Below are 111581 nucleotides of genomic sequence, written 5' to 3' on the forward strand. Positions count from 1 at the left end.
CTCGACGGTGGCGCCGGAGCTGCTCGCCACCCTCGACGCCTATTTCCGCGCCGGCGGGCCCGACAACCTGCGCCGGCTCCTGACGCGGATCGCCGCCGAGCTCGGCCGGCCGGTGGCGCCGGAGCCGCCGCGCGCCCTGCCGCGGGGCTTCGCCTGGTGTCCCGGCTGCGGGCCCGTCGCGGACCTGCACCCCGCCTCGCCCCTGCCCCGCGCCCTGGTGCTGGTCTACCGCTCGGCGATTCTCGGCGGCGACACCGCGCCGGCCGCCGCCCTGGCGGCGGCCCTGTGGGAGCGGGGCCTCGCCCCCACCATCGTGGCGGTGGCCAGCCTCAAGGACCCCGAGGCGGTCGCCGTGGTGCGGCAGGCTGTCGCCGCGCATCGCCCCGCCATCATCGTCGCCGCCACCGCCTTCTCGGCCCGGGACGATGCCGGCTTCGTCCTCGACGCCGCCGACTGCCCGGTGATCCAGGCCTTCACGGTCGGATCGGGCCGCGAGGCCTGGGCCGCCTCGGCCCGCGGGCTCAACGCCGCCGACCTCGCCATGCAGGTGGCGTTGCCGGAATTCGACGGGCGGCTCGCCGGCTTCCCCATCTCCCACAAGGAAGAGGCGCCGGAGGTCGAGGGGTATCGCGAGCGCAGGGCCGTGCCGGATTTCGCCGGCATCGGCGCCACCGCCGACCGCGCCGCCGCCTGGGCCCGCCTCGCGGCGATCCCGCGGGCGCGGCGCCGCCTGGCTCTCGTCCTGTCCGACTATCCGGCGCGCGGCGGCCGGGCCGGCTTCGCGGTCGGGCTCGACACGCCGGCGAGCACGACGGCGATCCTCGCTCTCCTGCGGCGCGAGGGCTACGCCGTCTCCGACATCCCGGAACCCGACGCGCTGATGCGCCGGCTCACCGAGGGGGACGAGACCCTGTCGGTGCCGCTCGCCGCCTACGAGGCCTGGCGCGCCCGGCTGCCCGAGGCGGCCCGCGCGGCGCTCCTCGCCGAGTGGGGCGCGCCCGGGGACGACCCGGCCTGCCGCGACGGCGCCTTCCGGTTCCGGGTCGTGCGGGCCGGACAGGTCCTGGTGGCGCTCCAGCCCGACCGCGGCCACAAGGGCGACCGCAAGGCCGGCTATCACGATCCCGACGCGGTGCCGGCCCACGCCTACCTCGCCTTCCACCTCGCCTTGCGTCGAGGCAGCGATGCGCTGATCCATCTCGGCACCCACGGGACCACCGAGTGGCTGCCCGGCAAGGCGGTGGCGCTCTCCCCCGCCTGCTGGCCGGCGCTGGCCGTCGGGGCGCTGCCGGTGGTCTATCCGTTCATCGTCGACGATCCCGGCGAGGCGGCGCCGGCCAAGCGCCGCCTCGGCGCGGTCACGATCGGCCACCTCCCGCCAGAGACCGCCGCGGCCGGCCTCGACCCCGCGGCCGCGACCCTGCGCGAGCTGGTCGAGGAATATTCCGCCGCCACGGTGCTCGATCCGCGCCGGGCGACCCTGATCGCCCGCGGGATCCTGGAGCGGGCCGAGGAGGCGGGCCTGCTCGCGGCGGCCGGGATCGACCGGGCCACGGCGATGCCGGACGCGCTCGCCGCCCTCGACGCGCATCTGTGCGACCTCGCCGAGGTGACGATGCGCGACGGGCTGCACGTCTTCGGCGAGGGGCCCGCCGCCCATCCCGCATGCGGCCCGGCGGAGCGGGCGGGATTGCTCGCCGCCCTCGACGGCCGCTTCGTGCCGCCGGGTCCCGCCGGTTCGCCGGCCCGCGGCCGGGCCGACGTGCTGCCGACGGGGCGCAACCTCGCCACCCTCGATCCCCGCGCCCTGCCGACCCGGGCCGCCGCGATGCTGGGCGAGAGGGCCGCCGCGGAGGTGGTGCGCCGCTACCTGCAGGACGAGGGCGAGTATCCGGCCCGGCTGGTGATGGATCTCTGGGCCTCGCCCACCCTACGCACCGGCGGCGAGGACGTGGCGCAGGCGCTGGCGCTCATGGGCGTGCGCCCGACCTGGGACCATGCCTCGACGCGGGTGACCGGCTTCGAGGTGTTGCCGCTCGCACTCCTCGACCGGCCGCGGATCGACGTGACGGTGCGGGTCTCCGGCGCCTTCCGCGACACCTTCCCGGACACGCTGGCGCTCCTCGACCGCGCCGCCCGGGCGGTCGCCGCCCGCGAGGAGGATGATGCGGAGAACCCGCTGGCGGCGGCCCGCCGCCGCGGCGAGGCGCCGGCGCGGGTCTTCGGCGCGGCACCGGGGCGCTACGGCGCCGGCACCGCGGCGCTCGCCCTCGACGGGCGCTGGACGGAGCGCCGCGACCTCGCCCTCGCCTATCTCGACGCCACCGCGGAGGCCGCGGGCGCCGGCGACGCCGACTTCGCCGCCCGGGTCGCCGCCGCCGACGCCTTTCTCCACGCCTTCGACGTCGCCGAGCGCGACCTCCTCGACGGCGATGCCGGCGCCGACGCGATGGGGGGATTCTCCGCCGCCGCCGCCTCGCTCGGCGCCGCGCCCGTCCTCTACAGCCTCGATACCAGTCGCCCCGAGGCGCCCCGGGCCCGCACCGCCCGCGAGGACGTCGCCCGGCTGGTGCGCGGCCGCCTCGCCCATCCGCGCTGGATCGCCGCGCAGCTCCGCCACGGCTGGCGCGGCGCGCAGGAGCTGGCGCAGGGGCTCGATGCGGTCTTCGTGATGGCCGCCGCCACCGACGCGGTGCCGGATGCCGAGATCGACCGGCTCTACGACGCCTATCTCGGCGATCCCGACGTGCTGGCGGCGATCGAGGCAGCCAATCCGGGCGTCGCGCAGGCCTTGCGCGACCGCTTCGCCGACTTGCGCGACCGCGGCCTGTGGCGCAGCCGGCGCAACTCGCTGGCCGCCCTCGAATCCCGCGAGGCCGCCGAATGAGCCCCGCTCCCGTCATGCCGGCGCCTCGCCGCGGCTGGTGCCCGGGCCTCGCCCGGCCGATGCCGACCGGCGACGGCCTGCTGGTGCGCCTCCACCCGGTCGCCGGCCGCCTGACGGCCGTTCAGGCGCGGGCCGCGGCGCGGGCGGCGCGGGAGGGCGGCAACGGCCTCCTCGACGTGACCGCCCGGGGCAACCTGCAGATCCGCGGCGTGACGGCGCAGAGCCATGCCCGGGTGGCGGCGGTTCTGGCCGGGTCCGGCCTGGGCGACGTGCGCCATGACGGTGGGCCGCAGCGCCTGACGCTCAACGGACCGCTCGCCGGGACCGAGTGCCGCGCCGTCGTCGCGGCCGTCGAGGCGATCGGCCGTGAGGTGATGGGCCTTCCGGCCAAGACCCTGGTGGCGGTGGAGGACGAGGCCGGCGCGCTTGGCCCGGTCGAGGCGGACCTGTGGGTGCGGATCACCGGCGCGTTCCCCTCCCCCCTGTGGGCAGGGGTCAGGGGTGGGGGCGGCGCAGGAGGCACCGCCCAGCTCGACGCGGCACCACCCCCACCCATAGCCCCTCCCCCCTGTGGGGAGGGGAAGCGCGCTCCCTTGGACCGGGGTCCATGCGGAGCGGTAGCCGTAGACGCGGCGGCGCAGGACGGAGAGAGCGCCCTGCCCGCGCTCCAACTCGCCGTCGCGACGCCGGACGGCCCGCTCTGGCTCGCGCCGCTCCCCGCCGGAGCCACCTTCGCCATCCTGCGCGTTCTACTGACCCGCCTCGCCATCTCAGGCGCCCGCCGCATGCGCGCGCTCGCCAACGACCAACGTGCCACCCTCCTGGCGGATCTCACCACCGGCGAAGGGCCTCCGGGGAGCGTCGCCGTACCCGCCGGCCTGCACGGCCGCACGCTCCTCGCCGACTTCCCCTTCGGCCGCTGCGACGCCGCCCTCCTCGACCGCCTCGCCGGCTGGAGCGAGAGCCACGGCGACGGTCATCTCGGCCTGACGCCGAATCGCGGCGTCGCGCTGGTCGGCCGCGACGACGCCACCGCCGAAGCCCTGCGCGACGAAGCCGAGGCCGCCGGCCTGATCGTCGATCCCGCCGATCCGCGCCGGGCGGTCGCCGCCTGCCCGGGGGCGCCCGCCTGCGCCTCCGGCGGCACGCCGGCGCAAGCGGATGCGCCGCGCCTCGCCGCCGCCTTCGCGCACCTCGCGAGGCTCGGCGCCACCGCCCATGTCTCGGGCTGCCCGAAGGGCTGCGCCCATCCGGGTCCCGCCACCCTCACGCTGGTCGGCCGCGCGGATGGCCGCTACGGGGTGGTGCCGCAGTGCCACGCCGGCACCGAGACCGGTCTCGTCCTGACTTTCGGTGCCGTGCTGGAGCGGTTAGAGAGCACACGAGTCCCCCACGACGTGAGAGACGCATTCCGGGAGCCCGCATGAACCCGCGCCTCGATTACATCCGCGACGGCGCCGCCATCTACGCGCGCTCCTTCGCCATGATCCGCGCCGAATCCGACCTCGCGCGCTTCCACGGTGCCGCCGAGCGGGTGGCGGTACGGATGATCCATGCCTGCGGCATGACCGACCTGCCCGCCGACATCGACCTGTCGCCGGACTTCGCCGAGGCCGCTGAGGCGGCCCTGCGCCGCGGCGCCCCGATCCTGTGCGACGCCCGCATGGTCGCCGACGGGGTGACCCGGGCGCGGCTGCCGGCCGGCAACGAGGTGGTCTGCACCCTCTCCGACCCGCGGGTGCCGGACCTGGCGAAGACCCTCGACACCACCCGTACCGCCGCCGCGATGGAATTGTGGCGCGACCGGCTCGCCGGCTCGGTCGTCGCCGTCGGCAACGCCCCGACCGCCCTGTTCCGCCTGCTCGAGATGCTGGACGAGGGCGTGGCGCCTCCGGCGGCGGTGATCGGCGTGCCGGTCGGCTTCGTCGGCGCGGCGGAATCGAAGGATGCGCTCGCGGCGGACGGACGGGTGCCGTTCCTGGTGGTGCGCGGCCGGCGCGGCGGCAGTGCCATGGCGGCGGCGGCGGTCAACGCGCTGGCCAACGAGGTCGAGTGATGGACGGCCCGTCCGACTTCCCGGCATCCGATCCGGCCGAGAGCCCCTCCGCGCTCCGCGCCGCCGTCACCGGCACGCTCTACGGCGTCGGCATGGGGCCCGGCGACCCGGATTACCTCACCGTGCGGGCGGTGCGGGTGCTGGAGCGCGCCCACCACCTGGTGCATTTCTGCAAGGCCGGCAAGCGCGGCAATGCCCGTACCATCGCCGACGCGGTGGTGCAGGATGCAGCCCGAGAATGGCCGCTGCCCTACCCCTACACCACCGAACTGCACCCCGAGGATCCGGCCTACGTCGCGGCGCTCGCCGGCTTCTACGACGAGGCGGCCAAGGATCTCGCCGCGGTGCTGGAGGCCGGGCGCGACGTCGCGATCCTGTCGGAGGGCGATCCGTTCTTCTACGGCTCGTTCATGCATCTGTGGCGGCGCCTGAAGGACCGCTTCCCGGTCGAGGTGGTGCCGGGCGTCACCGGCATGTCGGGCTGCTGGACGAGGGCCAACACCCCGATCACCTGGGGCGACGACGTGCTGACGGTGCTCCCCGCCACCCTGCCGCACGCCACGCTGGTCGAGCGTCTCGCGCGCACCGACGCCGCCGTGGTGATGAAGCTCGGCCGCCACCTGCCGAAGGTGCGCGCGGCCCTGACCGAGGCCGGGTTGATCGGCCGGGCGGTCTATGTCGAGCGCGGCACCATGGCGGGCGAGACCGTGACGCCGCTCGCCGCGAAGCCGGACGACCGGGCGCCCTACTTCTCGATGGTGCTGGTGCCGGGCGAGGGCCGCCGGCCGTGAGCGGATCCGTCACGGTGATCGGCCTCGGCCCCGGCGATTTCCGCTATCTCACGCCGGCCGCCTCCGACGCCCTCGACGCGGCGCAGGACCTGATCGGCTACTTTCCCTACGTCGCCCGGGTGCCGGAGCGGACGGGCCTCGTGCGCCATGCCAGCGACAACCGGGTCGAGGTCGATCGCGCCCGCCACGCCCTGGAGCTCGCCGCGTCCGGCCGGCGGGTCGCGGTGGTGTCGGGCGGCGATCCCGGGGTCTTCGCCATGGCGGCGGCCGTGTTCGAGGCGCTGGAGGCCGGCGATCCGGCCTGGCGGGCCCTCACCGTCACGGTCGAGCCCGGCATCACCGCGATGCTGGCGGCGGCGGCCCGGGTCGGCGCGCCGCTCGGCGGCGATTTCTGCGCCATCTCGCTGTCGGACAACCTGAAGCCCTGGAAGGTCATCACCGCCCGGCTCGGCGCCGTGCTGGCCGCCGACCTCGTCGTCGCGCTCTACAACCCGATCTCGCGGGCCCGGCCCTGGCAGCTCGACGCGGCGCTCACGCTCGCCTCCGAGCACCGCGCGCCCGACACGCCGGTGATCCTCGCCCGGGCCGTCGGCCGGCCGGACGAGGCGATCCGGGTCCTGGGGCTCGCCGAGGCGCGCGAGGCCGAAGCCGACATGGCGACCCTGGTGATGATCGGGGCGAGCGCGACCCGGCTGATCCCGCGCGAGGGCGGGGCGCCCTTCGTCTACACGCCGCGATCGGTCGGCCGATGAGCGTCGAGCCAGGCCAGGGCCTCCCGGGCGTCCGACACCCGCGCCACCTCCGGCAGGAGGGGCTGGCGCACGATCACCACCGGCAGGTGCAGGGCGCGCGCCGCCGCGATCTTGCCGTAGGTCGCGAGCCCGCCGGAATTCTTGGTCACCAGCACCTCGACGCCGTGGCGGCGCATCGTGTCGGCTTCCTGCGCCTCGTCGAACGGTCCGCGGGCCTCGATCGCCGTCACGTCGATCCCCGGCAGCGCATCGCCGACCGGTTCGATGGTGCGCACGAGGTAGCGGTGCCGGGGGGCCGCCGCGAAGGCGGCGAGTTCCAGGCGCCCGACGGTCAGGAACACCCGGCGCGGCGCCGCGCCGAGGGCCGGCACGCACGCGGCCACGCTGTCGACCTCGCACCACGCGTCGCCGGGCTGGCGGGTCCAGGCCGGGCGCCGGATGGCGAGGAGCGGCACGCCGGTCGCCCGGCTCGCCGAAGCGGCGTTGCCGGAGATGACTTTCGCAAAGGGGTGGGTGGCATCGATCAGAGCGGCGACGCGGTGCTCGCGCAGGTAGGCGGCGAGCCCGTCGGCACCGCCGAAGCCGCCGATGCGGGTGCGCACCGGCAGGGCGAGGGGCGACGCGGTGCGTCCGGCGAGCGACAGGGTGACGTCGTGATCCGGCCGGTCGGCGACGAGCCGGACCAGGCCGGCGGCCTCGGTGGTGCCGCCCAGGATGAGGATGCGCATGACCGCCTTCTCGCCTGAGGCTCCGCCGGTGTCGAGCGTGGCCCCCTGGCTGTTCGTCGTCGGCATCGGCGAGGACGGCCGGTCCGGCCTCTCGCCCGCCGCGACGGCGGCCCTCGACGGGGCCGGACTGGTGGTCGGCGGGCGCCGGCACCTGGAACTCGCCGCGCCGCTCGCCGCCGAGACCCTGGCCTGGCCGAGCCCCCTCACCGATGCCTATCCGGCGATCCTCGCCCGGCGCGGGCAGCCGACCTGCGTGCTCGCCACCGGCGACCCGTTCCATTACGGCGTCGGCGCGGAACTGGCCCGGCTGGTGCCGGCGAGCGAGATCGCGGCCTTCCCGCAGGCCTCGGCCTTCAGCCTGGCCGCCGCCCGCCTCGGCTGGCCGCTGGCGGAGGTCGGCTGCCTGACCCTGCACGGGCGGGCGCTGGAACGGGTGATCCCGCACCTCCAGCCCGGCGCCCGGCTCCTCGTCCTGTCCTGGGACGGGACGACGCCGGGGAAACTCGCGGCCCTCCTCGCCGGGCGCGGCTTCCCGCGCTCGCGCCTCGTCGTGCTCGAGGCGATGGGCGGCCCGCGCGAGCGCCGCCGGACCGGCCTCGCGGCGGAGTTCGCGGAAGATGCGATCGACCCGCTCAACACGATCGCGGTCGAGGTGGCGGCCGGGCCCGATGCGAAGGTGATTCCGCTGAGCGCCGGCCTCGACGACGGCTGGTTCGAGCATGACGGCCAGCTCACCAAGGCCGAGATCCGCGCCGTCACCCTCGCGGCCCTCCGGCCCCGCGCCGGTCAATTGCTGTGGGATGTCGGCGCCGGCTCGGGCTCGATCGGCATCGAATGGTGCCTGCGCCATCCGGCGAACCGCGCGATCGCGATCGAGGCCCGCGAGGAGCGCGCCGGCCGCATCCGGCGCAACGCGTCGTACCTCGGCGTGCCCGACCTCCGGGTCGTGGTCGGCCGCGCGCCCGACAGCCTCGCCGGGCTGCCGGCGCCGGACGCGGCCTTCCTCGGCGGCGGCGTCTCGGATCCGGCCCTGGTCGCGGCTCTGCTCGACGCCCTGCCCTCCGGCGGCCGCCTCGTCGCCAACGCGGTGACGCTGGAGAGCGAGGGTCTGCTGCTGCGCCTCCATGCCGAGCATGGCGGGACCTTGCGGCGCCTGTCCGTCGCCCGGGCCGAGCCGGTCGGGCACCTCACCGGCTGGCGGCCGGCAATGCCGGTGACGCAATGGGCGTTGACGAAGCCGTGACCTCCCTCATCATCCAGACCGGGATTCGGGCCGGAATCCTGGCGGAGATCCAGGCACGGGCACCGGGCGCGCCGCCGCCGCCCGGAATCCTGCCCGGCGCCGCCCGGGATCCCGCGACCGGGGCGCCCCGCGCGGTCGTCGCCGGCATCGGCTTTCGCCACGCGACGACCTCCGAGGAGATCGTCGCGCTCGTGGCGGAGGGCCTGCGGCAGGCCGACCTCGCGGGCGCGCAGCTCGCGGCTTTGGCCACCGCCGACGACCGTGCCTCGGACCCGGCGATCCGCGACGCCGCCGAAGCCCTGAACGTGCCACTCGTCGCCGTCGCGGTCGAAGCCCTGCGCGAGGCCGGACGCCGGGTCGTCACCCGCTCGGTCCGGATCGAGGCCCTGCGCGGCGTCGGCTCCCTCGCCGAGGCCGCGGCGCTCGCGGCGGCGGGGCCCGATGCCCGCCTCGTCCTGCCCCGCATCGCCAGCGCGGGGGCCACCTGCGCGCTCGCCGCCAGCGGAGACGCCCTCCCCTCATGATCCACTTCATCGGCGCCGGCCCGGGCGCGGCCGACCTCATCACCGTGCGGGGCCGCGACCTCATCGCCCGCTGCCCGGTCTGCCTCCATGCCGGCTCGCTGGTGGCGCCCGAGATCCTGTCCTGGTGCCCGCCCGGCGCCCGGATCGTCGACACCGCCCCCCTCTCCCTCGACGCGATCGTCGCCGAGATGGCGCAGGCGCATGCCGAGGGCCACGAGGTGGCGCGGCTGCATTCCGGCGATCTCTCGATCTGGAGCGCGGTGGCCGAGCAGACCCGCCGCCTCGACCGCCTCGGCATCCCCTACGACCTCACCCCCGGCGTGCCCTCCTTCGCCGCCGCCGCCGCGGTGCTCGGCCGCGAATTGACGGTGCCGGAGGTCGCGCAGACCGTGGTGCTGACCCGCACCAGCGGCCGCGCCTCGGCGATGCCCGAGACCGAGCGCCTCGCCGCCTTCGCGGCGACGCGCGCGACGCTCGCCATCCACCTGTCGATCCACGTCGTCGAGACGGTGGTGGCCGAGCTGATCCCGCATTACGGGCCCGACTGCCCGGCGGCGGTGGTGTTCCGCGCCACCTGGCCGGACGAGCGCGTCCTGCGCGGGACCCTGTCCAGCCTGTCGGCGCAGGTGGCGGAGGCCGGGCTGGAACGCACGGCGTTGATCCTGGTCGGCCCGGCCCTCGGGGCGACGGAGTTCCGCGAGAGCGCGTTGTATGCGGTGGATTACGACCGGCGGTTCCGGCCGGGCGGGGCCAATGTCGCGGCGACGACGCTCGGGGAGCCTCCCTCGTCCCAAGGATGAGGGCACGGATGACGCATGCCCGAGTTCGGCATGCGAACCGAGCCGCACGAGTCGCAGGATGGTTGTATCGATGCGTTGACCGGAAGGGATCTTCCGGAATTCGTGTCACGCGGCGATGCGGCCCTTCACCCGACCAGTTGGACTCGCCCGACCGGCCCGACCCCGCCGGCGACGGCCCTCGACCGTTGCGGAACGCGCACGCCCTCCGTACACACCGGCCATGCGGATGCGAATCGCCACCGACGCCGATGCAGCATTGCTCGCACGTCTCCACACGGCGAGCTGGAGAAGCGCCTACGGCGCGATCCTCGAACCGGGCTTCCTCTCCGGTCCCATCGAGCAGGAACGCCTGGAGGTGTGGACGTCCCGCATCGGGCGGCCCCACCCAGACCAGACCGCGATCATCGCCGAGAGCGCCGACGAGGCTCTGGGCTTCGTCTGTGCGATCGGGGCGGAGGACGAGCGGTGGGGAACGCTGGTCGACAATCTCCACGTCCTTCCCATGGCAAAGCGGCGGGGATTGGGGACCGCCCTGCTCGCGGCCGCCGCAGATTGGTCCCTGGCCGCCTATCCCGGATCAGGGCTCTACTTGTGGTGCTTCGAGCAGAACGAGCCGGCCCGCCGTTTCTACGAGCGGCGCGGCGGCATGGCCGTCGAGCGAAGCCGTCACGCCATTCCCGGCGGGGGCGACCGGCCGGTCATCCGCTATCACTGGGACGATCCCGCCTCCGCTTTCGGCCTGCGACGTCCCGCCGATCGCCTGTGACACTCGCCGGATCGGTCGATGAGATCGGGACGCGGCCTTGAACGTCGCTTCGTCGGCCGTGTCTCGGACGATCGATCGCCTCGGGCGACCATGGCGCGTCGTGCGGGAGCCAACTCAGAACAGACCGACGACCCATTCCGCGGCATAGCCGTTGAAAAAATATACCATCCCGAGACCGATCGGCGTATACCAAGGGGTCCGCGTCAGGAACGGTGCGGAGATCATGATTAAAACTGACAGTATCGAAAGAATGCTGGTTTTAAGATAAAGCTCCTTGCTCATGTAATTCCACGCGCCGTCGAGCGGGCCTTCGGTGCCTCCCCATGGATAGCAGCCGGATTGTGTGGTCAGGCGTGGATCGCGACAGCCCAGCGAGTTGTAAGCATCGAAAAAATCGTAAACCAAGCCTGCGATCAGGAAAGCGAACACGATCTGTAAGGGAATCTCGACGGCGGTCGGCCTCCGGCGCCCGAACGGGTTGGAATGGATCGCCGAGAGGAGTGCGCGGATCATCGTCGATTTCCGGAACCTGCACATCGAAACAAGCGGTGATCTCATCATTCGGCCTGGAACGCCTTCACCCCACCGGATGGAACGGCGCCCGCCCGACCAGCCCGCCCTCGCGGTCGAACACCACCACTTCCAGCGAACTTCCGGAGCCCGACAGCGCCTTGGCGGCCGTCGCCCAGGCGTAGCGGGCGACGAGGTCGGCGAGGGCCAGGTCGCGCGCTTGCGCCAGGCGCAGGACCTCGAGGGCGGTGTTGGCGCCCGCGGCCTGGCGGGCGAGGTCGGCCCCGCCGCCGGCCTCCGCGACGCGCTCCGACAGCCAGGCGAGGTCGACCGGGCCGGAGCGCGAATGCAGATCCAGGAGGCCGTGGCCGAGCTTCGCCATCTTGGCGATGCCGCCGGCCACCGTCACCCGCGGCACCGGATGGCGGCGCAGGTATTTCAGCATCCCGCCGGCGAAGTCGCCCATGTCGATCAGGGCCTGGGGCGGCAGGCCGTAGAGGCGCGCCACCGCCTCCTCCGAGGTCGAGCCGGTGGCGCCGGCGACGTGGTCGAGGGCGCCGGCGCGGGCCACGTCGATGCCGCGATGGATGCTGTCGATCCAGGCGGCGCAGGAATACGGCACCACCACCCCGGTCGTGCCGAGCACCGACAGGCCGCCGACGATGCCGAGCCGCGGGTTGAGGGTCTTCTGCGCCAGGGCCTCGCCGCCGGGGATCGCGATCTCCACCACCACGTCCGCCGGCCCGCCGAGGGCGGAGGCCGCCTCCCCGACCGCCGCGGCGATCATCCGCCGGGGCATCGGGTTGATCGCCGGCTCGCCGACGGGCAGCGGCAGCCCGGCCCGGGTCACCGTGCCGACGCCGGGCCCGGCCCGGAACGCGACGCCGGTGCCCGGCGCCCCGCGCCGCACCGTCGCGAGGACCAGCACCCCGTGGGTCACGTCCGGGTCGTCGCCGGCATCCTTCACCACCCCGGCGACCGCGCCGCCCTCCACCGTCCCGGTCCGCGCCAGGGCGAAGGCCGGGCGGGCGCCGCTCGGCAGCGGGATCTCGACCGGGTCCGGGAAGGCACCGGTGACGAGGCCGGCATAGGCCGCCTTCGCGGCCGCGGCGGCGCAGGCGCCGGTGGTCCAGCCGCGGCGGAGGGTCTCCCGAGGTCGTGTCGCGTCCATGCGGCGTGGTATCACCCCGGGCCGGCGCGGTGAATGCGCCGATCGTGAGAGATGGAAACCTCGTGACCGCCCATCCCGCCCGCGGCCTCCTCGTCGCCGCCGCCCGCTCCGGCTCCGGCAAGACCACCGTGACCCTCGCCCTGCTGCGGGCCCTGCGCCGCCGCGGGCTGGCGGTCGCCGGGGCGAAATGCGGGCCGGACTACATCGACCCCGCCTTCCACGCCGCGGCGACGGGCCGCCCGAGCTACAACCTCGACAGCTTCGCCATGGACGGCGCCCTCCTCGACGCGGTGGCGGGCCGGGCCGGCGAGGCGGCCGAGCTGCTCGTGGCCGAGGGCTCGATGGGCCTGTTCGACGGCGTCGTCGCGGAAGAAGGCCGCAGCGGCGCCAATGCCGACATCGCCGCCCGCTACGGCTGGCCGGTGGTGCTGGTGCTCGACGTCTCGGGGGCGGCGCAATCCGCGGCGGCGACGGCGCTCGGCGTGCGGGCCTACGATCCGCGCCTGACGCTCGCCGGGGTGATCCTCAACAAGGTCGCGAGCCCGCGCCACCGCCGGCTCGTGGAGGTCGGGCTCGCCCGGATCGGCGTACCGGTGCTCGGGGCCGTGCCGCGGGAAGCCGCGCTCGTCCTGCCCGAACGCCATCTCGGCCTGGTCCAGGCCGGCGAGACCGCCGACCTCGAAGCCCGCCTCGACCGGCTGGCGGATCTGGCGGAGGCCTCGATCGACCTCGACGCGGTCGCGGCGGCCGCCGGCGGCCGGGTTCCTGAGCCTGCGGCCGGCACGCTGCCGCCGCCTCCCGGCCAGCGCCTGGCGGTGGCACGCGATGCCGCCTTCTCGTTCGTCTATCCCCACCTGGAAACCGGATGGCGCGCGGCCGGGGCCGAGATCGTGCCGTTCTCGCCGCTGGCCGACGAGGCGCCGCCGGCGGCGTGCGATGCCTGCTGGCTGCCCGGGGGCTACCCGGAGCTGCATGCCGGGCGGATCGCCGCCGCGTCGCGCTTCCTCGAGGGCCTTCGGGCTTTCGCCGAGACGAAGCCGGTCCACGGCGAGTGCGGCGGCTACATGGTGCTGGGCGAGAGCCTGGAGGATGCCGACGGCGCGACCCACCGCATGGCCGGCCTCCTGCCGGTCGCGACGTCCTACGCCCGGCGCCGGCTGCATCTCGGCTACCGGATCGCGACGCTCGCCGGGCCCACGGCCCTCGGCCCGACCGGGCAGGGCCTCGTCGGGCACGAATTCCATTATGCGAGCGAACTCACCCCGCCGCCGCGCCCGGACGAGGCCCTGGCCGAGGTGACGGACGCGGAAGGGCGTTCCCTCGGGCCGGCGGGGCACCGGCGCGGGCGGGTCAGCGGCAGCTTCTTCCACCTCGTCGGGCTGCGCTGAGGCCATACCGACGCGATGCGAAAAGATCGGCCCCGGGCGGGCCGACGCGATGCGAACCGGACGGGATCCCGATCGGAGCGTCACTCCGCGGCGGCGGCGTCCTCTCCGGTCAGGGACGTGGCGTGGCGCCCGAGGCGGGCGGCGGAGCGCACGATCGCCAGGACCTCGCGGCGCAGCTGCTCGTCCTCGATCTGCACGTAGGCGCGCAACAGCTCGATCGCGCCCTGCGCGCTCAGGAAGCCGAAGACGTTGTCGTCGCCGCTCTCAGACCCGCCCTGGTCCTCGAAGAAGGCCGAGACCGGGACCTCGAGCAGCCGGGCGATCTCGCGCAGACGGCCGGCGCCGACACGGTTCTGGCCCTTCTCGTATTTCTGAACCTGCTGGAAGGTCACGCCGACGGCATTGCCGAGGGCGGTCTGGCTCAGGCCCTTGGCCTTGCGCAGGGCCGTGATGCGGACGCCGACGAGCCGGTCGACCTCGGTGGTTTGCTTGGGCATCGGTCCTCAACGTCTTCGTTCTGGCTTGCCAAAGGTCTGGCCTGCCGGAAGCCCTCTCCCCAATCCCAGAGGGCCGCCATGCCGCGTCGTTCATGCCCGCGCGGCGGTCGGTGCGCGTGCGCACAGTCCGTCCCGCGGATGTTCACCACCTGAACCGATGGCGAAGACGCCTCGCCTCCGGTTCGCGCACCCTATCCGGCCGACCTGTTGCAGGCGGGCCGTCACAGTCCAGGTCACCGAAACGGACGCAGCGCCGTGTCGGAGCGCGTCGCCAGCCTCGTCGGAGATGTCCGTCCGGTCGCCCTGCGACGACGGACGCCCAGCTCCGACCCCTCCGTACCGTCCTGCTGCCAGGCTGACGGCGTGGATGCGGGTCTGCCATGCAACCCAACTCACGTCTACACGCTCCGAGCGAATTCCCCAAGGGAACAAAGGTGGAAAAAATACTGAGTTGCATCGCGCACGCATGTTGCGAGCCGCCTGGGCTTAGGCCGACTGGTCGGGTCACCTTGCCTCTGGCGGTGCGGTTCCCATTTCCCCGGCGACCGCTCAGCCGCACCCGGGAGGAGGTTCACCATGTTCATCGCCATGAACCGGTTCAAGGTCTACAAGGATGCCACCCAGGACTTCGAGCAGGTCTGGCTCGGTCGCGACAGCCACCTGGGGGAGATGCCGGGCTTCGTGGAGTTCCACCTGCTGCGCGGCCCGGAGGCCGAGGACCACGTCCTCTACGCCTCGCACACGATCTGGTCCTCGAAGGCCGATTTCGAGGCCTGGACCCGCTCCGAGCAGTTCCGCAAGGCGCATAGCCGGGCGCCCGGTACCAAGCCGCTCTATCTCGGCCACCCGCAATTCGAGGGTTTCGAGACGATCCAGACCGTCGCCCGCAACGACTGAGACAGGGATGGCGGGGGCCGGACGGAGCCGCCCCCCACCGACGCGCCGTCATACAAGATCCGGCCGATTGCCTCGCGATGCGGGTTTCGGCTTCGCTCAAGCGCCGTGCAGGCTGGTGATCCCGTTTCCGGAAGGAACCCTCCGGAAACCGCGTCAGGCGGCCCGGGGCGATTCGAGCCGCGGCAGGAACGCCGCCAGCAGGCCTACCGCCGGCAGGAAGGCGCACAGGCCGTAGACGAACTCGATGCTGGTGCGGTCGGCGAGCTCGCCGAGCACCGCGGCGCCCAGGCCCCCCATGCCGAAAGCGAATCCGAAGAACAGGCCGCCGACCAGACCGACCCGCCCGGGCAGCAACTCCTGGGCGTAGACCAGGATCGCCGGCATCGCCGAGGCGAGGATCAGGCCGATCGGCACGGTGAGCACCACGGTCCAGAACAGGTTCACGTGCGGCAGCGCCAAGGTGAAGGGCAGGACGCCGAGGATCGAGCCCCAGATCACCACCTTGCGGCCGAACCGGTCGCCGATCGGTCCGCCCACCACCGTGCCGGCCGCGACCGCGCCCAGGAACACGAACAGGTAGAGCTGCGATTCCTGCACCGACACGCCGAAGCGGTGGATCAGGTAGAAGGTGAAGTACGAGCTCAGGCTCGCCATGTAGAAATACTTGGAGAAGATCAGCACCAGCAGGACCGCGATGGTGGCGACGATCCTGGACCGCGGCAGGGCGCGGCCGGTGCCGGCGCCCTTCTTGCCCCGGGCCGCGCCGGCCGCGAGACGGTCGCGGTACCACCGCCCCACGAGGCTCAGCACCACGAACCCGGCCAGCGCCGCCAGCGCGAACAGCGCGACGCTGCGCTGACCGAGCGGCACCACGATGAAGGCGGCGAGCAGCGGCCCGAGCGCCGTGCCGGCATTGCCGCCGACCTGGAACACCGACTGCGCCAGGCCGTAGCGCCCGCCCGAGGCCAGGCGGGCGACCCGCGAGGCCTCCGGGTGGAAGATCGCCGAGCCGAGGCCGACGAGGCAGGCGGCGAGGATCAGGAGGCCGTAGGAGCCGGCATTCGACAGCAGCAGCAGGCCGCAGAGCGAGAGCAGCATGCCGGTGGCGAGCGAGAACGGCATCGGCCGCTTGTCGGTGAACAGGCCGACCACCGGTTGCAGCAGCGAGGCGGTGAGCTGGAACGCCAGGGTCAGGAAGCCGATCTGGCCGAAATCGAGGGCATAGGCCTGCTTGAGCAGCGGGTAGATCGCCGGCAGCAGCGACTGCATCATGTCGTTGAGGAGGTGCGACAGGCTCAGGCCTCCGAGCACCAGGGCCGTCGGCCCCGCCGCCGGGACGCTGCGGGCCACCGGTTCCGCCGGTGCCGGCCCGGCGACCGACGCCTCTACGGCCACGCCGCCCTCGCTCGCACGCGCATCCATCGCTCTGGCGCTCCCCTGGCGACAGGCCAGGCCAGTCGCGTCCCGCCGCATCGCCCGGTTCCTGGGCGAGGTTCGGCGAGCCTCCATACACCCGGGCCCACAGCCTCGTCCCGTCACTGACCGCAGGGCTGGAATGCGGCCGGTCCCGGGCTTGCTGCCGACCCCTCAACCAGCCGGCGGCGGCCCGGGGCGCGTGCGGAAACGGCACGTTCCCCGCCCGGCCCGTCCCAGCCCGGCACAGAGGCGTTCACGGGTCATCTCGCCATGCGACACGAACGATTCCGGGAGGACGGCAACGCGAACCTCGCCTCGTCCGAGGCGCGCGCGGTCTGGAACGCGCTGCTGCCCCGGCGCGGCCGCGCGGCCCTGCGCCTCGCCATCGCGGGCGGGGCGGCCTTCGCCGAGCTCGCCGCCGTGGCGCTGACCGGGCTGGCCTGCGAGGTGATCTACCACCTCGTCTCCTACGAGCGGCAGCCCGATCTCGGCCCCTCGCTCGCGGTCGGGCTGCTCCTCGGCCTGTTCGTGGTCCTGCCGAACGCCGCGCGGGGGGAGTACAGCATCGAGAACTACCTCGCCCGCGCGCCGCACCTGCGCCGGACGACGAATCTGTGGCTCGCCGCCTGGGCGGTGGTGCTGGTCGTGGGCTTCCTCAGCAAGACCACCGGCGAGCATTCCCGCGCCGCGGCGCTGGCGACCTTCCTCGCCGGCTTGCCGGTCCTCGTCGTCACCCGCCTCGCCACCGTGAGCCTGGTGCGCCGGCTCATCTCCCCGCGCTCCGATTCGGCCCGCCGCATCCACCTGATCGGCTACGAAGACGACGTCGCGAGCTTCTACGCCACCCACGACACCGCGGCGCTCGGCCTGCGGGTGATCGGCGTCAGCATCCTGCGCGACGCTCCCCAAGGCGTTCCCCAAGGCGCCCTCAAAGGCTCCGACCCGGAGGCGCGCCGAGCCCAGCTCGCCGAGGATCTCGATCTCAGCGTGTCGGTGGTGCGCTTCCTGCGCCCGGACGACGTGTTCGTGCTCGTACCCTGGGCCGAGGTCGGGGACCTGGAGGCCTGCGTCGACGCCTTCCTGCGGGTGCCGGTCGCGCTCCACCTGCGCCCGGGCCGGGTGATGGACCGGTTCAGCGACGTGCGCCTCGGCCGCGTCGGCCTGCTCACCGGGATCAATGTCGGCCGCGCGCCGCTGAGCCCGCTCGAGATCGCCGCCAAGCGCACCTTCGACGTCGTGGTGGCGTCCCTCGCCCTCGTCGCGCTCTCGCCGCTGCTCGCGCTGATCGCGCTCCTGATCCGCCTCGACAGCCGCGGGCCGAGCCTGTTTCGCCAGAAGCGCTACGGCTTCAACCAGGAGGCGTTCTGGGTGTTCAAGTTCCGCAGCATGCGGGCGGAATCCGGCGCCGCCTTCCGTCAGGCGACCCGGGACGACGACCGCATCACCCGGATCGGCCGCATCCTGCGCCGCACCAACCTCGACGAGCTGCCCCAGCTCCTCAACGTGATCCGGGGCGACATGTCGCTCGTCGGCCCCCGCCCCCACGCGGTGGCCCACGACCGCAGCTTCGAGCGCCGCATCGCCCTGTATGCGCGGCGCCACAACGTGCGGCCGGGCATCACCGGCTGGGCCCAGGTCAACGGCCTGCGCGGCGAGACCCTGACGGATGCCGACATGCAGCGGCGCGTCGAGCACGATCTGTTCTACATCGACAACTGGTCGCTGTGGTTCGACCTCAGGATCCTGGTGATGACCGTGGTGGCGCGCAGCGCGTTCCGGAACGCGTATTGAGGAGGGCGCGTGGCGCCCTCCCCGGTCTCGCGGTGGACGGCGCCGTCGCCGGATCAGCCCGCGAGCCTCTGCCCCTGCCGGCGGCTCGCCTCGAAGGCCTGGAGATCCAGGGCCAGGTCGACGACCCGATCGGCTTTGAGCTGAACGGGGTCGAGCGGGCCGCCGAAGCCGTGCTGCAGGTAGACTTCCTGCACTTCCGGGGTGCGCATCGCGCCGCCCATCGTCCAGTTCGGGAAAAGCCGTCCGGGCACGTCGCGCACGTCGACGATCGTCGCGGCGGCGTGGCGCGGGTCACGGGCGATCCGGTCATAGGTTGCCGTCACCCGGGCGCGCTCGCCTTCGAGAATCTGCACGAACCAGGTCTTGTCGAAGATGAGGAAGCCGGTGATTCCGTCCCGACTGTTGTTACGCTGCGACACTGAGAGGATTTCGCGCATATTGGTCAGCATGGCACGGTCGCCGCCCGGCACGGTGTTGCGGCTGTAATAGACGAGCTGGTGGATCATCGGACGCCTCACTCCAACCGGTGGAACCGGACCGCTCGAAGAGCGCCCGCCGCCGTCATTCGCACGAACCGGGGTGCGTGATCAGAAACCCCGAAACAAGCGCGAGGTCCCGGCTGAGGGCGGGCTATTGGGAAAGACCATTAATGAACCGTCCACGACCAGACGATGGATCGGAGTACCGGGTTCGTCATTCGGCAGGCACGCCGTTTCCCGGCCGGTATCGCTCCCCCGGGTGTTCGAACCGGCTCCCTGAACGCCGCCGCTTGCCCGCAGGTCTCTGTAAAAAACTGACGGTGAAGCCGAGTGCCGTGACGGCGATCGAGAGGAACGTGTCCGCGTCGAATTCCGATTCCTGGTCGCCCGATCCCTTGGGTGTGACCCGGACCGGCACGCCCACGGGCTTGACGAGGCTCGAGATGACGACCGGCAGCATGCGGAAGGTCGCGAAGGCCCCCACCGCGGAGGAAATGAGCATTAGGGAGCTCAGCCAACCCAGCGCTGGTCGCCGCTCGTCGGCGGGAGCGCCTCCCCTCCTGCATCGACCGGCGCGCCGCTCTCCGTCATTCCACCCCCTGCCGCCCCTGGCAGGCCCCGCATTCCCCCTCGATCTCGACGATGCGGCTCGCCGGCTTGAACCCGGCCTGGGCGAGCGTCCGGTCGAGGCTGCGCTCGATCTCGGCGGAAATCGTCTCGTCGACGCTGCCGCAGCTGCGACAGATCAGGAACACCGCGCTCTCGCCGGCGCCGTGGCCGTGCTCGCAGGGGACGAAGGCGTTGCGGCTGGCGATGCGGTGGACGAGGCCGTGCTCGGTCAGGAAGTCGAGGGCGCGGTAGACCGACACCGCGGCGACGCGCTTGCCCGGGACGCTCAGGCGTTCCGCGATGTCGTAGGCACCGAGCGGTCGCCCCTCCTCCGCCACCACCTCCAGGGTGCGCCGGCGGAGCGTCGTGAACTGCAGGCCGAGATCCTGCGCCAGCCGCTCGGCCCGCGCGACCAGCTCGGCCGTCCGTACCGGACCGTGCGGGTGGGCATGCGCGTGGTCGTGCTGTCCGCAGGTGCCGTGCTCGTCCATGCGCCAAACCCCTCCCGGCATCCACCGGGCGCTTCCTAGCCCAACCCGGCGGCGGTTGACAGGCCCTGCCTGTTACAGTGTAACGACCGACCAGGACAACGAACGGGCCTCGGGCGGCCGCCGGCCGCCCCTTCATATGGGATCCGCGACGGCGTCCGCCGAGGGCGCACCCGGACCCGAGCGACGATTCGCCGATGCCGCATGATCATGGCCCGACCTCTGGCCCAACCTTGGGCCCCGCCCCGCGCCCCCGGACGGCGCCGTTCTCGCTGCTGCGGCTGGGCCTGGCGCCGCGCCTCGCCGCGGCCGCCTGCATCGCCGCCCTGGTCTGGGCCCTGATCGGGTGGGCCATCGGGTGGAGTGCCCCGTGAGCCTGACGTCCTCGTCCGTTCCTCCCGCGCCCGGCGGCGCCCTGGTCTTCCGCGGCCTCACCCTCGGCTATGCCCGCCACCCGGCGGTCCACCACCTCGACGGCACGATCCCGACCGGATCGCTCACCGCGGTGGTCGGGCCGAACGGCGCCGGCAAGTCGACCCTGCTGAAGGGCATCATGGGCGAGATCACGCCGCTGGAGGGCGAGGTCGCCCGGCCGGGCCTGTCGCGCCAGGGCATCGCCTACCTGCCGCAGGCCGCCGAGATCGACCGGGCCTTTCCGATCGGCGTGTTCGATCTCGTGGCGATGGGGCTGTGGCGCCGGGTCGGGCCCTGGCGCTCGCTCAAGGCCCACCGGCCCGGCGTCGAGGCGGCGCTCGCCGCCGTCGGGCTCACCGGGTTCGAGCGCCGGCCGATCGGCACCCTGTCGGGGGGGCAGCTGCGCCGCGCGCTGTTCGCCCGCGTCCTGCTCCAGGACGCCCGGGTGATCCTGCTCGACGAGCCCTTCGCGGCGATCGACGCGCGGACCACCGACGAGTTGCTCGCCCTGGTCCATGGCTGGCACGGGGAGGGCCGCACCGTGGTGGCGGTGCTGCACGACCTCGACCAGGTCGCCCGGCATTTCCCCTCGACCCTGCTGCTCGCCCGCGAGGCCGTGGCCTGGGGCGCGACGCGGGAGGTGCTGACCGCCGACAACCTGCGGCGCGCCCGCCGGCTGTGCGAGGCCTGGGACGACGAGGCGCCGGTCTGCCGTGCGCCCGGCACGAAACCTCACGAGCATGCGCCGCACGAGCACGACGACCACACGAACGACCACCACACTCACGGGCACGCCGCGTGATCGATCTCCTGACGGCGCCCTTCGTCGAATTCGCCTTCATGCGCCGCGCGCTCGCCGGTTGCGTCGCCCTGTCGGTCGGCGCCGCCCCGGTCGGCGTATTCCTGACCCTGCGCCGGATGAGCCTGATGAGCGAGGCGATGAGCCACGCCATCCTGCCCGGCGCCGCGGTCGGCTTCCTGTGGGCCGGTCTGTCGCTGCCGGCGATGACGCTCGGCGGCCTCGTCGCCGGCCTCGCGGTGGCACTCCTGTCGGGCCTCATCGCCCGCTCGACGGTTCTGCGCGAGGATGCGAGCCTGGCGGCGTTCTACCTGATCTCGCTCGCCGCAGGCGTGCTGCTGATCTCGGCCCGCGGCTCCTCGATCGACCTCCTGCACATCCTGTTCGGCACCGTGCTCGCCCTCGACGACGACGCCCTCCTGCTGCTCGGCGGCATCGCCACCGTGACGCTGACAGGTCTCGCCGTCGCCTACCGGCCGCTGGTGATGGAATGCGTCGATCCCCTGTTCCTGCGTTCGGTCGGCCGGGCGAGCGGGCCGGTCCATTACGCCTTCCTGGCGCTCGTCGTGCTCAACCTCGTCGGCGGCTTCGCGGCACTCGGCACGCTGCTCGCCGTCGGGCTGATGCTGCTGCCGGCGATCTCGGCGCGGTTCTGGGCCCTCGACCTCACCGGCCTGATGCCCGCGGCGGTGGTGCTGGCGCTGGTCGCGAGCGTCGCGGGGCTGCTCGTCTCCTATTATGCCAGCCTGCCGACCGGGCCGGCGATCGTGCTCTCGGCCGGCCTGCTCTACGTCGCCTCGATGCTGCTCGGGCCGCGCGGCGGCCTGGTCTGGCGGCTGATGCCGGCGCGCCACCTCGAGGCGTGAGGCGGCGGTCGCCGCGACCGGTCGCGCCCTGCACATGGTCTGCGGCTCTGCCGAACCGCACGGGGTGACGGAGGCGCGTCGGTCGTCTCCTGTCCCGGACGAGCGCGACGACGTGGAAGCAGGTCCGGGATCCGGCGCGAAAGGTCGTGACGCGTCCCTAAATCCGGAACGGTGCAATCACAGAGCCGCCTCCCGGCACATGTCGCCTGGATCCCGGGTCCCTCTCCACTCTCGCTGCAAGCAGCCAGGAAAGGGGACCGGCCGACGATCCATGATGCTCTACCGCGAACCTTGGGTTTCCCGTGGCGGCTCGCCCCGATGCGCCGCCCGCCGGCACGCGTCGGAGCAGTAGCGCACCTCGTCCCAGACCCGCTCCCACTTCTTGCGCCAGGCGAAGGGCCGGCCGCACTGGACGCAGGTCTTCTGCGGCAGGTCGCCCTTGCGGCGCATCTTCGGCATCGTCAGCGCCCGGTCTTGTCCGCATCGGCAAGGGAGATGCTGCTCCAGCGGATGATCTGCACGTAGCCGTCCCGGGCCGCCACCACCAGCTGGCGGCGATAGGCGTGCACCACGCTGCCGGGGGGGTGGCGGTGGGGTTCAGTCCAGCCTTGGGCCTCCTGGACGAAGATCCGGTTGTCGTTGATCCGCGCCAGGGTCTCGATCGTCCCGAAGGCCCGGACCCGGCGCAGCACCGCCTCGACCGGCTGGCGGAAATCGAGGGTGCGGTCGAGGTCGCTCACCCGCGGCCAGTAGGCGCCGTCGCCCTGCGGCTCGGCCTTGCGCCACAGGGACGGCAGGTCGTGGGCGATCGGCCCCCGGGCGAGGCGGATCGCCGCCATCTGGCAGCGCGCGAGCAGGCTCTCGTGCGTCTCGGCGCGCGAGAGCGGGAAGAGGTCCTGGGCCAGGATGTCGCCGGTGTCGAACCCGTCCTCGGCGAGCACGTGGGCGGTTACGCCCCAGCTCTCGTAGGCGTCGACGACGGCGCGGAACAGCGGATAGGGCCCTCGCCCGTCCGGCAGCGGCGAGGGATGGAAGTTGAGGGCATAGCGCACCCGGCCCGGCCAGCCGGTGATCAGCCAGGGATAGCCCGCCACCACCAGCGCCCAGTCCCGGCCGTGCTCGGCCGAGAGCGCCTCGATGTCGGCGACGCGGATGCGCGAGAGCTGGATCGGGATCTTGTGGCGCCGGGCGAGCGCCACGACCGCATCGTTCTGATCGTAGATCCCGTCGCAGGGGCGGGTGAACAGCTTGATGGGCTTCCAGCTCGCAGCGATCAGCGCCTCGAACACACCGCCGAGGAAGTCGATTCCCGCGAAGGCGAATTTCACGTCACGGCTCCATACCCGCCGGTCTCCGGCCCCTGCGTCGGTTCGGCCCGGCGCCGCCCCCAGCGCCGACCTCGCTGAACGCCCTAGGTAGAACTACCGGTAGCGGAAGGGGAGTCGCAATGGCGCGGACGTTAACCCACGGTCGGGCCGGCCTCCGCCCGTGCATGGCTCCGAGGGCTTGACGGCTCGTGCGGACCCTTCGCCCGGTCCTCGGCGACCAGCTCCATCCGCGGCTCGCCAGCCTCATCGACCTCGATCCCGGCGCCGACACGGTGCTGATGGTCGAGGTGATCGAGGAAGCGACCTATGTCCGCCACCACAAGCAGAAGCTGGTGCTGGTCTTCTCCGCCATGCGTCACTTCGCGGCCGAGTTGCGGAAACGCGGGATCGCGGTCGATTACGTCGCCCTCGACGATCCCGGCAATGCGGGGTCGTTCACCGGAGAACTTGACCGGGCGATCGCGCGCCACCGGCCCGACCGGATCGTCGTGACGGAAGCCGGCGAATGGCGCGTCGAGGCGATGATGCGGGAGTGGCAGGACCGGCTCGGCCCAGCCGTCGAGATCCGTGACGACACCCGTTTCCTGTGCCCGCGCCCGGTCTTCGCCCGCTGGGCGGAGGGGCGCGAGGCCTTGCGGATGGAGACCTTCTACCGCGCCATGCGCCGGCGCACCGGCTTCCTGATGGAGGGGCGCGAGCCGGTCGGCGGGCGCTGGAACTTCGACCACGACAACCGCCGCCGCCTGCCGGCCGGCCACACCGTGCCCGAGCGCCGCCGCTTCCCGCCCGATGCGGTCACGCGGGCGGTGATGGACCTCGTCGCGGGCCGCTTCCCCGACCATTTCGGCGATCTCGACGGCTTCGCCTGGCCGGTGACCCGGGCCGAGGCGCTCGAGGCGCTGCGGCACTTCCTCGACGAGTGCCTGCCGGAATTCGGCGACTATCAGGACGCGATGCGCGCCGGCACCCCGTTTCTCTATCACGGGCTGATCGCGCCCGCCCTCAATCTCGGCCTGCTCGATGCCGAGGAGGTGTGCCGGGCGGCCGAGGAACGCTGGCGCGACGGGTCGGCGCCGCTGAACGCCGTCGAAGGGTTCATCCGCCAGATCCTCGGCTGGCGCGAATACGTGCGCGGGCTCTACTGGGCGCGGATGCCGGATTACCCCGCGACCAACGCGTTGAACGCCACCCGCGACCTGCCGTGGTTCTACTGGTCGGGCGAGACCCGGATGGCCTGCCTCGCCGAGTGCATCCGCGACACGAGGACGTACGCCCACGCCCACCACATCCAGCGCCTGATGGTGCTGGGCAATTTCGCCCTGCTCGCCGGCCTGGCGCCGTCCCAGGTCGAGGAGTGGTTCCTGGTCGTCTACGCCGACGCCTACGAGTGGGTGGAGCTGCCAAACGTCCACGGCATGGCGTTGTGGGCCGATGGCGGGCTTCTGGGCTCGAAACCCTACGCGGCGTCCGGCGCCTATATCGACCGGATGTCGGATTATTGCGGCGGGTGCGCCTACGCCGTGAAGAAGAAGGCCGGGCCGGAGGCCTGCCCGTTCAACTACCTGTACTGGAACTTCCTGATCACCCACGAGGAGCGCCTAAGCCGCAACCCGCGCCTCGCGATGCCCTACCGCACGCTCGCCAGGATGACGCCGGCGCGGCGCGACGAGATCGCGGCCGATTCCGCCCGCTTCCTCGACTCGCTGAGCGCGTCAGAGGGGGAGCCAGGCGGTGAGCGTGCCGTAGAGGCCCGGTCGCCGGATCTGTTCCTCGTAGGCCCAGCCGGCTGAGACGCGCAGACCGACCTTCGCCAGGCTCTCGACGGGCAGCACGACCTCGGTGGCGTGCAGGCCGAGGCTCCATTTCCGGTAGCCGGTCCGGTCGGCGTAGAGCGCCGCTTCCGGCCCGACATACCCTTGCCCGAGAAAGCCCGCCGGCAAGCGGACGCCCCAGGCCACCCGCCCCCAGGCGCTCCAGCGGGCGGTCCCGGCGATCAGCGTCGCGGTCAGGAGCGTCGCCTCGCTCGGGCGGGCCCACAGCTCGCCCTGCACCCTGGCCCCGAACCGCGGTGTCGGCAGGCTGCGGGTCGCCGGGCTGTCCAGCACCTCGAAGGCGAGTTCCGGCCCGGCGAACAGGGCTGCCACGCCCCAGTCTCGCACCCATTGCCACCCGGCCACCGCACCGGCCTGCACCGTGTGACGGAGGATCCGGGGCGGCGGCCTTCCCCCCTCCCCGGGGGACATACCCCACCAGTCGCGCTCCGTCCGCAGACCGTAGCCGAGCGTGGCGAGGGCCGCGAGGCCGTCGCGGGCAACGCCGTCCGGCGCGACCTTCGCGCCGGCGCTGAGGAAGGTGGAGCGGCCGGCATCCAAGCTGCCGAACAGCACGGTCCGCACCTCCTCCCGCTCGTCGGCGCGCAAGCCTTCCGGGCAGGCGAGGCCGGCCGCGGCGCAGAGCAGGGCATGACGAACCGACGGAAGAGGCACGACGCTCGGACCCGGCATTGCGACAATGGAAATATCTTTTCCATGAAACGCTGCGTCAAGAACTAGCCGGCTCCGCCGCACAGGCACCCGAGACAGGGAAAGATCCGGTTCAGGATCGCTTTCGGACCGCGCGGGCGATGTCGTCCGCCGCTCCGCACGGTCTCGACGGGTCTCGACCGACCGCGATTGTCAGCACTCGCACCGCAAGGCTGCTATTACGAGAAAAATCAACGACTTCGCCGCGGTTGCCGCTTGAGATTAAGGATCGATTAACCGCATCATCGGACGCTTGGCTTATCGGACGCTTGGCCGGCAAAGCGCGCGACACCGAGAAGGATCGTCACCAACCGAGCGGAGGTTCCATGGTCTCGAAGGAGTTCCGGCAGCAGATCGAGGGTTACGGCCTGACGACGGCCCATATCCTCTACCGCATCCCCGACCATCCCGGCGTGCTGCAGACCTACGTCTGGCAGGATTACGACCTCGCCCCGCGTTTTCCGGTGCTCACCGGCTTCCTGGATTTCTGGAAGCGCGAGCTCGACGGGCCGCTCCACTCGGTCCGGGTGGCGCATTGCCAGCTGATCAAGCCGGCCGAGTTCCGCGCCGTGAACGGGGTGCTGACGCTGCATTGAGCGGGGGGCGCGGCGATTTTTTTCGTCGCTGCCCTACGATTGCCCGCTTGGCCGTGTGTGAGGCGCTCACGGCTGCGCTCCTGGAGCGCGGCGCTCACGTCGGTGAACCATGCCCAGGCGCATCCTCTCCGCGACCGGTCCGCTGCGACGGCGCTTCGGCCCCGTCCTCGCCGGCTTCCCCGCCGACCGGGGTGCGGCCACCCATGCCCGTGGGTTGGCCCGGGCGGCAGGTTGGGCTAGAGGGGGCCGGGCGACCCCGCCGGCGGCCGGCGCCGTGCCCCGCGAGGGCGCCGCGCCCTCGCCCCAGGGTACCTCCCCGGCACCGGACGGCCAGAGCCCCGTGACCCAATTCGCCCGCACCTCCGAGGTCCTGACCATCCTCGCCGCCCAGGAGACCGAGCGGCTGACCGTCGGCGACATCGTGGCGGTGCTGCGCGACCGCGCCTTCGCCCTCCTCGTCGTGCTGCTCGGCCTGCCCAACTGCCTGCCGATGCCGCCGCCGATTCCGCTGATCTGCGGCCTGCTCCTCGCCCTGGTCGCCGCCCAGATCGCCTTCGGCATGTCGGCGCCCTGGCTGCCGCGGGCTCTGCTCGGCCGCTCGATCGCCCGGTCCGACCTGCAGCGGGCGGTGTCCCGCGCGGTACCGCTGCTGCGCCGCCTGGAGCGCTGGTCGCGGCCGCGGCTGCGGGTGTTCGAGAACGACATCGGGATGCGCACGATGGGGCTTCTGCTCCTGGCGCTCTCCCTGGTGCTGATCGTCGCCGCTCCGCTCGTCGGCCAGATCCCGCTGGGCCTCGCGGTCACCCTGGTCGGCCTCGGCCTCGTCGAGCGCGACGGCATCGTGGTGGCGGCGGGGCTGGGCGTCGGGGTTCTCGGGGTGCTGCTGAATCTTGGCTTCGTCTATGCGGTGTTCACCGCCGTGATGGGGCTGCTGAACCTGGGTGCGGCGGCGGCGGCGGGGGCGTAAGCATCGCGCTTCGGCGACTTTCCGGATCCGTTCGGCAAGAGTCGAATTCGTTCGGCAAGAGTCGAACCCTCCGGATCATTCCGGTCGCCGTTGCGCGGGCCCGGAACATCGTCTCACCAGCCCGCTCGGCGTCTGACCGACGCCGCAATCCGCATTGCGAAGCAATCGGTCGGATGTCGTATGACGGGGCGGGTATCGGCCCGGTCATGATCGGCACGACAGGCTGTTTCGCTCGGGAGACGATTCCCCGGCGTCGCCGTCGGTCGGATGACCGGTGCCTCAGGGCCGTCTCAGGACAGTTCCGCCAATGCCGCCGGCGTATCCACGTCGACCAGGATCCCCGGATCCTCCACCGGCAATTCCAGGACGTCGCCACGCCGGGCCAGCAGCGGGCCGGCGCCCCGGTCGCCGGTGAGGCCGGCGAGACCGTCGGCGAGCAGGCGGCGGTTGAGCAGGACCGGGTTGCCGCGCCGGCCGTCCCGCACCGGCACGACCGCGGAGGGAGCGACCGCGGCCCCGCGGAACGCCTCGGCGAGCCGCACCAGCAGCCCGGACCCGACCCGCGGCATGTCACCGAGCAGCACCAGCGACGCTGCGACATCGTCCGGCAGAGCGCCGAGCCCGGCGCGGAGCGAGGTCGACAGGCCCGCAGCGTAATCGGGATTCTCGACGAGGATCAGGTCCAGGCCGCCGAGCGCCGCCCGCACCTCCCCGCCCGCATGGCCGAGCACCGCGACCACCGGCCCGAGACCTGCCGCAAGGGCAGCCTCGGCCGCATGGCGTACCAGGGGCTTGCCGTCGAGAGGGCTCAGGAGCTTCGGGCTCGCGCCGAAGCGGGTGCCGCGACCGGCCGCCAGCAGGACCGTGCCGACCGCCTCAGGCATCGTCGGCGCTCTCACCGCCGCCCCGCGGCTGGGGCCGCGATACGATCTCCATCAGGAGCCCGCCAACCCCGAACCCGACGATGTCGTCGCGGGTGACGGGAAGACCGGCGAGCAGCCGCTGCAACACCCAGTCGAAGCCGTTCTCCTTCGGCGATCGGGCGCAGCCGGGCGCGCCGATCACCGGCGTGGGATTGGACGATTCCTGGCCCAGACGGCCGAGCAGCAGCAGGTTGCCGGGATCGACCGGCATGCCGAGATGGTCGACGCGGCCGCCCGCCGCCTCGATTCCGGCCGGGATCACGTCGCGCCGGTCGGCGATGGCCGAGGCGCCGAACACCACGGCGAGTTCCGCACCGTCGCGCTCGACCGCGTCGCGCAGGGCGCGCGCCACGGCGCCGGCCTCGTGCGGCACCCGCACCTCGCCGACGAGGCCAGCGCCGGCGGGGGCCAGCCGCGCCTCGAGGGTGCGAAGCGTCTTGTCGACGACGCTCGCCTTCAGGCCGGGCAGCAGGGTCGAGATCGCCACGACCCGGGTCAGCCGATAGGGCGCGATCCGGATTGCCGGCGCGGCGGCCGCGAGCGCCCGATCGAGCACCGCGCCCGGCACCGCGTAGGGGATGATCTTGACGGTACCGACCATCTCGCCGGGCACCACCGGCTTGAACGGCACCAGGGTCGCGAGGGTCACGGCCTCGTCGATGCGGTTGACCGCGCCGATCACCTCTTCGTCGAGGACGAGCAGGCCGGCTCGCGACGCGTGGAGGTTGGCCCGGCCGGTGAAGGGCGGCTCGACCGCGACGCCCGGACCGGCGACCGCCGCCGCGAGCCGCTCGGCCGCCGCGTCCTCCCCGACATCGCCCGGTTCGAGCGCCACCGCCACCACCGCGGCGATTCCGGCCTCGGCCAGACGCGCGGCCTCGTCGGCGCCGATCACCCGGCCCTTCTTCACCACGGCCTCGCCGGCGCGCACCGAATGGGCAGCGATCAGGCCGGCGGCCTCCGCGATGGGAACCGGGCCGAACTTCATGCGGGAGCCCGGCGGCGATCCTGCCGTAGGGCCGCGATCACCTGGGCCAGCACCGAGACGGCGATCTCGGCCGGGCTGACCGCGCCGATATCGAGGCCGATCGGGGCGGCGATCCGGGCGATCTGCTCATGCGTCAGACCGGCGGCCGTGAGGCGCTCGACGCGCTTGCCATGGGTCTTCCGCGAGCCGAGCGCCCCGACATAGAAGCACTCGGCCCTGAGCGCCGCGATCAGCGCCGGATCGTCGATCTTCGGGTCGTGGGTCAGGGCTGCGAGCGCGGTGTAGCGGTCGAGCGGCGGCAGCTGCGCCAGGGCGTCGTCGGGCCACAGCGCCAGCAGCGGCACGCCGGGAAACCGCTCCGGCGTCGCGAAGGCGGTGCGCGGGTCGATGATCGCGACGTCGAGCTCGGTCGCCTGCGCCATCGGGGCCAGCGCCTGGCTGATATGGACGGCGCCGATCACCACGAGCCGCGGCGGCGGCACCTGGACCGTCAGGAACAGCGACCGGCCCTCGGCCTCGACGATCCCACTCTTCCCGGAGCGGAACCGGGCCGCCAGCTCCGTCGCCAGCGGATCGTGCCCGGCCTCCGCCTCGCGCACCAGGCGCTGGCTGCCGTCGGCGGTGTCGGTGACCAGGATGACGGCGCGGCGGGCGGCGCGCTCCCGGTTCATGTCCCGCAGGATGTCGAGCTTCACGCGACCGGCTCGACCAGCACGCGGATGCGCCCGCCGCAGGACAGGCCGACCCGCCAGGCGGTCTCGTCGGCGACGCCGAATTCGAGCACCCGGGGCTTGCCGTCCTCGATCACGTCTGCGGCCTCGGCGATGACTGCGCCCTCGACGCAGCCGCCCGAGACCGAGCCGAGGAAGTTGCCCTCCTGGTCGATGATCAGATGCGAGCCGACCGGGCGCGGAGCCGAGCCCCAGGTCTCGATCACGGTGGCGAGGGCCACGCCGCGGCCGGCTTCGCGCCAGGCCTCGGCGGTGGCGAGGATGTCGGTGTCTGTCGACAGCATCGGACGAGTTCTCCGGGGCCTTCAGCCCCGCCGCAGAAGTTAGGACTTAGCCCGCCGCGCGCAACCACGCCTTCGGCTCGCGGCCGCGCGGCTGGTGCGCGCCGAGCGCGCGGCAGAGATCGGCCATCGCCGACAGGCTGTGGATCGGCCGGAAATCGTCGACATGGGGCAGCATCGCCCGGATGCCGCTGGCGCGGGCGGAAAACCCCTCGAAGCGCAAGAGCGGGTTGAGCCAGACCAGCCGCCGGCACGAGCGCCGCAGGCGATCCATCTCGTGCGTCAGTTCCGGCGTCACCTCGCGTTCCAGGCCGTCGGTGAACAGCAGCACCACGGCGCCGCCGCCAAGCACCCGGCGCGACCAGTGCCGGTTGAACAGGTGCAGGGCCTCGGCGATGCGGGTGCCGCCTTCCCAGTCCTGCGCCCGGGCACTGGCGCGGGCCAGCGCCTCGTCGGGGTCGCGGCGGGTCAGCTCCCGGGTGATGTTGGTGAGCCGCGTCGCGAAGACAAAGCTGTGCACCTTCCGCTGCTCGCTCATGGCGTGCAGGAAATGCAGGAACAGCCGGGAATACTCCGCCATCGAGCCGGAGATGTCGCAGAGCGCCACGATCGGCGGCGGCCGCTCCCGTGGCGCCCGGAAGGCGAGGTCGATGGCGCCGCCGGCCCGCACCGTGCGCTGGAAGCTGCGACGGGGATCGATGCGCCCGCGCGGCCGCGCCTCGAACCGGCGGGTCCGGGTGGCGTCGTCCGGGAGCCGCAGGCCCGCGATGAGCCGGCGGGCCTGCGCCACCTCCTCGGTGCTCATCTGGGCGAAGTCCTTGGCCTTCAGTACCTCGGCCTGCGACACCGACAGGGTGACGGTGGTCAGGTCCTCCTCGGTCACCTTGGGCTTGGGCCGCTCGGACTTCGGCGACAGGGCCTCCTGCACGCGCAGGGCCCCGGCATTCGGGGGTTTCGGCGGCGCCTTGTCGGGCGCGACCGGCGACATCTGGGCGATCATCTTCTCGATGAGGTCGCGCCGGCGCCAGAATAGCCGGAAGGCTTCGGCGAACAGGGTCGAGTGCTCGCGCCGACGCACCAGCACCGCGTGCAGGGTCCAGTAGAAATCCTCGCGGCTGCCGATGCCTGCGGCCTCGACCGCCTCGACGGCGTCGATCACGTCGCCGGGCCCCACCGGCACGCCGGCGGCGCGCAGGGCCCGGGCGAAATACGCGATGTTGTCCGGGAGCCGGCCGGAGCCCGCGGGCGCGTCGCTCATCCGGCGGAGGACCGCACCTCGTCGAGGAGCGCCTTGGCGCGTCCGCCCTGCATCGCCTGGATGTCGTCCTGGTATTTCAGCAGCACGCCGAGCGTGTCGATGACGAGCGTCGGATCGAGCGCGACGGCGTCGAGCTCGACGAGGGCGGTGGCCCAGTCCAGCGTCTCGGCGACGCCCGGCGCCTTGAACAGGTCTTCCTTGCGGATCGCCTGCACGAAGGCGACGACCTGGCGTGACAGGGCCTCCGGCGCGTGCGGCAGGCGCGTGCGCAGGATCTGCAACTCGCGCTCCGCATCCGGGTAATCGACCCAGTGGTAGAGGCAGCGGCGCTTGAGCGCGTCGTGAATCTCGCGGGTGCGGTTCGAGGTCAGGATGACGAGAGGGGGCTCCGGCGCGCGGATGGTGCCGAGTTCGGGGATCGTGACCTGGAAGTCCGACAGCACTTCGAGCAGGAAGGCCTCGAAGGCCTCGTCGGTGCGGTCGAGTTCGTCGATCAGCAGCACCGGCGCCCCGCCCGCTCCCGGCTCCAGCGCCTGGAGCAGCGGCCGGCGGATCAGGTAGCGCTCGGAAAACAGCTCCGATTCCAGTCGCTCGCGGTCGACGGCACCCCCGGCCTCGGCGAGCCGGATCGCCATCATCTGGCCGGCATAGTTCCACTCGTAGACAGCGGCCGCGACGTCGAGCCCCTCGTAGCATTGCAGCCGGATCAGCGGCCGGCCGAGGGATTTCGCCAGCACCTTGGCGATCTCGGTCTTGCCGACCCCGGCCTCGCCTTCGAGGAAGAGCGGCCGTTGCAGCTTGAGCGACAGGAACACCACGGTGGAAAGCGCCCGGTCGGCGACGTAGCCGGCGGAGGCGAGCAGCGCCTGGGTGGCGTCGATGGAGGTGGGGAGAGTCATTCGGCGGAGGGGGCTTCTCGCGGGAGGCGGGCGTCCGCCGGGGTCTTTGCGGTGACGATGGATATTGGAGCGGAACCGCGCCGATCCAGTCCCTCCCCCTTTGCGGGGGGCCTGCGTCAGCAGGGGTCGGGAGAGGGGAACCCGGTGTCCGGAGAGGGTGCGACCATTCTGAAGGGCGCCCCCCTGGATCGGCGTCGCGCTGCCCCTCTCCCGTTCCACTCCGTGGGGCACCCTCCCCCGCAGAGGGGGGAGGGTTCCGAGTGGCGTCGCGTCTGACCGATTACCGATCCGCCGCCTTCTGCACCGCGCGCCGCGCCATCACGCCGATCAGGTGGGCCCGGTAATCGGCATCGGCATGGATGTCGCTGTTGAGGCCGGACGCCGAGGGCGACATGCCTTCGAGGGACTTGGCGGCGAAGCGCTTGCCCAGGGCTTCCTCGGCCTCGGTCCAGCGGAATACCCCGTTCGAGCCGGCGCCGGTCACGGTCACGCGGATGTCGCTCGGGCGCTTGGCGACGAACACGCCGACGAGCGCGTAGCGCGAGGCCGGGTTGCGGAACTTCTCGTAGGCCGCCTTGTGGGGAATCGGGAACGAGACGCCGGTGACGATCTCGCCCTCTTCCAGCGCCGTCTCGAACAGGCCGGTGAAGTACTCCTCCGCCGCGAGCTTGCGCTTGTTGGTGCTGATCGTGGCACCGAGCGCGAGGCACGCCGCCGGGTAATCCGCGGCCGGATCGTTGTTGGCGACCGAGCCGCCGATCGTGCCGCGATGGCGCACCGCCGGGTCGCCGATGAGCGCGGCGAGTTCGGCGAGAGCGGGAATCGCCTCCTTCACGTCGTTCGAGTCGGCCACCGCGCCGTGGGTGGTCATGGCGCCGATGGTGATCGAGCGTGGGCTGCGCTCGATGCCGACGAGGTCCGGCACCTTGCCGAGGTCGATCAGCGTGCCGGGGGCGGCGAGGCGCTGCTTCATCGTCGGGATCAGGGTGTGGCCGCCGGCGACGAGCTTGGCGTCCTCGCCGGCGAGCAGGCTCACGGCCTCCTTGAGGCTGGTCGGCTGATGATAGGCGAAAGCGTACATGATGCTCTCCAGACTGGTCTTATTCCGCGGCTTCCGGGCGCAGGTGGGGGCTCGCCTGCGCGGCCCGCCACACTGCCAGGGGTGTCGCCGGCATCGCGATGTTCTCGTGGCCCAGCGCGTCGGTCAGCGCGTTCATCACCGCGGCCGGGGCCGCGATGGCGCCGGCCTCGCCGCAGCCCTTGATGCCGAGCGGATTCGACGGGCACGGCGTCACCGTCATGCCGACCTCGAACGAAGGCAGATCCGCGGCGCGCGGCATGCGGTAATCCATGAAGCTCGCGGTCACGAGCTGGCCGTCCGAATCGTAGAGCGCGCCCTCGAACAGGGCCTGTCCGACGCCCTGGGCGATGCCGCCATGGACCTGGCCCTCGACGATCATCGGGTTGATGACGTTGCCGAAATCGTCGACCGCCGTGAACTTCTCGATGGTGACGACGCCGGTATCGGGATCGACCTCCAATTCGCAGATGTGCATCCCGGCCGGGAAGGTGAAGTTGGTGGGATCGTAGAACGCCCCCTCCTTCAGCCCGGGCTCGAGCTGCGCGCCGCTGAACTTGTGGGCGACGTAGGCCTGCAACGCCACTTCCCCGAAAGCGAGGGACTTGTCGGTGCCGGCGACCGAGAAGCGGCCGTCCTTGAACTCGATGTCGTCCTCGCCGGCCTCCAGCGCGTAGGCGGCGACCTTGCGGCCCTTGGCCACCACCTTGTCGATCGCCTTGGCGATGGCCGACATGCCGACCGCGCCGGAGCGCGAGCCGTAGGTGCCCATGCCGAACTGCACCTTGTCGGTGTCGCCGTGCACGATGGTGACGCTCTCGATCGGCACGCCGAGCCGGTCGGAGACGAGCTGGGCGAAGGTGGTCTCGTGGCCCTGGCCGTGGCTGTGCGAGCCGGTCAGCACCTCGATCGAGCCGGTCGGGTTGACCCGCACCTCGGCCGATTCCCACAGGCCCACCCCGGCGCCGAGCGAGCCCACCGCCTGCGACGGGGCGATGCCGCAGGCCTCGATATAGGACGAGAAGCCGATGCCCCGCAGCTTGCCGTTGCGGGCGCTCTCGCGCCGGCGCCGGGCGAAACCCTTATGGTCGGCGATCTCCAGCGCCTTGTCGAGGGAAGCCGAATAGTCGCCGCCATCGTACATCATGATGACGGGCGTCTGGTGCGGGAAGCTCTTGATATAGTTCTTGCGCCGGAACTTCGCCGGGTCCTGGTTCAGCTCGCGTGCCGCGACCTCGACCAGCCGCTCGATGACGAAGGTCGCCTCCGGCCGCCCGGCGCCGCGATAGGCGTCGACCGGCGCGGTGTTGGTGTAGACCCCGTCGACCTCACAGTAGATCGCCGGGATGTTGTACTGGCCCGACAGCAGCGGCGCGTAGAGATAGGTCGGCACCGACGAGGAGAAGGTCGAGAGGTAGGCGCCGAGATTGGCGACGGTATGGACCTTGAGGGCCAGAATCTTGCCGCCCTCGTCCATCGCGAGTTCGGCATGAGTGACGTGGTCGCGGCCGTGGGCGTCGCACAGGAACGCCTCGGTGCGGTCGCTGGTCCATTTCACCGGCCGGCCGACCTTCTTCGCCGCCCAGACGCAGACCGTCTCCTCGGCGTAGATGAAGATCTTCGAGCCGAAGCCGCCGCCGACATCCGGCGCCACCACCCGCAGCTTGTTCTCCGGCGCGATGCCGATGAAGGCCGAGAGCACGAGCCGCGCGACGTGCGGGTTCTGGCTCGTGGTATAGAGGGTGAAGGCCTCCTCGGCCTCGTCGTACTCGCCCACCGCCGCGCGGGGCTCGATCGGGTTCGGCACCAGCCGGTTGTTGACGATGTCGAGCTTGGTGACGTGCGCCGCCCGGGCGAAGGCCGCCTCGACGTCGGACTGGTTGCCGAGATGCCAGTTGAAGACGGTGTTGTCGGGCGCGACGTCGTGGACGACCGTGCCGGCGCCCGCGGCCTTGGCGGTCTCGACCACGGCGGGCAGCACGTCGTAATCGACCACGATCGCCTCGGCGGCGTCCTTGGCCTGGGCCAGGGTCTCGGCGATCACCACCGCGACGTGGTCGCCGACATAGCGCACCTTGCCCTGGGCGAGGGCCGGATGCGCCCCGGCCTTCATCGGCGTGCCGTCCTTGGAATGGATCATCCAGCCGCAGATCAGCCCGCCGACCTTGTCGGCCGCCAGATCCTCGCCGGTCAGGATGCCGACCACGCCCGGCATCGCCGCAGCGGCCGAGGTATCGATGCCGCGGATCGTGGCATGGGCGTGCGGGGAGCGCAGGAAAGAGGCGTAGGCCTGGCCCGGACGGTTGTAATCGTCGACGTAGCGGCCCTTGCCGGTGATGAAGCGCTGGTCTTCCTTGCGGCGCACCGAGGCGCCGATACCTGTGGCGGTCATGGGCGTGAATCTCCCGGATCTGGCCTCGTGGGCCGGCGCAGAAGGATGGCCGGCCTCGTTCTTGAGTGGCGTCTCGTTGGTGGTCCGGATGGCGCGGACGTTTTCAAGGGTGGCGCAGGTCGTGAAGCCTCCCCCCCCTCTGTGGGGGAGGGTGGCGAGCGGAGCGAGCCGGGAGGGGGGACGCCGCTTCCGAAAAGGTCGCGACCGATGTGGAAGGGCGCCACCTGGAGCAGCATCGCGCTGCCCCTCTCCCGCCCGGCTCCGCCGGGCACCCTCCCCGCAGAGGGGGCGAGGGTTGCCGGCGGCGGCGCTGCTACTCCGCCGCGACCTTCTGCGGCTCGGCCGCCATGTTCTCGGCGCCCGACGCGATCGCCTTGACGATGTTATGGTAGCCGGTGCAGCGGCAGATGTTGCCCTCCAGCTCGTGCCGGATGGTCTGCTCGTCGAGGGCATTGCCCTTGCGGCGCACCAGATCCACGGCGGTCATGATCATGCCGGGGGTGCAATAGCCGCACTGGAGGCCGTGGTGCTCGCGGAAGGCCGCCTGCATCGGGTGCAGCTCGCCGCCGGAGGCCAGGCCCTCGATGGTGGTGACGGACCGGCCGTCGCACTGCACGGCGAGCACGGTGCAGGCCTTGATCGCCTCGCCGTCGAGATGGACCACGCAGGCGCCGCACTGGCTGGTATCGCAGCCGACATGGGTGCCGGTGAGACGAAGATTCTCGCGCAGGTACTGCACCAGCAGCGTGCGCGGATCGATGTCGGCGGTCACGGCCTTGCCGTTCACCGTCAGGCTGACAGCGCTCATGGGTGACGTCCTCCTCCTGGCCGAGACCCGCGGGTCCTGTGTGTCGGACCCTGTCGCTCGTGGTGGCCGGGCCGGCCTGCCTCTCTGGAATTTCTCGAATTCGAGTGTCAACCGGCCGGAAGCGCCGGTCAAGGCACGGCGCTCCGACTTTTTGGCGCGGAAACCGGCCGTTTTCGCCCGGTTTCGGTCCTCTTCGCCGTTCGCCTCGCAACAAGTTGATCGCGGGCGATCAAAATCGGCTCAGGCCGCCGAAGTCTCGCCCGCGGTGCCGCCCTGGACCTCCTTGGCGAACGTGTCGAAGAAGTTGTCAGCGTATTTCTTCGCGACGCCGTTGATCAGGCGCCCGCCGAGCTGGGCGATCTTGCCGCCGACGCTGGCCTCGACGTCGTAGGTCATCTTGGTCTGGCCGCCCTCGGCCGGCTCCAGCCGCACAACGGCCCCGCCCTTGGCGAAGCCCGCGACGCCGCCCTGACCCTCGCCGGTGATGCGGTAGCCGTTCGGCGGGTCGATGTCGGTGAGCGTCACCTTGCCCTTGAAGGTCGCCTTGACGGGGCCGACGGCGATCTTGGCCGAGGCTTGGAGCTCGTTGTCCCCGACCTTCTCGAGGGTCTCGCAGCCCGGGATGCAGCGCTTGAGCACCTCCGGGTCGTTGAGCTTTTCCCAAACGGTCTGCTGGTCGGCCGGCAGCAGCACCTCGCCGGTCATCGTCATCGCCATGGCGGCGCCCCTCCCTTGTTATGGTGAAACAGGCTTCGCCCCGAGGGTAGCGGAGCCGTAGCGTCAGGGCCAGCGGGGCTTTCGCACACCCGCCCGGCTTATCCGGATTGTCGAGTGGTGCGGTGCTTGCTAAGCCTCGCGCCAAGGGACGGCCGTGACACCCGGATGACGGGGCGCGGCCAGGGAGGCCCGGGCGAGACGCCCGCGATTGGAGAACGTGACCGCATGGAGGTCTTCGCGCAGCAGCTCATCAACGGGCTGACGCTGGGGTCGATCTACGGCCTCATCGCCATCGGCTACACGATGGTGTTCGGTATCATCGGCATGATCAACTTCGCCCATGGCGACGTGTTCATGCTCTCGGCCTTCATCGCGCTGATCATGTTCCTGATCGTCACGACCTGGCTCGGCATCTCGTCGATCGCGCTGGCCCTCTTGATCGTCCTGATCTGCGCGATGGTGCTCACCGCCCTGTGGGGCTGGGCGATCGAACGGATCGCCTATCGGCCCCTGCGCGGCTCGTTCCGCCTGGCGCCGCTGATCTCGGCGATCGGCGTCTCGATCTTCCTGTCGAACTTCGTCCAGGTGGTGCAGGGCGCCCGCAACAAGCCCACGCCGCCGATGATGCGGGAGGTGATCACGCTCTGGACCGGGGATAACGGTTACGCCGTGGCGCTCTCCTACAAGCAGATCATCATCATGCTGACCACGGTCGTGCTGCTCGCCGGGTTCTGGTACCTGGTGCAGAAGACGTCGCTCGGCCGGGCCCAGCGCGCCTGCGAGCAGGACCGCAAGATGGCAGCCCTCCTCGGCATCGACGTCGACCGCACCATCTCGCTGACCTTCGTGCTCGGGGCGGCGCTGGCTGCGGTCGCAGGCACCATGTACCTGCTCTATTACGGCGTCGTGTCCTTCGCCGACGGCTTCACGCCCGGCGTCAAGGCCTTCACGGCGGCGGTGCTCGGCGGGATCGGCAGCCTGCCCGGCGCGGTGCTCGGCGGCCTGCTCATCGGCCTCGTCGAAACCTTCTGGTCGGCGTATTTCTCCATCGAGTACAAGGACGTGGCGGCGTTCTCGATCCTCGCGATCGTGCTCATCTTCATGCCGTCCGGCATCCTCGGCCGGCCCGAGGTCGAGAAGGTCTGATGGCGAACCCGGCCAACACCCTGGCGGCGCCCAGCGCCGCCGACCGCGCCGCCACCGACATGACGGCGATCGTCAAGGACGCGGCGCTGTTCGCGCTCGTCACCTTCGGTCTCTGCTTCCCGATCGTCGCCTTCCGTACCGATCTGAGCCAGACCTCCGCCCTCGACCTCGTGCCGCGCTGGGGCCTCGTCGCGATCCTGTGCGGCATCGTCTTCGTGGCACGGCTGGCGCAACGGCTGATCCTCGCCAACCGCGACGCCCGGCGGGCCCTGACTCCCTCGCCGACCCAGGCGACGGAGGCGGTCCACGCCGAGCCGAACGCCTCGCAGAAACTCTCCACCTACGCCCTGCCGGCCTTCCTCGGCGTGACGCTCGCCTTCCCGCTGCTGGCAGTGCTCGGCACCGGGGGCCTCGGCGAGTCCCGCTACTGGATCGACCTCGGCATCCTGATCCTCACCTACGTGATGCTGGGCTGGGGCCTCAACATCGTGGTCGGCCTCGCGGGCCTCCTCGATCTCGGCTACGTCGCGTTCTACGCGGTCGGCGCCTATTCCTATGCCCTGCTCTCGACGGTGTTCGGCCTGTCGTTCTGGGTCTGCCTGCCGCTCGCCGGCCTGTTCGCGGGCCTGTGGGGCATGGTGCTGGGCTTCCCCGTCCTGCGGCTGCGCGGCGACTACCTCGCCATCGTGACGCTGGCCTTCGGCGAGATCATCCGCCTCGTCCTCATCAACTGGACCGACTTCTCGGGCGGTGCCGCCGGCATCTCGTCGATCCCCCGCGCCACCTTCTTCGGGGTGCCGTTCACGGCGGACGAGGACGGGTTCGCGGCCAAGTTCGGGCTCGATTTCAGCCCGATGCACCGGGTGATCTTCCTCTACTACCTCATCCTGGCGCTCGCGCTCATCACCAACGGCGTCACCCTTCGCCTGCGGCGCCTGCCGATCGGCCGGGCCTGGGAGGCCCTGCGCGAGGACGAGATCGCCTGCCGCTCGCTCGGCATCAACACCACCAACACCAAGCTCACGGCCTTCGCCCTCGGCGCCATGTTCGGCGGCTTTGCCGGCTCGTTCTTTGCGGTGCGCCAGGGCTTCGTCAGCCCCGAGAGCTTCAACTTCCTCGAGAGCGCGATCATCCTGGCGATCGTGGTCCTCGGCGGGATGGGCTCGCAGATCGGTGTGGCGGTGGCGGCCGTCGCGATGGTCGGCGGGCCGGAGATGCTGCGCAACCTCGGCTTCCTCAAGGCGGTGTTCGGCGAAGGGTTCGACCCGAACGAGTACCGCCTGCTGCTGTTCGGCCTCGCCATGGTGGTCATGATGATCTGGCGCCCCCGCGGCCTGATCTCGGAACGCGCACCCTCGATCGTGCTGAAGGAGCGCAAGCGCATCTCGGGCTCCCTCGTGAAGGAGGGCCACGGCTGATGTCGTCCTCGATGTCCCCCTCCTCCCTCGCCTCCCCCCGCATGGCCGATCCTGTCCTGACGGTCGATCACGTCACCATGCGCTTCGGCGGCCTCGTCGCCGTCAACGACCTGTCGTTCCGGGTCGGCCGCGGCGACATCACGGCGCTGATCGGCCCGAACGGCGCCGGCAAGACCACGGTCTTCAACTGCATCACCGGCTTCTACAAGCCGACGGAAGGCATGATGACCCTGCGCCACCGCGACGGCGCGGAGTTCCTGCTGGAGCAGTTGCCGGGCTACGCGGTGAACCGGAACGCGCGGGTCGCCCGCACCTTCCAGAACATCCGCCTGTTCACCGGCATGACCGTGCTGGAGAACCTGCTGGTGGCCCAGCACAACCCGCTGATGCTGGCCTCCGGCTTCACCATCGCGGGCCTGCTCGGCTTGCCCGCCTATCGCCGGGCCGAGAAGGCGGCTTTGGAGCGGGCCAAGGAGTGGCTGGAGCGCATCAAGCTGATGGACCGCGCCGACGATCCGGCGGGCGCCCTGCCCTATGGCGACCAGCGCCGGCTGGAGATCGCCCGCGCCATGTGCACCGATCCGGTCCTGCTCTGCCTCGACGAGCCGGCCGCCGGCCTCAACCCGCGGGAATCGCTGCTCCTCAACGATCTCCTGCGGGCGATCCGCGACGACCACGACACCTCGGTGCTGCTCATCGAGCACGACATGTCGGTGGTGATGGAGATCTCCGACCACGTCGTGGTGCTCGATTACGGCACCAAGATCGCCGACGGCACGCCGTCGGAGATCCAGAGCGACCAGAGCGTCATCGCCGCCTATCTCGGCGTCGAGGACGACGAGGTGGAGCAGGTCGAGGCGGAGGTGGGCGTATGACCTTCACAACTTGGGCCGCCTTCGCGGCCTCCTCGGCGATCCTGCTGGTCATCCCCGGCCCGACGATCCTGCTCGTCGTCTCCTACGCCATCGGCAGCGGCCTGCGGGCTGCCCTGCCGGCGGCGATCGGCGTCGCGCTCGGCGACCTCACCGCCATGACGCTGTCGCTCCTCGGCCTCGGCGCGCTGCTCGCGGCCTCGGCGACCCTGTTCACGGTGCTGAAATGGTGCGGCGCCGCCTACCTGGTCTGGCTCGGCATCAAGCTGTGGCGGGCCGGCAGCCGGTTCCAGGCCGCGCCGCGCTCCGGCGCGCCGGCCCTGCGGATGGTCGCCCATTCCTGGCTCGTCACCACGCTCAACCCGAAGAGCCTGACCTTCTTCGTGGCGTTCCTGCCGCAATTCCTCGATCCGCGAGGGGATCTCTTGACCCAGATGGTGGTGTTCGAGGCGACCTTCGTCGCCCTCGCCTTCCTAAACGCCCTCGGCTACGCGCTCGCCGCCTCGCGGGCCCGCGGCTTCTTCGCCAGCCCCTCCCGGGTGCGGCTGATGAACCGCGTCGGCGGCAGCCTGCTCATCGGCGCCGGCTTCACCGCCGCCCGGAGCACCCCGTGAGCGTCGCCGGCATCAACGTCCTCGTGGACGAGACCCGCGCCCGGGCCGCCGGCACCCGGGCGCCGCTCCTCACGGTGCGGGGGGTGAAGACCTATTACGGCAACATCATCGCGCTCAAGGGCGTCGATCTCGACGTCAACGAGGGCGAGATCGTCACGCTGATCGGTGCCAACGGGGCCGGCAAGTCGACCCTGATGATGACGATCTTCGGGAGCCCCCGGGCGCGCGAGGGCACCATCACCTATGCGGGCCGGGACATCACCCGGATGCCGACCCACGAGATCGCCCGGCTCAACCTGGCGCAATCGCCGGAGGGGCGGCGGATCTTCCCGCGCATGACCGTCTACGAGAACCTGCAGATGGGGGCTGCCGTCAATGGCGGCGCCCATTTCGAGCAGGACCTGGAGCGGGTCTGCGTGATGTTCCCGCGCCTCAAGGAGCGGCTCTACCAGCGCGGCGGCACGATGTCGGGCGGCGAGCAGCAGATGCTGGCGATCGCCCGCGCCCTGATGAGCCGTCCGCGGCTGCTGCTGCTCGACGAGCCGTCGCTGGGCCTGGCGCCGCTCATCGTCAAGCAGATCTTCTCTGCCATCAAGGAGCTGAACGAGCGCGACGGCATGACGGTGTTCCTCGTCGAGCAGAACGCCTACCATGCCCTGAAGCTCGCGCATCGCGGTTACGTCATGGTGACGGGCACGATCACGATGTCGGGCACCGGCAAGCAGCTCCTCGACGACCCGTCGGTGAAGGCCGCCTATCTCGAAGGGGGACGGCACTGATGCAGGGGTTCCTCCACGAGGAGAGCACGATCTGGCTCTTCCTGCTCGTCACGGTGGTGATGGGCGGCTGGATGGCCTGGATGATTGGGCGCGGCATCGCGATCGGCTGGAAGCCGTACTGGCAGGCGGTGGTCTCGCTGCTCTTGCTCGGCTTCGCCGTGCGCTTCATCCACTACGCCCTGTTCGGGGGCACGCTCCTGTCGCCGTACTACTACGTCGTCGACACGATCGTGCTGCTGATCATCGGCTCGGCCGGCTACCGCGCCACCCGCGCCCGGCAGATGACGACGCAGTACCGCTGGCTCTACGAGCGCAGCGGTCCGCTCTCCTGGCGGGCGAAGGCCGGCGCCTGACACCTTACGCCCGCGCGGTCGGCGCGGGGCGTGCGAATCGACCTCGGGGCCGGAACGGCTCCGGGTCCACGAATCCGGGGCCCCCACGCCCCGGTCTCACGGCCGAAAGGGCCCGCGAGCCCGACGTTACCGTCGATCCAGAGGAGTACTTGAGATGAAGCGCACGCTACTGGCCGGCTTCGCCCTCGCGGCCACCTTCGCCTGGGCCGGATCGGCGCAGGCCCAGATCAAGCTCGGCGTGGCCGGCCCGATCACCGGCGCCAACGCCGCCTTCGGCGCCCAGCTCAAGAACGGCGCCGAGCAGGCCGTGGCCGACATCAACAAGGCCGGCGGCATCAACGGCCAGAAGATCGTCCTGGTCATCGGCGACGACGCCTCCGACCCGAAGCAGGGCGTGTCGGTCGCCAACAAGTTCGCCGCCGAGGGCGTGAAGGCCGTGGTCGGCCACTTCAACTCCGGCGTCTCGATCCCGGCCTCCGACGTCTACGCCGAGTCCGGCATCGTCGAGATCACCCCGGCCTCGACCAACCCGAAATACACCGACCGCAAGCTGTGGAACACGTTCCGCACCTGCGGCCGCGACGACCAGCAGGGCGCGGTCGCCGGCGCCTGGCTCGCCGAGAAGTTCAAGGGCAAGAACGTCGCCTTCGTGCACGACAAGACTCCGTACGGCCGCGGGCTCGCCGACGAGACCCTGAAGGCGCTGAAGGCCAAGGGCGGCAAGGACGTGCTGTTCGAGGGCATCAACCCGGGCGAGAAGGATTATTCGGCCCTCGTCTCGAAGCTGAAGCAGGCCAAGGCCGACGTGGTCTATTATGGCGGCCTGCACACCGAGGCCGGCCTGATCGTGCGCCAGATGCGCGACCAGGGCCTCAACGCCCCGCTGATGAGCGGCGACGGCATCACCGACAAGGAATTCGCCCAGATCGCCGGCCCGGGCGCCGACGGGACGCTGATGACCTTCTCGCCGGATGCCCGCAAGAACCCCAACGCCAAGGACGTGGTCGCGGCCTTCAAGGCCAAGAACATCGACCCCGAGGCCTACACCCTCTACTCCTACGCCGCCGTCCAGATCCTGAAGGACGCCATGGAGGCCACCAAGTCGACCGACGGCAAGAAGGTCGCGGCCTACATGCACGAGGGCAAGCCGTTCAAGACCGTGATCGGCGACATCTCGTACGACAAGAAGGGTGACATCACCCGTCCCGACTACGTGATGTACATGTGGAAGAAGGGCAATGACGGCCGGATCGACTACACCGGCAACGAGCTGACCCAATAACACGCGGACCGGCCGAATCGGCCCGGCGCCTCGCGCGCCGGGCCTTTTTCCGTTGACGAAGCCGTGCGTGCGTCACCCGCGCGGCTTGCGCGTCCCTTCGCCTCACCTTACATGCACAGCGAGCGTTAGAAGGCCATCAGCGCGCCCGGCATCTCGGCCGAGCACCCGTACGGCCGGCCGCGTCGCGATCAATCGATGAAAATGACTCCCGGTGGCGTCGACCGCGACGGCGACCCGGGTGGAGAGTGTGAATGGCGAAAGAAGAGTTGATGCAGTTCGACGGTCTCGTGCTCGAGATCCTGCCGGACGCACGGTACCGCGTGCAGCTCGACCAGGGCCACGAGATCGTGGCTTACACGGCCGGCAAGATGAAGAAGAACCGCATCAAGACTCTGGCCGGAGACCGGGTCACCGTCGAGATGTCGCCCTACGACCTGGAGAAGGGCCGTCTGGTGTTCCGCCACAAGGACGAGCGCTCCTCGGGCCCGCGCCCGCCGTTCCGCGGCGGCAGCCAGTTCCGCCGGCGCTGATCCTTCCTCTATCAAGACCGATGTCTGCGCGGGGCTGGGGTGAGAACCCTGGCCTTTTGCGCATCTGATGAGGCCTCCCATGACCCGTCCCCTGGTGATCGCCCCCTCGATCCTCTCGGCCGACTTCGCGCGGCTCGGCGAGGAGGTCCGCGACGTGGTCGCGGCCGGGGCCGACTGGGTCCATATCGACGTGATGGACGGCCATTTCGTGCCCAACATCACCTTCGGCCCGGTGGTGGTGAAGGCGCTCCGCCCGCACACCAAAGCCGTGTTCGACGTCCACCTGATGATCGCCCCGGCCGATCCGTACCTGGAGGCCTTCGCCGAGGCCGGCGCCGACATCATCACGGTTCATGCCGAGGCCGGTCCCCATCTCCACCGTTCGCTCCAGACCATCCGGGCGCTCGGCAAGAAGGCGGGCGTCGCGATCAACCCGGGCTCGCCGGCAAGCCTCGTCGAGCCGGTGCTCGACATGGTCGACCTCGTGCTGTGCATGACCGTCAACCCGGGCTTCGGCGGCCAGAGCTTCATCGGCTCGGTCTGCGAGACGGTGTCGCGGGTGCGCGCCATGACCGCCGGCCGCGATATCGACATCGAAGTCGATGGCGGCGTGACGGCGGAGACCGCGCCGGCGGTGGTGAAGGCGGGGGCGAACGCCCTCGTCGCGGGCTCGGCCACCTTCAAGGGCGGGCGCGAGGCCTATGCCACCAACATCGCGGCGATCCGCCGGGCGGCGGAGGGGGCGATGGGGCAGTGGGTGTGAATCCGGCTTGCGGGCGGACGCTCTCTGACCTAAGGTAACCGTCTGCTCTCGGTCTTGGACTACTCCATGACGATCCGGTTCATCGCACTCGATGCCATGGCGGAATGTCCGCCCGGCATGCTCGATCGGATCGTCGAATGCCTGGACGCCGCGTCCGCCAGGATCGTCCCGCGTCTCGGCCTCGACCGCGTCGATGTCGTGGTCGCTCCGACCCCGGCCCGTTGGCTCATTCCGGGCTGGAACCTCAACGCCTACGCGCACGGCATCGCGCGCCTGACGATTGGCGTCGGTACGACGGATCTGGACGCCTGGACTCCCTCCTGGTCGGAACAGCTGACGACGACGCTGGCCCACGAGCTGCACCATCTGCGCCGGTTCCGTGGGCCCGGCCCGCACGACACGCTCGGTGCCAACCTCCTGGCCGAAGGGCTCGCGCAATGCTTCCAGGAGGAAGTCGGGTGCCCGACGCCCAACTACGCCCTCGCGGTGCGCGGCCCGCGTCTGGCGGTTATGGCTGGCCTCGCCCGCGATGCGTGGGCAGAGACCCGGTACGACCATAACCGCTGGTTCTACGGCGACCGCGCCGATTCCGCCTGGCCATGGAGCGGCGGCTACTCGCTCGGCTACGAGTTGGTCCGGCGATACCTCGCCATGCGAGGCACGACCGCCTCGGAGGAGGCGCCTCTATCGGCTGAGGCTGCTTGGCCGGCCCTTGCGCCAATCCTGAACGAACTGGCAGTGGAGCAGCGGGACTTGTCCTGACCGCATCGCGGACGGGCTGGGAAGATGGCGCTTCGGCTACGCCGACGCGCGAGCCCGGCGAAGAGGGGCGGAGCGAGGAGCAATGCCGTGGCTGTTGCTCCACTCTCCCAGAGCAGGAAGAGTATTCCTTCCCGTCGGATCTCGTCGAACCACTCCCAGACACTTCAGAGCACGATCTGGCTCCAGATCAGGGTCACCGGCCACAGCAGCGATGCGCGGCGCCATCCACTCGCCGCTGCGACAAGGATGAGTATCAGGAGGGCACACGTGGCGATCCACTGATTCGCGCGCGTCTCCTCGACCTTATCGGAGACTTCGGCAAGCGCCGTGCCGACCGGAAAGATGGCGGCCAGAATGGCCCACGCGCGACCAGCCATCCGCATCCCGCCGGTCAGCGCGCGATGACCCGCCGGACCGGTCCCGGATGCACCCTCGGGCTCCGGGGAGGTAACGCCTCCGCCGCCATCCGCGCCGCCCGCCGATCGAGCCGGGCCGCCGAACGGCGCGAGACCGTCACGCCGATGAGGGCGGCCGCGCCGACCAGACAGGGCACCAGGACCAGGGCGTAGGTCGTCAGGCTCATCATCGCAGGTTCGTCAACGTCAGCCTCGCACCGAAGTGTAGACCAACGCCGAGCACGAACCAAACGACCATCAGCGCGAGGGCGGGCGCGGTGACGCGGCCCGTCGTCGCCATGGCGGCGGTGAGCGGGGCGACGATGCCCGTGATGGCGAAGCCGGCCGCGCCGATATTCATCAGGTTGGCGGTCAGCTTCACCCGCTCGTTGTGGACGACGATGTCGCGGGCGAGCTCGGCCCGCTCGCGCTCCCCGTCGCCGTCCTGGTCACCCTCCCGGTCACCGTCCCCTTGGGATTGCAGCCCGCCCGCCACGCGCGATCCGGGCCCCGGTCACGGGCGGCCGGCTTTGGGGTAGCCCCGCGGCGCCATCGCCCCGGCGCCGCCGCGATGGCCGACCCACTTTGCCAGCTCCTCGCCCGCGACGGTGCGGGTGCGCCCGGCGCTGTCGGGCCAGGTCAGGCCGTCGGCGAGGCGGAAGAGCGTCACGGATTCGAGGGTACCGTCGCGGTACTTCTGCAGCCGCACGCCCTTGCCGCGCACCATCTCGGGGATCTCCGAGAGCGGGAACACCGTCATCAGGCGGTTGGTGCCGCAGACCGCGACGTGGTCGCCCTCTCCCACCTCGACGACGAGGCTCGCCGCCGCCGGATCGTCGAGGCCGATCACCTGCTTGCCCTTGCGGGTATTGGCGACGAGGCCGTCCGCCGGGGTGACGAAGCCGCGGCCGTCGGTGGTGGCGAGCAGGAGCTTCACGCCGGGCTTGTGCGCCCAGACGGTGACGATCTCCGAGCCCTCGTCCATGTCGACCATGAGGCGGACCGGATCGCCGACGCCGCGTCCGCCCGGGAGCTTGGCGGCCTCCAGGGTGAACACCTTTCCGTTCGAGGCCAGCACCAGGATCTTGGCGGTGGTCTCGGTCGGGAAGCTGACCTTCAGGGCGTCGTCGCCCTTGAACTGCACGGCCGAGAGGTCGGCGACGTGGCCCTTGAGCGCCCGGATCCAGCCCTTCTGCGACACGATCACGGTGATCGGCTCGCGCTCCACCATCGCCTCGGAAAAATCGATGCCCGAGGTGTCGGGCGGGTTCTCGAGCGTCGTGCGGCGGCGGCCGAGCGGGGTTTCGGGGCCGTAGGTCTTGCGCACCTCGCGGATCTGCTTGGTGATCGCCTTCCACTGCCGGTCGTCGGAACCGAGCAGCCCGTCGAGATCGGCCTTCTCCGCGGTCAGCGCCTCGTGCTCGCGCTTCAGCTCCATCTCCTCCAGCTTGCGCAAGCTGCGCAGGCGCGTGTCGAGGATGGCGTTGGCCTGCAACTCGGTCAGCGCGAAGACCCGCATCAGCTCGGCCTTCGGCTCGTCCTCCTCACGGATGATCTGGATCACCCGGTCGAGGTCGAGATAGACGATGAGCAGGCCGCCGAGGATCTCGAGCCGGCGCTCGATCTGGGCGAGGCGGTGGCGCGAGCGGCGCTGCAGCACGACCCGGCGATGGTCGAGCCATTCGCGGAGCGCCTCGGCGAGGCCGATCACCCGCGGCACCGTCCCGCCGACCAGGACGTTCATGTTGAGGGAGATGCGGCTTTCCAGCTCGGTGAGCCGGAACAGCGACTCCATCATCACCACGGGGTCGACGGTGCGCGAGCGCGGCTCCAGCACCACCCGCACGTCCTCGGCCGATTCGTCGCGCACGTCGGCGAGCAGCGGCAGCTTCTTCTCCTGGAGAAGCTCGGCCATCTTCTCGATCAGCCGGGCCTTCGGCACGCCGTACGGGATTTCGGTGACGACGACCGCCCAGGTGCCGCGGCCGAGATCCTCCTTCTGCCAGCGCGCCCGCACCCGAAAACCCCCGCGGCCGGTGCGGTAGGCCTCGGCGATCGAGGCCGCGGAATCGATCACGATGCCGCCGGTCGGGAAATCCGGCCCCTTGACGAAGTGGGTCAGCTGCTCGGACGTCGCGTCGCGATGACCGATCAGGTAGAGCGCCGCCTCGCACAGCTCCGCCACGTTGTGCGGCGGGATCGAGGTCGCCATGCCGACGGCGATGCCCTGCGAGCCGTTGGCGAGCAGGTTCGGGAAGGCCGCCGGCAGCACGACCGGCTCCTCCTCCTGCCCGTCGTAGTTCGGGCGGAAGTCGACGGCGTTCTCGTCCATCCCCTCGAGGAGGAGACGGGCGACCTCGGTCATGCGGCACTCGGTGTACCGCTGGGCCGCCGGGTTGTCGCCGTCGATGTTGCCGAAATTGCCCTGGCCGTCGACCAGCGGATAGCGCTGGGCGAAGTCCTGCGCGAGGCGCACCAGGGCGTCGTAGACCGCGACGTCGCCGTGGGGATGGTACTTGCCGATCACGTCGCCGACGACGCGGGCGCATTTCTTGTAGGCGCTGCCGGGATCGAGGCGCAAAAGCCGCATCGCGTGCAGGATGCGCCGGTGCACCGGCTTCAGGCCGTCGCGGGCATCGGGCAGCGCCCGGTGCATGATGGTCGAGAGCGCGTAGGCGAGGTAGCGCTCCTCCAGCGCCGCCTTCAGGTCGACGTTCTCGATCCCGTCGCGGTCGGAGGGTGGCTCGAAGGGCTTTCCCATGGGCGGACGTCAACTCACGATTTCGGCGGTCTCAAGACCAGAACATAACACGAACATCCGCCGATTGCCAGGAACGGATGGACAACTTCTCCGTGCGCTCGGGAACTCCCGATCACGGAGTCACACTCGTGGCCCATCTCGAATTTTTTATGCCAAACCAATGGCTTGGCAAAAATTCGGGACCGGAGCCGACGGTCGTTTTCAACGACCGTTGGTATCAGACGGGCGCCACCATCCTACATCGCCCCGGCGGTGCCCAGCGCAACGAATCGCGCCCGCTCCTCCGGCTCGGCGACGTCGCGCGGACCCCAGATGTGCTGGTCGAGGAAATAACCCGTTAAGGTAAAGCCTTGCTTGACCTCCCGGGGGGTCGGCACGTTGAGGCCGCGACGGTCGGAGCGGTCGACCAGGAAGTCGGGCAGGGTCAGCAACCGGTCGCGCCACGGCTCGCCGGCGGCGGCGCTGACGGCCCGCCCGCTCTTTGGCGAGACGTAGGCGAGGTATTCGTTGGCGCCGGTGGCGGCGCAGGCCGAGAGGTCGAGGCCGAAGCCGAGCTCGGCCAGCATCGCAAGCTCGAACCGCACCATCAGCGCCGGCGCCACGTCGGGCTCGTGCAGATGCTCGATCAGGACCTTGGCGACGGCGAACAGGGCCGGGTGGGGATCGCGCTCGGGCAGCAGCCGCATCAGCCCGGCGGCGTAGCCGATGCCGTAGAGGGCCAGCCGCGAGCCGATCAGCCGCGCGCTGGCGCTCTCCAGCGGCTCGACCGCGTAGGAGCCCAGGCCCTCGTCGAGCCGGGCCCGCCACACCGCCCGCACCAGGTTGCCGGGCTGGAGCACCGGCTGCATCCGGCGCGAGCGCCCGCCATGGACGAGGCCGAGATGGCGGCCGTGCTCGGCCGTCATCAATTCGAGGACGACGCCGGTCTCGCCGTGCCGCCGCGCCCCGAGAACCAGCCCGTCATCCGTCCATTGCATGGGAAGATAGATAGTCGCACGGGCGCCGGAACAGAACCGGCCGGCGCCGGTCTCCGGAGCAGCGCCCGATCTCGTTGCCATCGAACGCCGCTCCAGACCTTCGAGTGGGCCGCATTTCCTGCGACGACCCGGCACCCGCTTCGTCGGAAAATGCTCTGGCCGGCACCGGCCTTCAGGCCGGCGGCAGCGCCACGGCGAACCACATCCGCGTGCCGCGGCCCGGCTCGCTCGTCACGCCGATCTGCCCGCCCATCAGCTCGACGAGGTGGCGGCAGATCACGAGGCCGAGGCCGCTGCCGCCGAAGCGCCGCCGGATCGATTCGTCGCCCTGACCGAACGGCACGAACAGCCGCTCCTGCTGCTGCGCCGACATGCCGATTCCGGTATCGCTCACCGTGAAGAGCAGCCGCCCCGCGCCGCCGCGCCCGGTATCCGGCGACACCGCCAGGACGACGCGCCCGGCGGGCGTGAACTTCACCGCGTTGGTGAGCAGGTTCAGCAGCACCTGGCGCAGGCGCCCGACATCGCCCAGCACCAGGGCCGGGGTCGCGGGGTCGCGCAGGACCTCGACCGCGACGCCCTTGCGCGCGGCGGCGCCGCGGGCGACGGCGGCGGTGCCCTCGAGGAGGTCGGCGAGCAGGAACGCTTCCGGATCGAGGGCGACCTGTCCGGCCTCGATCTGGGCCACGTCGAGCACATCGTCGACGACCCGGATCAGGATCTCGCCGGCCTCCTGGACGGCGGCGAGGTGGCGCAAGGTCTCGGGCTCGCGCGAGCGGCTGAGCATGTGCTCGGTATAGCCGAGCACCGCGTTGAGGGGGTTGCGGATCTCGTGGCTCATCATCGCCAGGAAGTCCGATTTCGCCCGGTTGGCCTTCTCGGCCCCGTCCCGGGCGTTGGCGAGCGCCTGCTCGGCCCGCTTGCGGGCGGTGATGTCGAGGGTGAGGCCGACGATGCGCCCGCTCAGCCCCTGCGCGTCGTCGAGGACGCGGCCGAGGCTCTGGATCCAGCGCACCGCGCCGTGCTCCGCCGTCACCCGCACGTCGACCGAGAACGGGGTGCGGGTGGTGACGGCCTTCGTCACCGCGTCCCACAGCATGGCGCGGTCGTCGGCATGGACCAGGCCGGTCCAGGCCGAGGAGGTGATGACGCAGGCCTGGGCCGAGAGGCCGTGCAGGCGTGCGCCCTCCGCCGAGAGCGAGAGCGCCCCGGTGCGCATGTTCCAGTCCCACAGGCCGACGCCGGCGGCCTTGTGGGTGAGGAGCAGCAGGTTGGTGGTGGCTTCCAGCGCCTGGTTGTCGGCCACGACGTCGTCGACGTCGGCGGCGCTCATCATCCAGCCGGAGAGCGAGGCTCCCTCGCGGACCGGCACCAGGTCGGTCTGGTGCCAATGCCAGCGCCCGCTGGTGTCGCGCAGGCGGATGGTCAGGTCGTAGGGCTGGCCCGACCTGATCGCGGAGGCGCGGGCCGCCGCCGCCCGGCCGCGGTCCTTCGGGTGGATCACGCTGTCCCAGCCGTCGGGCTCGCCGAGGCTCGAGCCGATCTCCCGCGCCGCCCGGTTGGCGAACTGGACCGCCCCGTCGCCGTCGAGCAGCCAGATCTTCTGCGGCAGGGCGTCGAGGAGGAGGCGCGACGGCAGGCCGGTCATCCCCTTCTCGCTCTCCGGCAGCGCACGGCCGAGGGCTTCGTCCGGTCCACCGACCGGGATGCCCTCGAACGGATGCGCAGTCCGGGCCGTCATCAGATCACCACCTCGATCACGTCGAGACCCCGGAGGCCGGCGCCCTCGCGGCGCTCCTGGCGTAGCCCTTGCCACCCCGTCAGCCGCCGATCTCGCTCAGCCGAATCGGGTAAATCCCGACCCATGCTTCTGCTAACCTAAGGGCGCATTTTGTCCAAGAGCCCGTTGCGGACTTCGAAAACTTTCCCGCGTAAAACCGCGGTTCCGCCATGATCTGCCAGAGCGTCTGCGTAATCATGGCGGCATTTGTTGTTGCGTCCCCGCAAATAGGGTGCCCGCGAGAGTGGCGGCCCGGCTCCACAGTCCTGGGTAGCAGGTGGTCGAACGAGGACCGATGCAACTCAAGTAAATCACGCATCTCTGGTTGCAAAAGCGGGGGCGGGAGGGCGCGGACACCGGGGTGGGACACGGCTCATCGCGGCCGCTCCGCGCGCTCGGGGCAGGCCGCCGCCTCGAGGCGCGCGGCGACGCCGTCCCGTGCCGCGCGGTCGAGGCCGAGATGGACGCCGTCCGGCGACCGGCTCGCGGCGGCCGGCGCGCGCAGGTCGCCGTAGGGATCGACGAAGCGGCAGCCGGCCCGGGCGCATTCCTCCGCCAGGATCGCCGAGTAGGTCGGGGCGGCGGCGGCGTCGTAGAACCGGGTCACGCCCGAGCGCGCCGCGTCGAAGGGCGGGATCGCGGTCGCGACGACATGCCGCGCCCGGGGCGCCAGCTCGGCGAACAGGGCGCGGGCCTCGTCGCGGAAATGCGCCGCCGCCTGCGCGGGATGGGAGCGCTGGCGCTGGGTGAGGTCGTTGGTGCCGATCGTCACCACGATCGTCTCCGGCGGCCGCGGCAGCGCGATCCAGCCGGCCACCGCCCGCAAGCCGGAGATCCGCGTGCCCGCGATGGCGGCATTGACGACCGGACCGCCGCACAGAGTCGGCAGGTAGAGCCGCTCGATCTGGGAATCGCCGAGGAGCAACGCATAGGGCCCGTCGACCTGCTGGAGCAGGCCGGAGACCGCGAAGGCCCGCGCCTCCCGGAAGGCCGCCACGCCCTGCCCGTTGCCGCCGGCCCGGTGGCTCAGCACCAGGGCGGCGCCACCGGCCGCCACGACAGCCGCGACCAGCCCGGCCCCGATCTTCACTCTGGTCCGCACCCGTCCTCGCGTCGTTTCTCCCCCCACGCGGCCTCACAAGCGCCGGGCCCGGCCTTGAGTCAATCGTGGCCCCCTCCCGTCTCCCGGAGGTCATCAATACGTTATCCACAGGCTCCGGGTTTTCCCCCGACATCTTCACGCCTGATTCGGCGGTTCTCCTCATGGTTGAGGGCAGGTGAAAGTCGGAGAGCCCGCGCCATGATACCAGTCGAGATCGATCCGTCCGAGGTGCGCCGGCCGCGCGGGGACTCGCCCGAGCGCGCCTCGCCGCGTCTCGGCCGTCCGGCGATGCTGGCGGGCCTGGCGGTGATCGGGATCGGCGGCTGCGCCGGCCTCGCCGCGGCGGCCTATCCGGCGATCAGCGACATGCTGCGCCCGCGGCCCACCGAGGTGCATTTCGGCCGGGTCGCCGACATGCCGGAGATCAAGGACGGGATTCCGGCCCTGCGGACGAATCCCCCTCCGGTCGTGCGCCAGGTGGCGATCCCGCCCGCCAACCCGACAGCCACCGCGTCCTCGCCGCCGGCCGTGCCCGCCGCCCTGCTCGATCCGAAGCCGTCATCGGGCGCGCAGGGCATGTCGAGCCAGACCGGCCCGGTCCAGGGCGCGTCGGTGCAGGGGAACTGGTCCCCGGCCTCCGACGTGGCGGCGACCGGCACCGCCGGCTCGTTCCAGACGATCCCCGCCGCAATTCCGAAGGCCCCGGAGACGCCCCGCCCGGTCGCCGCCACACCCCGCGAGGGTAATGTGTCCCGCGAGGGCACCGTGCCCCGCGAGGCCGTAAAGACCCGAGAGGCCTCCACCCCGCGCGAGGACGTCAAGTCCCGTGAGGCGGTGAAGCCGCGTTTGGCCGCGACGCCGCCTCGCGAAGCCACGCCGCTGCCCCCGGCCCGCGCCGTCCAGGCCGGCCCTCCCGTCTCCAAGCCCACCGCGCCGCGCGAGAAGGTCGCCGAGGAGAAGCCGTCGAAGCCCGCCCCGGCCCGGGAGGCCAAGGTGGTCGAACCACCCAAGCCCTCCGCCCACAAGGCCGCAGCGGAGAAGCCGGTCGCCCGACGCGAGAAGCCCGACGCGCATCAGCGCACGGCCGCCGCGCAGGCCGATCCCGCCCGTGCCGCCCCGGCGCCGCAGGCGGAGGAGCCGACACGCTTCCTGGGCGTGCCGATGCCGGACCTCGCCCCGGCCGGCCGCGCGATCAAGGACACGGTCGACGCGGTGATCTCTTTCCCCAGCCGTCTGTGATGCGCTTTCGAGAGGGTCCGTCCGGACTTCGTGTCACCGGCCCGCGACGGCGGAGCCTTGCTCCGCACGCCTGAACGGACCCGGTATCCGCCGCGCGACGCAAGCGGTCGTCGATCGGATGAGGGCCGCTACCCGGCCCTCCCCGCCCCATCCAGCACTTCGAGCACCAGCCCGTCGCGGTGCGGCCGGCCGTACTCGTCGGTCGCCTCCACGGTGAGGCGATGGGTGCCGGCGCCGAGATCCCGCGGCAGGCGCGCGACCCAGAGATGCGAGCACGGCTCGGCCTTCACCCAGGATTTCTTCGTCGCGGCGTTGCGGGCGTAGAGCGCGGCGACGAACGGGTCCGGCCGGCGCACCCGCGTCATCGGAACGGGCGGGCGGTCGCCGATCCGGAGCACCACCCGGCTGCGCGGCCCGCCGTCGAACAGGTTGACCACCACCTGCGTGCTGCCGGCACTCTCGGCCGGGATCGTCGCGCCGAGCAGCTCGTAGAGCCGCGTCTCGGGGAGGCGGGCGAGGTCGTCGCCGTGGAACTGGCTCTCGAGCACGATCCGCATCTGGCGATCCGCATCGTCGCTCGCCGGGACGTAGCGGGTGGTGAAGCGTCGCCCGCCGGTGACGCTGAGCACGTGGAAGCCGTGCGGCGTCCCATCGCGGCTGTCGGCGGTTGCGATGCCGCGCCGGTCGGGCGGTCCGCTCCACCACGAGCCCGAGACGGCGGTGAGCACATGGTGGTGATGGGCGTCCTCGCCCGGCGCGCCGGGCCGGCCGTCCGGTCCGAGATAATGGTGCTCGGTGGTGTGGGTGTGCCCCGAGACGCTGAAGCAGGGCCGCCCGGCGAGGAGCCGCAGCAGCTGCGCCCGGTCGGCGGTGCTGATCCCGGGATCGTCGGGGCCGAGATCGCTGGCGAGCGGGATGTGCATCGCCACCACCACCAGGCGGTCGGTCGGCGTCTGCCTCAGCAGGTTCTCGATGAAGGCGAGCTGGCGCTCGCCGATCCGGCCCTCGTAGCGCCCGCCCCGTCCTGACGTGGCGGTGGCAGCCCCGAGATAGTGGACGTTGTCGAGCATCAGGAACAGCACGCCGCCGTGTTCCAGCGCGTAGTACGGTGCCCCGAAGCTGCGCTTGAAGGTCTCGCGCGCATGGCGGGCGTCCGGCGCCTCGAAGTTGACGTCGTGGTTGCCGCCGATATGGAACCACGGCACGCTCACCTGCGCGATGAGCCGGTTCTGGCGCGGATAGAGCGAGAGATCGTCGAACAGCACGTCGCCCGTCGTCATTCCAAAGGCGACCTTGCCGAGTTCGTCCCGCATGCCGAGCACCCGCGCGATGGCGGTGTCGCGCACGAAGGTCAGCTCGGCGTGGCTCTCGGGCTGCGGGTCGGTGAACAGCACGACGTCGAAGTCGCCGATCTCCGGGCTGCGTACCAGGCCGAAATCCACCGACGACGGCAGCGGTCCGGTCGGCGCGATGCCGGGATAGCGTAAGGAGAGGTCCGCCGGAGTGCCGGCCGGCTGGTGCAGGTACGAGAAGCGCGGCAGTCCGTCGGCCCCGAGCGGCAGGGCATGGCCCGTCGGCTTGATCACGAAGATCACCGCCTCGTCCCCGACCGGCAGGGCGTAGCGCCCCTGCGCATCGGTGCGGACCACCTCGCGGCCGTTCGAGACCAGCACGTCGGGCAGCCCCGGATCGTCGGGCCCGCGCCGCCCCTTGCCGCCGCGATCCTCGTAGACGAAGCCGGTGACCTGTGCGGTTCCTTGACCGTTTCCCGGCCCGGCCGCCGGCGCGTCCTGCGCCAGGGCCGCGAGGGGCGCCAGCGCCAGGGCCGTCGCCCCGGCGAGAGTGGTACGCCGGGTCAGGGTGGTGTGATCCGTCATCGCGGCCTCGTCCTCCCGGCAGCCTCGTCCGCAGGAGCGGCTCGGGGCTGCGCGTTCATCCGTGCCGAGACCATCACGCCTCCTTGACGGTTCGGTGACGATCCGACGGGCCCCTTGCGGCTCACACGACTTCCGATCGATTGCGACGCAACCGCGTTCGCCATGCGGAAGTCGGCTTCGCTCCAGCATGGGGAGCCTCCGGCCCCACCGCGCGGGCTGGTGAGACGAAGTCCGGGATCGTCCGGACTTCGGATCACGCCATCCGCACGCGTTCCAGGAAGCGGGCGACACCCTGGCGCAGGTCCTCGGACTGGTGCGACAGGGCGGACGCCGCCGCGAGCACCTGGTCGGCGGCCATGCCGGTCTCTCCCGCCGTGGCGGCGACGCCGTCGATCGTCTCGGTCACTCTCCGGGCTCCGATCGCCGCGTGCGAGGCGTTGTGCACGATGTCGCGGGTGGCGCTACCCTGGGCCTCGACCGCGGCGGCGATCGCGCTCGTGACGCGGCTGACCTCCCGGATGCGGTCGGCGATGCCGTCGATCGCCGCGACCGCGTGGCCCGTGGCTCCCTGGATGCGTCCGATCTGACCGCCGATCTCCTCCGTCGCCCGCCCGGTCTGGCCGGCGAGCTCCTTCACCTCGGCGGCGACGACGGCGAAGCCGCGCCCCGCCTCGCCGGCCCGGGCCGCCTCGATCGTGGCGTTGAGCGCGAGCAGGTTGGTCTGGCTGGCGATGGTGGCGATGATGCCGACCACGTCGCCGATCTTGGCCACCGCGCCGTTCAGCTCCTGCACCAGCTCGGCCGTGCGGCCGGCCTCGTCGGTCGCGGTCCGGGCGAGGTCCGCCGAATTCGAGGCGCGGCGTCCGATCTCGGCGACGGACTCGCCGAGCCGGCCGGCCGCGTCGGCGACGCCGCCGACATGTCCGGACACCTCCCGGGCGCCCCCCGAGGCGGCGCCGGATTCCGCCGTCGTGCGGGTCGCCGCCGCCGTCATCGACCGGGCGGTCGCCTGAAGCTGGATGGACGAGGACGACACCATGTCGACCACGCTGCCGACCGATGCCTCGAAGCGGTCGGCCATCTCGCGCATCCCGGCGAGCCGTTGCGCCTCCGCCGAGAGCCGCGCCTGCGCGGTCTCCGCCTCGAGCCGGCGGGCCTGGATCATCGCGTCCTTGAACACCTGCACGGCCTCGGCCATCGCGCCGATCTCGTCACGGCGCCCGAGCCCGGGCACCGCCACGTCGAGCCGGCCGGCCGCGAGGTCGCCCATGCCGCGGGTCATCGCCCGGATCGGCCGCAGCACGCCGCGGACGACGCAGACGAGGCCGAGGACCGACAGGGCCAGCGCGGCGGCGAGGATCGCGCCGTTGCGGATCACGCTCCGCCGGGCCTCGTCCTCGAGGGACTGCGCCCGCGCGACCATGACGTCGAGCGCGACGTTGGCGAGATCGACGATGGTGCCCTGGTTGTCCGTGTCGCGCCGGCGCAGGTCCTGGATCGCGATGGCGACCGGCCGGCCTGCACCGAGGGCCTCGGCCAGGGCGCGGCGCTCCTCCCTGGCGGTGGTCGAGAAGTTGCGCGCCTGCGCGGTCTCGAAGGCGGCCCGGATCGGGCCGTCCGGAACCCGGCCGCTGGCCTCGACGGCGGCGGCCCAGGTCTGGTCGAGCCGGCCGCGCTCCTCGGCCGCCGCGAGGGTGCCGGCCGGCGACCACGAGGCCGGGTTCGCCACACCGGTCTGTAGCCGCAGGGCCGCCCCGCCGGCCGCCACGCGGGTCGCCCAGGCCGCCCGCTTGATCAGCCGGGCCGCGCGGATCTCCGGATCGCCGGAGGCGATCCCGCCATCGACCGCGTCCGTCGTCGCGGACAGGCTGGCGAGCAGCGCATCGTAGGCGGCCCGCGCGTCGGCGAGGATCGACGGCTCCCGGGCGCTCCGGGGCCGGTCGAGGGCGGCGTCGATGCGCGGCCGCAGGGCGGCCAGAGTGCCTTGCGCCGCGCGCAGACGGCCGATCGTGTCGGCGACGCTCGGCAGATCGGTTCCGTCCAGGGCCGCGAGCACCTCGGAAAAGCCCCTGTCGGCGGTGGCACGGCCCTTGGCGAGGGCGGCCCGCATGTCCGGATCCGCCGGCGTCTCGACGCCCAGCGCCGTGAGGGCGGTGCCGCGCTCGAGGCGGTTCGCCAGCAGCGTCCCAAGCAAGGCGCGGCTGCCGACCGACAGGGTGACGACCTTGCCCGCCTGCACCTGCTCGCGAGCGGCGCCGATCAGGGCGCCGGCGGCCTGGGCGACGACCAGGACGCCCATGAGGCCGAGGACGAGGCAGAGTATCCAGGAGACCGGGATCCTGGCGAGCGAGGGGCGGGTTATGCTGGGATGGGCCGGATTCATCATGCGGGCGCCGCCGATCGGAGTGATGCTGCGGCGCAGCGTACTCGGATATTCGTAAATCTTCCCCAAAGGCACGGTGGAAGTTATGATCGATACTATAGGGCAGCAGGCGAAGACATTGTCGATTCGACCATGCGACAGGCGCCGTGCCGGAACCCTCCCCCCACGGATCTCGGGCTTGCCCGGGTTCCGCATCGACGTGTCCAAGTCGGGCATGCACGACCTGGGACGGGGGAGGGTTCGGGCGTGCGAGCTTTCGATCGACCTTGCCCCCGGGACACGGTCTTGGGCCGGGCTCAGTCCACGCCCGGCTTGCCGCCCCGCAGCTTCTTGACGTCGCCGCGCCGGCCCTTCTCCTCCAGCCGCCTTTTCTTCGAGGCCAGCGTCGGGCGGGTCGGGCGGCGCGGCGTCGGGGGCACGGCGGCCTCGCGGACGAGGTCGGCCAGTCGCTCCCTGGCGTCGGCCCTGTTGCGCTCCTGGGTGCGGTGGGTCTGGGCGGTGATGACGAGCACGCCGTCGGCAGTGAGCCGCCGCCCGGCGAGCTTCATCAGGCGGATCGCCACGGCGTTCGGCAGCGAGGGCGAGCGGCGCACATCGAAGCGCAGCTGCACCGCCGACGAGACCTTGTTGACGTTCTGGCCGCCGGGACCCGAGGCGCGCACGAAGCTCTCCTCGAGTTCGGACTCGTCGAGGGTGATCCAGGGCGTGCATTCGAGACCCACGACGGCGCTCCCGAGAACGGTTGGAGACCGCCGCCATCCCACGAAACGGTCGGGCGCGCTACATGGGAGGGCGTGCCGAAGAAACGCTCCCCCCTTCCGTCCCTCCCTGACTCCCCCGCCCTCCCCGCCGCCTTCGCGCAGTGGTTCGCGGCGCGCGGCTGGGCGCCGCGGCCGCACCAGCTCGCCCTGCTGGCGGCGGCACAAGCCGGGCGCTCGGCGCTCCTGGTGGCGCCGACCGGGGCCGGCAAGACGCTCGCGGGCTTCCTCCCGACTCTGGTCGAGCTGGCGGAGCGGGCCGGCACGGGGGGGCTGCACACCCTCTACATCTCGCCGCTCAAGGCGCTGGCGGTCGACATCGCCCGCAACCTCGAAGCGCCGGTGGCCGGGATCGGGCTTGAACCAAGGGTCCGGATCGAGACCCGCACCGGCGATACCCCGTCGCACAAGCGCAGCCGCCAGGTCGCCCGCCCGCCGCACATCCTCCTGACGACGCCCGAGCAGCTGGCGCTGCTGGTCGCGCATCGCGAGGCGGCGGAGCTCTTTTCCGGCCTCAAGCGGGTGGTGCTCGACGAGTTGCACGCCCTCGTCACCTCGAAGCGCGGCGACCTCCTCAGCCTCGGCCTCGCCCGGCTGCACCGCCTAGCGCCCGGCCTCGCCACGACCGGGCTCTCGGCCACCGTGCGCGAGCCCGACGCCCTGCGCCGCTATCTGGTGCCGCAGGTGCCGGCGCCGGCGATGGCCGACCTCATCACCGTCGCGGGCGGGGCCCGGGCCGACCTGCACATGCTGGAGACCGGCCGCACCCTGCCGCTCGCCGGGCATACGGCGTGGCAGTCGATGCCGGCGGTCTACGACCTGATCCGCCGGCACAAGCTGGTCCTGGTCTTCGTCAACACCCGGCTCCAGGCCGAGTACACCTTCCAGGAGCTGTGGAACCTCAACGACGACGGGTTGCCGATCGCCCTGCATCACGGCTCCCTCGACGCCACGCAGCGCCGGAAGGTCGAGGCCGCGATGGCGGCGGGGGTCCTGCGCGCCGTGGTCTGCACCGCGACCCTCGACCTCGGCATCGACTGGGGCGACGTCGACCTCGTCATCAATATCGGCGCGCCGAAGGGGGCGAGCCGGATCATGCAACGGATCGGCCGGGCCAACCACCGCATGGACGAGCCGTCGAAGGCCTATCTCGTCCCGGCCAACCGCTTCGAGATGCTGGAATGCCGCGCCGCCCTCGACGCGGTCGAGGCGGCGGCGCAGGACACCCCCGATCCACGCATCGGCGCCCTCGACGTGCTGGCCCAGCACGTGCTCGGCATGGCCTGCGCCGGGCCGTTCTCGGAGGACGACCTCTACGACGAGGTGCGGGCCGCCTCCCCCTATGCCGACCTGACCCGGGACGATTTCCTCCTGGTCCTCGATTACGTCGCCACCGGCGGCTACGCGCTCCGGGCCTATGAGCGCTTCGCCAAGATCCTGCGCGGGCCGGACGGGCTGTGGCGGGTGCGCGACGCCCGGACCGCACAGCAATACCGGATGAATGTCGGCACGATCGTTGAATCGACCACCGTCAAGGTGCGGCTCGCCCGGCGCAACCGGACGAAGCCCGGCTCCGTGCTGCCGGCGGGGGGCCGTGTGCTCGGCGAGATCGAGGAGGATTTCGCCGAGACTCTGACGGTGGGCGACACCTTCCTGTTCGCCGGCGAGATCCTGCGCTTCGAGGGCCTGCACGAGGACGAGGCGCTCGTCACCCGCGGGCCCCCCGGTACCGATCCGGCGATTCCGAGCTATGCCGGCTCGAAATTCCCGCTCTCGACCTTCCTGGCCGCGCGGGTGCGGGCGCTGATCGCCGATCCGTTCGAGTGGGACCGGCTGCCGGCGCAGGTGGCCGACTACCTGGTGCAGCAGCGTCGGCGCTCGGTGCTGCCGGGGCCGCGCGACCTTCTGGTCGAGACCTTTCCGCGGGCCAACCGCTACTATCTCGCCTGCTTCCCGTTCGAGGGGCGGCTCGCCCACCAGACGCTCGGCATGCTGCTGACCCGCCGGCTGGAGCGGGCCGGGATGCGGCCCCTGGGGTTCGCCGCCAACGATTACGGCCTCGCGGTGTTCGGCACCCGCGACCTCTCGGAGCGCATCGGCCGCGAGCCCGGCTTCCTCGACGGGCTGTTCGCCGAGGACATGCTCGGCGACGACCTGGAGGAATGGCTCGACGAATCGGCGATGATGAAGCGCACCTTCCGGCAATGCGCGGTGATCGCCGGGCTGATCGAGCGCCGTCATCCGGGCCAGCGCAAGACCGGGCGACAGGTCACGATCTCGACCGACCTGATCTACGACGTCCTGCGCAAGCACCAGCCCGGCCACCTGCTGCTGCGGGCGGCGCGGCAGGATGCGGCAACCGGACTCCTCGACGTGGCCCGCCTCGGTATGATGCTTGCGCGCATCCAGGGGCGAATCATCCACAAGGCCCTCGACCGGGTCTCGCCGCTCGCCGTGAACGTGATGCTCGAGATCGGGCGTGAGCGCGTCTACGGCGAAGGTGCGGACGAGATCCTGGCCGAGGCCGAGGCGGCGCTGCTCGACGAGGCGCTGGCATGATGCATGACGGACCGGAGGGCGCCCCGCTCCGAGAGGAAAGACGACGACCGTGGCGCTGCCGCTCAAGCTCGAGAAGACCCACAAGACCCCCGGCGTGACGCTCGCCGGAGAAACCCTCGCCCTCGATCTCAGCGGCGGCCTCTGGCTGCCGGAGCACCGCACGCTGGTGGTCTCCGACCTGCATCTCGAGAAGGGCTCGGCGTATGCGGCCCGCTCGGGCCAGTTCCTGCCGCCCTACGACACTCGCGAGACCCTGGCGACCCTGCACGAGGCGGTGGCGCGCCTCGAGCCGGCCCGGGTGGTCGCCTTGGGCGATTCCTTCCACGATGCGCAGGGGCCGTCCCGCCTCGACGTCGCCGACCGCGCGCTGATCGCCGCCCTGCAGGAGGGGCGCGACTGGATCTGGATCTCCGGCAACCACGACCGGGCCGTCCAGGACGGCGTCGGCGGCCGCTTCGCTGACACCCTGGCGGTCGGCGGCCTGACGCTCCGGCACGAGCCCGCCGCAGCCCCCGAGCCCGGCGAGGTCGCCGGACACTTCCACCCGGTCGGCAAGGTGGCGATGCGCGGCCGCGCCGTGCGCCGCCGCTGCTTCGTCCTCGACGCGACGCGACTGGTGATGCCGGCCTTCGGCTCGCTCACCGGCGGACTCAACGTGCGCGACAAGGTCTTCGACGAGCTTTTTCCCGGTGGGTTCACCGCGCACCTGATCGGGGACGGGCGGGTCTTCGCGATCAGCCGGACGATGCTGACGCGGGAGTGAGACGACGTCCGCTTCGCGAGCCGATCAGTCGGAAATCCCCTCTCCCGCCCGGGAGGGGGATCCCGCGATGGGACCGGATCAGGCGGTCGTCCGGTATAAGCTAGACAGAGCCCAGAAACCCCGCCGCCAGCAGCGCCAGCCCGGCCACCCCCGACAGGACGAGCCGCAACCGCCCGAGCCAGGCCGGCACCAGCCCGCGGCGCGGCAGATCCTGGTCGACGATGCCCCAGGCCAGCACCAGGGCGCCGAGCGCCCGCAGATCCCACGGCGCCGGCGCGAACAGGGCCGCCCAGGCCAGCAGCGAGGGCACGACCGCGACGGCGTAATCCGCGCCCCGCCCCTCCGGCGAGGCAGCCGCCGCGCCCCAGCGCAGGCCGCCGAGGAACGACGCGATCACCGCGCCGTAGGCCGCGAGCAGCGGGCGCGGCGCCAGCCCGAGGAGCGATTGGCCCAGGATCACCAGGGCGGAGAGGCCCAGGAACGGGATCAATCCCGCACCACCGAGGATCAGGGCGGCGGGGGGTGCGGAACGGGGCATCAATCTCTCCGGAAGATCACGCTGGCGAGCCAGCCGGAGATGAGTGCCAGCGCGCCGGCGGCAAGCCCGTAGGCCAGCGACCAATCGCGGGCCAGCGTCGCGATCCCCTGCTCGACTCCGGATTTCACCAGGTCGAAGCGGCCCTCGTGCCGTGCCAGCGGCACGCCGCCGGCGAGCAGCACCACCTCGACGTCGTAGGCGCCGACCGGCGCTGTCGCCGGCAGCGGCGCGGTGGCGCGGAACACCGACGGCGACAGGAAGCGCACTCCCGCCTCGCTCTCGGTGAACAGGCGCTCGCGCCGGCGCAGGCGCAGCAACGCCTCGCGGAAGGGGTCGTCCGGCGCCGGCGCCGCCAGGGTCAGGTCGGGGGCGGCGACGATGGCCTGGAGGCCGAGCCGCAGACGCCGGCGCGTCGCCTCGTCGGCGACGGCGGTCACGGGGCGCGAGGACAGGACCGCCAGGAAGCTCGGCACGTCGGCGAATTTCTGTTGGGCCCGATTGACCCAGACCGGCCCCAGCGCCTCCTTCTCCCGTACCGTCAGCGACTGCCGCGGCCCCCGGATCGTCACCACCACGTCGTATCCGCCGGAGCGCGCCGCCGCCTGCCCGTCGCGCTCGATGGCGCCGAACACCGCGACCGACGCGCCGGTATAGGTCGAGGTGACGGCGAGGCGGGTGAACGACAGGCTGACCACGAGGGATTCGGCCCGAGCCGCCCCGACGGCCATCCATAAGAGAAGAGCGAGGACGGCGCGCATCAGCGCGCCCGCATCCAGGGGGACGGCGCGCATCAGCGCGCCTCCTGGACCACGATCGAGAACGGCTCCTCGGGCCGCAGCACCAGCTCGACCGCGAAGCGCAGGCCCACCGCCAGGACCAGGATGGCGAGGAGAAACCGGAAATACTCCGAGCGCAGGTTGCGTCCCGCCCGCGCCCCGAACTGCGCCCCGAACACCCCGCCGACGATCAGGATCGCGGCCAGCACGATGTCGACCGCTTGGTTCTGCACCGCGTGCAGCACCAGGGCCACGAAGCTGGTGCACAGGATCTGGAACTGCGAGGTACCGACCACCACGCCGGTCGGCACCCGCATCAGGTAGAGGAGCGCCGGCACCAGGATGAAGCCGCCGCCGATGCCCAGCACCGCCCCAGCGAAGCCCACGAACAGGGCGAGGCCGAGGATCGGGATCACGCTGGCATAGAGGCGCGAGCGCGGAAACCGCATCCGCAGCGGCCAGGCCATGTAGGCGGCGTGGTCGCCGCCGAGGCGGGCCGGCCGCGCCTTGCCGCGGCGGCGCGCCCAGAAGCCGCGCACCGATTCGGCGAGCATCAGCCCGCCGACGACCGTGAACAGGGTGACGTAGGCGACCGTGATGACGAGATCGAGCTGGCCGGCCCGCCGCATCGCCGCGAAGAACCAGACGCCGAGGCTGGTTCCGACGAAGCCGCCGAGGACCAGGACGAGGCCGAGCCGCAGGTCGAGGGCGTTGCGCCGGAGCGCCGCCAGCACGCTGGTGGCCGAGGAGGCGACGATCGGGGCGGTCTGGGTCGCCACCGCCACCGCCGGCGGGATGCCCATCACGATCAGGATCGGCGTCATCAGGAAGCCGCCGCCGATGCCGAACAGCCCCGAGATGAAGCCGACCGCGGCGCCGAGCCCGATGAGGAGCAGGACGCTGACGGGCATCTCGGCGATCGGAAGGTAGATCTGCAACGACGGGACGGTCCGGTGCGGCGGCGACCGCGATCTAGACCATGTTTTCGACCCAGGGGATACCGGCCGAGGGATATCGGGCCAAGGGGATACCGGGCCAAGGGGATATCGGGCCAAGGGGATATCGGGCCAAGGGGATATCCGGCCGCGCCGAACGCCGACGGGCGCGGATCCCCCGATCCGCGCCCGTCGACTCCTCTCGATGAAACCGTCCGACTACACCTTGCCGGTCCCGCGGGCGACGCTGAGGGGCGGCGGCGCGCCGATCAGCGACATCGCACCGGGGTTGGACGCGGTTTCGGTCCGGGCCGGCGGCGGGTCGTTCACCGCCGGGTCGGGGGTCTTCGGCTTCCAGGCCTCGGCCGCGGCGCGGGCCGTGGCCAGATCCTTCGGCGCCAGCTTGCCCGCCACCTCGTCGCGCTTGCGGCCGGCATCGTCGTCGCCCTGGGCGGCAGCCGCGGCGAACCAGCCATAGGCTTGGCCGAGGTCCTGGTTGATGCCGAGCCCGCGGGCGAGCAGCACTGCCAGGTTGTACTGACTGTCGCGCACGCCGTACTCGGCGGCTTTCCGGAACCAGTTCGCGGCCGAGGCATAATCGGGCTTGCCGCCGGCGGCGCCGGATTCCGCCAGCATCACCGCGAGGTTGTGCATCGCCCGGACATGGCCCTGGATCGCCGCCCGGCCGTACCACAGCCGCGCCTTGTCCTGGTCGCGGACGAGTCCGAGACCCTTCTCGTACTGGCTGCCGAGGCGGTACTGCGCCGGGGCGTAGCCGGCGCCGGCGAGGCGGTCGAACAGCTTGGCGGCAAGGGCCGCGTCCCGCGGCAGGCCGCGGCCGTCGACGGCGCGGCTGGCGAGTTCGTAGACCGCCGCGCCGTCGCCCTCGAGGGCGGCTTGGCGCAGGGAGGAGGCACCTGACGGGATGCCGGCGAGATCGCTGCTCAGCGACGCCATGTCGGTCACCCGCGGGGCGACGGACTTCGCCGCCAGCGACGGCTTGGCCGCCTCCGGCGCCTGCTCGACGGCGGCATCGGGTTTGGCCGCCTCGGACTTGCCCGCCTCGGACTTGGCTGCTTCGGACTTGGCCGCCTCGGATCTGGCGACCGCCTTGGCCTCCGCCGCCGGCTCCGCGGGAGCGACGACCGGCGGCACGCTCGTCTGGACCGGCATCGCCGAGACGGCCTGGGTCGTGGCGGGATCGGCCGGCGCGGCCGCCTGGGAGATCGTCGGGGCGCTCATCCGGGCGCCGGAGCCGTGCAGGGCTTGCAGCGTCCCGAGGGCGAGGACGATCGCGGCAAGGCCGAGGAGCAGCGGCCGGCGCCGGCGCTCGATCGCCGTCCGCAGGCGCTCGACCAGGCTGCCGCGGGGCTCGGGCCTCCGCTCAGCGGCCGGCGTCGCCGGGCCGGTGCCGGCGGCCTCCGCTGCGGCGGCCTGGGCGGCGCGGCGGGCCGCCGCGATGAAGCTCGCCTTGATGTCGCCGGCGGGCATCTCCGGGGCCGGGGAAAGGGCGGCCTCGCTCGACATCGGGCGCGGGCGGACCGCGCCGGGCTCGAGCATCTCGTCGGCCGGGCTCGTGGCGCCGGGTCGCATCGCGTCCGGTCGGGCTCCGTCCGACCGCGGGGCTTCGGGCCGGCGGGACGGGCGTTCCGCCGCCGCGACGGTGGTCTCGCGCAACGTGTCGCGCAGGTTGCGGGCGGCCCGGGGCGGGGTCGCGGCGAGCGCCGGCGCCTGGGCGGCAGCCTCGCTGCGGGCGTCGAGATGGGTCAGCCGGGCAACCAGCTGCTCAAGGGCGGAATGCACGCCCTCCATGGTGGCCTGGAGCCGCTTGTCGGAGGCGGCCTGCTGCGCCCGCATGTCGGCGAGCGTCGCCTGCAGCCCGTCCAGCCCCTCGGAAGCGACGGCACCCTTGCGCTCGACGCCGATCGAATCGGCGACGCTGCGGGCGGCGCGCTCGGCGGCGGCCTGGATCGGCGCCTCGTCGCGCAGGAGCGCGACCTGGGCCAGGAGGTCGCCCATGGTGCGCTCCAGGCCCGCCAGGGCCGGATCGCTGCCGCGGGTGTCGATGCGGCTCGCCAGCGCCAGGACCTGACGCTCGAGGCCGTCGAGGGTCTCGCCGCCCGCCCCCTGCCCGACCCGGTCGAGCTTGTCGGCGAGGCTGCGCAGCATGCCGTGGATCGAGGCGAGGTCGCTGCCCGGCAGGGCCGGCTGGCGCAGGGCGTCGCCGATCTGCTCCAGCCGCTCCATCACGTCGCCGACGGTGCTCACCGCCGCGACCTGATCGACCTTGGCCGAGAGGGCGTCGATGCGGCCGAGGATGTCGCCGGCCGCGCCCGGCTGGTCGCGCCGCTCGGCCCGCAGGTCGTCGAGCTTGCGGTCGAGGTCGGCGATGCCCTGGGCGAGAGCCGGCGCGTCGGGACCGGGCGCCCGCACGCCCTCGCGGATCTCCTCCAGGAGCGGCCGCAGCTCGTCCATCAGGGCTGGGCTGTCGAACATGCCGTTGCCGAGCCGGGTCACCGTCTCGGTCAGCTCGTCGACCGAGCGGGCGAGGTTCTGCACCCGGGCCGGCTCGGCCAGGACGGCGATCTGCCCGCGGATCTCGTCGAGTTCGCTCGACAGCCTGGCGGCCGCATCGCGGTCGGCGAGCCCGGCGCGGTCGGTGCCGAGCGCGCCGCCGACCTCGCGCGCCAGGCGCTCCACGTCCTGGGCGATCCGGGCATGCACGTTGGCGGCGACGTCCTCGGCGAGGCGCCCGACCTGGACCCGCATCAGGTCGATCGGGCCGGCGACGGCGACGAGGTCGGCCGGATCGCGGGCCCGCTGGACCTCGTCGGAGAGGGTGCGGACCGCCTGCTCCAGGGTCACGAGATCGCCGCTGGTCGCGAGCGTGCCGATCGATTCACGCAAGCGCGAGGTTTCGGCCTGCAGCCCGGCGATCGCCGGGGAGAGCGCGTCGGCGGCGGCCTCGGTCGTCTCCATTACCCGGGCGAGGTCGCGCCGCAGGCCGTCGACCAGGAGGTCCTTCTCCTCCTCCGGATTGCCGTCGTCGAGCTGCTGCTGGCGCTGGCGGATCTCCGCCACCGCGGCAGCGAGGCCGTCGGGCGCCGGGCGGGCGCGACGTCCCGGGCGCGGGGAGGCGTCGGCGGGGCGGGTCTCGGCGAGGCGGGTCTCGATGCCCTGGACCGCCTTGGCGACGACCTCGTCGGTCGCCTCACGGGTCTCGAGGATGCGCCGATCGATCGCATCGAGGCGCCGGCCGATCGCCGCGACGGCATCCATCAGCCGCGCATCCGCGGCGGGCTCGACCGTCGAAGGTCCGGCGGAAGCGGGCGCGACGGGCTCGGAGGGGCGGGCAGGCCGTGGGCGCTGGGCCCGCGGCGGCTCGGGTTGCCAACCGCGATCGGCGCGGCGGCCCTCGGTCAGATCGGGCTTCTGGAATGCGGCGGCCTGGACGATGTCCTGCCGCGACCGGCGCGAGCCGGCGGAGGCGCGGCGGGATTGCTGCCGCACCCCGGCGCGGGCCGACCCCTCGCTGATCGCCTCGGCGAGCCACTCGTCCACCGACAATCCGGCGCGGCGGGCGGCCTCACGGGCAGCATCGCGCAGCTCCGGATCGAAGGCATCGAGTGTAGGAGCGGTCCGTCTCATAGCGGGCTCTGCGCAAGGGGCCTGAGGATCACGCTGATAGGCACCGGTCACCCGGTGGAAACCCCGCGCCATGCTCGATCCTGAAGATCCGGTCAGTGGCGGCAGCCTGAAAAGTTTCTGCAGGCACTTTCAAGGAACACGGTAAACAAGCGGTTAAGCCTTCCCTTCGGTTGCGCGAACGCGGCCCGTCGACCGCGATCGTTGCGCGCGCAACCTGCCTCTGGGCGATTTATGTTCACAACCGTTGAGCGAGAGTGCGCACGCAAACCGGGCGTTTTCCACCGATTCGCGTCAACGCCCTGCGGGTAACGGTTATGTGATTTTCGCTGTAAGGCTTTGACACATTGAACTTTTTACCGTAAGTAACACACGCTCAAGTTGACGTTACCTTTCCCTTAGGTAGGTCATTTGACCTTCTTTGTGTCACAGGACGTCCTTGGGGGGCGTCGCTGGTTCCGGCAGTGATGCGTGTCTCAACGGGGGAACGGCATGGCTTATGATCGGCAGACCGAGAGCAGGGGGGCGTCTGCCCGTCCCGGCGGACCCGCTTCGCGCACCGGCCGGCCTGCCGGTCGGTCGACGGCGCCCGCGACTCTCACCATCGGGGACCTCGCCGAGGAGTTCGGCGTGACGCTGCGCGCCCTGCGCTTCTACGAGGCGAAGGGGCTGCTGCACCCGCAGCGCCGCGGCACGACCCGCCTCTACACCGAGGACGACCGTTCGCGCCTTGCGACCATCCTGCGCGGCAAGGAACTTGGCTTCACGCTGCGGGAGATCGCCGCGATGGTTGACGGCGACGAGATCGCCGAGGCCGGCGCGGGGGCGACCCTGTCCCTGTCCCCGGCCCAGGTCGCCGAGCAGATCACCCATCTGGAGAACCAGAAGGCGGAGATCGAGCGGGCGCTCGCTGCGCTGCGGGGCTACGGCACGACCGTCGCGACCGCCTGACGCCTTGATGACAACCCAGGCGGCGCCCTGCGGGGGCGAGCGCCGCCCGGAACCTGCACGGCGACACTCTCGCTCGACAGATATCACCCGTGAAGCCCGGCCGGGCGCACGGCCCCCCCTTCCGTTCGGAACCGCGATAGTTTACATATGAACTATCTCGCCGCGGGAAGCTCCGCGGACGGACCTCAACGGATCGCGTGAGCGGGGGAAACATGCCGAGCTACAAGGCGCCGGTGGAGGACGTGCTGTTCCTCCTCAACGATGTGTTCGGGATCGCGCGCTACAGCAACCTGCCCGGCTTCGCCGAGGCGACGCCCGACGTGGTCGAGGCGGTGGTGACCGAGGGCGCGAAGCTCTGCGAGGAGGTGCTGGCGCCCCTCAACCGTGTCGGCGACCTCGAGGGCTGTACCCGCCATCCCGACGGCAGCGTGACGACGCCGAAGGGCTTCAAGGCCGGCTACGACGCCTATGCGGGCGGCGGCTGGATGGGCCTGTCGATGCCGGCGGAATATGGCGGCCAGGGCCTGCCCCACACCCTCAACAGCGTGATGCAGGAATTCGTGTCCGGCGCCAACACGGCGCTCGGCATGTATCCGGGCCTGACGCAGGGCGCGATGGCCGCCCTCCTGGTCCACGGCTCCGAGGAGCAGAAGCAGGCCTATCTGCCCAAGATGATCGAGGGCACCTGGACCGGCACGATGAACCTGACCGAGCCGCATTGCGGCACGGATCTCGGCCTGCTCAAGACCAAGGCGGCCCCCAACGGCGACGGCTCCTACGCGCTGACCGGCACCAAGATCTTCATCTCGGCCGGCGAGCACGACCTGTCGGAGAACATCATCCACCTGGTGCTGGCCCGGATCGAGGGAGCGCCGGCCGGCACCAAGGGCATCTCGCTCTTCGTGGTGCCGAAGTTCCTGGTCGGGCCCGACGGGGCGGTGGGCGCCCGCAACGGGGTGTCGTGCGGCGCCATCGAGCACAAGATGGGCATCCACGGCAACGCGACCTGCGTGATGAACTACGACGGCGCCACCGGCTGGCTCGTCGGCGAGGCCAATCGCGGCCTCAACGCGATGTTCGTGATGATGAACGAGGCCCGCCTCGCCGTCGGCATCCAGGGGCTCGGCCAGTCCGAGGTCGCCTACCAGAACGCCGTCGCCTACGCCCGCGACCGGCTCCAGGGCCGGGCGCTCACCGGCGCGGCGGCGCCCGACAAGCCGGCCGACCCGATCATCGTCCATCCGGACGTGCGCCGGACCCTGATGACGATCCGCGCCTTCAACGAGGCGGCCCGGGCGCTGGTGATCTGGACCGCGCTCCAGGCCGACATCGCCCACCGCTCCGAGGACCCGGCCGCCCGCCAGGCGGCGGAGGACCACATGGGCCTGCTCACCCCGGTGGTGAAGGGCGTGCTGACGGACCGGGGCTTCGCCAACGCGGTCGATGCCCAGCAGATGTTCGGCGGCCACGGCTACATCGAGGAATGGGGGATGTCGCAGTTCGTGCGCGACGCCCGCATCGCCCAGATCTACGAGGGCGCCAACGGCATCCAGGCCATGGACCTCGTCGGCCGGAAGCTGCCGCGCGACGGCGGCCGGGCGATGATGCGCTTCCTCGCCGAGGTCGAGGGCTTCTGCAAGGAGAACGCCGAGGACGAGAGCCTCAAGCCGTTCTGCGCCCCCCTGATGAAGAGCCTCGGCCATCTGCAGCAGGCGACGATGTGGCTGATGCAGAACGCCATGGCGAAACCCGACAATGCCGGCGCCGCCGCGACCGACTACATGCACCTGATGGGCCTCGTCGCCATGGGCTACATGTGGGGCCGGATCGCCAAGGCGACCGCCGAGAAGAAGGTCTCCGGCGAGGGTATCGCCGAGCGCCTGGATGCCCGCCTCGCCACCGGCCGGTTCTACGTCGAGCGCGTGCTGCCGGAGACCGGCACGCGGCTGGCCCGGATCTCGGCCGGGTCCGACGCCGTCATGGCGGTGCCGGCGGAGCTGTTCTAGGCTCCGGCCCGTACGCACGGAGCCCGGCGATGGCCAAACCGGAGAATCTGGTCCTCGAACACCTCCGCGCGATCCGCGGAGCGATCGAGCGGCTCGAACGCAAGGTCGAACGGCGGGAAGCCAGGGTCGAGAGCCGGTTCGATCACGTCGAGTCCCGCATCGACGGGCTCGACACCCGCGTGACCGGCCTGACCCACGCGGTCGTGGCCGGGTTCGGGGCCCTCGTCCATCGCCTCGACGACCACGAGCGCCGTATCGCCCGCATCGAAGCGGAGCGCGCCTGATCCGGCGCGCTCCCCATCCCCCGGCGCCCTCCCCTCGGGCCGCCGCACGACAATTCCGGGAAGACGCCCCATGCCCGACGCCTTTATCTACGACCACGTCCGCACGCCCCGCGGCCGCGGCAAGCCCGACGGCTCGCTGCACGAGGTGACGGCGCTCCGCCTCGCCGAAACCGCCTTGCGCGCCCTCAAGGACCGCAATGCCCTCGACACCAAGCTCGTCGACGACGTGATCCTGGGCTGCGTCGATCCGGTCGGCGAGGCCGGCGGCGACATCGCCCGCGCGGCCGCCCTCGTGGCCGATTACGGCAATCACGTGCCGGGCGTGCAGATCAACCGGTTCTGCGCCTCGGGCCTCGATGCGGTGAACTTCGCCGCCGCCCAGGTCATGAGCGGCCAGCACGACATGGCGGTCGGCGGCGGCGTCGAATCGATGAGCCGCATCGGCATCGGCGCCTCCGGCGGCGCCTGGCCGGTCGATCCGGCCATCGCCATCAAGTCGTACTTCATGCCGCAAGGCGTCTCGGCCGACCTGATCGCCACCAAGTACGGCTTCTCGCGCGACGAATGCGACGCTTATGCCGTCGAGTCGCAGAAGCGCGCCGCTCGCTCCTGGGAGGACGGCCGCTTCAAGAAGTCGGTCGTGCCGGTGCGCGACGTCAACGGGCTGACGCTGCTCGACCACGACGAGCACCGCCGCCCGAGCACCGACATGCAGTCGCTGGCGAGCCTCAAGCCATCCTTCGTCCAGATGGGCCAGATGGGCGGGTTCGACGCGGTGGCGGTGGACGCCCATCCCGACGTCGAGGCGGTGGAGCACGTCCACCACGCGGGCAATTCCTCGGGCATCGTCGACGGCGCCGCCGCGGTGCTGATCGGCTCGCAGGAGGCTGGCGCGAAGGCGGGCCTCAAGCCCCGCGCCCGGATTCGGGCCTTCGCCAATATCGGCTCCGACCCGGCCCTGATGCTGACCGGCCCGGTCGACGTGACCCGCAAGGTGCTCGCGCGGGCCGGGATGAGCGTCGGTGACATCGACCTGTTCGAGGTCAACGAGGCCTTCGCGGCGGTAGTGCTCCGCTTCCTCCAGGCCTTCGAGGTCGATCCGGCGAAGGTCAACGTCAATGGCGGCGCCATCGCGCTGGGCCATCCGCTCGGGGCGACGGGAGCGATGATCCTCGGCACCGTGCTCGACGAGCTGGAGCGCACGGGCAAGCAGACGGCCCTCGTCACGCTGTGCATCGGCGCCGGCATGGGCACCGCCACCATCATCGAGCGGGTGTGAGCACGATGCGTCTCGCCTTTCCCCTTCTGGCCCTCGCCCTCGTCCTCGCCGGCCCGGCCCGGGCCGACGACGAGCGGCTCACCCTCGCCCGCGACATCGTCAACAAGACCGTCGCCCGCAACCTCACCGCGGCGTTCAAGCAGGCCGAGGAGAAGACCCTCTCCGGACTCTCGGCCGAGCAATCGGCCAAGCTGCGCCCAGAGCTGGACAAGACCTTCGCCCAGGAGCGCGACACCCTCGTCGACCAGCTCTCGAAGGAATACGCCCAGAAGTTCGACGCGGCGGAGCTGAAGCGGCTGGCCGGGATCTACGACGACCCGGTCTACCAGAAGTTCCAGGCGCTCAACGCCGACCCGACCTCGATGGTCACCACGATCACCAAGGACGCGGTGACCAAGATGATGAACCTGCTCTCGCTGGCGGCCCTGTCGCAGCAAGGCAACGGCCAGACGCCGCAGGGCGTGCCGGCGCCGCTTCCGGCCCCGGCGCCCGCGCCGGCCAAGCCGTAATCGATCTGACGAGGCCCTCACCATGAACCTCACCAATTTCCGCTTCGAGACCGATGCCGACGGCGTGGCGCTCGCCACCTGGGACATGCCCGGCCGCTCGATGAACGTCGTCACCCCGGAGGTGATGGAGGACCTGAACCGGATCATCGACACCGTGGTGGCCGACGCCGCCATCAAGGGCTGCGTGATCACGTCGGGCAAGGACACCTTCTCGGGCGGCGCCGACCTGACCATGCTCCAGGGGCTCGGCGCCGAACACGCGCGTCTGGCCCGCGAGCGCGGCGAGGAGGAGGCGATGACCTTCTTCTTCGAGGAGTCGCGCCGGCTCACCCTGCTCTACCGCAAGCTCGAGACCTGCGGGAAGCCGTTCGCGGCCGCCGTGCACGGTACCTGCCTCGGCGGTGCCTTCGAGCTGGCGCTGGCCTGCCACCACCGGGTGCTGTCGGACGACGACAAGACCCGGGTCGGCCTGCCGGAGATCAAGGTCGGGCTGTTTCCGGGCGCCGGCGGCACCCAGCGCGTCGCCCGCCTGATGCAGACCGGCGACGCCCTGCAGATGCTGTTCAAGGGCGAGCAGATCCGCCCGCTGATGGCCCGCAACATGGGCCTCGTCCACGCGGTCGCGCCGAAGGCGGAGATCGTCGAGAAGGCGAAGGAGTGGATCAAGGCCGGCGGATCGGCCGTCGCGCCCTGGGACCAGCCGAAGTTCAAGGCGCCGTCGGGCAAGGTCTACTCCCCCGCCGGCATGATGACCTGGCCGCCGGCCAACGCCATCTACCGCCGCGAGACCCACGACAACTACCCCGCCGCCAAAGCGATCCTGCAAGCCGTCTACGAGGGCCTGCAGCTGCCGATGGACCTGGCGCTCAAGGTCGAGAGCCGGTACTTCGCCAGGATCCTGCGCTCGCCGGAAGCGGCGGCGATGATCCGTACCCTGTTCCTGTCGATGGGCGAGCTGAACAAGGGCGCCCGCCGGCCGAAGGGCGTCGGCGCGGTGCAACTCAAGAAGGTCGGCGTCGTCGGCGCCGGCTTCATGGGGGCGGGCATCGCCTACGTCTCGGCCAATGCCGGGCTCGAGGTCGTGCTGGTCGACCAGTCGGCAGACGCCGCCGAGAAGGGCAAGGCTTACGCCCACAAGCTCGTCTCCGACCAGATCATGAAGGGCCGCGCCAAGACCGCCGATCGCGACGCGCTGCTGTCTCGCATCACCGCGACCGGCGATTACAGCGCTCTCTCCGGCTGCGACCTCGTGGTCGAGGCGGTGTTCGAGGATCCGAAGGTCAAGGCCGAGGTAATCGCCAAGGTCGAGTCGGTGATCGGGCCGGACGCGATCTTCGCCTCCAACACCTCGACGCTGCCGATCAGCGGGCTCGCCAAGGCGTCGTCGCGCCCCGAGCAGTTCATCGGCATCCACTTCTTCTCGCCGGTCGAGAAGATGATGCTGGTCGAGATCATCATGGGCAAGGCGACGGGCGAGCGGGCGCTGGCCGTCGCCCTCGACTACGTCCGGGCGATCAAGAAGACCCCGATCGTCGTCAACGACGCCCGCGGCTTCTTCGCCAACCGCTGCGTTGGCGCCTACATCCTCGAAGGTCACCTGATGCTGGCCGAAGGCGTGCCCGCCGCGATGATCGAGAATGCCGGGCGCCAGGCCGGCATGCCGGTGGGGCCCCTCTCGCTCAACGACGAGGTCGGCGTCGACCTCGCCCTCAAGATCGTCAAGGCGACGAAGGCCCAGGTCGGCGAGGCCGCCGTCAACCCGATCCAGGAACGCCTGCTCACCGCCCTCGTCGAGGGCGAGGGCCGCCTCGGGCGCAAGAACCGCAAGGGCTTCTACGACTATCCGGAGCAGGGCTCGAAGAAGCTGTGGCCGGGCCTGCGCGACCTCCAGGAGACGAAGCTCGACCCGGATGAGGTGGACTTCTCGGAGCTGAAGCAGCGCCTCCTCGTCACCCAGGCGCTGGAAGCGGCCCGGACCGTCGGCGAGGGCGTGGTCACCGATCCGCGCGAGGCCGATGTCGGCTCGATCCTCGGCTTCGGCTTCGCGCCGTTCACCGGGGGCGCCCTGTCCTACATCGACTTCATGGGGGCGGCCCGGTTCGTGGAACTCTGCCGCGCGCTCGAGGCCAAGCACGGCGCCCGCTTCACCCCGCCGGCGACGCTGGTCGCCATGGCGGAGAAGGGCGCCACCTTCTACGGCGAGGCGGCCAAGAAGGCGGCCTGACGGGAAGGCGGCCTGACGGGAAGGCCGCCCGAGGGGCAGGCGGCGTGAGGGTCCGGTCGACCCGGTTGCCGGATCTCATCCCGCCCGCGACCTCATCCTGAGGGCGCGGGCGGGATGAAACGTGCATGAGACCGGAGCCGGCACGAGATGATCCGGCCCTGCCATCTGCCTGAGATGCGGGGCCGGCATCCTGCCCGGGCGGCACGCTCGCCGCCCGGGACAATCGCGTGACGAAGCAGAATGGTGAAGCGCCGGCCCGCAGGATCGTGCTGGTGGCGAATGTCGCGGCGGGCTCCCTGGTCGATGGCGGCCTGACACCGGAGACGTTGCGCGCCCGCCTGGAGGCGGCGGGCCTCGCCGTCGTGCCGGAGCCGCGGCCCGAGGCGTCGCCGCCCGACCGGCTCGCGGCTGCGGCCGAGCTCCCCGGCATCGACGCCGTGGCGGTGGCGGGCGGCGACGGCACGCTGGCCTGCGCGGCGCAGGCCCTCACGGGGCAGGCCGTCCCCCTCGGCATCCTGCCCCTCGGCACCATGAACCTGCTGGCCAGGGATCTCGGCATCCCTCTCGACCTCGACGCGGCGATCGCCGTGCTGGCCCATGGCAGCCTCCGCCCGATCGATGCCGGCGAGGTCAACGGCCACGTCTTCCTGATCAACTCGGTGCTCGGCCTGCCGGCCCGGCTGGCGCGCCACCGCGAGGCGAAGCGCGGCCGGATGGGGCTCGCGGACCTGCTGCGCATGGCGGCCGGCCTCCTGCGCCATCTCGGGCGCTACCCGCGGGAACGGGCCGTGCTCACCCTCGGGGACGAGACCCGGCGGATCCGCTTCCGGACGCTCGCGGTCGTCTGCGGCGACTATCGGGAAGGGCTGGGCCAGGTTCTGTCGCGGGCGGGCGTCGACGGCGGGCACCTCACGCTCTACCTCGTCGAGACCCTGTCGGCGGCGCGGCTCGTGCGGCTCGGTCTGGGCTTCGCGGTCGGCGAGTGGCGCCGCCTGCCGGACTTGGAGCGGCACGAGGCGCGCGCGCTGACCCTCGATGCCCGCAGGCGCGCCCTGCGGGTGATGAATGACGGAGAGGTCGTGCTGATCGCCCCACCCTTGCGCTACCGCATCCGCCCCGTCGCCCTCCGGGTCCTCGTGCCGGCGGAGGGCGCGCGGTGAGGCGGATCGCCCATATCTCCGACCTGCATTTCGGCCGTACCGACCCGGCGGTGGTGGAGGGCCTGGTGGCGGAGCTGACCCGTGACCACCCGGACCTGATCATCATCTCGGGCGACTTCACCATGCGTGCCCGCACCCGGGAATACCTGGAGGCGAAGGCCTTCCTCGACCGGCTGCCGCATCCGTGGATCGCCGTGCCGGGCAACCACGACATCTCGCCGTTCCGGCTCTGGCAGCGCTTCTTCCATCCGTTCCGGCGCTACAAGCGCTACGTCGCGCCCGAGACCGAGCCGGTGTTCCAGGACGACGAGATCGCGGTGGTCTGCCTCAACACCGTGCGGACCTGGGCGCCGGAGACCGACTGGTCGCAGGGCAAGATCACCCGCGGGCAGATCCGGCGCACGGAAGCCAAGCTCGACGCCCTGCCGCCGGGGCTGTTCCGCATCGTGGTCGGCCACCACCCGTTCATGCCGCCGCCCTGGGACGAAGAGGCGCGCCTGGTCGGCCGGGCCGACGAGGCTTTGGATGCCTTCCAGCGCCACGGCGTCGGCCTGACGCTCGCCGGCCACCTCCACCGCGGCTATGCCCGCTTCGCCGAGCCGACCCCGGACGGACCGAAGGCCGAGATCGACCGGCCCGAGGCGAGGGCGACGGGCCGGCGCCTGCTCGCGGTCCAGGCCGGCTCCGCCACCTCGACCCGCCTGCGCGGCAACGAGCCCAACGCCTACAACCGGATCACCGTGGCGGACGGCGTGGCGACCGTGCAGGTGCGGCTGTGGACGGGGAAGGACTGGTGCGACGCGTCGGAATCGGGCGCGGCCCGGTGTGCGGCGGAGGAGTGAGCGGCTGCTCGTCCGACCCACTCGTCTCGTCCCGAGGCGTTCGCCGATCGACCGACATCGAAGGAGGTCCCAGGGGTCGCACAGACGTCTCGAGCCCTCCTTCGAGGTTCCTCTCGGTCTCACCTCAGGATGAGGCCGCGGGTAGGGTCAAGCGACCGCATCGCCTCCCCGGGCTGATGAGGCGGGCGGGCGACCGGTGCATCACGATTGCTCGGTCACGTCCGGATATGCTCGTGCGGGTGCGGGTCCTCGCCGTGGCGATGCGCGCCGAGCTCGATCCGGGCCGGGATGAGCGACAGGCTGTCGTGGCGGATGCCGCGCTGGGTCGCGACCTCGTCGACGAAGGCCAGGATGTCGCGGACCCGGCCGCGGACGAGGAGCGTGTGCAGGCTGGCCTCGTGGTCGAGGGGGATTTGGATCTGCGCGACGACGAGGTCGTGGCGCCGCTGCTGCACCTCGGCGAGGCGCTGGCCGAGGTCACGGACGCCGGCCTCGGCGACGAAGGTGAAGGTCGCGATGCCGGACAGGTCGGGGTCGAGCCGGCGGCGGGTCTCGGCGAGCCCGCGGCGCAGGAGGTCGCGCATCGCCTCCGAGCGGCCGGCATAGCCGCGCTGCTCCACGGTCCGGTCGACCTCCGCCACGAGGTCCGGATCGAGGGTGACGGTGATCCGCTGCATCGCTCAAAGCCCCCCTGGAGCGGCCGGCAGGACGGCGTCGAGGAGTTCCCGCGCCGCCGGGTGCGACAGGGCGAGGCCCGGCCGGCACGCCGAGGAATCGACGATCCGGCCCTCGCTCAGCACCACGACCCGGTCGGCGAAACGGCGCGCGAGGCGGATGTCGTGGGTGATGAGCAGGAAGGCGGTACCGTCCTGGCGGCGCAGGGACGCCAGGCGGTCGAGGAGATCGACCTGGCGCGGCGCGTCGAGATTCGACACCGCCTCGTCGAGGATCACGAGGGCCGGCCGCGTCGCCAGCGCCCGGGCGAGGCCGATCCGCTGCACTTGGCCGCCGGAGAGCTGGCCGGGCAGCCGGTCGGCCGCGTCGGGATCGAGGCCGACCGCGTCGAGCACGTCCGAGATCCTGGCCTGCCGCGCGGCGGCCGTCAGATCGGTCAGGTGGCGCAACGGCTCGGCGAGGATCCGCCCGACGCCATGGCGAGGGTTCACCGCCGAGAGGGGATCCTGCAACACCATCTGGACCGCCGCCCGGAAGATCTTCGCCCCCCCGCGATCGAGACCGGCGAGGGGCGCACCGCGAAACAGCACCGCGCCCCCGTCGGGGTCTTCGAGCCCCATCAGCAGGCGGGCGAGCGTGCTCTTCCCGGAGCCGCTGCGGCCGATCAGGGCGACGCACTCGCCCTCGCCGATCGCGAGGTCGATCCCGGACAGCACCGTACGGGGCGCGCCCCGCCGCCAGCCCGCTCGGGCATAGGCCTTGCCGAGGCCGCGCGCGGCGAGAAGCGGGGTCATGCGACCGCCTCCGCCGCCGGCACCGCGTGCAGGGCGCGATGGGCGGCGAGGAGCGCCCGCGTCGCCGGCTCGCGCGGGGTGGCGAAGAGCGACGCGGCCGGTGCGGTCTCGACGATCCGGCCGGCCTCCATCACGGCCACCCGGTCGGCGAGGCGGGCGACCACGCCGAGATCGTGGGTCACGATCAGGAGGCCGAGGCCCCGCGCCCGCACCAGCCCGGCGAGCAGGTCGAGGATGCGCGCCTGAGCCACGAGGTCGAGATCGGTGGTCGGCTCGTCGGCGACCAGGAACGGCGCCCGGGACATGAGCGCCAGCGCGATCATCGCCCGCTGCAGCATGCCGCCGGACATCTGGAACGGGTAGAGGTCGGGCACGCGCGGATCGTCGCCGAGCCCGACCGCCGCGAAGGCCTCGGCCATGGCGATCCGGCCGGGCTTGCCGGGGTCCTCGGTCGCGTGGCCGCCGATGGTGCGCAGGGGGTTGAAGGCGGTGCGCGGCGCCTGGAGCACGCTGGCGACGGCCCGGCCGCGCAACGCCGCGGGCTCGGCCTGCGCGCCGTCGAGCAGGATCCGCCCGCCCGTGCGCCGGGTGCCGGGCGGCAGCACGTCGAGGAGGGCGGCGCAGGCCAGCGACTTGCCGGACCCGCTCGCCCCGACGAGGGCCAGGACCTCGCCGGTCCGGATGTCGAGATCCACGCCCCGCACCAGGGGCACGGGCTCGCGGCCGCGCCACGTCGTGCGCCACGTCTCGACCGACAGGCCCTCTGCCCTGAGAATCTTGGCCTGGAGAACCTCGGCCTGGAGAACCTTGCCCTGGAGAACCTTGGCGCTCACAGGCCGCGCTCCGCGATCAGCGTCGGGTCGAGGCGGTCGCGCAAGCCGTCGCCGAGGCGGTTGAAGGCCAGCACGGCGAGCGCGATCGCCAGGCCCGGCCAGACGACCAGGAGCGGCCGGGTCCAGAAGAAGGCGCGGGCGTCGTTGATCATCACGCCCCATTCCGGCGTCGGCGGCTGTACGCCGAGGCCCAGGAAGGACAGTCCGGCGACGTGGAGCGCCATGTGGCCGATATCCAGGGTGGCGAGCGCCGCCAGCGGCGGCACCACGCCCGGCAGGACGTGCTCGACGAAGATCGCGAGCGGCGGGGCCCCGGCGATCCGGGCGGCCAGCACGTAGTCGCGGGTCTTCAGCTCCAGAACCAGGCCGCGCACGATCCGCGCGTACCAGGCCCAATGCGACAGCACGATCGCCATCACGACGTTGACGAGCCCGGTGCCGAGCGCGCCGATCATGAACAGGGCCAGCACGAAGGTCGGCACGGTGAGGAAGACGTCGCAGAGACGCATCAGACCTGCGTCGAGCCGGCCGCCGACCATGCCGGCGAGCCCGCCGACCGAGAGGCCTAGGCCCAGCACCAGGGCGAGCACGACGAGGACCGAGCCGAGGGTGGTGCGCGCCCCGACGATCAGCCGCGAGAGGATGTCGCGCCCGAGATGGTCGGTGCCGAGGAGATGCACGAGGTTCGGCGCCTCGAAGCGGCGGGCGAGGTCGACCGCCAGCGGATCGTGCGGGGCGAGGAGCGGCCCGGCGAGGGCCAGCAGCACGAAGCCGGCGGCGAGCGCGCCGGCCACCGCCACGGATCCGGACCGGTTGGCCGAGCTGGCGGCGATCATGCGGCGTCGTCCCCGAGACGGATGCGCGGGTCGAGCCAGGCATAGGCGATGTCGACCGCGAGGTTGCAGAGCACGAACACCACCGTCATCACCAGGGTGAAGCACTGGATCACCGGATAGTCGCGGTCGAAGATCGCCGAGACCGCGTAGCGGCCGATGCCCGGCCAGGAGAAGATCGTCTCGACGACGAGCGCCCCGCCGAGCAATTCGCCGGCATGCATGCCGATCGCGGTGACGACGGGCACGAGGGCGTTGCGGAAGACATGGCGGCGGGTCACCGCGCGCTCCGAGAGGCCGCGCAGCCGCGCATAGAGCACGTGGCGCCCGGCCCCCGCCTCCAGCATGCTCGCCCGCAGGAGCCGGGCGTTGACCGAGAGCGACATCAGGCCGATGGCGAGCGCCGGCATGACGAGGTGGGCGATGGTGCCGCTTCCCATCGGCGGCAGCCACCCCAGGGTCACCGAGAAGGTGACGACGAGCAGGAAGGCGACCCAGAAATTCGGCAGCGAGACGCCGAGCACCGCGATGCCGCGCACCAGCCGGTCCTGCCAGCCCCCGCGATGCCCGGCCGCCCAGGCGCCCAGCGGCAGGCTCAAGGCGAGGCTGACGACGAGGGCCGTGCCGGCGAGTTCGAGGGTGGCCGGGAGATAGCCGAGCAGGTCCGGCAGGACCGGCCGGCGGGTCGCATAGGAGAGGCCGAAATCGCCCTGCAGCGCCCGCCACAGCCAGTCGAGGTACTGGACCGCGAAGGGACGGTCGAGGCCGAGCATCGCCCGGGCATCCGCCAGGGCGGCGTCGGTCGGCGGCACCTGCGACAGGCGCAGGTAGTCGAGCGCCGGATCGCCGGGCCCGAGCCGCAGCACCACGAAGACCAGGAGCGAGACGCCGAGCAGCATCGGCGGAACCAGCGCGAGCCGCGCGAGGACGAAGCGCAGCATCAGCGGTCGGCCCGGTCCGAGGCCGGCCGCATCGCGGCGAACGGGATCTCGTTCAGGGTCGCGCCGAACCCCACGCCGGCGATTGCGGAACGGTGGACCTCGATCGCGACCGCATGGGAAATCGGCAGGTACACGGCCGATTCGTGCAAGGCCGTCAGGAGCCCGGCGGTGAGGCGCTTGCGCTCGGCCGGGTCGGCGGCGGCGAGGATCGCCGTGATGGTGGCGTCGATCTCCGGCTTCTCGGGCAGGCCCCTCTGGGCCTGGTAATCGGCGTGCGAGGGCGCCCGCATCGCGCTGAGGAAGGAGGCGGGATCGTAGGGCGGGCCCCAGGTCTCGCCGAAGATCAGGCCGAAGCGGCCGTCCTTCTGGCGGGCGAGGATCGCGCTCTCCTCCTCGCCGACGAGGCGGACGGCGATGCCGATCCGGGCGAGGTCGGCCTGGATCACCTCGGCGATCGCCTTCTGCTGGGCGTTGGTGCCGACGAAGTCGAGTTCGACGGCGAGGGGGCGTCCGCCCTTCGCCCGCATGCCGTCGGTCCCGCGCGCCCAGCCGGCCTCGTCGAGGAGCCGGTTCGCCGCCGCCCGGTCGAAGCCGTGGGGGGTGAGACCGGCATCGGCATCGGGGACGCTCGGCGCGAACAGGAAATCGGCCCGGGGTTCGAGGCCGTCGAGGACGGTCCGCACCAGGGTGTCCTTGTCGACCGCGCGGTTGATCGCGAGCCGCACGGCGCGATCGTCGGTCGGGGCGCGGGCGGAGTTGAGCGCCAGCACCCTCGTGGCGAGCGGCGCCGAGACCGCGCCCGAGACGGCCGGCGCCTGGTCGCGCAGGCGCAGGAAGGCTTCCGACGGAATCTGCCCGGCGGCGCCGTAGACGAGATCGATCTCGCCGGTCTGGAGCGCGATGGCGCGGGTGTTGGGATCAGGGATCACCTTGACGACGAGGCGCGCGAAGGCCGGCTTGCCGCCCCAATAGGTCGGGTTGGCCGCGAAGGTGTCGGAGATGCCGAGCCGCGTCTCGACGAGGCGCCATGGCCCGGTACCGACCGGCGCCTTGATGCCGGAGGCCGTGGTGCCGCCCTCCCCCATCGCCGCCGGCGAGAGGAAGCGGAACGGGCGCGGCAGCGCGAGTTCCCGGAGCGTCGGATCGTGGGGCGCCTTGAGCACCAGGCGGAAGGCCAGGGGACCGGCGATCTCGGCGCGGTCGATCTGCCGGGTGAGGTCGAGCCACTCGTGGCGGGCGCGGTTGGCGAGGATGGCGTCGAAATTCGCCTTCACGGCGGCGGCGTCGAACGGCGTGCCATCGCTGAAGGTGACGCCCGGGCGCAAGATGAAGTCGTAGGTGCGCCCGTCCGGTGAGACCGTCCAGGCGGTCGCGAGCCAGGGCTCGATCGTGCCGTCGGCGCGGTACCGCACCAGCGGCTCGTAGACGCTCGCCTGGGCGAACATCTGGTTCGGCGCATAGAGGTGGGGGTTCAGCGGCCCGACATTGGTCGGCCAGGAATAGGTCAGCTGCTGGCCGGCCGCCGGGGCGACGGCGCAGGCCATGACGACGGCGACGGCGAGGCTCGCCAGCTTGGACATCGGGCCGCCCCGGTATGAGGAACGCAAGAAAAGCTCTTACGCTCTGTACGGGAGCGGGCCGGGCAGGGCCAGTGGCGATCGGCCGCTGACCGGCTCCGGTCGGCTCGGCGAGCCCAGGTCGCCGACAGCCACAGGGTCGAGCGCCTCTACCTCTCACCCCCCTGCCCGGATCTCCTTCCAGTTCGTTCCAGTCGTCCGGGAAAGGGCGGTGCCTGAAAGGGAAAAGCTCTACTCGGCGTCTGCCTTGGCCGCCTCCAGCAGGTACTGCCCGATATACAGATCCTGCAGCGCGATCCCCGAACTGTCGAAGACCGTGATCTCGTCGGGGCTGGTGCGGCCGGGTGCACGCCCCTCGAGCACGGCACCGATCGCCGTGAGCGTCAGCGCGCCGCTCTCGATCCGCTCGCGGACGTACTGGAACTCGCCGATCTCGACCGACTGCGCGGGCAGGTCGCAGAACAGCCGCGCCCGCTCGTAGAGGTCCACCGGCAATTCCTGCTTGCCGCGCCCGTCCGAGCCCATGCCGGCGACGTGGGTGCCGGGGCGCACCCACTCCGCGGCGAAGAGCGGCGCCTGCGACGGCGTCGCGGTGACGATCACGTCGGCGGCGCGGCAGGCCTCCTCGGGCTCCGAGACCCGGACGTCGAGGGAAACGCCCTGCTCCACCAGCCGGGCGGCGAAGCCCTCGGCCCTGGCGGGGTCCCGGGCCACGACGTGGAGGCGCCGGAGCGGCAGGATGCGGGCGAGCGCGCCGACCTCGTAGAGGGCCTGGTTGCCGGCGCCGAAGATCGCGAGCGTCTCGCTGTCGGGCCGGGCGAGGGCCTTGGCGGCCACCGCGTCGGCGGCGGCGGTGCGGTAGGCGTTGGCGGCGGCGGCCTCGACCACCGCGCCGATCCGCCCGCAATCCTGGTCGATCAGCAGGATCGTCGAGTTGTGGCGCGGCAGGCCCCGGGCGGGATTGTTGTGCCAGAAGGCTCCGACCTTGAGCCCCGCGAGCTCCGCCGTGGCCCCCGACTTGATCGAGAACCGGTCGCGCGGGTCCGACGCGAAGGCGATGACCGCCGGGTAGACGCGCGCCGCGTCGGAGGAGGCCGCGACCAGCGACCTCCGGATCGGCTCGAAGGCGGCTTCGTGCGAGATCAGCCGCGACGACAGGTGTTCCGGGATGAACGTGACCATGATCGTCTCAACTCCTACCGATAGAACCCGAGGATCGCCTTGGTCTCCAGGTACTCCTCCATGCCCTCGCGGCCGTATTCCCGGCCGTTGCCCGATTGCTTGTAGCCGCCGAACGGCGCCTGCGGGTCCCAGTCGGGGGCGTTGAGATGCACCTGGCCGGCGCGGATCCGCGAGGCCACCCGGCGCGCCTGGTCGAGGTCGACGCCGTGGACGTGGGCGCCGAGGCCGTAGATCGTGTCGTTGGCGATCGCGACCGCCTCCTCGACGGTGTCGTAGGGCAGGATGGCGAGGACCGGCCCGAAGATCTCTTCCTGCGCGATCGCCATGTCGGGGCGCACCTCGGAGAACACGGTCGGACGGGCGAACAGGCCGCCCTCGCAGCCCTCGGGCAGGCCGGGGCCGCCGGTGACGAGCTTGGCGCCCTCCTCGATGCCGACCCGGATCATCCGCTGGATGCGGTCGAACTGCGCCCGGTTGGCGATCGGGCCGTGGGTGGTCTCCTCGCTCAAGGGGTCGCCGACCAGGAACCCGGTCGCGGCCGCCTTCGCCAGGGCCTCGACCTCGGCGAGACGGTCGCGGGGGACGATCATCCGGGTCGGCGCGCTGCAGGACTGGCCGAGGTTGCGCATCGCCGCCGCGACGCCGAGCGGGATGCAGCGGGCCAGATCGGCATCCGGCAGCACCACGTTCGGCGACTTGCCGCCGAGTTCCTGGGCGACGCGCTTGACCGTGGGGGCCGCCGCCTGGGCGACCAGCACGCCGGCCCGGGTCGAGCCGGTGATCGAGATCATGTCGACCTCGGGATGGGTGGCGAGCGCCGCGCCGACCACCGGCCCGGTGCCGTTGACGAGGTTGAACACGCCCGCCGGGCAGCCGGCCTCGTGCATCACCTCGGCGAAGAGCAGCGCGCTCAAGGGGGACAATTCACTCGGCTTCAGCACGACCGTGCAGCCGGCGGCGAGCGCCGGGCCGACCTTGGCGGTGATCTGGTAGAGCGGCCAGTTCCAGGGCGTGATCAGCGCGCAGACGCCGATCGCCTCGCGGGCGATGGCGGTGGTGCCGCGCTGCGACAGGAACGGGAAGGTCGCGAGGTTGTCGCGGGCGACCCGGAGATGCGCGGCGGCGAGCGGCACCTGCGCCGTGCGGGCATACGCGATGGCGGCGCCCATCTCGGCCGTCAGGGCCTGCGCGAACAGTTCCAGCCGCTCGAGCACGAGGGCGTGGACGCGGTCGAGCAGGGCGGCGCGCTCGGACGGCGTCGTCTGCGACCAGGCCGGGAAGGCGCGACGCGCCGCAGCGACCGCGGCCTCGACGTCGGCGGTGTCGCCCAGCGCGATCTCGGCGATGGCCGCCTCGGTCGCCGGGTTGACGACGGCCGCGCGCTCGCGACCCGCCGGGTCCCGCCACGCCCCGTCGACGTAGAAGCGGCCGAGGCGCCCGGCCTCGGTCAGGTGCCGGATAGGGTCGGTCATTGGAAGCGGTCCTTGAGACGGTAATAGGCGCCGACGAGCGGCAGGAACCAGGGCGGGCCGACATGGCCGGGAATCGCCGGCCAGGCGAAGTCCTTCCAGGGGTTCAGCTCGGCGCGGCCGTCCATGACCTCGGCCATGATGGTGCCCATCAGGGTCGACATCTGGGTGCCGTGGCCGCTGTAGCCCATGGAATAGTAGATGCCGTTCCGCTCGCCGGCCCGGGGAAGCCGGTCGCGGGTCATGTCGACCATGCCGCCCCAGCAGTAATCGAGGCGCATGTCGGTCAGCTCGGGAAAGACGTCGTGCAGGGCGGCGCGCAGGATCGCGCCGCTCTTCTCGTCCGAGGCCGGGTTGGAGACGGCGAAGCGGGCCCGCCCGCCGAACAGCAGCCGGTTGTCCGGCGTGGTGCGGAAGTAGTTGACGAGGTTCTTGGTATCGACCGCCATCCGCCGGCGCGGCGTCAGGCGATCGAGCATCGCCACCGGCAGCGGCTCGGTGACGATCAGGAAGGCGCCGACCGGCACGACGCGCCGGCGCACCCAGCCGAGGGGGCCGGTCTGGGAGGTGCCGCTGGCAAGCAGGACCTGCTTGGCGCGCACCGTGCCCTTCGGCGTGCCGACGAGATGGCCGCCTTCTGGGGCAGGCTTCAGGCTCGTCATCGGCGTGCGCTCGTGGACCGCGACGCCGCGGCGGGCGGCGGCCTCGCCGAGGCCGCGCACGAAGCGCCCGACATGCATCCCGGCGCTCTTCCGGTAGATCAGGCCGCCGTGATAGCGCGTCGAGCCGATCTCGGCGGACAGTCCGGCGCGGTCCACCATCTCGGTGTCGGGATCGACGTTGGCGGCGAGCAGCTCCTGGCTGCGCGCCAGCCTGTCGTAGTGCTCGGGCTTCGCCGCCAGCTTGATCTTGCCGACGCGGGCGAAGCTGCAATCGATGCCCTCCTCCCGGACGAGGCGCTCGACCGTGTCCACCCCGGCATCGAAGGCACGGTAGAGCGTGTTGGCGACATCGCGGCCGAGCCTGGCCGAGAGCAGGCCGTAATCCTGCGCGAAGCCGTTGTTGCACATGCCGCCGTTGCGGCCCGAGGCGGCGTTGCCGATCGTCTCGGCCTCGAGCAACACCACGCGGGCGCCCTTCTTGGCCAGCGCCAGGGCAGCGGAGGCGCCGGTGAGCCCGCCGCCGATCACCGCGACGTCGCAGGTGCCCTCGACCGGGCCGGCGGCACCGCTCGCGAACGGCATCGACGTGTCGAGCCAGTAGGAAGTGAGCTTCATGGCGGCTCCGGGTTCCTCGGTGCCGAACGGGCGCGACGGCCCGGAGCGGAAAGCGGCGCCCTCCACCCTCGGCAGGTTTCGTCGAGACGATGGCCGGCCCGGCGAGAGGTCCGGCCGGTTATCGGGCGCTCAGGCCGGCGCGCGCCGGCCGGATCGGTCGGGTCGCATCAGTTGAGCGACTGGTTGGAGAGCGCGAAGACGCGCGTCGGGCCGGCGGGCGGCCGGGTGCCGCGCACCATGGTGAGGGCGTCGCCGACCTGCGGCAGGCCGAGCGCGGCAAGCCAGGACGACAGCCCCGATTCGGCGGCGGTGTCGATCCGCACGAAGCGGCCGTCGAGGCGCGCGAGCGCGGCCTCGATGAGGCTGCGCGCCTCGGGGACGCCCTCGGCGACTACGGGCCCGACGACGTGGCCGCGGCCGAACAGGCGCGCGATCGCGTAGCCGGCAGGCAGGCCGTCGCGCAGGAGCACGTAGCCCTCGCCGGACACGGCGAGGCGTTCGACGAGGGGGCGCCGGTCGAGGCCGGTCGCCGCCCGGTCGAGGCGCAGGACGGCATCGAGATCGGCCGGGGCCAGCGCCCGGACGCGGTCGTCCGGCACGACGGCGGCCCGGGCCGTGTACCCGCCCTGGTGCTGAAGGAGGGTGCCGACCGGCACGAAGCCGTAGCGCTCGTAGAGGGCGCAGCCCTCCGCCGTCGAGTTGAGCAGGATGCTGCGCGGCCCGGCTTCCATGAGCAGCGCCTGCATCAGCCGCGTCCCGTAGCCCCGCCCCTGCGCGGCCTTCGCGACGATGATCATGCCGACGGTCGCGTGGCTCTCGCCGTAGGGAAAGCACGCCGCGGTCCCGATCACCGCGCCGTCGCACTCGAGCACGAAGCCCCGGCCGAGCTGCAGCGCGAAGTCCCAATCCTCGATCCGGTAGGGCCAGGACATTTCCCGCGACAGCGCCAGGGCGCCGTCGCGATGGGCGGGCGCGAACGGCACCAGGGCGACGGGATCGGTCCGGCTCCGACGATCCGGGAGGGTGGCGGCTTCCATGGCGGGAACGGGCTTCATGTCGGTCGGGCGAAGGCGGAGGGCATGGTCTTCGACGAAGCGGACCCCGCTCGGTCGAAACCCATGCAGCAAAATCGAAGATCCCGGTCTGACTAAGCGACTTGCGTTGGCAGTCCGACGCTACGTTCGCTCAGTTTATTGTGTCGTCGCAGATTTCTGTCGCAAAACCGGCAACCATTTTTGCGAGATCTGCTTAGCTCAGCGCATGCGCCGCCAGGGCGTAGGTGCCAGGGGATCCGGGCTCGACCTTGGGCAGCGGCGCGCCGCGGGTCATCGTCGTCACGGTGTCGTGCAGGGGCAGGCCGGCAGCGTGCAGGAAGGCGCGGAGCGCGCCGCCCGCCTGCCGCGTGTCGAGGCGGACGAACTGGCCGTCGAGACCGGCCAGGAGCGCGGTGACGAGCCGCACCGCCTCGTCCTCGCTCTCGGCGACGACCGGCCCGATCACCTGGCCGCGCCCGAACGGGCGGCGCATGGCGTAGCCGACGAGGCGCCCGCCGCGCCGCAGGCCGCGGATCTCGGAGACTAGGGCGAGCTGCGCCATGAGGGCGGACCGGTCGGCACCGAACGCTGCCGCATCCAGGGCCGCGACCTCGGCGAGGCCGACAGCCTCGATCGTCTCGACCGGGTCGCCCTGCGGCACGACCGGCCGCGCGTAGCCCTGGCACTGGTACACCGTCGCCTGCGGCGCGAAGCCGAGCGAGACGTAGAGGCTGTAGGCGGCGCGGGTGGCGTTCAGGATCAGGCGGCGCTCGCCGCATTGCCGGAGGATGCCTTCCATCATCCAGCGCCCGCCGCCATGGGTCTGCACCCGCGGCGAGGTGATGACCATCCCGATCGTCGCGCAATCCGCGCCGTAGGGAAACCACATCGCCGAGCTGAACACGCGGCCGATCTCGTCGAGCGCGACGAAGCCGTGGCCGACCCTGCGCAGGAACTCCCAATCGGCCGCGCGATGGGGCCATTCGACGCCGAGGGACAACCCGTGGAGCGCGTCCACGTCGACGGAGGCGATATCCTGCGAGGCGAGGTCGAAGGATTGCAGGCGCATCGTGCTCTGGGACATCGTCACCGCATCCTCTTCCCAAGCGGCCGGCGCAGCCCCCGATCCGGGCCGCACCACCGCCTCGCCATTCCCCACAAGATGCCCCGGGCCCGTCCGCGGTTTCTGCCGAGGATCGGGCGGTTTTCGGAATTTTCGACCGAACTCCCCCGCTCTACGGCAGGAATGCCGGTCTCCGCGCCTCTATCCTCGAGCCGGTTCCGATGGAGGCCGGCGACCGCCGCGCCGCCAGCGTCGCCTCACGATCCTCCACGGCCGCCTTTTACGGCTCGCGGCCGCCCCGCATCGACGCCGATCGGCAAACGCCGCGGGTCGCGGTCCTCACGCCCAAGGAAACCGGTATGTCCCTCCTCATCACCATCGACACCGACCCGACCTTCGCACCGAAGCCGGGCCTGCCCCTGCCCGAGCGCCTGATCGCCGGCGCGCCGGAGTTCAAGACCTGGGCGCAGGACGAGTCCCGCGATGGGATGATCAAGAGCGGCGTCTGGGAAGCGACGCCGGGCGAGACTCACTCCATCAAGGGCACGACCTTCGAATTCTGCCATATCCTCTTCGGCTTGGTCGAGATCGAGGAGAAGGGCGGCGAGACCAAGACCTACAGGGCCGGCGACAGCTTCGTCATGAAGCCCGGCTTCGTCGGCATCTGGCGCACGATCGAGACCGTCCGCAAGATCTACGTCTGCGTCTACGAGTGATCGTGGTCGCGCCCCCGCGCGCGGTGCGGGAGCGAATGTAGATGGGACGCGCCGGTTTCCCCGTGAGCCGGATTACCTTCGTCGAGGCGGCCGAGAGGCCGCCTTTTCGTTTGTGCGCCCAGCATGGAGCGCGTTCTTGAGGGTGGAAGCCCCTCCGTGAGCCGGTCACGGCGAGCGGAATGAAGCGCAACTGCGGAAGGGTGACCGACCGTGGAGAGGAAGCGTGGAGCGAACCTGCGGGCCGATGAACAAGAACCGGATAGAAGGCGATGCCGAGCAGGGCGAGCGGGCAAACAGCCGCGAAGCTCTCGTGATCAAAGCGAGGCGGCGTAGATCCGGCGGTCGTGCAGGGACGGAACGTGCTCTTACCTGGGGAGATCTCGCCTCGCGTCTGAAAGGGCGACGGCGTCGAGCCGGAGCGCGAAGTCAGCAAAGGTCGTAGTAGGGCGCGACTTGCTCCCGACGGACCGAACGAGGAGGAATGGCCACGGCCGTGACGATGCTGTCGGCCCTGGTCACCGGCCTGACCCGGATGGGCCTGCACCTCGCCAGCCGCGTCCTCGACCGGCAGGCGGCCGGGGACATCGTGGAGCGCGCCCATGCCCGGGTCCCGCAGGACACCGGACGGCTCTCTTCCGGCATCGAGACCACCGAGGTCGGCGGCGTCTGGGGCGGGCAGCGGTGCTGGAGCGCCTGCGGGCGACGCCGGCGGTGAGCGCGGTGGTGGGCGGGAAGATCTACGACGACGTGCCGGCGGACGGCGAGCCGGACCTGCCGTGGATGTTCGCCGGGCCGCTCAACGCGACGCGCCTCGAGGTAAGCGGCCTTCGACCGCGACCAGGCCTGGAGCCTCGCCCGGGCGGGCATGCGGGCGGTCGAGGGGGTCGAGCCGGCCGAGGGCGGGTTCTACGACCGCTTGAGCGTGCGCCAGGCCGGCGACGTGATCACCCCACTCACCGTGAAGGCGGTGTTCTTCGACGTCGCCGCCGTGATGCTGGATGGATGACGCGCCGGCCGGGCTACCCGCCCGGACGCGCGAGCCAGGGAATGAGGGGGGCCGGATCCTTGCCTTCGACCTGCGCCAGCTTGCGGATCCCCTCCTCCAGGGCCGCCCTTCGGTCGTCGGAGAGCCGCGCGGCGCCGAGGGCGAGGAACCTGCGCCATTTCGGCCCGCGGCCGTGCGCGTCCGTCCAAGCCAGGCCGAGGTCGATCGTCATGCCGGCGAGCCGCTTGGCGTCGATGATCGCGCCGCACTGGGCGATGTCCTTGGCGACCTTGGCCTGGTCGTGGCTCGCGCGCAGGCAGGTCACGATGAGCTTGTGGACGGCGAAGCGCTCGGGCGCGGGCACCATGACGGGGATCCCGGCATCGTAGAGGGCGACCGACCGGACCGGATCCTTGACCAGGAACTCCAGGTACTTGAGCGCCTGGGCTCCCATGTTCGCCATGACGCGGGACGGATAGACCGCGCTCGCGCCGCCCTTGGACGGAACCAGCAGCTCGACCTTGTAGCCCATCCGGTTGCGGAACCCGACCGGTACCGTGGCCTCGGCCGGATGGAACACCGGCTCGAAGGTCGGGTCGACCGTCTGCAGCAGCGCGGGCAGGTCGATCATGTCCTGGACAGCGGGAACGAAGAACTCGGCGAAATCCGCGTCCTGCGTCCGGTACTCGGCCTCCCCCAGCAGGGCGGCCAGGGGACCGCTGTAGCTCTGGTAGGCCAGCGTGCCGACGAGCACGACCCTGCTCCAGGCATCGACGCTGGCGAAGGCCTCCAGGATCCTGCCCTCGATCGGAGACGGTGCCGGCAGGCCGGAATGCCGGAGCTTGCCGGCCAGCTCGCGCCGGGTCCGATAGAGGTCCTTGTTGCGCCCGAAATTCTCGACGCGCCGCTGCACCTCCGGGTCATCGGCGGGCCCGACATAGATGAGCTTGTGCTTGCCGGGTACGCCATCGGCCGCACGCTCGTAGCCCTTGTAGTAGAAATACTCCTTATTGCCGCGCTTCTGCCTGACGAAGTTGCCGTTCGCAGGAAAACGCTGGTCGAACTGAGCGTCGAAGGCCTTCGAGCACAGGTCCGCGAAGGCGACCTGATCGAGGTGGGAGAGCGCGCGCACGAACCGACGACCTTGTTACCAAACTACGGTGATTGGTAACAGGTCAGCCCAGACCCAGCCAGCGCTTTGTTACCAAAAATCTCGATTTGGTAACAAGGCCGTCATCTGTCCCGTACGACCCCGGGCCCGCCCGGTCGGCACGACGAGCCACTCCCCTCACCGGAAAGCACCCGATGCCCCAGACCGTCCCCTTCGGCGGCAAGGACCTGCGCGTCCTGCTCAAGGACTCCGCCGCCGACACCACCCCCGACTTCGTGGCGATGATCACCACCAAGGAGATCGAGTGGGTCAACGAGTTCGACGACGCCACCGTGCCGGAGGCCGACGCCCCCGACCAGGTGCCGAGCCGGCGCTCCTTCCTCAAGGCCCGGGCCTGGAACACCTCGTTCTCCGGCATCGCCGACGCCAAGGGCTTCCGCATCCTCCAGGCCGCCGCGACCGCCGACCTGCCCACCTACGTCCAGGTCCTGGTCGCCAAGGCCGCGGCGGCCGGCGGCGGGCGCTGGGACGGCGCGGTGTGGTTCGAGAACCTGAAGCTCTCCTCGCAGGATAACGGCGTGGCGAAGTTCAGCGGCCAGCTGCGCGGCGAAGGCCCGCTGGCCTGGACGGCGGCGAGCTGATGGCGCCCGACACCTCCCGCACCGCAATCTACGCCGCCTTCGGCGGCAGCCGCCGCAAGCTGCAGCTCACCCTGGGCTGCATCGGCGAGCTGGAGCGGATCTGCACCGCCGGCATCGGCGAGATCCAGCTCAGGCTGGCCGGCCACCGCTTCTACGCCGCCGACCTGCGCGAGACGATCCGCCTCGGGCTGATCGGCGGCGGCGAGGCCCCGGCCGGGGCCGAGACGCTGATGCGCTTCAACTTCGACCAGCAGCCGCTGGCCACCCACCTCCAGCTCGCCGCGGACCTGCTCTCGGCCACGGTGGCCGGGGTGGAGCCGGAGGGAAACGGGGTGACGGAGGGGAGCGACGCCCCGGCGACCTCTACCGTCTGGCACCGCGCCGGCGGCATGATGGGCCTGACGCCCCTGGCGGTCGACGCCCTCACGCTGCCGGAGATGCCGGCGATGATCGAGGGCTTTCGCCGCGTCCACGGCGGCGAGGAGGAGGCGCCGATACCGAGCCTCGACGTGTTCATGACGGCGCTCGCCGAGCACCGAAGAGCCTAAGCAGACTTGCGTTGGCAGGCTAACGCTTCGTCCGCTTGGGTTCTTGTTTCGTCGCGGATTTTTGTCGCAAAACTGGTCGCCACCTTTGCAAAATCTGCCTAGCACAGGAGGGCGCCGGTATGAGCGAGCCGCTGAAGATCCGCTTCGGCACCGACATCTCCTCCGCCAAGGCCGGCCTGACCAACCTCGCGGCCTCGGTGGTCGCCGATGTCGGGCTGGTCTCGACGGCGCTCAACAAGGACACGCAGGCCCAGAGCGGCTACGGCCAGGCGGTCGCCAAGGTCGCCCGGGCGGTGGGCGACGACTATGCGGCGATGACCGCCGCCGGCCTGAAGGCCGCCAACGACACCGAGGGCAGCGCCGTCGCCCGCGCCGCCGGCCAGACCAACGTGGCAAGCGCGGCGATCACCACCTCACTCACCGCCGGCAGCCGGAGCGGCTCAGGCGCGATCGGAGGGATCGTGCCCAAGCGCGTCAGGGCGTCTCGCAGACTTGACCGAGCGTCCCAAACATCGAAAAATCGCCCCAATCTCATTCCCCGTCCAGTTGCTCGGCCCGATACCCTAGATCATAGAAGACGCCACATCGTGTCTGGGGCGCCTCCGATTTATGCCGCGCTATCGCTTCAGTCTAAGCATCTACGGGCAGACTCTTCGGGAAGGAGCCTGGATCGGTCTCGCCGATGAACAGGCGGCCCTGGAAAAAGCACATCAGCTCGTCGAGGCGCTTCTCACCCTCGGCGACCGCACGGTGACGTGGACGGATGGCGTGCTGGTGGTCGAGAGCAGCGACGGCCGCGACATCATCCACGTCCCGATCGTCGACCTCGTTGCGGGTGATGCGACAGGGCTGCACCATTGAGGGATCGACCGGTTCGAGGCACGTGCTCGAAACCCCGGAAGAGGAGCCGGCAGCCCGATACACGGAGGGGCGTCGCGCGGGCAACGGTCCGACGCGGGGGCGGGCCGGACTCTGCCGGCGTGCTGACCGGTCTCGCTGTTCGACGGGCCTCGGGACCGTGCGGTCCCAAATGGAGGCCGGCGCGGGCGGTTCATTCACCGTAAGCAGCAGAACGCCCACCTGAGGGTTAGGACCTCGGCGGGCGGCTGTCGTCGGGGATTGGGGAATCCGCTGCTGTCCTGTCAACGTGAGCCCAGGGGCGATGGTTCCGGCCGGGCTTGCTCATCGCTCGGGCAGCGGGGATGCGGGCCGTTCGATCGGATACGGAAACGCGCTCCCCGCGTCCGCTCCATGATGCCCTCGCCGACTGAAGTCCTAGGCCCAACAGCCTAGAGCCCTTGATCGATTTCCGCTGGGAAAGAACGCCTATTTTGAGCAATATGCGTTCTTCCGGGTGAGGTGAGGCCAGTCTATGAATTTTTCCCCCGCACAGCCGGACGGGCTTCCCGGATCGCGGGGTGAGATCATCGTGTCGCCGCCCTCCCCCGCCCTGGAATGCCGGGTCGCGCGCCTGACGGCTGCCGGTGCCACGCTCGTCGTGCCGGCCGGGGCGGTGGTGCCGGACGCGCTCACGTTGGCCATCGCCGGGGAATTCGTGATGCGCCGCTGCCGGGTGACGTGGCGGCGGCCGGGACGGGTCGGGGTGACGTTCGAGATGCCGGTCTGAGGCTTCGTCGGCCGCGGCGTAACGGGCTGCCGCTCAGAGCGACCGGATCCGGTCCTCGATCCGCCGGGCCTCGTCCTCGTCGATCTCGACCGGACGGCTGGTATCGTTCGGTAGGCCCGGGCCGGTCTGCGCGATGGTCGCGTCGCGCGGGCGCGCGTTGGGGCCGTTCGAGATGTTGGGTTGTGCCGTATCCTGGCGGGTGTCGTCGGCCATCGGTGCTTCCTCTGCAGGCTGCGCGTCTCCGCCGGGGCAATCGACGGGGCGCGCCAACGTTCCGGCGCCGTCGCACCGGCCGTGCATCGCCCGCGCCTCGGATCATCCGGTCCTCAGATCACCCGCACCTTCGTGCCGACGGGAACGAACCGGTAGAGTTCGATCACATCGTCGTTGAGCATCCGGAAGCAGCCGGCCGAGGCGGCGCGACCGATCGAGCTCGGGTCGGTGGTGCCGTGGATGCGGTAGAGCGACGAGCCGAGATAGAGCGCCCGGGCGCCGAGCGGGTTGCGCGGGCCGCCGGCGACGTGGCGCGGCAGGCCGGGGCGACTGCGCCGCATCTCCGGCGTCGGCGTCCATTGCGGCCATTCCTGCTTGGCGGTGACCGTCTCGACGCCCTTCCAGCCCGTGCCCGGCCGGCCGACCGCCACCCGGTAGCGAATCGCCGTGCCGTCGCCGCGTACGAGGTAGAGGACGCGCGCCGCGGTATCGACCACGATGGTGCCGGGCGCCTCCGCCCCCGGATAGCCGACCACCTTGCCGCGCCGTACCGCCGGCAGGCTGATGGGCGCGGGAGCCAGGATCGGCGGGGCCGCCGGCGGCGCGGCGGGCACCGGTCCAGCGAGGGCCGGCGGCGGCTCGGCCGGGAGCGCGGCCATGCGCGTAGGAGCCGGCGCGGGCGGGCCCGGCACGATCTCGGGGGACAGGGCGGTCAGGCGCATCGGAGCGTCCGGCAGCGGCAGGGCCGGCACGGTCGCGGGCGCCTCGCCGACGGCCATGGCGCCGGGCGTCTCGACGGCGGCGGCGGGGCGGGAGCGGCAGCGATAGACCCGGCGCCCGTCCGCCCGCATCGTCACCGGCCCGATCGCGTCGACGACGATCTGTCGGGGTTCGGCGCGAGTCTCGGCGCGCCGGTCCTCCACCGTGCGGAAGCAGCGCATATGCAGGCGGTAGCCGATCGCGGTGTCGGAGACCTTGTCGATCCGGCAGCGCAGGTCGTGCGCGTCGAGCCGCGCCTCGGCCGCCGGCTTCAGCCGGATCTCGAACGCCCGCGGGCTCGCCGGATCGGCGCAATCGGCCGGGCTCGGCGCCCACCAGCCCACCGGCGACTCGTCGGGGCTCATCGCATGGGCGGTCGGCCCATGGGCGGTACTCGCACCGCCGAGGAGGAGAGCGGGCAGGAGCCGGCCGAGGCGTCGCATCGTGCAGGGGGTCCGGACGGGAAATCGAGGGCGGATCATCGCGGGGGCGCGGCCTGCGCCGCGGCGACGGGGCGGAAGCCGGCGGGACGGAATCCGGCAGGTCCTGGGCCGGCAGATTCCGGCGCGGCGCCGACCACCACGAACCCACTCCAGCCGCGCCGCGGCGCCGGGCCCGGTTCCGCCACCACGGCGATGTGGACGGCCTCGCCGGCCCGGCTCTGGTCCCGGATCGGCGCAGCGGCGGGCGCCTCCGACTCCTCGAACAGGCCCGCCCGCAGGACGAGCGGCGCATCCTCGGCGATGGTCCCGCGCGGCCCGGCCTCGGCGACCGGGGCGAACCCGCCCGGCGCGCGCAAGGCGGCCATCCGGGTGCCGAGGCGGTCGAGGGCGAGGCGGATCGGCCGGGCCTGCGGGGCGTCGAGGACTGCGAGGGCGGCCCGCGTGTCGGCCGGCGCCGGCACCACGTGGACGACGCGGTAGCGGCGCTCCTTCAGCCGGCGCAGCAGGGCGGGCAGGATCGCGACGGTGCGGGGCTGGATGTCGTGCAGCAGGATGATCCCGCGCCCGGCGGCGTCGAGGCGGGCCATCACCCGCTCCAGCACGGCCGCCGGGGCGATCCGCTTCCAGTCGTCGCCGTCGACGTCGATGCTGAACGGCACCAGCCGCTGCGCGGCAGCGTAGCGGTCGAGGGCGGGAGTGTGCCCGAGGCCGGGGAAGCGGAAGAACGGCGACAGGGACGTCGCGTTGTCGGTGAGGACGGTGCGGGCCGCCTCCAGCCCGCCATTGATCTGGTCGCGCCGCGCCGCGGAACTGCGGACCCGATCGAGGTAGCGGTGCGACCAGGTATGGGTCGCGATCGTGTGGCCGCTGGCGGCGGTGCGGCGCAGGATGGCGGGGAACTGCGCCACCATGCTGCCGACGACGAAGAACGTCGCCTTCACGCATTCGGCCTCGAGCGCGTCGAGCACCGCGGTCGTGCGCCGGGGCAGCGGCCCGTCGTCGAAGGTCAGCACCACCTCGCCGCGCTCCAGCGGCAGGGTGCGGCCGTAGCTCGCCGTCCCGACCGGCCCTTGCGAGAACGGCACGTCCAGAGTGCGGGCCGTGCCGAGCGCCGCCGGTCCGCAGGCCTCTGCCGCAAGGCCGGGCGGCGCGCACAGCAAACCGGACAGCAGCAGGAGCTTGAAGCAACGCACGAACAAACTCCGCCACTTACCCGGCCGGTCCGGGTAAATTCTCACGCAAATCTGAGTCGCAGGTAAACGCCCCGCCCTCGGGCAATAGTCTCTCCGGGACGGTGGCGCGGGACATCCTCTCTTGGAGATCGGTAGGCGCCTCGACATGACCAGTCCAACAAGGTTAATTCCTGCGTAATCTCCCCGTTTCGTCATCGATGGCAGCGATCGAGACGGCGCCGAGGCTCTGGATCGACTGTCGCGTACAGGCCTCGCGCCGGGTGACGGAATTGACGAGGGACGACGTCCGGGTTTCGCCCTCGGTCCCTCCGCACGGGCGCGGGCCGCCTTAACCCGGCGCTAACCATGGCCGTCGTTCCGTCAGGAAGGGAGCAGCGGATTCTCGGGCGGATGGCACGGCGCGGACATACCCTTCGGGCCGAGAGCCGGCCGCACGGCGCGAATCCCGCACCGCAAGAGGCACCTGCGCCGCTGGCGCCCGGCCTCCTGACCCTCGCGCGCTGGCGGCTCCTCGCCATGCACCGGGAGGCGCATGTCGGGCATGTCGGCGGCAACCTGTCGGCCTTCGACGCGATGATGCTCGTCCACCACGAGATGCTGGGCGCCGCCGACCGCTTCGTCCTCTCGAAGGGCCACGCGGCCGGCGCGCTCTACGTCACGCTGTGGAGCCGCGGCCTGATCTCCGAGGCCGAACTCGCCAGCTTCCATGCCGACGCCACGCGGCTGCCCGGCCACCCGCCCGCAGGCGGCCTGCCGGGGATCCGCTTCGGCACCGGCAGCCTCGGCCACGGCCTGCCGCTGGCCGGCGGGCTCGCCCTCGCGGCCCGGCTGCAGCGGCGGGAGGGCCGGGTATTCTGCCTGACCTCCGACGGTGAGTGGCAGGAGGGCTCGACCTTCGAGGCCCTGATCTTCTGCGCCCACCGGCGGCTGTCCAACCTGACGATCCTGATCGACCACAACCGCCTGCAGGGCTTCGGCACAACGGCGGAGGTCGCCTCCCTCGACCCGATCGGACGCGTGCTGGCCGGGTTCGACGTCGAGATCCGCGAGGCGGACGGGCACGACCTCCCCGACATGCGCCGCGCGCTGGTCCCCGGCACCGACCGGCCGGTGGTCGTCGTGCTTCACACCGTGAAGGGCCGCGGCGTCCCGGCCATCGAGGGGCGCCTCGACAGCCATTACCTGCCGCTCACCGAGGACCAGGTCCGCGCGGCGATGCTCGGCATCCCGCCCACCGGAAACGCACCCGGGACGGGGTACGCGTGATGCGGCGCGAATTGTGCGAGGCGCTCGTCGCCCGGTCCGCGCGCTCGGACCTCGTCTTCCTCACCGGCGATCTCGGCTTCGGCGCCCTCGAACCCCTGCGCGACGCGCTCGGCGACCGCTTCATCAATGCGGGCATCGCCGAGCAGAACATGATCGGGGTCGCCGCGGGGCTGGCGAGCGAGGGGCTGGAGCCCTGGACCTACACGATCGCGCCGTTCTGCTACGCCCGCGCCTTCGAGCAGATCCGCAACGACATCTGCTTCCACCGCCTGCCGGTGCGCCTGCTCGGCAACGGCGGCGGCTACGCCTACGGGGTCATGGGGCCGACCCATCACGCGCTCGAGGATTACGGGGTGCTCGCGACGCTCCCCGGATTGCGGATCTTCGTGCCGGCCTTCGACAGCGACGTGGCGGCGGTGGTGGAGGCGGCCGGCATCGAGCCCGGACCGGCCTATCTGCGGCTCGGCCGCGGCGAATTGCCGGCGGGCTGCGCCGCCCCGGCCTATGCGCCCTGGCGCCGCCTGCGGCCTGGGCGCGGCCCCGTCGTTGTCGCGGTGGGGCCGATCGCCGGCATCGCCTGGTCGGCCTTCGCGCGGGACGGCGAGGACGGGCCGGACCTGTGGGCGGTGAGCGAATTGCCGCTCGCCCTGAACCAGCCGCCGCGGGATTTCATCGAGGCCTTGAGCGGCCGCAGGCTCTGCGTCGTCGAGGAGCACGTCGCCCAGGGCGGCCTCGGCCAAGCGCTCGCCGCCTGGTGCCTGGAGGGCGGTGTCGCACTCGCCGGATTCCGCACCGCGACGGCCGCCGGCTACCCGTCCGGCACCTACGGCTCGCAGGCCTTCCACCGGCGCGAAAGCGGCCTCGACGCCGCCTCGCTGCGCGAAAGACTGATGCCATGATCCCGTCCGACGCCGACTGGATCGACACCCTCAAGGGGCCGATCGCCGTCCTCGGCGCGGGCGGCTTCGTCGGGTGCAACCTCTTCCGGCACATCCTGGCGCGGCGCCGCGACGTCTATGCCGTCGCCCGCACCCTGCCGGCGCCGCGCCTGCGCGGCATTGATCCGGGCCACCTGATCGCCGTCGACCTCACCGATCGGGCGGCGACCGCCAACTTCGTCGAGGCGATCGGCCCGGCGACGGTGTTCGACTGCGTCGCCTACGGCGCCTACTCGTTCGAGACCGACGCCGACCTGATCTACGCCACGAACTTCACCGCCCTCGTCGGGCGGATCGAGCGCCTGGCCTCGAGCGGCCGTCTCGCGGCCTACATCCATGCCGGCTCGTCCTCGGAATACGGCCTGAACTCCGCCTCGCCTACCGAAGAATCGGGCCTCGTGCCGAACAGCGCCTACGCGGTCTCGAAGGCGGCGGCCGCGCACTACATCGCCTATGCGGGCAAGACGCGCCGCTGGCCGGTGGTCAACCTGCGGCTCTACTCGGTCTACGGCCCCTACGAGGATGCCGGCCGGTTGATCCCGGCCGTGGTCTCGCGCGGGCTCGCCGGTTCCTATCCCGACCTCGTCGACCCGGGAATCGCCCGCGACTTCGTCTATGTCGAGGACGTCTGCGCGGCCTTCGTGCGGGCCGCGGCCAAGATGTCGCTCGACCTCTACGGCGAATCGCTCAACATCGGCACCGGGACCGAGACGACGATCGGCGACCTCGCGGCGACAGCGCGGGAGCTGTTCGGCATCGCCGAGCCGCCGCGTTTCGGCGCCATGGCGCCGCGCGCCTGGGACCTCGCCCGCTGGCAGGCCGATCCCGGCAAGGCGGAGCGCCTGCTCGGCTGGCGCGCGACGACGCCGCTCGCGGACGGGCTGTCGCGCACCGCCGCCTGGATGCGCGAGGCCGGCGCCGAGATCGCCGGGCTCACCAAGGCGGGCGTCCCGCGCCGCCGCAGCATCGCCGCCGTCATCGCCTGCTACAAGGACGAGGAGGCGGTGCCGATCATGCATGCCCGCCTCACCGCGGTGTTCCGCAAGATCGACGTCGATTACGAGATCATCTTCGTCGACGACGCTAGCCCCGACGGCTGCGCGGCGCGGATCCGCGAGCTGTCGGCCTCCGATCCGCACGTGCTCGGCATTACGCATTCGCGCAATTTCGGCTCGCAGATGGCGTTCCGCAGCGGCATGGAGCTGGCGACCGCCCAGGCCTGCGTGCTGCTCGACGGCGACCTCCAGGACCCGCCCGAGCTGATCGAGCCGTTCTACCGCGAATGGGTGGCGGGCGCCGACGTCGTCTACGGCCGCCGCGTCCAGCGCGAGATGCCGGTGGTCTGGGGCCTGCTCTACAAGGCGTTCTACCGGGTCTTCGCCGCCTTCAGCTACGTGCGCATCCCGCACGATGCCGGCGATTTCTCGCTGATGGACCGGCGGGTCGTCGGCTGGCTGCTCAACTGCCCCGAGCGCGACCTGTTCATGCGCGGGCTTCGCGCCTATGTCGGCTTCCGGCAGACCGGGGTCGATTACGTGCGGCCCAAGCGCATGTTCGGCACCAGCACCAACAACCTGCTCTCCAACCTCGAATGGGCCAAGCGCGGGATCTTCTCGTTCAGCAACGCCCCGCTCAAGATGCTCACCGCCGCCGGCATCGCGCTGCTCGGCCTGTCGGGCCTCATCGGCCTCGCGATGGTGATCCTGCGCCTCCTGGTGCCGGACATCGCCCCGCGCGGCGCGGTCTCGACCCAGCTGGCGATCCTGTTCTTCGGCGCCCTCAACCTGTTCGCCATCGGGCTGATCGGCGAGTACGTCGCCAAGATCATGGAGGAGGTGAAGGGGCGCCCGCGCCTGATCCGGGCGGCGCTGATCCGCAACGGCGTGGCGACCGACCTCCCGCCGGAGGGAAGGCCGCGCCCGTGACCGCCATCCTCGCGACGCCCGACGCCCCGCCGCGCGACCGCACGAACCCGGATCGCGGCCTGCGGGACATGCCGGCGGGGACCCGCCTCGGCCACCTGCCCTTCGCCGTCGTGCTCGGGCTCGCGGCCGCGCCGAACCTGATCTTCCTCGCCACCCATCTGGCGAGCGCGCCGCTCGCCGCGGCGGCGGTGGCGCTCCTGTCGGGGGCCCTGGCCCTGGTCCTGCGCGACCTCGCCCGGACCCGCGCGCCGCTCGATCGCCCGCTCCTCGGGGTGGCGCTCGCGGCCGGCTTCGCGCTCTGCCTGCTCGGCGGCCAGACGCATCTGTTCTTCGCCAACGACGACTGGCTGATCCGCGACGCGGTCCTGCACGATCTCGTCGCCGGGCCCTGGCCGGTCGGCTACCTCTATGCCGGCGAGCCGACGATGCTGCGCGCGCCGCTCGGGCTCTACCTGCTGCCGGCGGCGATCGGGAAGGTCGTCGGGCTGCAGGGGGCCCATGTCGCGCTGCTCGCCCAGGACGGGCTGCTGTTCGGGTGCCTGCTCTACGGCTTCGCCCGGACCGTGCCGTCGCACCGGCGGGGCCTCGTTCTGATCGCGGTCTTCGTCGCGTTCAGCGGCTGGGACGTCGTCGGCAGCCTACTGGCCGGCGACCGGCTGATCCCCGGCCGGCATCTTGAGCAATGGGCGGGGGAGCTGCAATTCTCCTCCCACGCGACGCAGCTGTTCTGGGTGCCGAACCACGCCGCCTCCGGCTGGATCTTCGTCTGCGCCTACTGCCTGTGGCGTGCGGGCACCCTGCGGGCGACCTCCCTCGCGGTGGTGTTCGGCCTCTGCGTGCTGTGGTCGCCGCTGAGCATGATCGGCGCCCTGCCCTTCCTGGCCGTGGCGTGCCTCGCCGATGCCGCGCATCGCCGGCTCACCCCCGGCACCCTGGCCGTTCTCGCGCTCGCCGGCCTCGGGCTCGCGCCGGTGGCGCTCTATCTCGGCACCGATGCCGGGCGCGTCCCGCACGGGCTGCAAGCCATGGGCGGGGATTTCCTCCTGCGCTACGGCCTCCTGCTCCTGCTCGAACTGGTGCCGCCCCTGCTCGTCCTCGGCCTCGTGCCCGGGCGCCGGGATCCCTGGTCCCGGTTCGAGACCGGGCTCGTCGTCGTCCTCCTCGTGCTCGCCCCGCTCTACCGGCTCGGGGGGGCGGATTTCGTCATGCGCGCCTCGATTCCCGCCCTCGCCCTGCTGGCTGTGCAGGTCGGCGCCGCAGTCCCGGCCCTCGACGCCCGGCGCCGGCTTGCGGCCCTCGCGATCCTGGGGATCGGCGCGGCCACGCCGCTTTCCGAGGTGATTCGGGCCGTGACCGAACCGCCCTTCTCGATCAGCGCCTGCAACCTGCTCGCCGCCGCCCGGACCCCGCCCAATGACGGCCCGCTCGTCCACTACGTCGCGCGCCTCGACGCGCTGCGGGGCCACCTCGCCGACACGGTTCTCGCCAAGCCCGGGACGACGATCCGGCTCGTGCCGCACGCCACGTGCTGGCCGGACCATCCGATACATCAGGAAGGCGCCGGGACGGTGTTCTAAGCTGATTTCGCAAAGGCGGCTGCCGGTTTTGCGACAGAAATCTGCGACAGAACAAGCGTGTACGCGGACGAAGCGTTGGCCTGCCACCGCAAGTCTGCCGAGAGAGCGTCCGGCGACCGCCCGGGACGGCCGTCCCGTCGCTCAGGACCGCACGTCGCTTCCGGCCGCGAGGGGGCGGCGCGCCGTGACGGTGTAGCCGAGGCAGTCCTCGCCCCAATCCGCGCGGAGGGACAGGGTGCCGATCACGGCGAGCAGGCCGAGGAGCGGCAGGAGCGCGACGCCGAGGAGGCGGCGCGCCGGGTTGCCGCGCCCGTCCAGGAGCGGGATCAGGCACAAGGCCATCGCCTTGTAGCAGGCGACGGTGACGGGATTGCCGCGGGCGGTGACCCGTACCGCGTGAAAGCCCGCCCGGCGCAGCAGCAGGTCGAGGGAGGACGGCGTGTAGCGCCAGTAATCGTAGGGGATGAAATGCCAGCGGGCCGCGAAGGGGACGGTCAGCACCAGGCGGCCGCCGGGACGCAAGGCCGCGAAGAGCTGCCCGAGGAACGGCTCCGGCGCCTCAATATGCTCCAGCACCTCGGTGCACAGGGCGACGTCGACGGAAGCCGGCGCGACGTTCCAGTCGCTGCCCTCGAAATACTCCGTATCCGGCACGGCATAGCCGAAGCGGTCGCGGGCGTCGCACGTATCGATGCCGCGGTAGCGCGCCGTCGGCGGCAGGAGAGGGCGGAAGACTTGGGCGCCGCACCCGACATCGAGCACCACGCCGGAGGCGGTGGCGAGCTCGACGCGCAGGTCGCGCCAGGCAGACCCGGCCTGGAGATCGAGGAGGCGCCGTCCCGCCGCGAGCACGTCGTCCCACCGGGAGCGCCGGGGGCGGAAGACCGGCGGCTTGAATTGCTCCGCCTGATGCTCGACCAGGTTGCGGCGCGTGGCGTGCGTGCTCATCCGGCGGCATCCCGAGGGTCGAAGCCGCGCAGGCCAGGAGCCGGATGGCAGCCACTCGACCACAGATGATTCTGATTGTCTGATGAAGAGAAGTGGCGCGCCCGAAAGGATTCGAACCTCTGACCCCCAGATTCGTAGTCTGGTGCTCTATCCAGCTGAGCTACGGGCGCCCGATCGAAGATCGCGTCTTCGATAATGTGACAGCCGATGCCGGAATGGACCGTGCATGACCGTGATCGACAAGAGTAAAATGGCGCGCCCGAAAGGATTCGAACCTCTGACCCCCAGATTCGTAGTCTGGTGCTCTATCCAGCTGAGCTACGGGCGCCTGACCGGGGGGAGCGGTGCGCCCCGCCGGTGAGGTGGGATCTAAGGGGTCCGCCCTGGCTTGGCAACCCCTATTTCGCCGGCGGAAGAGCGCGGTGGACGGAGGAGCGAAGAGGGGGCCGACGGGCGGCCCCCTCCCCGGTCAGAAGCCCGCCTGGGTGACGAACTTGGTGTTGAGATAGGCCTCGATCGCCTCCGAGCCGCCCTCGCTGCCGTAGCCCGAATCCTTCACGCCGCCGAAGGGCGTCTCCGGCAGCGCGATGCCGTGGTGGTTGATCGACATCATGCCGCTCTCCACCCGCGTGGCGAGCTTGGTGGCGGTCTCGGCCGAGCGGGTATAGGCGTAGGCGGCCAAGCCGTAGGGCAGGCGGTTGGCCTCCGTGAAGGCCTCCTCGTCGTCCGAGAAGCGCTGGATCGCCGCGATCGGCCCGAAGGGCTCCTCGTTCATGATCCGGGAATCGAGCGGCAGGTCGGTGAAGACCGTCGGCTCGAAGAAGTTGCCCTGGTTGCCGAGACGCTTGCCGCCGGTGCGCAGCTTCGCGCCCTTCTGCTCGGCATCGGCGACGAAGCCCTCCATCGCCTCGATGCGGCGGCCATGGGCGAGCGGGCCCATCTTCACCCCTTCCTCCAGGCCGTTGCCGACCTTGAGGCCGCGGGAGAGATCGACGAAGCCGTCGACGAAGGCGTCGAATACCGAATCGTGGACGAGGAAGCGGGTCGGCGCGACGCAGACCTGGCCCGCATTGCGGTACTTGTTGGCGCCGAGCACCTGCACGGCCTTCTGCACGTCGGCATCGCGGAAGACGATCGCCGGGGCGTGGCCGCCGAGCTCCATCGTGGCGCGCTTCATGTGCTTGCCGGCGAGCGCGGCGAGTTCCTTGCCGATCGCGGTCGAGCCCGTGAAGGTGATCTTGCGGATGATCGGGTGCGGGATGAGGTACGACGAGATCTCCGCCGGGTCGCCGAAGACGAGGCCGAGCACGTCGCCCGGAACGCCGGCATCCAGCAGGGCCTGGATCAGGGCGGTGCAGCTCGCCGGGGTGTCCTCGGGCCCCTTGAGGATCACCGAGCAGCCGGTGCAGAGCGCGGCCGAGACCTTGCGCACCGCTTGGTTGATCGGGAAGTTCCACGGCGTGAAGGCCGCGACGGGGCCCACCGGCTCGCGGATGACGAGCTGCATCACGCCCTCCGCCCGGGGCGGGATCACCCGGCCATAGGCGCGCCGGCCTTCTTCCGCGAACCAATCCATGGTGTCGGCGCCGCCGAGCACCTCCATCTTCGCTTCCGCCAGCGGCTTGCCCTGCTCGAGGGTCATGATCCGGGCGATCGCGTCGGCACGCTCGCGCATCAGGTTGGCGGCCTTGCGCAGCACCTTGCTGCGCTCGAAGGCCGACACCTTGCGCCACGCCTTGAAGCCGCGATCCGCCGCCTCGAGCGCCTGGTCGAGGTCCTGGCGGGTCGCCACCGCGAGCTGGCTCAGGGTCTCGCCGGTGGCCGGGTTGAGGATCGGCAGGGTCTGGCCGGCGCTGCCGGCGCGCCACTCGCCGGCAATATGGAGCTTCACGTCTGAAAACATCGGGGGCTCATCCTCGTACCGGAGGGGACCGCCCTTAACTAAGGCGCTCCCTCCCGGCGAGACAGGCTCCGCCGCGCAACGCCCCGCCTCCCGGGCGCGCCTTGTCTGTCAGAGCTCCGCCTGACAGACTTCCCGCTCCGTCGCTTGCCGGGCTCAGCGCGCGCCGATGGCCCGGGCGATGTCCTCGAAGCGCTTCTGCGTGGTGCCGATCTGGCCGTAGACGTTCTGGCGCGTGCAGGCCGACACCGTCATGCCGTAGTAGAACATGCCGGATTCCTGCTGGTTGCGGCAGTCGAGGTAGTTCGGCAGCACGAAGATCGACGACATGACGGCCGCGAACAGCCCGAACTTCAGCAGCAGCTTCACCGGCCAGGGCAGGTAGGAGAAGGTACGCTCCTTCTTGTGCTCGGCCGGCACCTGCTGCACGACGATGCGGATGTTGTCGCGGTCGTGATCGAGGCTGCCGCCGCGATCCTGCAACCGATTCATCCCGCGGTCGAGGCGCTCGATCCCGCTGCTGCGCTGATAGCCGTGCATCCTGTCTTCCCAGGCTCCGACCACGGTCGTGGTTCGTCCCGATGATCTCGCCGCCGCCGGATTAAATTTTCGTGCGCCGCAACGGTTGCACTCTTCCGACTTCGGCGGTTGTGCAGGAAAACTTGCGGCGGCGCGGGAATGGATCGGAGGCGATGCGATCCGCCGCGCGCCAAGTGCGTCGTGATGCGGCCGCGCGCCAGGATGCGGTCGCGCGCCAGGATGCGGCCACGCGCCAGGATGCGGTCGCCATGTGCGCCCGCGCACGCCCGTCCGGCCCGGGATCCGGCACAAGGAACAAGCCCTGACGGGCGTTCCTCCAAGACTTCGAGCCGCCCGCGGGGGCGGCTTTTTTTCTGTTCGGAGGGCGTTCGCCGGCGTCGGAGCAAGGCCGTCAGAGAACGACGTGCAGCCCGAATGTCTCCGGCCGGAACGGCAGCCGAAAGGTGGCGGCGAAACCGGCATGGAGGTGGCGCACCACCGTGGCGCGGCGCTTGCCGAGGGTCACGACCTCGCCCACCGGCGGCAGCTCGGTCGCCGCGATGGCCGCGCCGGTCATCGACAGGTCGACGATCGTGCCCGTCAGGACCCGGCCGTCGGCACGGCGGATCTCGAGGGTGCGGTGGGTCGGCACGATGCGCGGGTCGCTGCGCTGGTCGGCGCGCCCGCTCGCCTGGTCGGCGAGCCAGTGCAGGCGTGCGGCGAAGCGGGTCAGGCGCTCGGGCCCGACATCGACCGCGAGGGTGAACCCGTCCGCCGAGATGGTCTGGATGGCGCCGGCCACCGGGCCGACATCGTCGAGGTAGAGCGTCACGGGATCGCCCAGGAGGCCCCGCTCCGGCGCCAGCACCTCGATCGCCGCGAGGGAGAGGCTCCGGGTCTCGCATACATGCTCCGCCCCGCCCGGCAGGAGGTAGCGGCCGCTGACCCGGATCTGGATCGGCTGCGCATCCGGTTCCGGTTGAGGCTGGATATGCAACTTCAAGGTGTCCGCCAAGATCTTACAAACGCATGCCGACAGGATCGCGCGGAGCTCGGCCGGCCGCAAGGCCGCGTGTCGCTCCCCGATCATCTTCCGGCGCCAGACTTAATGTCAGGTGCATGGGATCGCCGTAACGGACGGTCCAGGGGGTGGCGAGATCCGCGCAGGGCTGGGTCGGTCCGCTCCGCAGGACAGTCGGTCCGTAGTTCCGGGCATCGACTGCGTGCCGTTCGACCGGAATCCCGGCGCGGTTCCCGCCGGCACGGGACAGTTTCGACTTCGCGCCGGACGTCCGACCCCGGTCAGTCACTCGAACTCGTCGGCGGCCATGCCAATTGTCGCTGGGTCGGATTCTTCGCTCCCTGCTCGAGAAACTCGGATCTGCATCGAATTCGAGCCAATTGCTTGAGGGAGGGTTCGCACCTGCCTGCTTTCCTGGATCAATGGCGAACGAAGCGGGCACAGGGTCATGGGTTCACAGACGGCCATCGGGACGCGCGGGACCGCGCACGGGCGCGACATGACCCTGCGCGAAGCGGAAGACCGGCTCATCGCCCTCGAAGCGTTGACGACCGAGCTGATCCGGGCCCTTCGCGGCGCCGGGGTGCTGCGGGAGACGCAAGCGGAGGCGCTGCTCGACCGGGTCGAGGAGCTGATGACCGGCCGGCCGGGCGCCACCTTCGCGGCCCAGCAGCTCGCCGCCGCCGCCGACCCGCAGGGTCCGGGGCCGCAGGGCCTCGGTGACGACGACGCCACGCCGGAGGCCCATCTCTGCGCCAGCTTCCGCCGGATCCTGTACGGGCGCGAGGACACTGCCGGCCCGTAGCGCGCCGGACCCACGCAACACGCCACGCAATCCTGCGGACATCCCCCGCCGCTAGAGCATCGTCGGACGAAGCGGATACCGGTTCGTCGCAGAAGATGCGGCACGAGCAAAGCTCGCGAGCAGCGTTCGATGGCAAGGCGATCGGGCGCTGCTCTCGCGGCGGCGTTCCGGCCGAAGAGCCGGGACGCCGCGAAGGGGGAAAGATGACGAGATCGACCGGCCCGTGGACGGGCCTCGTGGTGCGCGGCCTCCTGACGGCCGTCTTCCTGGTGGCGGCCGGCATGAAGCTCGCCGCCGTGCCGTTCGAGGTCGAGGGCTTCGCGCGCTTCGGCTATCCCCTCTGGTTCCTGTACGCGGTCGGTGCGGCGCAGGCGCTCGGCGCCGTGATGCTGTGGGTCCGCGGCACGGCCGTCTACGGCGCGCTGCTCATCGCCGCCATCATGGTCGGCGCGGTGGTGAGCCATCTGCGGGCCGGCGACGCGCCGGCGATGGCGCTCCCCGCCCTGGTCCTGCTCGCCCTGGCGGCCGGCCTCGCCTATGCGCGGCGCGGCGAGCTCCGGCCGGCGGCGCTGCCGGCCTGATCCTCCCTCGTCCGCTCTCGGCTACTCCGCGGCGAAGAGGCCGGCGGGCTCCTCCGCCGCGCCCTTCGGGTTGCCGGGAGCGGTCTCGCAGCCCAGAGCCGGCAGCGCGACGACGCGGTTGCCGCGGAAATCGGTGCGGCACACCGCGGCGCCCCGGCTCTCGACATAGGCGAGCAACCGCCGCGCCCGGCCCGGCGAGCGCGAGCCGATGGCCCGGGCGAGCGCGTCGTCGGAAGGGCACGGGGCACCGGCGCGGGCGGCCCGCGCCAGCAGCAGGAACAGGCCCTGCACCTCCTCCGGCAGGCCGGCGCAGGCGGCCATCACGGCCTCCGCCTCGTCACCGTCGGCCGCCTCGCCGTCGACGCCGGCCCGCGCGATGGCGAGCCGCCGGCGGAAGCGGCCGAGATCGAGGGGCTCGCCGGGCAGCCGGCGCATCCGGCAGCGCACCAGGAAGTCCTGGTAGAGCACGGCGATCGGGTGGTGAGCGCCGTCCGGATCGGCGGCGATCTCGCGCAGGATGTCGGCGAGCGCCGCGTCCCGGTCCGCCTCGCTCATGCTCGGGGCCACCTCGACCGGCTCCGGCGGGCGGTACTGGGCGAGTTGCTGCAGGAGATCGGTGGGCGTTGCCCGCGGCGCCGGGGCCGGGCGGGGAGCGGGCATCCAGGCCACCTCGCTCTCGGTCGGCGTCAGGATCAGCTCGCGAAGGTCGTCGCCGGCGGCCGGGCTCGGCAGCGGCACGAGCTTGGGGCTCGACGAGCGCGCCGAGGTCGCCACCGGCCCGATGGCGATCGGCAGCGGGCGCTTCGACAGCGCGGGCCCGAGCGCGATGAAGTGGCCGCGCTCGAGATCGCGAAAACTCTCGGCCTGGCGGCGCTCGAGGCCGAGGAGGTCGGCGGCCCGCGCCATGTCGATGTCGAGGAAGGTGCGGCCCATCAGGAAGTTCGACGCTTCCGCCGCGACGTTCTTGGCGAGCTTGGCGAGGCGCTGGGTCGCGATGATGCCGGCAAGCCCCCGCTTGCGGCCGCGGCACATCAGGTTGGTCATCGCGCCGAGCGACGCCTTGCGGGCCTCGTCCGAGACCTCGCCGGCGGCGGCCGGCGCGAAGAGCTGCGCCTCGTCGACCACCACGAGCACCGGGTACCAATGGTCGCGCTCGGCCTCGAACAGGCCGCCCAGGAAGGCCGCCGCCGCGCGCATCTGCGCCTCGACGTCGAGGCTCTCCAGGGTCAGCACCACCGAGACCCGGTGCGCCCGCACCCGGGCGGCGATCCGCTGGAGATCGGCCTCGCCGTGGTCGCCCTCGACCACGACGTGGCCGTGGGCCTCCGCCAGGGTGACGAAATCGCCCTCGGGGTCGATCACCACCTGCTGCACGTGCGGCGCGCTCTGCTCCAGCAGGCGGCGCAGGAGGTGCGACTTGCCCGAGCCGGAGTTGCCCTGGACCAGCAGGCGGGTCGCCAGCAACTCCTCCAGGTCGAGGGCGGCCGGCCGGCCGCCGCTCGCCACCCCCATCTCGACGCTGATCGTCATCTCGGCTCCCTGCGATGCCACGACTCGTAACACGGCCGGGGCGCTCCCGATCCGTGTCACCCGCAGGGGTCCACAGGGGAGTGGTCCACAAGGAGTGGTCCGGGGGGACGTCGGCGTCAGCCGGAGACCAGCGCCCTCGACCCCTCCCCCATCCGCTCGAGCATCCGCCGGCGCCACGCCTCGACCGGGTCGTCGGGTTCGAGGAGGGCGAGCGCGCTGACGCCGCGGGCCCACAGGAAGGCGCCCATCACCGCGTGATCGGCGTAGAGCGGGGCTTCGCCGCCGAGGAAAGCCTGCGCCCGCAGCACCGTGCGGACCGGCGCGAGCGTGCGCCGGAATGCGGCGAGCTGCGCCTCCGGATCGGGGCAGACCGCCTCCAGGGGCTTGCCGAACCGGGCCTCGCGGCTCTTCCGGAAATAGGCCTGGTCGGGTGCGGCGAGGTGGCGGTGGATGTCGAGGAGGAGGAGCGGCACCAGGCTCACGTGCAGCACCTGGTCGGTCCAGGCGACGTGGAAGCGGGTCAGCGCCGCCCCTGCCGGCCCGCCGAACAGCGACGGCCGGTCCGGATGGGCCGCCTCCAGATGGGCCGCGATGACCGACGACTCAGCGATCGCCCGCCCGTCCTCGACCAGCACCGGCACCTTGTCCGAGCCCGAGAAGGCGAGCGCGTCGGTCTCGGTGAAGCGCCAGGGCCGGCCTTCGAAGGGAAGGCCCTTGTGCTCCAGGGCGAGGCGGATGCGCCAGCAGAATGGGCTGAAGCGCCGGTCCGGATCGGCGGCGGCGAGTTCGTAGAGCACGCGGGTCAAAGGCGCTTCCTCCGGCGCGGCGCCCTCGGCAGGGGGCATCGGCGCGCGGAACGGATGATAGGGCCTGCGCCCGGTCCGGGCACCTCCGAATGCGTCGGGCGCCGGCCGACACGACGGATCATGTCCTCTTGAGGCTATGTGAGACGCCGCTCGATCCCATCGCGAACGAGCCCACCACGATTCAGCCTGACGCGTTCTCCCGAACCGAGGGCTGTCAGTACCCCTCTCC

At 71.7% G+C, this 111581-nt stretch carries 107 protein-coding genes, 2 tRNA genes and 1 pseudogene (1 of these 110 running past the window's edge); 52 read left to right on the plus strand and 58 right to left on the minus strand.

Annotated elements, in window-relative coordinates:
- The 5 genes in view from cobN to cobJ are tightly spaced (each overlapping or abutting the next) and all read left to right on the plus strand, a layout consistent with a single transcriptional unit that may run on beyond the window.
- On the plus strand, nucleotides 1–2887 hold the 3' portion of the coding sequence (cobN, locus tag G4G93_RS16080) for a cobaltochelatase subunit CobN (protein WP_165085487.1). Its footprint begins 380 nt before the window's first position; the window shows 2887 of its 3267 coding nt (coding positions 381–3267); its start codon lies off the left edge, out of view; it ends in the stop codon at nucleotides 2885–2887.
- On the plus strand, nucleotides 2884–4314 hold the full coding sequence (locus tag G4G93_RS16085) for a nitrite reductase (RefSeq protein ID WP_165085489.1): 1431 nt from the start codon (nucleotides 2884–2886) through the stop codon (nucleotides 4312–4314). Before cobN ends, G4G93_RS16085 begins: the two co-directional genes overlap by 4 nt.
- Nucleotides 4311–4943: a precorrin-8X methylmutase gene (locus tag G4G93_RS16090; protein WP_165085491.1), complete on the plus strand. Its 633-nt coding sequence runs from the start codon at nucleotides 4311–4313 to the stop codon at nucleotides 4941–4943. Before G4G93_RS16085 ends, G4G93_RS16090 begins: the two co-directional genes overlap by 4 nt.
- Nucleotides 4943–5734, plus strand: coding sequence for a precorrin-2 C(20)-methyltransferase (locus G4G93_RS16095; RefSeq protein ID WP_165085493.1), 792 nt, complete (start codon nucleotides 4943–4945; stop codon nucleotides 5732–5734). The genes G4G93_RS16090 and G4G93_RS16095 overlap by 1 nt, the downstream gene beginning before the upstream one ends.
- On the plus strand, nucleotides 5731–6486 hold the full coding sequence (gene cobJ / locus G4G93_RS16100) for a precorrin-3B C(17)-methyltransferase (protein ID WP_165085494.1): 756 nt from the start codon (nucleotides 5731–5733) through the stop codon (nucleotides 6484–6486). The genes G4G93_RS16095 and cobJ overlap by 4 nt, the downstream gene beginning before the upstream one ends.
- Here the strand turns inward: cobJ and G4G93_RS16105 are convergent.
- Nucleotides 6459–7214 (minus strand): cobalt-precorrin-6A reductase, encoded by a 756-nt coding sequence (locus tag G4G93_RS16105; RefSeq protein ID WP_165085496.1) that lies wholly within the window; start codon nucleotides 7212–7214, stop codon nucleotides 6459–6461. The two genes, cobJ and G4G93_RS16105, sit on opposite strands and share 28 nt — an antisense overlap.
- Here G4G93_RS16105 and cbiE point away from each other — a divergent pair.
- From cbiE to G4G93_RS16125, 4 genes are all read left to right on the plus strand, one after another.
- Nucleotides 7213–8457: a precorrin-6y C5,15-methyltransferase (decarboxylating) subunit CbiE gene (gene cbiE, locus G4G93_RS16110; RefSeq protein WP_165085497.1), complete on the plus strand. Its 1245-nt coding sequence runs from the start codon at nucleotides 7213–7215 to the stop codon at nucleotides 8455–8457. The two genes, G4G93_RS16105 and cbiE, sit on opposite strands and share 2 nt — an antisense overlap.
- The gene (locus tag G4G93_RS16115; protein ID WP_395410656.1) at nucleotides 8454–8981 is read left to right on the plus strand and encodes a cobalamin biosynthesis protein; all 528 of its coding nucleotides are present in this window, start codon (nucleotides 8454–8456) and stop codon (nucleotides 8979–8981) included. The genes cbiE and G4G93_RS16115 overlap by 4 nt, the downstream gene beginning before the upstream one ends.
- Entirely contained in the window at nucleotides 8978–9781 is an 804-nt protein-coding gene (gene cobM / locus G4G93_RS16120; protein ID WP_165085500.1) for a precorrin-4 C(11)-methyltransferase, read from the plus strand. The genes G4G93_RS16115 and cobM overlap by 4 nt, the downstream gene beginning before the upstream one ends.
- Before the next feature lie 226 nt (nucleotides 9782–10007).
- A complete protein-coding gene (locus G4G93_RS16125) occupies nucleotides 10008–10547 on the plus strand; it encodes a GNAT family N-acetyltransferase (protein ID WP_165085502.1) in 540 nt (179 codons plus the stop codon).
- A gap of 114 nt (nucleotides 10548–10661) precedes the next feature.
- On the opposite strand, the gene G4G93_RS16130 is transcribed toward G4G93_RS16125, so the two are convergent.
- Together G4G93_RS16130 and G4G93_RS16135 are read right to left on the minus strand one after the other, a co-directional pair.
- A complete protein-coding gene (locus tag G4G93_RS16130; protein WP_165085504.1) occupies nucleotides 10662–11060 on the minus strand; it encodes a hypothetical protein in 399 nt (132 codons plus the stop codon).
- Nucleotides 11061–11124: 64 nt separating this feature from the next.
- Nucleotides 11125–12228, minus strand: a complete 1104-nt coding sequence (locus G4G93_RS16135; protein WP_165085505.1) for a cobalt-precorrin-5B (C(1))-methyltransferase — start codon at nucleotides 12226–12228, stop codon at nucleotides 11125–11127.
- Between the two features lie 62 nt (nucleotides 12229–12290).
- On the opposite strand from G4G93_RS16135, the gene G4G93_RS16140 reads away from it, so the two are divergent.
- Nucleotides 12291–13616 (plus strand): cobyrinate a,c-diamide synthase, encoded by a 1326-nt coding sequence (locus G4G93_RS16140; protein WP_165085507.1) that lies wholly within the window; start codon nucleotides 12291–12293, stop codon nucleotides 13614–13616.
- Between the two features lie 80 nt (nucleotides 13617–13696).
- Here the strand turns inward: G4G93_RS16140 and G4G93_RS16145 are convergent, their stop codons facing one another.
- Entirely contained in the window at nucleotides 13697–14113 is a 417-nt protein-coding gene (locus tag G4G93_RS16145) for a helix-turn-helix domain-containing protein (protein ID WP_165085508.1), read from the minus strand.
- Between the two features lie 576 nt (nucleotides 14114–14689).
- On the opposite strand from G4G93_RS16145, the gene G4G93_RS16150 reads away from it, so the two are divergent.
- A complete protein-coding gene (locus G4G93_RS16150; RefSeq protein WP_139034078.1) occupies nucleotides 14690–15010 on the plus strand; it encodes an antibiotic biosynthesis monooxygenase family protein in 321 nt (106 codons plus the stop codon).
- 153 nt (nucleotides 15011–15163) lie between these two features.
- On the opposite strand, the gene G4G93_RS16155 is transcribed toward G4G93_RS16150, so the two are convergent.
- Nucleotides 15164–16432, minus strand: a complete 1269-nt coding sequence (locus tag G4G93_RS16155) for an MFS transporter (protein ID WP_165085510.1) — start codon at nucleotides 16430–16432, stop codon at nucleotides 15164–15166.
- A gap of 264 nt (nucleotides 16433–16696) precedes the next feature.
- Here G4G93_RS16155 and G4G93_RS16160 point away from each other — a divergent pair, with 264 nt between their 5' ends.
- A complete protein-coding gene (locus tag G4G93_RS16160; protein WP_165085517.1) occupies nucleotides 16697–18217 on the plus strand; it encodes an exopolysaccharide biosynthesis polyprenyl glycosylphosphotransferase in 1521 nt (506 codons plus the stop codon).
- A 53-nt stretch (nucleotides 18218–18270) separates the two neighbouring features.
- Here G4G93_RS16160 and G4G93_RS16165 read toward each other — a convergent pair whose 3' ends face one another.
- From G4G93_RS16165 to G4G93_RS16175, 3 genes and pseudogenes are all read right to left on the minus strand, one after another.
- Complete coding sequence (locus tag G4G93_RS16165) at nucleotides 18271–18723, minus strand: BLUF domain-containing protein (protein WP_165085519.1); 453 nt, start codon at nucleotides 18721–18723, stop codon at nucleotides 18271–18273.
- Between the two features lie 286 nt (nucleotides 18724–19009).
- Nucleotides 19010–19219: pseudogene (locus tag G4G93_RS16170) on the minus strand (Curdlan synthase); the annotation flags it as partial.
- 64 nt (nucleotides 19220–19283) lie between these two features.
- Nucleotides 19284–19796, minus strand: a complete 513-nt coding sequence (locus G4G93_RS16175; RefSeq protein ID WP_165085520.1) for a Fur family transcriptional regulator — start codon at nucleotides 19794–19796, stop codon at nucleotides 19284–19286.
- 194 nt (nucleotides 19797–19990) lie between these two features.
- Here G4G93_RS16175 and G4G93_RS16180 point away from each other — a divergent pair, with 194 nt between their 5' ends.
- Genes G4G93_RS16180 through G4G93_RS16190 form a run of 3 tightly spaced genes read left to right on the plus strand, consistent with a single transcriptional unit; the run spans nucleotide 19991 to nucleotide 21872 of the window.
- Nucleotides 19991–20167: a hypothetical protein gene (locus tag G4G93_RS16180; protein WP_165085421.1), complete on the plus strand. Its 177-nt coding sequence runs from the start codon at nucleotides 19991–19993 to the stop codon at nucleotides 20165–20167.
- Between the two features lie 2 nt (nucleotides 20168–20169).
- Nucleotides 20170–21009: a zinc ABC transporter ATP-binding protein AztA gene (gene aztA, locus G4G93_RS16185; protein WP_165085718.1), complete on the plus strand. Its 840-nt coding sequence runs from the start codon at nucleotides 20170–20172 to the stop codon at nucleotides 21007–21009.
- On the plus strand, nucleotides 21006–21872 hold the full coding sequence (locus G4G93_RS16190) for a metal ABC transporter permease (RefSeq protein ID WP_165085522.1): 867 nt from the start codon (nucleotides 21006–21008) through the stop codon (nucleotides 21870–21872). The genes aztA and G4G93_RS16190 overlap by 4 nt, the downstream gene beginning before the upstream one ends.
- Before the next feature lie 279 nt (nucleotides 21873–22151).
- Here G4G93_RS16190 and G4G93_RS16195 read toward each other — a convergent pair whose 3' ends face one another.
- Entirely contained in the window at nucleotides 22152–22331 is a 180-nt protein-coding gene (locus tag G4G93_RS16195; protein ID WP_206289813.1) for a DUF2256 domain-containing protein, read from the minus strand.
- 2 nt (nucleotides 22332–22333) lie between these two features.
- Nucleotides 22334–23200, minus strand: coding sequence for a methionyl-tRNA formyltransferase (locus G4G93_RS16200; RefSeq protein ID WP_165085524.1), 867 nt, complete (start codon nucleotides 23198–23200; stop codon nucleotides 22334–22336).
- A gap of 188 nt (nucleotides 23201–23388) precedes the next feature.
- Between G4G93_RS16200 and G4G93_RS16205 the strand changes: the two genes are divergently transcribed.
- Nucleotides 23389–24990, plus strand: coding sequence for a cryptochrome/photolyase family protein (locus G4G93_RS16205; protein ID WP_165085525.1), 1602 nt, complete (start codon nucleotides 23389–23391; stop codon nucleotides 24988–24990).
- Here the strand turns inward: G4G93_RS16205 and bcsS are convergent.
- Entirely contained in the window at nucleotides 24913–25686 is a 774-nt protein-coding gene (bcsS, locus tag G4G93_RS16210) for a cellulose biosynthesis protein BcsS (protein WP_312892035.1), read from the minus strand. The genes G4G93_RS16205 and bcsS overlap by 78 nt on opposite strands.
- 362 nt (nucleotides 25687–26048) lie before the next feature.
- On the opposite strand from bcsS, the gene G4G93_RS16215 reads away from it, so the two are divergent.
- Both G4G93_RS16215 and G4G93_RS16220 read left to right on the plus strand, forming a co-directional pair.
- Complete coding sequence (locus G4G93_RS16215) at nucleotides 26049–26318, plus strand: usg protein (RefSeq protein WP_165085529.1); 270 nt, start codon at nucleotides 26049–26051, stop codon at nucleotides 26316–26318.
- A 340-nt stretch (nucleotides 26319–26658) separates the two neighbouring features.
- The gene (locus G4G93_RS16220) at nucleotides 26659–27285 is read left to right on the plus strand and encodes an exopolysaccharide biosynthesis protein (protein ID WP_312892036.1); all 627 of its coding nucleotides are present in this window, start codon (nucleotides 26659–26661) and stop codon (nucleotides 27283–27285) included.
- A gap of 290 nt (nucleotides 27286–27575) precedes the next feature.
- Here the strand turns inward: G4G93_RS16220 and G4G93_RS16225 are convergent, their stop codons facing one another.
- From G4G93_RS16225 to G4G93_RS16270, 10 genes are all read right to left on the minus strand, one after another.
- Nucleotides 27576–28169, minus strand: coding sequence for an NTP transferase domain-containing protein (locus G4G93_RS16225; protein ID WP_165085530.1), 594 nt, complete (start codon nucleotides 28167–28169; stop codon nucleotides 27576–27578).
- Nucleotides 28162–29196 carry a molybdopterin-binding protein gene (locus G4G93_RS16230; protein WP_165085532.1) on the minus strand — a complete coding sequence of 345 codons (1035 nt, stop codon included), beginning with the start codon at nucleotides 29194–29196 and terminating at the stop codon, nucleotides 28162–28164. Before G4G93_RS16230 ends, G4G93_RS16225 begins: the two co-directional genes overlap by 8 nt.
- Entirely contained in the window at nucleotides 29193–29891 is a 699-nt protein-coding gene (locus G4G93_RS16235) for an XdhC family protein (protein ID WP_165085533.1), read from the minus strand. The genes G4G93_RS16230 and G4G93_RS16235 overlap by 4 nt, the downstream gene beginning before the upstream one ends.
- Complete coding sequence (locus G4G93_RS16240) at nucleotides 29888–30211, minus strand: XdhC family protein (protein WP_048452524.1); 324 nt, start codon at nucleotides 30209–30211, stop codon at nucleotides 29888–29890. Before G4G93_RS16240 ends, G4G93_RS16235 begins: the two co-directional genes overlap by 4 nt.
- A gap of 46 nt (nucleotides 30212–30257) precedes the next feature.
- Nucleotides 30258–31466, minus strand: coding sequence for a vWA domain-containing protein (locus G4G93_RS16245; RefSeq protein ID WP_165085535.1), 1209 nt, complete (start codon nucleotides 31464–31466; stop codon nucleotides 30258–30260).
- Nucleotides 31463–32365 carry an AAA family ATPase gene (locus G4G93_RS16250; protein ID WP_165085536.1) on the minus strand — a complete coding sequence of 301 codons (903 nt, stop codon included), beginning with the start codon at nucleotides 32363–32365 and terminating at the stop codon, nucleotides 31463–31465. Before G4G93_RS16250 ends, G4G93_RS16245 begins: the two co-directional genes overlap by 4 nt.
- Before the next feature lie 280 nt (nucleotides 32366–32645).
- Nucleotides 32646–33446, minus strand: a complete 801-nt coding sequence (locus tag G4G93_RS16255) for an FAD binding domain-containing protein (protein WP_165085538.1) — start codon at nucleotides 33444–33446, stop codon at nucleotides 32646–32648.
- A gap of 19 nt (nucleotides 33447–33465) precedes the next feature.
- Entirely contained in the window at nucleotides 33466–35835 is a 2370-nt protein-coding gene (locus tag G4G93_RS16260; RefSeq protein ID WP_165085540.1) for a xanthine dehydrogenase family protein molybdopterin-binding subunit, read from the minus strand.
- Nucleotides 35836–36148: 313 nt separating this feature from the next.
- On the minus strand, nucleotides 36149–36643 hold the full coding sequence (locus G4G93_RS16265) for a (2Fe-2S)-binding protein (protein WP_165085541.1): 495 nt from the start codon (nucleotides 36641–36643) through the stop codon (nucleotides 36149–36151).
- A gap of 240 nt (nucleotides 36644–36883) precedes the next feature.
- On the minus strand, nucleotides 36884–37360 hold the full coding sequence (locus tag G4G93_RS16270; protein ID WP_165085543.1) for a CoxG family protein: 477 nt from the start codon (nucleotides 37358–37360) through the stop codon (nucleotides 36884–36886).
- Nucleotides 37361–37585: 225 nt separating this feature from the next.
- Here G4G93_RS16270 and G4G93_RS16275 point away from each other — a divergent pair, with 225 nt between their 5' ends.
- The 10 genes from G4G93_RS16275 to G4G93_RS16320 all read left to right on the plus strand — a co-directional run bounded on the left by G4G93_RS16275 (nucleotide 37586) and on the right by G4G93_RS16320 (nucleotide 45879).
- Complete coding sequence (locus G4G93_RS16275) at nucleotides 37586–38506, plus strand: branched-chain amino acid ABC transporter permease (RefSeq protein WP_165085544.1); 921 nt, start codon at nucleotides 37586–37588, stop codon at nucleotides 38504–38506.
- The gene (gene livM, locus G4G93_RS16280; RefSeq protein ID WP_165085546.1) at nucleotides 38506–39924 is read left to right on the plus strand and encodes a high-affinity branched-chain amino acid ABC transporter permease LivM; all 1419 of its coding nucleotides are present in this window, start codon (nucleotides 38506–38508) and stop codon (nucleotides 39922–39924) included. The genes G4G93_RS16275 and livM overlap by 1 nt, the downstream gene beginning before the upstream one ends.
- Nucleotides 39924–40799: an ABC transporter ATP-binding protein gene (locus G4G93_RS16285; RefSeq protein ID WP_281409703.1), complete on the plus strand. Its 876-nt coding sequence runs from the start codon at nucleotides 39924–39926 to the stop codon at nucleotides 40797–40799. Before livM ends, G4G93_RS16285 begins: the two co-directional genes overlap by 1 nt.
- On the plus strand, nucleotides 40796–41410 hold the full coding sequence (locus G4G93_RS16290; RefSeq protein WP_165085548.1) for a LysE family translocator: 615 nt from the start codon (nucleotides 40796–40798) through the stop codon (nucleotides 41408–41410). Before G4G93_RS16285 ends, G4G93_RS16290 begins: the two co-directional genes overlap by 4 nt.
- Nucleotides 41407–42189: an ABC transporter ATP-binding protein gene (locus G4G93_RS16295; RefSeq protein WP_312892039.1), complete on the plus strand. Its 783-nt coding sequence runs from the start codon at nucleotides 41407–41409 to the stop codon at nucleotides 42187–42189. The genes G4G93_RS16290 and G4G93_RS16295 overlap by 4 nt, the downstream gene beginning before the upstream one ends.
- The gene (locus G4G93_RS16300; protein WP_165085549.1) at nucleotides 42189–42542 is read left to right on the plus strand and encodes a DUF6867 family protein; all 354 of its coding nucleotides are present in this window, start codon (nucleotides 42189–42191) and stop codon (nucleotides 42540–42542) included. Before G4G93_RS16295 ends, G4G93_RS16300 begins: the two co-directional genes overlap by 1 nt.
- 154 nt (nucleotides 42543–42696) lie before the next feature.
- Nucleotides 42697–43824, plus strand: a complete 1128-nt coding sequence (locus tag G4G93_RS16305) for a branched-chain amino acid ABC transporter substrate-binding protein (RefSeq protein ID WP_165085551.1) — start codon at nucleotides 42697–42699, stop codon at nucleotides 43822–43824.
- 251 nt (nucleotides 43825–44075) lie between these two features.
- On the plus strand, nucleotides 44076–44354 hold the full coding sequence (gene infA / locus G4G93_RS16310) for a translation initiation factor IF-1 (RefSeq protein ID WP_048429304.1): 279 nt from the start codon (nucleotides 44076–44078) through the stop codon (nucleotides 44352–44354).
- Nucleotides 44355–44433: 79 nt separating this feature from the next.
- Complete coding sequence (rpe, locus tag G4G93_RS16315) at nucleotides 44434–45117, plus strand: ribulose-phosphate 3-epimerase (protein ID WP_165085552.1); 684 nt, start codon at nucleotides 44434–44436, stop codon at nucleotides 45115–45117.
- A gap of 66 nt (nucleotides 45118–45183) precedes the next feature.
- Nucleotides 45184–45879, plus strand: coding sequence for a DUF2268 domain-containing putative Zn-dependent protease (locus tag G4G93_RS16320; RefSeq protein ID WP_165085554.1), 696 nt, complete (start codon nucleotides 45184–45186; stop codon nucleotides 45877–45879).
- Between the two features lie 164 nt (nucleotides 45880–46043).
- On the opposite strand, the gene G4G93_RS16325 is transcribed toward G4G93_RS16320, so the two are convergent.
- The 7 genes from G4G93_RS16325 to G4G93_RS35960 form a co-directional block, all read right to left on the minus strand.
- On the minus strand, nucleotides 46044–46256 hold the full coding sequence (locus G4G93_RS16325) for a hypothetical protein (RefSeq protein ID WP_165085555.1): 213 nt from the start codon (nucleotides 46254–46256) through the stop codon (nucleotides 46044–46046).
- 14 nt (nucleotides 46257–46270) lie between these two features.
- Entirely contained in the window at nucleotides 46271–46465 is a 195-nt protein-coding gene (locus G4G93_RS16330; RefSeq protein ID WP_165085557.1) for a hypothetical protein, read from the minus strand.
- Complete coding sequence (locus tag G4G93_RS16335; RefSeq protein WP_165085558.1) at nucleotides 46462–46770, minus strand: hypothetical protein; 309 nt, start codon at nucleotides 46768–46770, stop codon at nucleotides 46462–46464. The genes G4G93_RS16330 and G4G93_RS16335 overlap by 4 nt, the downstream gene beginning before the upstream one ends.
- 18 nt (nucleotides 46771–46788) lie before the next feature.
- The gene (gene parC / locus G4G93_RS16340; RefSeq protein ID WP_165085560.1) at nucleotides 46789–49035 is read right to left on the minus strand and encodes a DNA topoisomerase IV subunit A; all 2247 of its coding nucleotides are present in this window, start codon (nucleotides 49033–49035) and stop codon (nucleotides 46789–46791) included.
- 236 nt (nucleotides 49036–49271) lie between these two features.
- Nucleotides 49272–50012 (minus strand): DNA repair protein RecO, encoded by a 741-nt coding sequence (gene recO / locus G4G93_RS16345; RefSeq protein WP_165085727.1) that lies wholly within the window; start codon nucleotides 50010–50012, stop codon nucleotides 49272–49274.
- Nucleotides 50013–50184: 172 nt separating this feature from the next.
- Complete coding sequence (locus tag G4G93_RS16350; protein ID WP_165085562.1) at nucleotides 50185–51753, minus strand: PAS domain-containing hybrid sensor histidine kinase/response regulator; 1569 nt, start codon at nucleotides 51751–51753, stop codon at nucleotides 50185–50187.
- 412 nt (nucleotides 51754–52165) lie between these two features.
- Nucleotides 52166–52894 (minus strand): SGNH/GDSL hydrolase family protein, encoded by a 729-nt coding sequence (locus G4G93_RS35960; RefSeq protein WP_165085564.1) that lies wholly within the window; start codon nucleotides 52892–52894, stop codon nucleotides 52166–52168.
- 198 nt (nucleotides 52895–53092) lie between these two features.
- Between G4G93_RS35960 and G4G93_RS16360 the strand changes: the two genes are divergently transcribed.
- Nucleotides 53093–54133 carry a hypothetical protein gene (locus G4G93_RS16360; RefSeq protein WP_165085565.1) on the plus strand — a complete coding sequence of 347 codons (1041 nt, stop codon included), beginning with the start codon at nucleotides 53093–53095 and terminating at the stop codon, nucleotides 54131–54133.
- A gap of 128 nt (nucleotides 54134–54261) precedes the next feature.
- On the opposite strand, the gene G4G93_RS16365 is transcribed toward G4G93_RS16360, so the two are convergent.
- From G4G93_RS16365 to arfB, 3 genes are all read right to left on the minus strand, one after another.
- Nucleotides 54262–56010 (minus strand): calcineurin-like phosphoesterase family protein, encoded by a 1749-nt coding sequence (locus G4G93_RS16365; protein WP_165085567.1) that lies wholly within the window; start codon nucleotides 56008–56010, stop codon nucleotides 54262–54264.
- Between the two features lie 253 nt (nucleotides 56011–56263).
- On the minus strand, nucleotides 56264–58393 hold the full coding sequence (locus G4G93_RS16370; protein ID WP_165085729.1) for a methyl-accepting chemotaxis protein: 2130 nt from the start codon (nucleotides 58391–58393) through the stop codon (nucleotides 56264–56266).
- A 296-nt stretch (nucleotides 58394–58689) separates the two neighbouring features.
- Nucleotides 58690–59115, minus strand: a complete 426-nt coding sequence (arfB, locus tag G4G93_RS16375) for an alternative ribosome rescue aminoacyl-tRNA hydrolase ArfB (protein WP_165085569.1) — start codon at nucleotides 59113–59115, stop codon at nucleotides 58690–58692.
- Between the two features lie 72 nt (nucleotides 59116–59187).
- Here arfB and G4G93_RS16380 point away from each other — a divergent pair, with 72 nt between their 5' ends.
- A complete protein-coding gene (locus G4G93_RS16380) occupies nucleotides 59188–61710 on the plus strand; it encodes a ligase-associated DNA damage response DEXH box helicase (RefSeq protein WP_165085570.1) in 2523 nt (840 codons plus the stop codon).
- Nucleotides 61711–61759: 49 nt separating this feature from the next.
- Nucleotides 61760–62473: a ligase-associated DNA damage response endonuclease PdeM gene (gene pdeM / locus G4G93_RS16385; RefSeq protein ID WP_165085572.1), complete on the plus strand. Its 714-nt coding sequence runs from the start codon at nucleotides 61760–61762 to the stop codon at nucleotides 62471–62473.
- Between the two features lie 100 nt (nucleotides 62474–62573).
- On the opposite strand, the gene G4G93_RS16390 is transcribed toward pdeM, so the two are convergent.
- From G4G93_RS16390 to G4G93_RS16405, 4 genes are all read right to left on the minus strand, one after another.
- The gene (locus G4G93_RS16390) at nucleotides 62574–63011 is read right to left on the minus strand and encodes a DUF3429 domain-containing protein (RefSeq protein ID WP_165085574.1); all 438 of its coding nucleotides are present in this window, start codon (nucleotides 63009–63011) and stop codon (nucleotides 62574–62576) included.
- Complete coding sequence (locus G4G93_RS16395; RefSeq protein ID WP_246736810.1) at nucleotides 63011–63802, minus strand: TIGR02186 family protein; 792 nt, start codon at nucleotides 63800–63802, stop codon at nucleotides 63011–63013. Before G4G93_RS16395 ends, G4G93_RS16390 begins: the two co-directional genes overlap by 1 nt.
- Nucleotides 63802–64725 (minus strand): sulfite exporter TauE/SafE family protein, encoded by a 924-nt coding sequence (locus tag G4G93_RS16400; RefSeq protein WP_165085575.1) that lies wholly within the window; start codon nucleotides 64723–64725, stop codon nucleotides 63802–63804. Before G4G93_RS16400 ends, G4G93_RS16395 begins: the two co-directional genes overlap by 1 nt.
- Nucleotides 64726–64941: 216 nt before the next feature.
- Nucleotides 64942–68370, minus strand: coding sequence for an SEL1-like repeat protein (locus G4G93_RS16405; RefSeq protein WP_165085577.1), 3429 nt, complete (start codon nucleotides 68368–68370; stop codon nucleotides 64942–64944).
- Nucleotides 68371–68859: 489 nt separating this feature from the next.
- Between G4G93_RS16405 and G4G93_RS16410 the strand changes: the two genes are divergently transcribed.
- The 8 genes from G4G93_RS16410 to G4G93_RS16445 all read left to right on the plus strand — a co-directional run bounded on the left by G4G93_RS16410 (nucleotide 68860) and on the right by G4G93_RS16445 (nucleotide 77622).
- On the plus strand, nucleotides 68860–69318 hold the full coding sequence (locus G4G93_RS16410; RefSeq protein WP_165085579.1) for a MerR family transcriptional regulator: 459 nt from the start codon (nucleotides 68860–68862) through the stop codon (nucleotides 69316–69318).
- A gap of 212 nt (nucleotides 69319–69530) precedes the next feature.
- Nucleotides 69531–71324, plus strand: a complete 1794-nt coding sequence (locus G4G93_RS16415) for an acyl-CoA dehydrogenase C-terminal domain-containing protein (protein WP_165085581.1) — start codon at nucleotides 69531–69533, stop codon at nucleotides 71322–71324.
- Nucleotides 71325–71353: 29 nt separating this feature from the next.
- On the plus strand, nucleotides 71354–71608 hold the full coding sequence (locus G4G93_RS16420) for a hypothetical protein (RefSeq protein ID WP_165085582.1): 255 nt from the start codon (nucleotides 71354–71356) through the stop codon (nucleotides 71606–71608).
- Between the two features lie 70 nt (nucleotides 71609–71678).
- Complete coding sequence (locus G4G93_RS16425) at nucleotides 71679–72887, plus strand: acetyl-CoA C-acetyltransferase (RefSeq protein WP_165085584.1); 1209 nt, start codon at nucleotides 71679–71681, stop codon at nucleotides 72885–72887.
- Nucleotides 72888–72892: 5 nt separating this feature from the next.
- The gene (locus G4G93_RS16430; RefSeq protein WP_246736832.1) at nucleotides 72893–73396 is read left to right on the plus strand and encodes a hypothetical protein; all 504 of its coding nucleotides are present in this window, start codon (nucleotides 72893–72895) and stop codon (nucleotides 73394–73396) included.
- A 22-nt stretch (nucleotides 73397–73418) separates the two neighbouring features.
- Complete coding sequence (locus tag G4G93_RS16435; protein ID WP_165085586.1) at nucleotides 73419–75620, plus strand: 3-hydroxyacyl-CoA dehydrogenase NAD-binding domain-containing protein; 2202 nt, start codon at nucleotides 73419–73421, stop codon at nucleotides 75618–75620.
- A 227-nt stretch (nucleotides 75621–75847) separates the two neighbouring features.
- Nucleotides 75848–76780 (plus strand): diacylglycerol kinase family protein, encoded by a 933-nt coding sequence (locus G4G93_RS16440; protein ID WP_165085587.1) that lies wholly within the window; start codon nucleotides 75848–75850, stop codon nucleotides 76778–76780.
- On the plus strand, nucleotides 76777–77622 hold the full coding sequence (locus G4G93_RS16445) for a metallophosphoesterase family protein (protein WP_165085589.1): 846 nt from the start codon (nucleotides 76777–76779) through the stop codon (nucleotides 77620–77622). Before G4G93_RS16440 ends, G4G93_RS16445 begins: the two co-directional genes overlap by 4 nt.
- Before the next feature lie 215 nt (nucleotides 77623–77837).
- On the opposite strand, the gene nikR is transcribed toward G4G93_RS16445, so the two are convergent.
- The 11 genes from nikR to G4G93_RS16500 form a co-directional block, all read right to left on the minus strand.
- A complete protein-coding gene (gene nikR, locus G4G93_RS16450) occupies nucleotides 77838–78299 on the minus strand; it encodes a nickel-responsive transcriptional regulator NikR (RefSeq protein WP_165085591.1) in 462 nt (153 codons plus the stop codon).
- A 3-nt stretch (nucleotides 78300–78302) separates the two neighbouring features.
- The gene (locus tag G4G93_RS16455; protein ID WP_165085593.1) at nucleotides 78303–79091 is read right to left on the minus strand and encodes an ATP-binding cassette domain-containing protein; all 789 of its coding nucleotides are present in this window, start codon (nucleotides 79089–79091) and stop codon (nucleotides 78303–78305) included.
- Nucleotides 79088–79924: an ATP-binding cassette domain-containing protein gene (locus G4G93_RS16460; RefSeq protein ID WP_395410607.1), complete on the minus strand. Its 837-nt coding sequence runs from the start codon at nucleotides 79922–79924 to the stop codon at nucleotides 79088–79090. The genes G4G93_RS16455 and G4G93_RS16460 overlap by 4 nt, the downstream gene beginning before the upstream one ends.
- A complete protein-coding gene (gene nikC / locus G4G93_RS16465; RefSeq protein WP_165085594.1) occupies nucleotides 79921–80760 on the minus strand; it encodes a nickel ABC transporter permease subunit NikC in 840 nt (279 codons plus the stop codon). Before nikC ends, G4G93_RS16460 begins: the two co-directional genes overlap by 4 nt.
- Entirely contained in the window at nucleotides 80757–81698 is a 942-nt protein-coding gene (gene nikB, locus G4G93_RS16470) for a nickel ABC transporter permease subunit NikB (protein WP_165085596.1), read from the minus strand. Before nikB ends, nikC begins: the two co-directional genes overlap by 4 nt.
- Nucleotides 81698–83278 (minus strand): nickel ABC transporter substrate-binding protein, encoded by a 1581-nt coding sequence (nikA, locus tag G4G93_RS16475; protein WP_165085598.1) that lies wholly within the window; start codon nucleotides 83276–83278, stop codon nucleotides 81698–81700. The genes nikB and nikA overlap by 1 nt, the downstream gene beginning before the upstream one ends.
- Before the next feature lie 228 nt (nucleotides 83279–83506).
- Nucleotides 83507–84457, minus strand: a complete 951-nt coding sequence (locus G4G93_RS16480; RefSeq protein ID WP_165085600.1) for an ornithine cyclodeaminase family protein — start codon at nucleotides 84455–84457, stop codon at nucleotides 83507–83509.
- Between the two features lie 14 nt (nucleotides 84458–84471).
- Nucleotides 84472–85929 (minus strand): aldehyde dehydrogenase family protein, encoded by a 1458-nt coding sequence (locus G4G93_RS16485; RefSeq protein ID WP_165085602.1) that lies wholly within the window; start codon nucleotides 85927–85929, stop codon nucleotides 84472–84474.
- Entirely contained in the window at nucleotides 85926–87203 is a 1278-nt protein-coding gene (locus tag G4G93_RS16490; RefSeq protein WP_165085604.1) for an FAD-binding oxidoreductase, read from the minus strand. The genes G4G93_RS16485 and G4G93_RS16490 overlap by 4 nt, the downstream gene beginning before the upstream one ends.
- Nucleotides 87204–87370: 167 nt before the next feature.
- Nucleotides 87371–88258, minus strand: a complete 888-nt coding sequence (locus tag G4G93_RS16495; RefSeq protein ID WP_246736811.1) for a GNAT family N-acetyltransferase — start codon at nucleotides 88256–88258, stop codon at nucleotides 87371–87373.
- Nucleotides 88259–88451: 193 nt separating this feature from the next.
- A complete protein-coding gene (locus tag G4G93_RS16500; protein ID WP_165085605.1) occupies nucleotides 88452–89321 on the minus strand; it encodes a GNAT family N-acetyltransferase in 870 nt (289 codons plus the stop codon).
- A 338-nt stretch (nucleotides 89322–89659) separates the two neighbouring features.
- Here G4G93_RS16500 and G4G93_RS16505 point away from each other — a divergent pair, with 338 nt between their 5' ends.
- From G4G93_RS16505 to G4G93_RS16515, 3 genes are all read left to right on the plus strand, one after another.
- Nucleotides 89660–90016: a cupin domain-containing protein gene (locus tag G4G93_RS16505; protein WP_165085607.1), complete on the plus strand. Its 357-nt coding sequence runs from the start codon at nucleotides 89660–89662 to the stop codon at nucleotides 90014–90016.
- A 481-nt stretch (nucleotides 90017–90497) separates the two neighbouring features.
- Complete coding sequence (locus tag G4G93_RS16510; protein WP_165085608.1) at nucleotides 90498–90731, plus strand: hypothetical protein; 234 nt, start codon at nucleotides 90498–90500, stop codon at nucleotides 90729–90731.
- Between the two features lie 150 nt (nucleotides 90732–90881).
- Complete coding sequence (locus tag G4G93_RS16515) at nucleotides 90882–91022, plus strand: hypothetical protein (protein WP_165085610.1); 141 nt, start codon at nucleotides 90882–90884, stop codon at nucleotides 91020–91022.
- Nucleotides 91023–91035: 13 nt separating this feature from the next.
- Here the strand turns inward: G4G93_RS16515 and G4G93_RS16520 are convergent, their stop codons facing one another.
- Nucleotides 91036–92133 (minus strand): GSU2403 family nucleotidyltransferase fold protein, encoded by a 1098-nt coding sequence (locus tag G4G93_RS16520; protein ID WP_165085612.1) that lies wholly within the window; start codon nucleotides 92131–92133, stop codon nucleotides 91036–91038.
- 173 nt (nucleotides 92134–92306) lie between these two features.
- Between G4G93_RS16520 and G4G93_RS16525 the strand changes: the two genes are divergently transcribed.
- The 4 genes from G4G93_RS16525 to G4G93_RS16540 all read left to right on the plus strand — a co-directional run bounded on the left by G4G93_RS16525 (nucleotide 92307) and on the right by G4G93_RS16540 (nucleotide 94928).
- Nucleotides 92307–92753 carry a phage tail tube protein gene (locus G4G93_RS16525; protein WP_165085614.1) on the plus strand — a complete coding sequence of 149 codons (447 nt, stop codon included), beginning with the start codon at nucleotides 92307–92309 and terminating at the stop codon, nucleotides 92751–92753.
- The gene (locus tag G4G93_RS35540) at nucleotides 92753–93301 is read left to right on the plus strand and encodes a gene transfer agent family protein (protein ID WP_246736812.1); all 549 of its coding nucleotides are present in this window, start codon (nucleotides 92753–92755) and stop codon (nucleotides 93299–93301) included. Before G4G93_RS16525 ends, G4G93_RS35540 begins: the two co-directional genes overlap by 1 nt.
- 119 nt (nucleotides 93302–93420) lie before the next feature.
- Nucleotides 93421–93987 carry a hypothetical protein gene (locus tag G4G93_RS16535; RefSeq protein ID WP_165085615.1) on the plus strand — a complete coding sequence of 189 codons (567 nt, stop codon included), beginning with the start codon at nucleotides 93421–93423 and terminating at the stop codon, nucleotides 93985–93987.
- A 743-nt stretch (nucleotides 93988–94730) separates the two neighbouring features.
- The gene (locus tag G4G93_RS16540; RefSeq protein ID WP_165085616.1) at nucleotides 94731–94928 is read left to right on the plus strand and encodes a hypothetical protein; all 198 of its coding nucleotides are present in this window, start codon (nucleotides 94731–94733) and stop codon (nucleotides 94926–94928) included.
- Nucleotides 94929–94961: 33 nt separating this feature from the next.
- On the opposite strand, the gene G4G93_RS16545 is transcribed toward G4G93_RS16540, so the two are convergent.
- The 3 genes from G4G93_RS16545 to G4G93_RS16555 all read right to left on the minus strand — a co-directional run bounded on the left by G4G93_RS16545 (nucleotide 94962) and on the right by G4G93_RS16555 (nucleotide 97536).
- On the minus strand, nucleotides 94962–95141 hold the full coding sequence (locus tag G4G93_RS16545) for a hypothetical protein (RefSeq protein ID WP_165085617.1): 180 nt from the start codon (nucleotides 95139–95141) through the stop codon (nucleotides 94962–94964).
- A gap of 113 nt (nucleotides 95142–95254) precedes the next feature.
- Entirely contained in the window at nucleotides 95255–96343 is a 1089-nt protein-coding gene (locus tag G4G93_RS36595) for a L,D-transpeptidase (RefSeq protein WP_312892043.1), read from the minus strand.
- A 35-nt stretch (nucleotides 96344–96378) separates the two neighbouring features.
- Entirely contained in the window at nucleotides 96379–97536 is a 1158-nt protein-coding gene (locus G4G93_RS16555) for a polysaccharide deacetylase family protein (RefSeq protein WP_165085618.1), read from the minus strand.
- A 390-nt stretch (nucleotides 97537–97926) separates the two neighbouring features.
- On the opposite strand from G4G93_RS16555, the gene G4G93_RS16560 reads away from it, so the two are divergent.
- From G4G93_RS16560 to G4G93_RS16575, 4 genes are read left to right on the plus strand one after another with little or no spacing between them, the layout of a single operon-like run.
- Nucleotides 97927–98802 carry a transketolase gene (locus G4G93_RS16560; RefSeq protein WP_246736814.1) on the plus strand — a complete coding sequence of 292 codons (876 nt, stop codon included), beginning with the start codon at nucleotides 97927–97929 and terminating at the stop codon, nucleotides 98800–98802.
- Nucleotides 98802–99701 carry a transketolase family protein gene (locus G4G93_RS16565; RefSeq protein ID WP_165085619.1) on the plus strand — a complete coding sequence of 300 codons (900 nt, stop codon included), beginning with the start codon at nucleotides 98802–98804 and terminating at the stop codon, nucleotides 99699–99701. The genes G4G93_RS16560 and G4G93_RS16565 overlap by 1 nt, the downstream gene beginning before the upstream one ends.
- On the plus strand, nucleotides 99698–101665 hold the full coding sequence (locus G4G93_RS16570; protein ID WP_165085621.1) for an NAD-dependent epimerase/dehydratase family protein: 1968 nt from the start codon (nucleotides 99698–99700) through the stop codon (nucleotides 101663–101665). The genes G4G93_RS16565 and G4G93_RS16570 overlap by 4 nt, the downstream gene beginning before the upstream one ends.
- Entirely contained in the window at nucleotides 101662–103242 is a 1581-nt protein-coding gene (locus G4G93_RS16575; protein ID WP_165085622.1) for a hypothetical protein, read from the plus strand. Before G4G93_RS16570 ends, G4G93_RS16575 begins: the two co-directional genes overlap by 4 nt.
- A gap of 141 nt (nucleotides 103243–103383) precedes the next feature.
- On the opposite strand, the gene G4G93_RS16580 is transcribed toward G4G93_RS16575, so the two are convergent.
- From G4G93_RS16580 to G4G93_RS16605, 6 genes are all read right to left on the minus strand, one after another.
- Complete coding sequence (locus G4G93_RS16580) at nucleotides 103384–104190, minus strand: bifunctional 2-polyprenyl-6-hydroxyphenol methylase/3-demethylubiquinol 3-O-methyltransferase UbiG (RefSeq protein WP_165085624.1); 807 nt, start codon at nucleotides 104188–104190, stop codon at nucleotides 103384–103386.
- A gap of 93 nt (nucleotides 104191–104283) precedes the next feature.
- A tRNA-Arg gene (locus tag G4G93_RS16585) sits at nucleotides 104284–104360 on the minus strand.
- An 81-nt stretch (nucleotides 104361–104441) separates the two neighbouring features.
- A tRNA-Arg gene (locus tag G4G93_RS16590) sits at nucleotides 104442–104518 on the minus strand.
- A gap of 141 nt (nucleotides 104519–104659) precedes the next feature.
- The gene (locus G4G93_RS16595; protein WP_165085626.1) at nucleotides 104660–106093 is read right to left on the minus strand and encodes an NAD-dependent succinate-semialdehyde dehydrogenase; all 1434 of its coding nucleotides are present in this window, start codon (nucleotides 106091–106093) and stop codon (nucleotides 104660–104662) included.
- Between the two features lie 153 nt (nucleotides 106094–106246).
- Complete coding sequence (locus tag G4G93_RS16600; RefSeq protein ID WP_165085627.1) at nucleotides 106247–106630, minus strand: hypothetical protein; 384 nt, start codon at nucleotides 106628–106630, stop codon at nucleotides 106247–106249.
- Between the two features lie 391 nt (nucleotides 106631–107021).
- On the minus strand, nucleotides 107022–107606 hold the full coding sequence (locus G4G93_RS16605; protein WP_246736815.1) for a PilZ domain-containing protein: 585 nt from the start codon (nucleotides 107604–107606) through the stop codon (nucleotides 107022–107024).
- 472 nt (nucleotides 107607–108078) lie between these two features.
- Here G4G93_RS16605 and G4G93_RS16610 point away from each other — a divergent pair, with 472 nt between their 5' ends.
- The gene (locus G4G93_RS16610) at nucleotides 108079–108435 is read left to right on the plus strand and encodes a hypothetical protein (protein WP_246736816.1); all 357 of its coding nucleotides are present in this window, start codon (nucleotides 108079–108081) and stop codon (nucleotides 108433–108435) included.
- 203 nt (nucleotides 108436–108638) lie between these two features.
- Nucleotides 108639–109016, plus strand: a complete 378-nt coding sequence (locus G4G93_RS16615) for a DoxX family protein (RefSeq protein WP_165085629.1) — start codon at nucleotides 108639–108641, stop codon at nucleotides 109014–109016.
- 21 nt (nucleotides 109017–109037) lie between these two features.
- Here G4G93_RS16615 and G4G93_RS16620 read toward each other — a convergent pair whose 3' ends face one another.
- Together G4G93_RS16620 and G4G93_RS16625 are read right to left on the minus strand one after the other, a co-directional pair.
- The gene (locus tag G4G93_RS16620) at nucleotides 109038–110546 is read right to left on the minus strand and encodes an ATP-binding protein (RefSeq protein ID WP_165085630.1); all 1509 of its coding nucleotides are present in this window, start codon (nucleotides 110544–110546) and stop codon (nucleotides 109038–109040) included.
- Between the two features lie 116 nt (nucleotides 110547–110662).
- Nucleotides 110663–111352 (minus strand): glutathione S-transferase family protein, encoded by a 690-nt coding sequence (locus G4G93_RS16625; RefSeq protein WP_165085632.1) that lies wholly within the window; start codon nucleotides 111350–111352, stop codon nucleotides 110663–110665.
- Nucleotides 111353–111581 lie beyond the last annotated feature (229 nt).

It is taken from the genome of Methylobacterium sp. DB0501, assembly GCF_011043735.1.
Classification (GTDB): Bacteria; Pseudomonadota; Alphaproteobacteria; order Rhizobiales; family Beijerinckiaceae; genus Methylobacterium; species Methylobacterium alsaeris.

Excerpts from the sequence above, each read along its gene's own strand:
- G4G93_RS16085 (WP_165085489.1), top strand. The coding sequence starts at position 2,884 with ATGAGCCCCGCTCCCGTCATGCCGGCGCCTCGCCGCGGCTGGTGCCCG.
- G4G93_RS16090 (WP_165085491.1), top strand. The coding sequence starts at position 4,311 with ATGAACCCGCGCCTCGATTACATCCGCGACGGCGCCGCCATCTACGCG.
- G4G93_RS16095 (WP_165085493.1), top strand. The coding sequence starts at position 4,943 with ATGGACGGCCCGTCCGACTTCCCGGCATCCGATCCGGCCGAGAGCCCC.
- cbiE (WP_165085497.1), top strand. The coding sequence starts at position 7,213 with ATGACCGCCTTCTCGCCTGAGGCTCCGCCGGTGTCGAGCGTGGCCCCC.
- G4G93_RS16105 (WP_165085496.1), bottom strand. The coding sequence starts at position 7,214 with ATGCGCATCCTCATCCTGGGCGGCACCACCGAGGCCGCCGGCCTGGTC.
- cobM (WP_165085500.1), top strand. The coding sequence starts at position 8,978 with ATGATCCACTTCATCGGCGCCGGCCCGGGCGCGGCCGACCTCATCACC.
- G4G93_RS16125 (WP_165085502.1), top strand. The coding sequence starts at position 10,008 with ATGCGAATCGCCACCGACGCCGATGCAGCATTGCTCGCACGTCTCCAC.
- G4G93_RS16130 (WP_165085504.1), bottom strand. The coding sequence starts at position 11,060 with ATGATCCGCGCACTCCTCTCGGCGATCCATTCCAACCCGTTCGGGCGC.
- G4G93_RS16135 (WP_165085505.1), bottom strand. The coding sequence starts at position 12,228 with ATGGACGCGACACGACCTCGGGAGACCCTCCGCCGCGGCTGGACCACC.
- G4G93_RS16145 (WP_165085508.1), bottom strand. The coding sequence starts at position 14,113 with ATGCCCAAGCAAACCACCGAGGTCGACCGGCTCGTCGGCGTCCGCATC.
- G4G93_RS16150 (WP_139034078.1), top strand. The coding sequence starts at position 14,690 with ATGTTCATCGCCATGAACCGGTTCAAGGTCTACAAGGATGCCACCCAG.
- G4G93_RS16155 (WP_165085510.1), bottom strand. The coding sequence starts at position 16,432 with ATGGATGCGCGTGCGAGCGAGGGCGGCGTGGCCGTAGAGGCGTCGGTC.
- G4G93_RS16160 (WP_165085517.1), top strand. The coding sequence starts at position 16,697 with ATGCGACACGAACGATTCCGGGAGGACGGCAACGCGAACCTCGCCTCG.
- G4G93_RS16165 (WP_165085519.1), bottom strand. The coding sequence starts at position 18,723 with ATGATCCACCAGCTCGTCTATTACAGCCGCAACACCGTGCCGGGCGGC.
- G4G93_RS16175 (WP_165085520.1), bottom strand. The coding sequence starts at position 19,796 with ATGGACGAGCACGGCACCTGCGGACAGCACGACCACGCGCATGCCCAC.
- G4G93_RS16180 (WP_165085421.1), top strand. The coding sequence starts at position 19,991 with ATGCCGCATGATCATGGCCCGACCTCTGGCCCAACCTTGGGCCCCGCC.
- G4G93_RS16195 (WP_206289813.1), bottom strand. The coding sequence starts at position 22,331 with ATGCCGAAGATGCGCCGCAAGGGCGACCTGCCGCAGAAGACCTGCGTC.
- G4G93_RS16215 (WP_165085529.1), top strand. The coding sequence starts at position 26,049 with ATGGTCTCGAAGGAGTTCCGGCAGCAGATCGAGGGTTACGGCCTGACG.
- G4G93_RS16225 (WP_165085530.1), bottom strand. The coding sequence starts at position 28,169 with ATGCCTGAGGCGGTCGGCACGGTCCTGCTGGCGGCCGGTCGCGGCACC.
- G4G93_RS16230 (WP_165085532.1), bottom strand. The coding sequence starts at position 29,196 with ATGAAGTTCGGCCCGGTTCCCATCGCGGAGGCCGCCGGCCTGATCGCT.
- G4G93_RS16240 (WP_048452524.1), bottom strand. The coding sequence starts at position 30,211 with ATGCTGTCGACAGACACCGACATCCTCGCCACCGCCGAGGCCTGGCGC.
- G4G93_RS16245 (WP_165085535.1), bottom strand. The coding sequence starts at position 31,466 with ATGAGCGACGCGCCCGCGGGCTCCGGCCGGCTCCCGGACAACATCGCG.
- G4G93_RS16250 (WP_165085536.1), bottom strand. The coding sequence starts at position 32,365 with ATGACTCTCCCCACCTCCATCGACGCCACCCAGGCGCTGCTCGCCTCC.
- G4G93_RS16255 (WP_165085538.1), bottom strand. The coding sequence starts at position 33,446 with ATGTACGCTTTCGCCTATCATCAGCCGACCAGCCTCAAGGAGGCCGTG.
- G4G93_RS16260 (WP_165085540.1), bottom strand. The coding sequence starts at position 35,835 with ATGACCGCCACAGGTATCGGCGCCTCGGTGCGCCGCAAGGAAGACCAG.
- G4G93_RS16265 (WP_165085541.1), bottom strand. The coding sequence starts at position 36,643 with ATGAGCGCTGTCAGCCTGACGGTGAACGGCAAGGCCGTGACCGCCGAC.
- G4G93_RS16270 (WP_165085543.1), bottom strand. The coding sequence starts at position 37,360 with ATGGCGATGACGATGACCGGCGAGGTGCTGCTGCCGGCCGACCAGCAG.
- G4G93_RS16275 (WP_165085544.1), top strand. The coding sequence starts at position 37,586 with ATGGAGGTCTTCGCGCAGCAGCTCATCAACGGGCTGACGCTGGGGTCG.
- livM (WP_165085546.1), top strand. The coding sequence starts at position 38,506 with ATGGCGAACCCGGCCAACACCCTGGCGGCGCCCAGCGCCGCCGACCGC.
- G4G93_RS16285 (WP_281409703.1), top strand. The coding sequence starts at position 39,924 with ATGTCGTCCTCGATGTCCCCCTCCTCCCTCGCCTCCCCCCGCATGGCC.
- G4G93_RS16290 (WP_165085548.1), top strand. The coding sequence starts at position 40,796 with ATGACCTTCACAACTTGGGCCGCCTTCGCGGCCTCCTCGGCGATCCTG.
- G4G93_RS16300 (WP_165085549.1), top strand. The coding sequence starts at position 42,189 with ATGCAGGGGTTCCTCCACGAGGAGAGCACGATCTGGCTCTTCCTGCTC.
- G4G93_RS16305 (WP_165085551.1), top strand. The coding sequence starts at position 42,697 with ATGAAGCGCACGCTACTGGCCGGCTTCGCCCTCGCGGCCACCTTCGCC.
- infA (WP_048429304.1), top strand. The coding sequence starts at position 44,076 with ATGGCGAAAGAAGAGTTGATGCAGTTCGACGGTCTCGTGCTCGAGATC.
- rpe (WP_165085552.1), top strand. The coding sequence starts at position 44,434 with ATGACCCGTCCCCTGGTGATCGCCCCCTCGATCCTCTCGGCCGACTTC.
- G4G93_RS16320 (WP_165085554.1), top strand. The coding sequence starts at position 45,184 with ATGACGATCCGGTTCATCGCACTCGATGCCATGGCGGAATGTCCGCCC.
- G4G93_RS16325 (WP_165085555.1), bottom strand. The coding sequence starts at position 46,256 with ATGGCTGGTCGCGCGTGGGCCATTCTGGCCGCCATCTTTCCGGTCGGC.
- G4G93_RS16330 (WP_165085557.1), bottom strand. The coding sequence starts at position 46,465 with ATGATGAGCCTGACGACCTACGCCCTGGTCCTGGTGCCCTGTCTGGTC.
- parC (WP_165085560.1), bottom strand. The coding sequence starts at position 49,035 with ATGGGAAAGCCCTTCGAGCCACCCTCCGACCGCGACGGGATCGAGAAC.
- recO (WP_165085727.1), bottom strand. The coding sequence starts at position 50,012 with ATGCAATGGACGGATGACGGGCTGGTTCTCGGGGCGCGGCGGCACGGC.
- G4G93_RS16350 (WP_165085562.1), bottom strand. The coding sequence starts at position 51,753 with ATGACGGCCCGGACTGCGCATCCGTTCGAGGGCATCCCGGTCGGTGGA.
- G4G93_RS16360 (WP_165085565.1), top strand. The coding sequence starts at position 53,093 with ATGATACCAGTCGAGATCGATCCGTCCGAGGTGCGCCGGCCGCGCGGG.
- G4G93_RS16365 (WP_165085567.1), bottom strand. The coding sequence starts at position 56,010 with ATGACGGATCACACCACCCTGACCCGGCGTACCACTCTCGCCGGGGCG.
- G4G93_RS16370 (WP_165085729.1), bottom strand. The coding sequence starts at position 58,393 with ATGAATCCGGCCCATCCCAGCATAACCCGCCCCTCGCTCGCCAGGATC.
- G4G93_RS16390 (WP_165085574.1), bottom strand. The coding sequence starts at position 63,011 with ATGCCCCGTTCCGCACCCCCCGCCGCCCTGATCCTCGGTGGTGCGGGA.
- G4G93_RS16395 (WP_246736810.1), bottom strand. The coding sequence starts at position 63,802 with ATGCGCGCCGTCCCCCTGGATGCGGGCGCGCTGATGCGCGCCGTCCTC.
- G4G93_RS16405 (WP_165085577.1), bottom strand. The coding sequence starts at position 68,370 with ATGAGACGGACCGCTCCTACACTCGATGCCTTCGATCCGGAGCTGCGC.
- G4G93_RS16410 (WP_165085579.1), top strand. The coding sequence starts at position 68,860 with ATGGCTTATGATCGGCAGACCGAGAGCAGGGGGGCGTCTGCCCGTCCC.
- G4G93_RS16415 (WP_165085581.1), top strand. The coding sequence starts at position 69,531 with ATGCCGAGCTACAAGGCGCCGGTGGAGGACGTGCTGTTCCTCCTCAAC.
- G4G93_RS16420 (WP_165085582.1), top strand. The coding sequence starts at position 71,354 with ATGGCCAAACCGGAGAATCTGGTCCTCGAACACCTCCGCGCGATCCGC.
- G4G93_RS16425 (WP_165085584.1), top strand. The coding sequence starts at position 71,679 with ATGCCCGACGCCTTTATCTACGACCACGTCCGCACGCCCCGCGGCCGC.
- G4G93_RS16430 (WP_246736832.1), top strand. The coding sequence starts at position 72,893 with ATGCGTCTCGCCTTTCCCCTTCTGGCCCTCGCCCTCGTCCTCGCCGGC.
- G4G93_RS16435 (WP_165085586.1), top strand. The coding sequence starts at position 73,419 with ATGAACCTCACCAATTTCCGCTTCGAGACCGATGCCGACGGCGTGGCG.
- nikR (WP_165085591.1), bottom strand. The coding sequence starts at position 78,299 with ATGCAGCGGATCACCGTCACCCTCGATCCGGACCTCGTGGCGGAGGTC.
- G4G93_RS16455 (WP_165085593.1), bottom strand. The coding sequence starts at position 79,091 with ATGACCCCGCTTCTCGCCGCGCGCGGCCTCGGCAAGGCCTATGCCCGA.
- nikC (WP_165085594.1), bottom strand. The coding sequence starts at position 80,760 with ATGATCGCCGCCAGCTCGGCCAACCGGTCCGGATCCGTGGCGGTGGCC.
- nikB (WP_165085596.1), bottom strand. The coding sequence starts at position 81,698 with ATGCTGCGCTTCGTCCTCGCGCGGCTCGCGCTGGTTCCGCCGATGCTG.
- nikA (WP_165085598.1), bottom strand. The coding sequence starts at position 83,278 with ATGTCCAAGCTGGCGAGCCTCGCCGTCGCCGTCGTCATGGCCTGCGCC.
- G4G93_RS16480 (WP_165085600.1), bottom strand. The coding sequence starts at position 84,457 with ATGGTCACGTTCATCCCGGAACACCTGTCGTCGCGGCTGATCTCGCAC.
- G4G93_RS16485 (WP_165085602.1), bottom strand. The coding sequence starts at position 85,929 with ATGACCGACCCTATCCGGCACCTGACCGAGGCCGGGCGCCTCGGCCGC.
- G4G93_RS16490 (WP_165085604.1), bottom strand. The coding sequence starts at position 87,203 with ATGAAGCTCACTTCCTACTGGCTCGACACGTCGATGCCGTTCGCGAGC.
- G4G93_RS16495 (WP_246736811.1), bottom strand. The coding sequence starts at position 88,258 with ATGAAGCCCGTTCCCGCCATGGAAGCCGCCACCCTCCCGGATCGTCGG.
- G4G93_RS16500 (WP_165085605.1), bottom strand. The coding sequence starts at position 89,321 with ATGTCCCAGAGCACGATGCGCCTGCAATCCTTCGACCTCGCCTCGCAG.
- G4G93_RS16505 (WP_165085607.1), top strand. The coding sequence starts at position 89,660 with ATGTCCCTCCTCATCACCATCGACACCGACCCGACCTTCGCACCGAAG.
- G4G93_RS16510 (WP_165085608.1), top strand. The coding sequence starts at position 90,498 with ATGGCCACGGCCGTGACGATGCTGTCGGCCCTGGTCACCGGCCTGACC.
- G4G93_RS16515 (WP_165085610.1), top strand. The coding sequence starts at position 90,882 with ATGCGGGCGGTCGAGGGGGTCGAGCCGGCCGAGGGCGGGTTCTACGAC.
- G4G93_RS16525 (WP_165085614.1), top strand. The coding sequence starts at position 92,307 with ATGCCCCAGACCGTCCCCTTCGGCGGCAAGGACCTGCGCGTCCTGCTC.
- G4G93_RS35540 (WP_246736812.1), top strand. The coding sequence starts at position 92,753 with ATGGCGCCCGACACCTCCCGCACCGCAATCTACGCCGCCTTCGGCGGC.
- G4G93_RS16535 (WP_165085615.1), top strand. The coding sequence starts at position 93,421 with ATGAGCGAGCCGCTGAAGATCCGCTTCGGCACCGACATCTCCTCCGCC.
- G4G93_RS16545 (WP_165085617.1), bottom strand. The coding sequence starts at position 95,141 with ATGGCCGACGACACCCGCCAGGATACGGCACAACCCAACATCTCGAAC.
- G4G93_RS36595 (WP_312892043.1), bottom strand. The coding sequence starts at position 96,343 with ATGCGACGCCTCGGCCGGCTCCTGCCCGCTCTCCTCCTCGGCGGTGCG.
- G4G93_RS16560 (WP_246736814.1), top strand. The coding sequence starts at position 97,927 with ATGGCACGGCGCGGACATACCCTTCGGGCCGAGAGCCGGCCGCACGGC.
- G4G93_RS16565 (WP_165085619.1), top strand. The coding sequence starts at position 98,802 with ATGCGGCGCGAATTGTGCGAGGCGCTCGTCGCCCGGTCCGCGCGCTCG.
- G4G93_RS16570 (WP_165085621.1), top strand. The coding sequence starts at position 99,698 with ATGATCCCGTCCGACGCCGACTGGATCGACACCCTCAAGGGGCCGATC.
- G4G93_RS16580 (WP_165085624.1), bottom strand. The coding sequence starts at position 104,190 with ATGAGCACGCACGCCACGCGCCGCAACCTGGTCGAGCATCAGGCGGAG.
- G4G93_RS16595 (WP_165085626.1), bottom strand. The coding sequence starts at position 106,093 with ATGTTTTCAGACGTGAAGCTCCATATTGCCGGCGAGTGGCGCGCCGGC.
- G4G93_RS16600 (WP_165085627.1), bottom strand. The coding sequence starts at position 106,630 with ATGCACGGCTATCAGCGCAGCAGCGGGATCGAGCGCCTCGACCGCGGG.
- G4G93_RS16610 (WP_246736816.1), top strand. The coding sequence starts at position 108,079 with ATGGGTTCACAGACGGCCATCGGGACGCGCGGGACCGCGCACGGGCGC.
- G4G93_RS16615 (WP_165085629.1), top strand. The coding sequence starts at position 108,639 with ATGACGAGATCGACCGGCCCGTGGACGGGCCTCGTGGTGCGCGGCCTC.
- G4G93_RS16620 (WP_165085630.1), bottom strand. The coding sequence starts at position 110,546 with ATGACGATCAGCGTCGAGATGGGGGTGGCGAGCGGCGGCCGGCCGGCC.